Genomic DNA, 114747 nt, shown 5'->3' on the forward strand with positions numbered 1-114747 from the left:
GCGAGGATCGGGCGGCGAGGAGCGGGGGGTGGGGGGCGAGCGGCGAGGAGGGAGGGGCGAGCGGCGAGGGGGCGAGGTCCAGGGCGACGGCCTGCGGCCCGGTTGGGACGTAGTCCGGGCTACTGGAAAGAAAGTTTCCTGGGATATTGAGAAGGAGTCTTTGCATCGATATCTTCTCCTCATGGTGGACATCGAACCTCGTCATTTGTCCGACGTGGACACGCTCAAGGCGTTCGCTCACCCGCTCCGCCAGCGGATGCTGACCCGGCTGCAGCGGCGGGGGCCGGCGACCTCGGCTGATCTGGCTGTCGAGTTCGGGGCGGATCGTGGGGCGACCAGTTATCACCTGCGGCAGCTGGCGCGGTACGGGTTCGTCGAGGAGGACACAGCGCTCTCGGCGGGCCGGCGGAAGTATTGGCGGTTCGTTGCGCAGGACCTGCGTCTGCCTCGTGACTTCGAGGATCCGGATGTGGCGGCGGTGGTCGAGCAGATCGGCCGGCAGTGGTTGGAACGGGCCGATCGGGATCTGACCGAGTATTTGACGCACCGGGCCGAGTACGGGGAGTTCGCCGTTGCCGCGCAGCACTCGTTCGGGTCGACGGTGCTGACCGCGGAGGAGTTGGAGCGGTTCGGGGAGGAGTACCTGGCGTTTCTCAACCGCTGGCACCGCCCGCTCGCCGAACTGCCGGCGGGCAGCAGGCCGATCACCGTCCTGTTCCACGCGTTCCCGACACCGGGCGCGGTTCCGGAAGGCCAGGCGGTGCTGGAAGGCCAAGCGGTGCCGGAAGGCCAAGCGATGCCGGAAAGCCAGGGGATGCCGCAAAGCCAAGGGGTGTCGGAAAGCCACGCGGTGCCGGGAAGCCAGGGAACGCCGGACAAGGGAGCGGGGACGGCCCGGTGACGGGGAGTCTGTGGCGCAACCGGGACTTCACGCTGCTCTGGAGCGGGCAGCTCGTCTCCACGCTGGGGGCGCACATCAGCGCCACCGCCACCCCGCTGCTGGTTCTCGCCACGACCGGCTCGCCGGCTGATGCCGGGGTTGTCGGTGCGGCGGGCACGCTGCCGCACCTGCTGGCGAACCTGCCGGCCGGGTCGCTTGTCGACAGGTGGGATCGGCGGCGGATTCTGCTGGTCAGTGAGGTGCTGGCCGGGTTGACGCTGCTGACTGTGCCGGTGGCCGTCTGGTCCGGCGTCCTCACGGTCGCGCAGCTCTGCCTCGTCGTGTTCGTTCAGGGACTGTGTTTCGTCTTCTTCGGACTGGCGGAACGGGCGGCGTTGCCGAGGGTGGTGCCGGCTCCGCTCGTACCGCTGGCTATCGCCCACAACGAGGCCCGCGCCCGCGCCGGATCGCTCGCCGGGCCGCCCATCGGTGGGGCGCTCTTCGGGCTGGACCGGGCGTTGCCGTTCCTGGTGGACGGGATCTCCTACCTGGTCGCCGCCGGGAGTTTGCTCTTTATCCGTCGTGACCTGCAGGAACCTGCCACGGCATCGCCGGAACCGGTGTGGCGGGCCGCGGTCACCAGGTTGCGCTGGACGTGGCGGCACCCGTTCGTGCGGGCCGCGCTGGGACTGATCGCGGTCAGCAACGTGGTGTTCGGTGCGCTGGTGCTGGTTCTCGTGGTGCTGGCGCAGCGGGACGGTGCCACGCCGGGGGAGATCGGGGTGATGCTCGGCGTCTACAGCGCGGGTGGGCTGGCCGGGGCGCTCGCCGCGGGCCGCCTGCACCGGTATCTCGCGCCGAAAACCGTGATTATCGGGATCAATTGGGTGTGGGCGGCGCTGCTGCCGTTGTTCGCGGTCGTCGACGGTACTGTCTGGATCGGTGTGGTGGGCGCGTTGTGCGCGTTCGTCGGTCCGCTGTGGAACGTGGTGATCTTCAGTCATGCCACGCTGCTGGTGCCGAACGAGCTGCTCGGCCGGGTGATGAGCGCCGGGGCCACGCTGACCTGGGGTGTCATGCCGATCGGGTCGCTCGGCGCGGGGTACCTGCTGACCGTCGCCAGCCCGGTCGCCTCGATCATGGTGCTGGCCGGTCTGATGCTGGCGGCGGCGGTCGCGGCGACCGTGAGCCGGGCCATCCGGAGTGCTCCGCCGCTGGTCCCTCAAACGAGCGGTTTCGGTCACGATTAGTACATCTGATCTAATCATGCGGTAAGGTGCGGCCCATGAGCATCGACAGCGGTGAGGGGCCGAGGCGCCCGATCACTGCCAAGCAGGAGCGGATTCTGGCGGTCATCCACGAGTCCATCCGCGACCGGGGTTACCCGCCCACGGTCCGCGAGATCGGCGCGGCCGTCGGCCTGGTGTCGCCCTCCTCGGTCACCCACCACCTCAAGGTGCTCGAACGACACGGCCTGCTGCGCCGCCAGCCGCACGGGTCGCGGGCGGTCGACGTGCGGGGTCCGTCCGCCGACCGCACGATAAGCGTCCCCGTTCTCGGCGACATCGCCGCCGGCACGCCGATCCTGGCCGAGGAGAACGTGGAGGACCATCTGACGGTCTCCGCCGGGATGGTCGGTCACGGCACGTTCTTCGCCCTCAACGTCAAGGGCGACTCCATGATCGATGCCGCGATCTGCGACGGTGACGTGGTTGTCGTGCGCCAGCAGCCGGTCGCGGAGAACGGTGACATCGTCGCCGCGATGATCGAGGGCGAGGCCACGGTGAAGGTGCTGCGCCGGCGCGGCAGCCGGGTCGAGTTGGTGCCGCGCAACCCGGTCTACCAGGTCATCCCGGGTGACGACGCGACGGTCCTGGGCAAGGTCGTCTGCGTGATCCGCAAGCTCTGAGCGCCCCGGCGAGGCCGGTCAGAGGGATGGGCGGGGCGGAAGCGCGAGGCCGGTCCGGGCGGCGGCAGGGCGGGCGGGGGAAGCGCGGGGCGGGGCCGGGCGGCGGCAGGGCGGGCGGGGCCGGTCAGGGCGACGGCAGGGTACGCGCGAGGCGGAAGCTGACGTCGTCGATGGACAGGTCGGGGTGGCTGCGGCGCCGGACCGAGGCACGGCAACTCCAGTGCTCGTCGAACCAGCCGCCGCCGCGCAGGACGCGGTAGGTGCCGTAGACCTCGGCGTCGTACAGGTCCCAGCACCAGTCCCAGGCGTTGCCGAGCATGTCGTGCAAGCCCCAGGCATTGGGGGTAAGCCCACCCGGAGCATGAAGACGGCCGCCGGAGTTCTCCCGGTACCAGGCGATCTCGTCGAGCGGGCCGTAACGCGGGCCGGTGGTGCCGGCCCGGCAGGCGTGTTCCCACTCGGCTTCGGTGGGCAGGCGGTACCCGTCGGCGGCCCGGTCCCAGGTCACCCCGAACCCGCCGGGCGCCATCGCCGGCGAGAGGTCGCCGCGGGTCGGGGCAGGGGCCGCCGGCGAAGAGGTGGCCGGGGGAGTGGCCGCCGGAGCAGCGGGCAGCGGTGTGTTGCGCACGACCGGTCCGGTCCCGGGCGGCAGCGGTGCCGAGGGGACCTGCGTGAGGTGGTAGGCCGGGCGCAGGCCGGCGGACTTGGAGAGCGCGTTGCAGAACCGGACCGCGTCCCACCAGGAGACGCCGACCACGGGCAGCGAGCCATCCCGCGGCGAAGCGGAAGAACCGGCCGGCGGGCCGGAGAGGCCGGGCTGTGGGCCGGAAGGGCCGGGCTGCGGGCTGGAGAAGCCGGCCGGCGGGCCGGAAGCGGGCGCGACGGTGGTGAACAGGGCGACCGTGACCGGCGTCGCGGCCAGCTCGAACGGTGCGACCGGCACCTGCCAGGTGCGGGACGTGCGCCGGTCGGTGAGCGTGACCGACCCGGCCGGCACGGTGATCAGGTCGAGGCTCGGCTCCATGGGTGGCCGATCCTATCGGCGGGCCGGGCGCCGGCCGGCGGCGCGGGGCGGACCGCGGCCAGGATCAGCATGATCCACATGATGCGGGCGTCGAAGTAGTCGCCGGAGAAGAGGCAGGACGCGCCGATGAAGATGCCGCAGTAGACGGCTGCCCGGGCCTCCAGGCTGCGCTGCCCGCGGGGGGTCCGGATGTAGGCGTGCCAGAGCCCGAACCAGGCGAGCCCGAGCAGGGTGAGCCCGACGAACCCGCCCTCGGCGGCGACGGACAGCGGGAGGTTGTGCACGTACCGTTCGCCCTCGCCCAGGTTCGCGATGGCGTGGAAGCCGTTGATCCCGGTGCCGAGCAGGGGGCGCTGCCAGAAGAGGCGCAGCGCCCAGGCGAACAGGACGTCACGGTCGGAGGTGTAGCCCTGGCCAACGGTCGCCTCGACGAACCGGGTCTGCACGAAGCCGGCGATCGTCGGGCCGGCGGTCAGGGCGACCAGCAGGGAGAGGACGACGAGGGTGGCCAGCGGTTTGGCGATGTTCTTCCAGCGCAGGCCGGACCGGAGCGAGACGGCGGCGACGGCTGCCGTGATGGCGAGCGCGGCCATGCCGCCGCGGGAACCGGAGGCCAGGGCGCCGAAGAGGAACGCCGGGATGGGCGCCAGCCAGTAGAGCTTCTGGCCGCTACGGACGTAGAGGTAGAGCGACGTGATGACACCCAGGATCATGATGCGGATGAAGACGTTGGGACCGCCGCCGAGTGCCGCCCACCGGCCGTTCGACGCGTGGCCGCGCCCGGACGCGGCGGCCAGGAAGTAGATCCAGGCGGCCGCCTGGAACAGGTGCAGGGTCATCCGGGTGACGTGGTCGCGGTCCCACCGGGCCAGCGTGTAGTAGACGAAGATCAGGAAAACGGTGGCACTGAGGTCGCCGATCATCGGGCCGGTGATCGCGTTCGACGGCGCCCAGGAGGCGGAGAGCACCTGGTAGCCGTGGAGGCCGATGACGGGCAGGACGCAGTAGCCGCCGGCGGCCGCGCCGGGGCCGATCCGGTGCGACTCCAGCAGCAGGCACATGATCAGTAGCAGGTAGAGCAGGACCCGGACGTCGTTGAGGACCGGCACCTCCAGGCCGAGGCGGGCCAGGGTGAACCGGCCGGCGAGGGTGGCGATGAACGCGAGGACGACCACGCCACCGGGCCGTGGCCGGTCAGGCTCGAGGTCCAGCGTCATGCCGGGTCCAGGGTCATGCCGGGGCCAGCGCGCGGACGACGAGACGTTCGGACCAGGAGCCCAGCACCGCGGCGGCCAGGCAGAGGGCGAGCAGGGCGGCGTACGGCGCGGACAGGACCAACTGCGCCAGCTGGGTGAGCACGACCTGCAGCAGCAGGCAGCCCAGCAGCAGGCGGCTGATCACCGGCCGGTCGAGCAGGGCGTCCAGGGTGGGCCGGGCCGCGTAGAACATGGCGAGCGGCACCGCGGCCAGGACGCCGAGGCGCAGCACCCCGGCGGCCGCGGCGAACTCCGGTCCGAGGAAGCCGGACACCAGGGCCGGTGCGAAGAACGCGAACACGGCGGCGGCCGCGGCGGCCAGGGCGGCGGCGAACAGGGGCAGGCGCAGCAGCATCCGGCGGGTGGGCCCGCCCTCGCCGACCGAGGCGGACGACGTGTTGAAGGCCCGGGACAGCCGGGGCAGCAGGACCGGGGTCAGGGTGCCGAACACCGAGCAGATCAGGGTGATCGCGGACGTGACGAAGCCGACGTACCCCGCTTCGGGACTGCCGGGCAGGGCCACCGCGACGGCGAACGTCGGATAGGTGAAGAGCGCCGGCAGTGCCATGTCGCCGGGGAGGCGGCGCAGCCCGTACCCGATCAGGATGCGCAGGCTGGGTTCGGGCCGTGCCTCGTGCGGTGCCGGAGGCGCCGGTGACCGATGCCGGACGGTGAGCGTCCCCCAGGCCGCGACCAGGGTCATGCCGGCGCCCTGCAGCATCAGGAAGTCGTCGATCCGGTCGGCGAGCGGGAACGCGATGACAGGGATGAGACCGAAACCGACGGCGGCGATGGTGTTGGCCCGGGCGACCTGGTGGGTGCCGCGCAGGGCCGCGACGGCCATCGAACAGAGGCAGTTGCCGATCAGCATGATCATGATGGCGGCGATCGCCCCGGTGCCTCCGGTCAGGCCGAGCAGCCGGCTGACCTGGGGACCGAACGCGGTGCCGATAAGCGTGAGACCGATCGCCACCCCGGCCTGGGCGAGGAAGGCCTGCAGGGCGAGCCGTTCGGAGCCGAGGCCGGCGCGCGGCAGGTACCGGTGCAGGCCCTGTCCAAGACCGATCATCGCGAGGGGCTGGAACGAACTCACCACCCCGCGCGCGATCTGGTAGAAGGCGAAGCCCGCGACACCGCCCCGCCGCGCCACGACGTAGAAGAGGAACAGCCCGATGCCGAGGACGAACCACTGCGAGACGAGGGTGGCGGCGTAGTCGCGCCGCACCGCGCCGGGTACCGCCCGCAGCAGGGACCGCAGGGAGCGGTGCTCAACGCCGGACATGCGACAGGTCGAGGGGGACCTCACGTCTCAGGAGTTCCTGGGCGCCGCGGTACCCGACCAGGGTGAGCGCGGTCAGCGCGAGGATCCGCAGGTCGGTGCCGAGACCGCGGTTCTCCACGTAGGCGAGGCCGAGCGCGATCTTGCCGGGCCGGATCAGTTCGTCGTACGCGCGATCCACGTCCGCGTGCCCGGCCAGGATGGCGCCCTCGTCGTGGAAGACGATGGACGCCCAGTCGGTGACGCCGGGCCGCACGTCGAGCAGCCGCATCTCGTCGGCGGTGTACCGCCGCACGTCCGACGGCACCTGCGGTCTCGGCCCGACCAGGCTCATGTCGCCGACGAGCACGTTCACCATCTGCGGCAGCTCGTCCAGTTTCCACCGGCGCAGGAACCGCCCGGTCGCGGTCAGCCGGGGGTCGTCGTCGGCGGTGGACGGCCCGCCGAGCCGGGCCGCGTCCACCACCATGCTGCGGAACTTGAGCATCGCGAACGGCCGGCCGTACCGGCCGATCCGGGTGCCGCGGTAGAGGATCGGCCCGCCGTCCTCACGCTTGATCCGCCAGGCCGCGGCGAGGGCGACGGGACTGGTGGCGGCGAGCACGGCCGCCGCGACGGCGATGTCCATCGCGCGCTTGACGGCGTCGTAGCCGGCGGTGCCGCGGCGCGCCCCTCCGGTGCCGCGCGGTGCCTTCTCCATGGACGGAGCGTAACCAGCTGCTGTGGGCAATGTGTAGATATATATCCGGCTTTGCTGGTTTCTGTGGATGGCGGTCTGCCCGTGCGGCACACACCCCGACTTCTCATAGAAGCCGTGCGCCCGCCGCTGCCGCTCCCCGGTGACCGCCTTGAATGCCGGCACCCCGCGCGCCTCGAACCACACCGTCAGCTGCTCGAACAGTCCTGCCGCCACACCCAGGCCCCGCCGCGACGGCACCACCACGAAATTCATGATCTCGGCCCGCGGCAGGCCGGCGTCCGATGACCCGCCGTAGGCGAGCGTCTCCAGCATCCGCCGGGCACGGGCGGGGTGCATCAGACGCGGCACCAGCAGGGGTACGGCCGAAGCCCACCGCCGCCGCCCGAACTCGGTGAACAGGGCCGAGGTGTCCACGGCGGCGCAGACGTACCCGAGCGGCTCGCCGGTCTCCTCGCTCTCGGCCAGCAGCAGCACCCCGAGCCGGCTGCCGGCGACATGGCGGTAGAGCAGGCACAGCACCGGTTCGCCGAGCGACGACAGGAACCCGTCCGGGACCTCGGCGGCGTGCATCCGGGCCACCGCGGCGATCTGCGCCTCGCTGAACGGGCCGGCGGTGATCCGGAAACGCTCAGGCATCGGTGCCCGCCCCGACCGGTGCGGCGCCTGACTCCTCGCGCTCGATCCGGGTCAGCACGGCGACGGCACGCTCGATGTCGGCGGGACGGGTGCCGGGGCGTACCGGGAGGGTGACCACGTGCGCGGCGGCCCACTCGGCGTTCGGGCACGAGCCGGCGACGTATCCGGCCGCCGCCAGGTCGGCACCGGTGAGCGGGTGCACCGGCGTGGCGAACCAGTCGCCGGCCTCGACGCCGGCCCGGGCGGCGCCGCGCAGCACCCGGTCCTTGTCCCCGGTCACCACCGGGATCCGGTGCGGCACGTAGGGCAGCTCCCGGCCGGTCACCCGGCGGCGCCGGGCGGCTGCGACCCGGCCCGCGGCGACCCGGGACGGCAGGCGCCGCCGCACGGTCCGGCTCATCCGCCAGCCGTACTCCGGGCTGCTCATCGGGTCGGGGGAGTAGGAGCCGGTGACGACGCCGAGGCCGGCCAGCCGCCGGTACATCGCGCGCAGCCGCCACAGCACCCCGGTGCCGGCGGCGACCCGGTAGGCCAGGTACTCGGCGGCCATCATCGCCTCCCGGGCCGGTGGTGGCGCGGCGTAGCGGGAGTAGGCCGCGCGCATCTCGGCGGCGAGCGCCGGATCGTGCACGACGGCCGTGCCACCGACGCCCGCGACGACCGGCTTGCCCCACTCGAACGACCAGAACGAGGCAGCCGAGCCCGCCGGCGTGACGGTTCCCGGTGTCATGTGCGCGCAGTCCTCGATCACCGGCACCCCGGCGGCGCGGGCGATCGGCAGGATCTCGGCCATCGGGGACGGGATGCCGAAGGTGTGCTGCACGACGATCGCCCGGGTACGCGGGGTGAGCAGCGCGGCCAGCCCGGCCGGGTCGAGGCCGAAGGTGCCGCGGTCGATGTCGGCGTAGACCGGCCGGGCGCGCAGGCGCAGCAGCGGCTCGATCACGGCGGCGCAGGTGTACGCCTGCACCACGACCTCGTCGCCCGGCCCGGCACCCAGGCCGCGCAGGATCGCGTGCAACGCCACCCGGCCCCGGTAGTAGTGCAGGACGTCGTTCATCGCCGCTCCGCTCCGCTCGCCGCCGGGACCTGCCGGTGCGGTCCGGCGGACCGGGGGGTGCCCCGCTCGAGAAGGGCCCGGACCGAGCCGGCCCCGTAGATCACGTGGGTGGTCAGGAAGATCGCCGGCAGGGCCGCGGCCAGGGCGGGTTCCCGGTGCTCGCGGGCCAGCCGGGCGGCGAACGCCAGGGCCGTGAGCCCGTACCCGGCGAGCACCGCGCCGGTGAGCCGCCGGGCGGTGCGGCTCACCGGGGCTGCGGCGGCACCGGCGGCCAGGACCAGGACGAAGCCCAGGGGTACGACGTTGCGCCACGACCCGATCCAGCGGCCCACCGTCCGGGAGGCGCGGAACGGCCAGTAGCCGGCCTCGAAGGTCCACGAGCAGAACTCGCGGAAGTCGCTGCGCGCGTAGTACGTACACGTGATCTCCGGCAGCAGCAGGATGCCGCCGCCGGAGGCCCGCAGACGCTGGTTGAACTCGCGGTCCTGGGCCCGGGTCAGCTCCTCGTCGAAGAGGCCGATCCGGTCGAAGACGGACTTGCGGTAGCAGCCGCCGAACACCGTGTCCACCCACTGCGGCTCGGACACGCCCACCCGGTACTTCGAGTTGCCGGCGCCGAAGACGCTCGTCGTGGAGAGCGCGATGGCCCGGCCGAGCAGGGTGTCGTCGCGGGCCCGGGAGACCCGGATGCCGCCCACGTTGTCCGCCTCCGGGTGCTCGACGAGGCCGCGGACGCAGCGTTCCAGGTAGTCCGGCGGGTACTCGGCGTGCACGTCCAGCCGGACGATCACGTCACCGCGGGCCTGCCGGATGCCGAGGTTCAGGGCGGCCGGTTTGCTGTGCCCGGGGTTGTCGACGAGGATCAGCCGCGGGTCGCGCACCGCGTGGTGGCGGACGATCTCCCGGGTGCCGTCGTCGCTCATCCCGTCGACGAGCAGCACCTCCATCCGGTCCGCCGGGTACGTCGTGTGCAGCACCGAGTCGAGGAACGCGGCCACGAACCGGGCCTCGTTCCAGCACGGTACGACGACGCTGACGAAGGGCAGCCGCATCAGCGTGCCCCGAAGAACTCACGGACCCGGTCCGCCACCAGGTCGACCTGGTCGTCCGCCAGCTCCACCTGCATCGGCAGCGAGAGCACCCGGCGGCACAGCCGTTCGGTGTGCGGCAGGTTCCAGTGGTCCAGGTCAAGGCCGCGCTGCCGGTGCAGCGGGATCGGCCAGGAGATCAGCGTCTCGATGCCGGCGGCCCGCAGGTGCTCGACGAGACCGTCCCGGTCGTCCGTGGTGACCGGATAGTTCTGGTAGACGTCGCGGCGCAGCGGGTCGACGTCCGGCCCGACCGGGATCTCCAGGCCCGGCACGTCGCGGAGCCGCTCGTCGTACCGGCGGGCCAGCTCCCGGCGGCGTTCGATCCAGCCGGGCAGCTTGGTCAGCCGGTAGTCCAGGATCGCCGCCTGCAGGTTGTCCAGCCGGCAGTTGTAGCCCCAGCCGTCCAGTTCCGCCTTGGCCACCCGGCCGTGGTCGCGCAGCCGCAGCAGCCGGTTCGCCAGGTCCTCGTCGTCGGTGAGCACCGCACCGGCGTCACCGAGCGCGCCGAGCATCTTCGCCGGGTAGAACGAGTACGTGCTGGCCAGTCCGAACGTGCCCGCGGTCCGGCCGTCGAAGGTGGCACCCAGGGCCTGCGCGGCGTCCTCCAGGACCACGGCGCCGACGGACGCGGCCGCCTTGGCGACGGCGTGCATGTCGACGGTGCGGCCGTTCAGGTGCACCGGGATGACGACCTTGGTGCGCTCGGTGATCGCGTCGGCGAGCAGGGCGGTGTCCATCAGGTGGTCCGGGCCGATGTCGACCAGAACCGGGGTCGCCCCGCGCAGCACGAACGGTGAGATGGTCGCGACGAAGGTGTGCGACACGGTCACCACCTCGTCGCCGGGCCCGACGTCCAGGGCGTGCGCGAGCAGCCGCAGCCCATCCGTGCAGTTGCTCACCCCGACCGCGCGGGCCGAGCCGTTGAACGCGGCCAGGTGCGTCTCGAAGTCGAGCAGCTGCTGCCGGAGCATGAGGTCGCCCCGGGCGATGGTGTCCTCGATGATCGGCAGCAGCTCGGCCCGCTGCCGCCGCCACTGCTCGGGGTAGTCAACGAATCTGACTCGCCAGTCCACGGTTGCCCTCCGGATCTGCCGGTGCTGGGTGGGTCGCCGCCGGGTGCGCGGCCAGGTGGGTGCGGACGCGCCGGCTGATCGATCCGGCGTCCAGCTCGAATGCGGTACGCAGGTACTGCTGGTCCCCGACGACGGAGGACGACTGGGCGGGCAGGGCGATCCGCAGCAGCGGCATCCCCGCGCCGGCCTCGGCGAGGACCTCGGCGACGGCGCTGCCCAGGCCACCCACGATCGAGTGTTCCTCGACGGTGACCAGGGCCGCGTACCGGCCGGCGGCCTCGCGGACCGCGGCCGCGTCGAACGGGTCGAGCCAGGGGAAGGAGCGGACGTCGGCGGCGATCCCGTCGCGGGCCAGCGACTCGGCCGCGTCGCAGGCGGCGTCGAGGATGGCCCCGGTGCAGCAGAGCAGCACCTCGCCGCCCGTGCCGAGCGGGATCGACGCGCCGCGCGGCGCGGACACCCCGCCGCCGTGGATCCGCCGTTCCCCGGTCTTGCCGAGCCGCAGGTAGGCCGGGCCGCCGCCGGCCAGCAGGTCGGCCAGGACCGCGTCCACCTCGGCCGGGTCGCCGGGCGCCGCCACCGCCATACCGGGCAGCGCCCGCATGATGGCCAGGTCCTCGGTGGCGTGGTGCGACATGCCGAGCGCGCCGTACGCCAGCCCGCCGCCCACCGCCACCACCGTCACGTCCGCGTGGTGGTAACAGATGTCGTTGCGGATCTGCTCCAGGCACCGCAGGGTCGGGAAGTTCGCGATCGAGTACGTGAACACCCGGGCGCCGGCGAGCGCCATCCCGGCGGCCAGCCCGGCCATGTTCTGCTCGGCCACGCCGGCGTTGACGAACTGGCCCGGCCGGGCGGCGGCGAACTCGTCGACCGCGCCGAAACCCAGGTCCGCGGTGATCAGCACGAGATCGGGGTCGACGAGGGCGGCGGTCAGCAGCCCGGCGAAGAAACGGTTCCTCATCCGGCACCCACCTCGGCCAGCGCGCGGGCCAGCTCCTCCGGCGACGGCGGCCGGTAGTGCCAGAGCACCTGGTCCTCCATGAACGAGACGCCCTTGCCCTTGACGGTGTGCGCCAGCACGCAGCGGGGCCGGGCCCGGTCGGCGGTACGCGGCACCCGCAGCGCCGTGACCAGGGCGGCGTGGTCGTGCCCGTTCGCCTCCACCACGTCCCAGCCGAACGCCCGCCACTTGTCGGCGAACGGTTCCAGCCCCAGCGTGTCGTCGGTGGTGCCGAGCGACTGCATCCGGTTGTAGTCGACGATCGCGACCAGGCTCGCCAGCCCGTGGTGCCCGGCGAACATGGCCGCCTCCCAGATGCTGCCCTCGTCGCACTCGCCGTCGCCGAGCAGCACGTACGTCCGCCAGGACCGGCCGATCTGCCGGGCCCGCCAGGCCAGTCCGGCGCCGACCGGCAGGCCGTGGCCGAGCGAGCCGGTGGAGAACTCGACGCCCGGGATGCCCACGTGGCTGACGTGCCCGGACAGGTACGAGCCGTTCTGGTAGTGCCGGTGTAGCACGGCCGTGTCGAAGAAGCCGCGTTCGGCCAGGACCGCGTAGAGAGCGGCGCCGGCGTGCCCCTTGCTCATGATCACGCGATCCCGGTCGGGCCACTCCGGGTGCTGCGGGTCGACCTGCAGGACGTCGGTGTAGAGCACGGCGAGCAGGTCGGCGCAGGAGAGCGCGGAGCCGACGTGCGAGCTGCGGCCGGCGCTCGTCATCCGCAGGACGTGCCCGCGCACGGCCCGCGCCACGGCGAGTGAGCTCTGCGATTCGCCGGTCAACGGATCACCGCATAACCGATGTACGGGTCGAAGTCGAACCGCCGCAGCTCGAGGCTGTTCAACCCGACCTCGTCCAGCACCGCCGACGTCTCGCCGGGCCAGAGCGGGTTGTCCAGTTCGTCGAAGGCGAGCACCGCGCCGCGGGGCAGGCGGGGCAGCAGGTGCCGCAGCGCGACGCGGGTCGGCTCGTACAGGTCGAGGTCGAGGAAGAGCAGGCTGATCACCAGGTGCGGGTTCTCGGCCACGAAGGCCGGAATCGTCTCGGTGACGTCGCCGCGGATCAGCCGGGCCTTGGGCAGGTGACCCAGGAACCGGTCGGTGTCGTACACCTCGAGGAGCCGGTTCAGCTCGTCGTAACTGTCCGACGCGAGGTCTCCGGCGCGCACCTCGGTGGTCTCCGGCAGGTCCCGGCCGGACACCGCGGGGAAGCCGCCGAACGAGTCGAACCCGTACACCCGCCGCGTCAGGTTTGTCGGCTCCAGTGCCGCGCTGAGCTGCGCGAACGTCATGAAGCTCGATCCGCGGAAGACGCCGCACTCAACGATCGAGCCCTTCACCGGCAGCGCCAGCTTGACCAGCTCGTAGAGCGCGGCGAACCGGGTCACCTGGGCGCGCCGGGCGTAGCGGAACATGTTCGCCAGCCGGGTCGGCAGGTCGTCCGGGCTGCTCTGGAAGATCTCGGCGATCCGGCCCGGCACCCGGCGTTCCGCCTCGGTGCTCAGCCCGCCGGGTGCCGCGACCGGCCGGTCCGGGGCGCTCACGCGGCGACCCCCAGGGCCTCGGTGCGCCATTCGCGGTTGCGCCAGCGGCGCCGGCCCCGGCCGGGCCGGGCCGGCGGCGTGCGGGACGTGTACTGGTCGAACGAGGGGGTGGCGTCCGGTCCCCGGCGCGGCACCATGTTCAGCACGCAGCCGAGGAGCGAGGCGTTCACCCCGTTCAGCGCGCGGACCGCGGCGGTGACCTCGGCGCCGGTGGTCTTGGCGTACCGGACCACCAGGACGGTTCCGTCGGCGCGGGCGGCCAGGACCTCGCCGTCGGTGACCGGCAGCAGCGGCGGGCAGTCGAAGATGACCACGTCGAAGGTGCGCCGCACCTCGTCGACCACCTCGGTCATCCGCGGCGAGCTGAGCAGTTCGCTGGGGTTCGGCGGCCGCCGGCCGCCGGCCAGCAGCCACAGCCCGGCGCCCCACGGCTGGATCACCTGCTGCACGGTGGCGCCGCCGGTCAGCACGGTGCTCAGCCCGGCCGCGGACTCCCGGCCCAGGAACGCGGCCAGCCGCGGCCGGCGCAGCTCGGCGTCGACGACCAGCACCCGCTGCCCGGTCTCGGCGAAGAGCAGGGCCAGGCTGCACGTGGTCGCCGAGCGCCCCTCGCCGGGAACGGCGCTTGTCACGGCGAGGGTCTTGAGGGATCGCTCGGCGGCGGCCGACTGCAGCAGGGTACGGACCTGGCGCAGTGCCTCGGTGCGAGGCGAGTCGCCGGCCGAGACGAACGGGCCGGAGCGGGACGGCACCCGGCCGTCCAGCGGGATCCGGGCCAGCACCGGCACGCTGGTCAGCGTCCGCAGCACCTCGGCGCTGCGGATCGAGCTGTCCGCGATCTCACGGAGCACGGCCGAGCCGGTGCCCATGATCAGGCCACCCATCAGGGCGAGCGCGAAGTTGTTGAGCGGCTGCGGTGCGACCGGGTCGGCCTCCAGGTGCGGCCCGTTGATCACCTCGACCCGGATGGCCGACGAGTTCTGGCTCGCCTGCCACTCCAGGGCCTCGACCGCCTCCTTGAACCGCACGGCAAGGTTCTGGGCCATGAACAGGGCCCGTTTCCGGGACGGATCCTCCACCGTGACCTCCATCAGGACCGTGTCGGCGATGGTCTCCGCGCTGATCCGCTCGGCCACCTCCTCGGCGGTCAGGGCGACCTCCGGCAGGGCGGCGAGCGGTGCGGCGATCTCGTCGCTGGCGAGTAGTTCGGCGTACGTGGCGAGGCGGGCGGAGGAGAACATGCTGGCCGGGTAGAGCTCCGCCGCGCTGGACATGGGAGCGGTGAAGAAGAAGGTGACGCGGGCCGCGTACACCGGTGTGGTGCGCAGGTTGACGACCAGGGCGGCGCCGAAGGCCACGAGAACCCACGCCGCCACCAGCCACCAATGCCGCTTGGCGACGCCGAGGTAGTCGCGCAGGCCCATGGCAGACCTCCCCGTGCCCTGGCTGCTTGTCACGATAAGTTCGGATCACCGGCCGAGGTGGCAGATCGGTAAAGTCCGCTTTCCGCCCAAAATATGGTGATACCGTCGCGCTGACCGGCTGTCTGACGCGGGAGGGACGACATTGCCCGTACGCGCCTGGCTTCTCCATAACCGCCGGCTCCTCCCGGCGGCCCTGGACGCCGTGGCCTGGGCCGCCGGCCTGTTCGCCGCGGTGCTCGCCCGGTACGGCACCGACCTCACCCGGCGCCGGCTCGCCGGACTGCTGCTGGCCGGCGCGCTCGCCGTCGTCCTGCAGTTCACGATCGGCCACGCCCGGCACCTCTATCGCGGGCGGTACCCGTACGCCAGCTTCGAAGAGGTCCGTGCCGTCGCGGTCACCACCGCCGGCACCGCGGGCGCGCTGCTCGTCCTGGATGTGCTGCTGTTCCGCCACCCGGTGCCCGCGCTGGCGCCGCTCGTCGGTGGCGCCGTCGCGCTGGTCCTCATGCTCGCCGTGCGGTACGCGCAGCGGGTGCGCCGCCAGCGCCGCCGCCGGCCGGACCGCCGGACCGCGGCGCCCGTGCTGCTCTTCGGTGCCGGCGAGGCCGGCGCCGTGCTGGTGCGCTCGATGCTCCAGGACCCGAACGGCCGGTACCTGCCGATCGGCCTGCTCGACGACGACCCGGACAAACGCCGCCTGGAGATCTCCGGCGTGCCGGTGCTCGGCGCCCGCGACGACATCGGGGACGTGCTGGCCCGCACCGGCGCCGGCACCCTCGTGTTCGCCGTCGCCAACGCCGACGCCGAGCTGGTCCGGGCGGTCCGGGACCGGGTCGTCGCGGCCGGCGCCGCTTTCAAGGTGGTGCCCTCGGTCAGCGAGCTGATGGACCACGCCGTCGCCGTCGACGACATCCGTGACGTGCAGGTCAGCGACCTGCTGGGCCGGCACCAGATCGAGACCGACCTGGACGCCATCGCCGGTTACCTGACCGGCAAGCGGGTGCTTGTCACCGGCGCCGGCGGCTCGATCGGCTCGGAGCTGTGCCGGCAGATCCACCACTTCTGGCCGGCCGAGCTGATGATGCTGGACCGCGACGAGAGCGCCCTGCAGGCGGTGCAGCTCTCCATCGACCCGCTGGGCCGGCTCGACGACCCCGCAGTGATCCTGGCCGACCTGCGCGACGCCGGGCGGATCCGGGAGATCTTCCACAGCCGCCGGCCCGAGGTGGTGTTCCACGCGGCCGCGCTCAAACACCTCGCGCTGCTGGAGCGGTACCCCGGCGAGGCGGTCAAGACGAACGTGCTGGGCACCCTCAACGTGCTCGACGCGGCCCGGGACGTGGAACGGTTCGTCAACATCTCCACCGACAAGGCGGCCGACCCGACGAGCGTGCTCGGCTACTCCAAGCGGGTCACCGAACGGCTCACCGCATGGACCGCTAGCCACCGGCCCGGCATGTTCCTCAGCGTCCGCTTCGGCAACGTGCTGGGCAGCCGCGGCTCGGTGTTCACCACGTTCAGCGCGCAGATCGCCGACGGCGGCCCGGTGACCGTCACCCATCCCGACGTGACCCGGTACTTCATGACCACCCAGGAGGCCGTGCACCTGGTCATCCAGGCCGCCGCGATCGGCCGGGACGGTGAGGCCCTGGTCCTCGAGATGGGCGAGCCGGTGCGGATCGCCGAGGTGGCCCGGCAGATGGTCCAGCTGGCCCGGACCCCGGTGGAGATCCGTTACACCGGGTTGCGGCCGGGCGAGAAACTGGCCGAGACGCTCTTCGGGGCCGGCGAGCGCGACCATCGGCCGTACCATCCGCTGATCTCGCACGTCGCGGTGCCGCCGCTGGACGCCGCCCGGCTGCGGGTGCTGGACCCGGGCGCCGAACCGGCGAGCGTGGTCGACACGCTCGCCGGTCTCTGCACCGCGCCGGAACCCCGGCGCCTGCACGCGGCCTCGTAGGGTTCCGCTCACTTGCCCGCGGGCTTGGCGGGGTCCCTCACTTGCCGGCGGGTGATGGCACCGCCACCAAGGCCCGCCGCTCGGTGAGCTTCGCGCGGGGCCCGCCGGCGGCCAGTTCCAGCGCCGCCCGCAGCCGGGCCTCCTCGCTCGCCCGGTCCCGGTACCAGGCGATCGCCCAGATCCGGTGCAGGTTCCAGCCGAGACCGAGCAGCACCTGCTCACTGAGCCGGTCCCGGTCCCGGGCCGCCGCGCAACCCCCGTACGCCGCGCCGTCGCACCGGATGCCGAGCAGATACCCGGCACCCGGCCGGTCCGGGTGCCGCACGCCCAGGTCGACCCGGCCGCCGGCCCAGCCCAGGTTCGCCTGCACCGGGTACCCCCAGGACCGCACGGTCTGCATCACCGACTCCTGGAACGGCCCGTCCGGTTCGGCGGCCGCCCGCTCGGTGGCCGGGATGTCGAGGGCTGCCGCACCCCGTTCCGCGTAGTCGAGGTAGGCGGCGAGCAGCCGTACCCCCTCGTTGTCGGTGTCCGGCACGTCGCGCGCCGAGATCGAGGTGACGATCTCCACGCGGTACCGGGCGCGGGTGATCGCCACGTTGAGCCGCCGCCAGCCGTTCGGCCGGTTCAGCGCGCCGAAGTTCGCACTGATCTTGCCGGTCTCGTCGTAGCCGTACCCGATCGAGAAGATCATCACGTCCCGCTCGTCGCCCTGCACCGCCTCCAGGCTCTTCACGAAGAAGCCGTGCAGCCGGTCGTCGTCCAGGATCCGCTCCAGCTCCGGGCGACCCTGCGCGACCATCTCGACGGCCCGCTCGATGGCCTCGGCCTGCGCGATCGAGAACGTCACCACGCCCAGCGACAACCCCGGCCGGGTGGTGAAGTGGTGCACGATCCGCTCGGCCACCCGTTCCGCCTCGACCGGGTTGTCCCGGGTGCTGCTGCGCCGGTAGACGCCGCCCGCCGGCAGCAGCGCCACACCGGTGTCCGGGCCCGCGGTGCCCGAACCGGCGCCGTTCGCGCTCGGGAAGACGCTGAGCCGGCCCTGGTAGAAGGCGTGGTTCGAGAACGCGATGAGTGCCTCGTGCCGGCTGCGGTAATGCCAGTTCAGGCCGATGCTGCCGAACGCGCCGCAACCCTTCGCCAGCTCCAGGATCGACTCGAAGTCGAGGACCGCCAGCTCCTGCTCCGGCTCCTCGCCGGCACCCAGGGCCCGGTCGAAGAACGAGGTCGGCGGCAGCTGCCGGTCGTCGCCCGCGGTGATCAGGGCGGCACCCCGGTAGATGCAGTTGATCGCGTCGGCCGGGGTCACCTGGGACGCCTCGTCGAAGATCACCACGTCGAACTTGATGTCCGCCGGCAGCGACTGGCTCACCGTGAGCGGCGACATCAGGAAACACGGCCGCAGACCCAGGACCAGGTCACGGGCCGCACCGATCAGCTCGCGCACCGGCATGTGCCGGCTGGCCTTCATCGCCTCCCGGCGCAACAGGTCGGCCGCCGGGCTGCTGCCGCCGGCACTGCCCGTGTCCGGCCGGCGTGACGCGACGGACTCGGCGATGTCGTCGACCGCGGCCGCCGTGAGCAGCCCGTCCAGCGCCCGGAACTCGGCGACCAGCCGGTCCCGGTCGGCGGACCGCCACGGCCGCAGCCGGTGGTCGGCCTGGATGACCGCGTCCGCCCAGGCCCGGAAGAGGGCCCGCTCCACGGCCGGCGGCACCTGCTCGGCGTCGAGCCCCCGGTCGGCGCAGAACTCCACCACGCCGTCCAGGCCGTGACCGCTGAGCACCGCGCGGGCGTCCAGCGCGGCGAACCACTCCTCCTGGCCGTCCGCGTCCCCCCGGATCCGCTGCAGAAAGGCGCGCGCCCGGTCGTGGTCGCCGAGCTCCGCCTCCAGCTCGGCGCGGCGGGTCGGTCCGAACGCGGCGAGCACCGCCTCCCGGGCCTGCGCCCACTGCGCGGCCAGCTCGTCCAGGCCGGTCACCGGGCGCAGGTCACGCAGCGCCACCGCCTGAGTCCCGGTGAGCGGCTGCTCGGCGCCGGTGAGCAGGGTCCGCGCCTGCGCCGCCCACGCCACCGCGGCGGACAGGGCCGCCTCGTCGGTCTCGCCACCCCGGTAGGCGTCGCCGAAGACCGTCGCGTAACCGCCCGCGTGCGCCGCGATCGACGACTCCGCGGCGGCCACCTCACGGCGCAGCTCGGCCAGCCGGGCCACCTCGGCGAAGGTCAGGGTCCGGCCGGTCGCCACGTCGTAGGCGTGCACCACCCCGGCCACCGCCACCAGCGCCGTGGCGTGCGCGCGCAACCAGGTCACGGCGGTCTCGATGGGGCCGTTGAGCAGTTCGGGACGGTCGGCGGCGTACGGGCCGGGATGCTTCGCGAGCACCGCGTCCCGGGCGGTGGTGGCGAGGCGGATCAGCTCCGGATCAGGTTCCGGCGAGCAGACGTACGCGGCAACCGCCTGCACCCCGGCCGGCGGCGCGGCCCGCAGACCCGTCTCCACGACGGACAGCGCCTCGTCGATCGCGGTGAAGTCGGTGGCCGGGCCCTGCCAGTACCGGCCCAGCGCCGCACCGTACGCCGACTCGGCCGCCGCCAGGTCCTGCCGGGCCCGCTGCCACGCCACCGCCGTCTCCAGCCGGGGCAGCGCGTCCCGCACCGCGGCCGTCGGCAGCACGAACGCCGCGATGATCCGCCGGTCCCGCCGGTACGCGCCGAGCAGCTTGCGCCACCCCCGGTGCACCCGCGCGAACCGGTCGGCGAGCTCCTCGACCGGCTGGGTGAGAATCGCCTCGGCGAAGAACGGCCGGGCCCGCATCTCCGCGGCGACCAGGTTCTCCAGCGCCCGCCGCAGGGCCTGCGCGCCCGCGGCGACAGTGGTGGCCACGCCCGGACCGAACCAGAACGGTTCCGGCCGGTGCGTGCGCGACCCCAGTTCCGCGATGTCGGCGACCCGCCCGATGTCGGCGACCTTCACCGCGTTCGGCAGGCCCAGCTTCGCCGTGACCCGGTCGACGGTGGCCCGGTGCCGTTCCAGGGTGTCGGCCGCCTCCGTGCAGGCCCGCGCCTGCCGGTCCGCCTCGGCGGCGGTGAGCGGTTCCAGATCCACCGGCGGCGGGGTGAGCCCGCTCAGATCCGGTACCTCGGGCAGGCCCGCCGGGTCGGGCAGGGCCGACCACGAGATGCCGGCCCGCCGGGTGGCCGCCTCCCGGGCCGCCCGGACCGTCGTCAGGTCCCGGCCCAGCGCCGCGGCGGCCTGCCGCACCGGGTCCAGCGACGCCGACGTCAGCCACTCGTCCCGGACGTGCGGCGGCCGCTTGCCGGTGTGCGCGGCGAGCCGGGCCAGGGTGCCGGCGTCCTGGGTGCCGCTCAACCCGAACGCCTCCACCGGCGCCCGGTCGGCGAGCACCGCCCGGGTCAGCCCGGCCAGCGCCCGCTCGGCGGCGGACAACGCCGGGTCCAGAGGTTCGCGGCGGGCCACGTCACGCCACGGCAGGTCGTCGCGGGCCACCACGGTGCGCCAGGCCGCGGCGAGCCGGTCGGTGGCCTGGCGGATGCGGCGAACCGCCTCCGGGGTCACCGCCTCCGGCGCGACCACCGGGACCGGGGCGGCCGGCGCGTCCTGCAGCCGGGCACACACGCCCAGCACGTTGTGCAGGCTGCGGCCGAGCGGCAGCCTGATCTCGTTCATCGCGGCCGCGTACGCGCTCAGCTGCTCCCGCCGCTCCCGCGTCCCCCGCCGGTCCACCGCGTCCGGCCCGTCGTGCGGCGCCGGCGTGTCGTCCAGCGCGGCCGCCAGCGCGGTCGCCACCTCCTTGCGCCCGGCCTTGTGCCCGTGCAGCTCCAGCACGTACCGGTCCAGCCCGGCCTCGACCAGCCGGTGATGCACCACGTCCAGCGCGGCCGCCTTCTCCGAGACGAACAGCACCCGCTTCCCCGCGTGCAGCAGGCAGCCGATCATGTTGGCGATGGTCTGCGACTTCCCGGTGCCGGGCGGACCGTCCATCACGAAGCTGTGCCCGGCCACCGCGGCGGCGATGCAGGCCCGCTGGGACGCGTCGGCGTCCAGGACCAGCGGTACGTGCTCCGGCGCGGCAAGCCGGTCGATCTCCGACGACGGGATCGGGGTGAACCGGAACGCCCCCGTCTGCCGGGCGCCGGCCACCCCGGTGCCGGTCTGCCGGGCGCCGGTCGTCCCGGTGCCGGCTGTCGGGACGCTTGTCGTCCCGGTGCCGGTCGTCAGGGCCTGCACCACCGGGTGCGCGAGGATCCGGTCCTCGTTGACCAGCAGGTCCCGGTAGATCGCCTCCTTGTGGAAGGTCAGGCAGGAGAGCAGCACGGTGCGTTCCACGTGCCAGCCGCGGCGCCGCGCGACCACCCCTTGCAGCCGGGACCAGAGCCCGGCGACGTCCGGTTCGCCGTGCCCGTCCAGGGCCGGCGCCTCCATGCCGAGACGGCGCAGGCGGATCGCGAGCGCCGGGTTGACGACCGTCTCCTCGTCGCGCAGCCGCAGCCGCGGCGGATCACCCGGCCCGGTCGTGACCAGCTCCACCGGGACCAGCAGGACCGGGCTGGCGAACGGGTTCTCCTCCTCGTCCCGCCAGCGCAGCAGGCCCAGCACCAGGTGCAGCACGGAGACGCCCCGGTCCAGGTACTCCTGCCGGGCCTTCTTCATCATCCGGCGCAGCACCGCGTCCAGCGACAGGTCCGGCATCTCGGTGCGCAGCACGTCCTCGGCGGCCAGCCGCTGCGGGTCGGCGCCGGTGCCGGCCAGGGCACACTCCCCGCCCCGGTGCAGGGTGCTCACCACCGCCTCCGGCTCCGGGCCGACCACCTCCACCAGATCCGGATGGTCGGTCGGGAAGTTGATCAGCCGGTTCGTGTCGCCGAGGTCGACGAGGCTGTCCCGCCACGCGTGCAGCGCCGCCCGGACCTCGGTCCGTGCCTGTGCGGAATCGGACGGGTCATCTCTCATGTCCCGATTGCAACTTAAGTGAACCTGTTTTCGCTGGCGAATCGGCAACCGCGTGCCGCCTCCCGCGTGTCAGCTTGCGCCGAGGGGCCTCCAGCATGCCGGCGCCCGCCGCCTTCCTCGCCTGCGGGCCCGCCGGTCGTCTTCCCTCGCCTACGGGTACCCTCGCGGCCGGTAGATGCGGCCCGCCGGGTTGGCCCCTTGCCGTCGGTAGGTGCGGCCGGCCGAGTCGGTTTGCTCGTGGTCGTAGTAGCCGCAGCCGGCGGGAGGCGCCGCCTCGCGGTCGGTGGTGGGTGCGGCCGGCCGGATCGGCCCCTCGCCACGCCCCCCGACCGCGCACGTGGCCCCCGTCCCGGTAACTCCCCGCACTAACCCGTGCCCCATCCGGCCCCGGCGACGCCGTCCCCGTCTAGTTGTTGATCTGCTAGCGACGCAAAATCGCGGTGATCAAGGCATGATCACCGCGATTTCGTAGCGCTAGCAGATCAACAACGCCGGTCGGGCACCGATCACTGTCCGCGAGGGTGCCGGGGGCGATCGCTGCCGCGCGGCTCTGGTGCCGGTTCTGGTGGCACTGACCGCGGCGGCCGAGTGGGCGCCGGTGACCATGTCGCCATCTGATCGGGGCGGCGGGCCGGCGATGGCCCGGTCGGCTGGGGCGCAGCGCCATCGGGACCGCGGTGCACGATCGGGTCCGTGCGGTGCTGCGCTGGCATGGTGCACTCGCGCCGCTTGCCGGGGGACCGGCCGGGGCCGGCGTGCCGCTTTGCCGAGCGACCGACCGGGGCCGGCGTGCCGCTTGCCGGGGGACCGGCCGGGGCCGGCGTGCCGGGTGATCGGTTCAGGCTCGTGCGCCGCTCAGGACCGCGTCGACGAGTGTCTCGGCGAATCGTTCCTCGGGGACCGCCAGGTTCAGCCGCAGCATCGACTGGATCATGCCGGGCGCGGAGAGCATCAGCTGGGTCATCTCGATGTCCAGGTCGGCGCGGAGCTCGCCGGTCTCGATGCCACGCCGCAGGACCTGGCGGGTGACCTCGCGGCGCGGCTCGACGAAGGCCTGGTACATCCGGGCGAGTTCGTCGTCGCGGATCAGCTCCGGCAGCAGGCACGCGGTGACCTTGCCGTAGCGCTGGGCGCGAGGCGTACGGTTCGCCTTGATCAGCGCGATCAGGTCCTCCCGGACCGAGACGCCGGCGGGTTCGGGCAGCGGGCCCTTCATCGAGCGCACCGCGTCGATCAGCAGTGCCTCCTTGTTCGGCCAGCGGCGGTAGATCGTGGCCTTGCCGACGCCGGCCCGGGCCGCCACCGCCTCGATCGAGATGGCGGCGGCGCTCTGGCCGTCGCTCAGCAGGTCCAGCACCGCGTCGAGGATCGCCTCGTCGGCCTGGGCGTTGCGGGGCCGGCCGGGAGCTTTGCGCTCCTGGCCGGTCCCGGGTGCGGCGGTGCTGGTCATGGCGTTCATTGTGAACGAGTGATCTACGCTTCGACCAACGCGCCCGGCTCATCGGCCGGGGCCGGCGCCGTGGCGTCCGCCGGTTTGCGCCCGGGCAGCCACAGGGCCGCGACCAGGGTGCCGAGCAGGGCGAAGACGGTCGAGCCGACCGCCGCCCAGTGCATCGCCGTGACGAACGCCGCATTGGCGTCGGCCAGCAGCGCGGACGCGGCCGGCCCGGCCTGACCGGCCACCGCGTAGGCACCGGCGATCGACTCCCGGGCCAGGTCGGATGCCGCCTCGGGCAGCCCGGCCGGCGCGGCCAGGTTGTTCCGGTAGACCGACGAGACGACCGCGCCGAGCACCGCCACGCCGAGGGCGCCGCCGAGCTGGCGGATCGTGTTGCTGACCGCCGAACCCACGCCGGCCTTCTCCCGGGGCAGCGCCGACATGATCGCCTCGGTGGCCGGTGGCATCACGTTCGCCATGCCGACGCCCTGCACGAAGAACGCCACCGCGACCAGCCAGATCGGCGTGTCCACGCCGATGAACACCCAGGTCGCGAGCGCGGCCGAGACGAGCAGCAGGCCGACCGTGCTGACCGCTTTCGGTCCGAACCGCTTGACCATCGACGCGCTGGCCGGCGCGAAGATCATCTGGCCGAGCGCGAACGGGACGAAGAGCGCGCCGGAAGCCAGCGGGCCGTAACCGCGGACCATCTGGAGGTAGAACGCGCCGAAGAACATCGAGCCCATCGCCGCGAAGAAGACCAGGCCGATGATGCCGGTCGACGCGGAGAACTGCCGGTTCGTGAAGAGCCGCACGTCCAGCGACGGGAACGGGATGCGCCGTTCGTAGAGCACGAACCCGGCCAGCACCAGCAGCCCGGCGGTCAGCGGCGCCCAGGCGAGAGGCTCGCCGAACCCGTCCTCACCACCCTTGATCACGCCGTACGTGAGCAGGGTCAGGCCGGCGATCGACAGCAGCACGCCGAGCACGTCGACGCGTCCCGGCTTCGGGTCACGCGACTCCGGCACCAGCACGGCGACCAGGGCCACCCCGGCCACCACGATCGGCACGTTGATCAGGAAGACGGAACCCCACCAGAAGTGCTCCAGCAGTACGCCGCCGAGCACCGGCCCGATCGCCACGGCCAGGCCGACCGCGCCCGCCCAGACACCGATCGCCCGCGGCCGTTCCCGCGGGTCGAAGACGTTCGCGATGATCGAGAGCGTCGCCGGCATGACGGCGGCGGCGCCGAGACCCATCACCGCGCGGGCGGCGATCAGCATGTCGGGCGTGGTCGCGTACGCCGAGAACAGCGACGCCAGACCGAAGATGATCAGTCCGGCGATCAGCGAGATCCGGCGGCCGATGCGGTCCGCGAGGATGCCCGCGGTGAAGAGCAGACCGGCGAAGACCAGGGTGTACGAGTTGATCGCCCACTCGAGTTCGCTCTGGCTCGCGCCCAGGCCCTTCTCCGGGTCGGCGATGGTCCGCATCGCCACGTTGAGCACGGTGTTGTCGAGCACCACCACCAGCAGGCTGATGACGAGCACTCCGAGGATCGCCCAGCGCCGCGGATGGCCGGCGGGCGGCTGTTCCGGAGCGGTCCCCGCGGTGTCGCGGCGCGCCGGGTCGTTGTTCTGCACGTGCGGTGCCCCCGAAATATTTGCGAAACGGAACCGTTCCGTATCGCTTCGCAACCTAACCCCATGCCGAGCAAAACGGAACGGTCTCGTATCGGAAGTGTGCCCCGTCACCCGGCCGGTGGCCCGTGCGTGACGGGCTGGGGGAGCAGGTCCAGGATGCCGGCGGCGTCGATCGGGTGGGCCAGCAGGAAGCCCTGCGCGAACTCGCAGCCCAGCTCCCGCAGCACCCGCAGATCGGCGGGGTCCTCGACCCCCTCCGCGACCGAGGCCATGCCGAGCGCGTGCGCCATCCCCACCATCGCGTCGGCCAGGGAACGCCGGGCCGGGTCCCGGGAGATGCCGGACACGAAGGTCCGGTCGATCTTGACGATGTCCCAGCCGTGGTCGGCGACGCGGGCCATCGACGAGTACCCGGTGCCGAAGTCGTCCACCGCCAGCTTCACCCCGGCCCGGCGCAGCGGGCCCAGCGCCGCGTCCACCGTCGCCGGGTCCGCCAGGCCGGTCTCGGTCAGTTCCAGGGTGAGTGCCGCGGCCGGGCTGCCGGCCCGGTGCAGTGCCGTGAGAACGGTGTCCGCCGTCGTCGCGTCCAGCTGGCGGGGGGAGAGGTTGACGGCGACCGGGATCCACCGGCCGGTGCGGTTGTACCAGGTGCGCTGCTCGTGCAGGGACTCCTCGAGCACCGCGGCGAAGAGCTGCGCGACGGTGCCGGTCGCCTCGGCCACCGGCACGAAGGCGGCGGGCGGCAGCACGCCGTCGCCGGGATGCTCCCAGCGGGCCAGGGCCTCGACCGAGCTGAGGGTTCCGTCGTCGACCCGGAACACGGGCTGGTAGACGCAGAACAGTTCGCCCGGGTGATGCAGGGCCCGGCGGAAGTCGGCGTCGCGGCGCAGGCGCTGGGCGGCCTCGGCCCGCCGCTGCACGTCGAAGCGGACCATCCGGCCCCGGCCCGCAGCCTTGGCCTGGTACATCGCGGTGTCCGCGTCCTGGAGCAGGTCCTCCGGGGCGGCCCGCGGGTCACCCGTGGTGCGCAGGCCGATCGACAGGGAGGCGAAGAACTCGCTGCCGTCGGCCAGATGCAGCGGCCGGCCCAGGTCACCGGCCACCCGGTCGGCGATCTCGATGGCCTCCTCGTCGGTGACCGCGGGCATCAGGATGACGAACTCGTCACCGCCCAGCCGGCAGACGAGGTGACCGGCACCGACGGCGCCGCGCAGGCGCGCGGCGATGGCGACGAGGAGCTGGTCACCGGCGTCGTGGCCGAGACTGTCGTTGACTGTCTTGAAATGGTCAAGGTCGCAGAAGAGCAGACCCACCCGGGTACGCCCGTCCGCCGGCAGGGAACTCAGCGCCAGCGCGAGCCGGTCCATCAGCAGACTGCGGTTGACCAGCCCGGTCAGCGGGTCGTGCCCGGCGCGGCGGGCCAGTTCGTGGATCGGGGCGATCAGCCGGACCGCGACGAGCGTCATCGAGACCGCGGAACCCAGGATCAGGGCGGTGTCGTCGGGCGGCTCCCAGAACAGGTGCAGGGTCTGCAGCACCAGCGACGCGGCGAACAGGGTGACCGCCCGCGGCACGGTGAGCATCACCAGCGTGGAACGGCGCGGGGTGGTCGTGACCATCGACGGGTGCAGGCCTGCGGTGGCGAGCAGGATCGGCATCGCCATCCAGCCCAGGTCGATCGGACCGCCTTCGGTGTAGGTGCCGGCGAGGCTGCGGTGGGTGTAGAGCGCGTCCGAGACGAACCAGGCGAGAAGACCGAGCAGCAGGGCGCGTACGCCCGGGGTGCGCAACTGGACGCCGAGGGCGAGCGCCAGCGCGCAGTAGACCACGAAAAGCGTGCTGGCCGGGGCCGCGACCGCCACGAACTGGGCCGCGGTGGTGCCGCCGACGGTACGGACCGGTTCGGCCACCAGGATCCAGGCGAGAGCCGCCAGGGGTGCCAGGATCACCGCCGAGTCGATGAAGGCGGTCCGTCCCGCCCGGGCCGCGAGCGTCGCCGTCCCGGCCGCGATCGCGACGTGCCCGAGCAGGTAGAAGACGTCCGCGCCGGACGGGAAGGGCGCCGGCAGGTCACGGGCGGTCCAGCTCGCGAACAGCACGTCACCGAGCCCCGAGGCGGCCAGCCCGGCGGTGATCAGCAGCCAGGCGGTCCGGCGCTGCGGTGTGTTACGGACCAGGCCGTACCACGTGGCGACGGGTGCCGTGCAGTTCACCACCACATAGATCCACCGGGTGGCGGCGGTCAGTGGCGTGACCAGGTAGACGACGGCGGCCGCCGAGGCGACGAGCAGGTAGATCCACCACAGGTGCCGGAGCGGGCCGGTGGTGGCGCGGGTGCCCATGCCGTACCCATCGGCCGCCCGGGTCCGGATCCTGAACCGGCGATTCCCGCGGTGGCGCGAAGCGGCGCCGGATGTGAGGCTCGGCTGGTTGCCGCAACACCGCTCCTCGGAAAGGAACATCCATGACGACCATCGTGAACGGACTCGACGGCCTCAAGTCGCTCGCCGGCCAGGACCTCGGCCACAGCGAGTGGCTGGAGATCACCCAGGAGCGGGTGAACACGTTCGCCGACGCCACCGGCGACCACCAGTGGATCCACGTCGACGTGGACCGCGCCAAGGCCGGGCCGTTCGGCGGTCCGATCGCCCACGGCTACCTGACGCTCTCGCTTGTCATCCCGCTGTTCAGCTCGCTGCTGACGGTCGAGGGCATCACCATGGGCGTCAACTACGGCCTGGAGAAGGTGCGCTTCCCGAGCCCCGTCCGGGTCGGCGCCAAGATCCGGCTGCGGGCGTCGGTGGTAAGCGTCGAGGACGTGGCCGGCAACGGCGTGCAGAGCACCTTCGACTTCACGGTCGAGGTGGACGGCTCCGACAAGCCGGCGTGCGTGGCGCGGCCGGTCTACCGGCACTACGCCTGACGGCCACGGTCGGCCTCCGTGTCCGGCCACGCGGCGGCGACCAGGTCGGGCAGGATCCGGGCGGCGCTGCCGCGCAGGCTGACCAGGGCCACCGAGTCCATCGGGGTGGGCTGCGGGTTGACCTGGATCACGGCGGCGCCGGCGCGGGCCGCCAGCCGGGGTATCTCGGCGGCCGGGTAGACCAGCCCGGACGTGCCGACGGTCAGCAGCACGTCGCAGCCGGACGCCGACCGGGCGGCCGACTCCAGGGCCGCCTCCGGCAGCGACTCACCGAACCAGACGACGCCCGGCCGGATCAGGCCGCCGCAGCGCGCGCAGACCGGCGGCCGGATCCGGCGGCCCTGGTCCGGCTCCTCCGCATCGCCGGCCAGGTCACCTGGCCGGCCTCCGGTCGGGCCGCCTGGTCGGCCTCCGGCCCTGTCTTCGGCCTGGTCATGGGCTTTGTCGCCGGCTTTGTCGCCGGCCTTGTCGCTGGGCGCCGTGGCGGCCGTGCCGCACTCGGCGCAGCGGGGCGCGAACAGGCTGCCGTGCAGGTGCACCGGGTTCGCTGAGCCGGCGCGTTCGTGCAGGTCGTCGACGTTCTGCGTGACCAGGGTGGTGTGCTCGGCGCGGGCCTCGATCGCGGTGACCGCCAGATGCCCGGCGTTCGGGTGGACGCTGCGGACCCGGTGGCGGCGCCACTCGTACCAGCCCCAGACGAGATCCGGGTCGTCCCGGAAGGCCTGCGCGGTGGCGAGCGCCTGGGCGTCGAACCGCGCCCATAATCCGGTCAGCGCGTCCCGGAAGGTGGGCACGCCGCTCTCCGCCGAGATGCCCGCGCCGGTGAACACCACCACGCGCTGCGCCGCGGCCAGCAGCTTCGCCGCCTCCTGCAGGTCCGTCATCCGATCCCTCTCCCGTGCCATTCCGTATCCCCCGCACGGAGTGTCCCAGCGACGCGCCGCCGGCCGCATCACCGATCCGCACATGGGTCGTTGACCTCCTCGACCGAGGCGGTGCGTGGAGGTGGGCCGAATGTCCGGAGTGGATCGTCGGTGACCCCGGCACGACCCCGTTCGGCCCGGATCTGGAAACGACGGGTACGGCACGCCGGTACCCGTGTCTTCGCTGTCGTCGAGGACTGGACCGCCCCCGGCGGGCGCCCACCACGCTCCGAGTCCGAGGTGAGCACGCTGGTCGCCGCGGTCACCCTGGCCGCGGGCGGCCTCTTCCTCCTGATCATGCTGGTCACCTGGCTGACCCGCTCGTGACCGCCGCACCCCGGCGGCCACCCCAGGACCGTGCCCTGTCCGGTCCCGGTGGCGCCGAATGCGGCCGTCCCGGCCGAGAAGTGATCTGCTAGCGGAGCGAAATCGCGGTTTCAGGCCCATGATCACAGCGATTTCGTAGCGCTAGCAGATCAACTTCTCGCCGTGTGGACGCAACGTCGCGGATCGCGGCTGCCAGGGACTGGACACAAGGGAGCGCGCGGCTGCTTGACCAGACCATAGGGACACCCCGGGCCGCCAGAAGCACACGGTGGTCGCGGGGAGGGGAACATGGTGCCGGCGCGCCGGTGGAGCCGGGACTATGAGCTGATGCCCGGGGCGCCGAGGCAGCCGACCTGGGCTGCAAGCTGATGCTCGGGGCGCCGAGGTAGCCGGCCTGGGCTACGAGCTGATGCCCGGGGCGGCGAGGCGGCCGGCCTGGGCTACGAGGGGATGCCGAGAGCGGCGAGGCAGCGGGCCGGGTCGTCGGCGAACGGGAGGTGGCCGCAGCCGGGGAGGGTGACGTGGCGGGCGGTGGGCAGGACTGTGCGGGCCCGGCGGGCCTGGGTGCGGTACGGCAGGATCGCGTCCCGTGTGCCCCAGGCGATGGTGACCGGGATCCGGGTGAGCTCGCCCATCTCGGCGAACTGCCACGGCCGCAACCGGCTGAACGCGTCGCGGGCGCCGGCGAAACCCGGGGCGGCGGCGAGTGCGCGGGCCGCGGCGAGGGCGTCGGCGGCGGGCAGCCGGCCGGGGTGGGCGTAGAAGGGCGCGCAGAACGCGGACCGGCCGGCCCGCGAGTTCAGGATCCGGGGCAGGGCGGCGTCCAGGCGTTCCGCGCCCGCGCGGGCGGCCGTGACCACAGTCTGGCACCAGAGGCGGCCGGGGGTGTGCCAGAAACCGACGGGGGCGAACGCGGTGACGGCCCGGGCGTGGCCGCGCCGCCCCAGTTCGAGGGCCACGCCGCCGCCGAGGGAGCTGCCGGCGATCTCGGGGGCGCGCACGCCGAGTCCATCGAGGAACGCGGCGACCTGATCCGCATACCGCCCGACGGACCCGGGCCCGGTGCCGCCCGCCCCGCGCGACCCGAAAGACGATGGAGGGCCCGCGCCGCCCACTCCGCGCGACTCGGAAGACGATTGAGGGCCCGCGCCAGCCGGCCCGGGTGATGAGCTGGGCCCCGTACCGCCTTGACCGCGCGACCCGGAGGCGGACCTGGGCGCCGCGCCGCCCGCCCCGGGTGATCCGGAGCGTGCGCCGGGCCGGGTGCCTGTCAGGCCGCGCAGGCCAGGGCCCACCGCCGGTAGCGGGGTGCTGCCGAAACCGGGCAGGTCGAGGGCGATCACGTCGCGGTGGCGCGCGGCGGTGTCGAGGATCGGGGACCAGACCTGGCGGTGGCTGCCGAGGCCGTGGATCAGCACCAGGACCGGGCCCGAGCCGCGCCGTTCATAGGAGAGCTCTGCCATCGGGTCAGCCTGCCCGAAAGCGGATCACGGCTGGGGGTTGCGGACCGGATTCCGCGCTGCGAGCAAGACCTGAAACCCGTTGTTGACATGTTGCCAATAGCGGTGTGATGGTACGGCGATGTCGGACGACTACGACGTTCTCGTGATCGGCTCCGGGTTCGGCGGCAGCGTCACGGCGCTGCGCCTGACCGAGAAGGGTTATCGCGTCGGCGTGCTCGAGGCGGGCCGCCGGTTCGCCGACGAGCAGTTCGCCAAGACCTCCTGGCGGCTGCGCGACTACCTGTGGGCGCCCGCGCTGGGCTGCTACGGCATTCTGCGTCTCACCCTGCTCAAAGACGTGATGATCATGTCGGGGGCAGGGGTGGGTGGCGGCTCGCTGGGCTATGCGAACACGCTGTACGAGCCGCCGGACGCGTTCTACCGCGACCCGCAGTGGTCCGGCATCACCGACTGGAAGTCCGAGCTCGCCCCCTATTACGCGCAGGCCAAACGGATGCTGGGGGTGACCGTCAACCCGGTGGGCACGGCGTCCGACGAAGCCCTGCGCGCGGTCGCGAACGATCTGGGCGTGGGCCACACGTTCGCCCGTACACCCGTGGGGGTCCTCTTCGCCGCAGGCGCCCAGAAACCCGGCGCCGAGGTGCCGGACCCGTTCTTCGGCGGGGCCGGTCCCGTCCGGCGGACCTGCACGCTGTGCGGCTCGTGCATGACCGGCTGCCGTGGCAACGCCAAGAACACCCTGGTCAAGAACTATCTCTACCTCGCCGAGCGGGCCGGTGCCGAGGTCCATCCACTCACCACGGTCCGGTCCGTGCGGCAGCTGACCGGCGGGGGCTACGAGGTGCGGACGCGGCGCACCGGTGGCCTCGCCGGGCGGGTGTTCACCGCGCGGCAGGTCGTCTTCGCCGGTGGCGCGCTCGGCACCCAGCGGCTGCTGCACCGGATGCGCGACAGGGGGCTGCTGCCCCGGATCCCGGCCCGGCTCGGTGAGCTGAGCCGCACCAACTCGGAGTCCATCCTCGGCGCGCGCACCCGGCGCGCCGACCGCGACTTCAGCCACGGCGTCGCGATCACCTCATCGATCCATCCGGACCCGGTGACCCATGTGGAGCCGGTCCGCTACGGGCCCGGCAGCAACCTGCTCGCGCTGCTGGCCACCGTGCTCGTCGACGACACCGGGCGGACCCCGCGCTGGTGGGCAGCGGCGAAACAGCTCGCGCGGGCCGGTCGCGACCGGCGGCTGTTCGTCTCGCCGCGGAACTGGTCGAAGGAGACGATCGTGCTGCTCGCCATGCAGCCGCTCGACAACTCGATCACGTTGCACACCCGGCGCGGTCTGTTCGGGCGGCGGCTGACCAGCCGGCCGGGCATCGGGGAACCCAACCCGGTCTGGGTGCCGGCCGCGCACGACGTGGCGCGGCGGGTGGCGGAGAAAGTGGACGGCGTGGCCACCGGCGCCGCCACCGAACTCGTCGGACGGCCGGTGACCGGGCACTTCATCGGCGGGTGCGCGATCGGGGCGGTGGTGGATCCGTACCAGCGGCTGATCGGCTACGACGGGCTGCACGTGATCGACGGCTCGGTGGTGTCGGCGAACCTCGGGGTGAACCCGTCCCTGACCATCACGGCCCTCGCCGAGCGGGCCGTCGCGCTGTGGCCGAACGCCGGGGACCCGGATCCGCGACCGGCGATGGCATTGCCCTACCTCAGGCTGGAACCGATCAGCCCGAAGAACCCGGTGGTGCCGGCGCACGCCCCCGCCGCGCTGCGACTGACGATCGGGAAGCCGCGATGACGAAAATCGTGATCATCGGGGCCGGGTTCGGTGGCGTCGCCGTCGCCGCCCGGCTGCTCCGCGAGGGGCACGACGACCTGATCGTGCTGGAGAAGGCGGACCGGATCGGTGGTGTCTGGCGGGACAACACCTACCCGGGGTGCGCCTGCGACATCCCGGCGCCGCTCTACTCGTACTCCTTCGCGCAGAACCCGTCGTGGAGCCGCCGCTTCCCGCCGCACCAGGAGATCCTCGCCTACCTGGAGCGGTGTGCCGGCGAGCTGGGCGTCACCGCGCGCACCCGGTTCGGCACCGAGGTCACCGCCGCCGACTGGGACGGCGCCCGATGGGTGATCAGCACCGCGGCCGGTGAGCGGATCGAGGCCGACGTGCTGATCCCGGCGGTCGGCCAGCTGTCCCGCCCGTCGATCCCGGCGCTGCCCGGCGCCGGCGACTTCCGGGGCGTGGCCGTGCACACCGCGCACTGGACGCCGGACGTGCCGGTCGACGGCCGGCGGATCGCGGTGATCGGCACCGGGGCCAGCGCCATCCAACTGGTGCCGGCGATCGCCGGGCAGGCCGCGCACGTCACCGTCTTCCAGCGCACCCCGCCATGGACCCTGCCCAAACCGGACCGGCGGTACGGGCGGGCGCGGCTGGCCGCGTACCGCCGGATGCCCGCCCTGATGCGCGCCTCGCGGGCCGGCACCTGGCTGCTCACCCTGGTGACCGGCGCCGCGGTGACCGGGAACCGGTTCGCCGACTCGGCGGTGCGCGGCGTCTCCCACCTCCAGCGCCGCCTGCAGGTGCGCGACCCGGAACTGCGCGCCAAGGTCACCCCGGACGATCCGATGGGCTGCAAGCGGGTGCTGTTCACCAACGCGTGGCTGCCGACGCTGGCCCGGCCCGACGTGGACCTGGTCACCGAGAAGATCGTCGCGGTGACCGAGGACGGCATCCGTACCGCCGACGGTGCCCACCACCCGTGCGACGTGCTGGTCTACGGCACCGGGTTCGCGGCCACCGAGTTCCTGGTGCCGATCCGGGTGACCGGGCGCGACGGCACGGACCTGGCCGAGGTCTGGCGCGACGGCGCGCACGCCTACCTCGGTGTCACCGTGCCGGGCTTCCCCAACATGTTCCTGGTCTACGGCCCGAACACGAACACCGGGAACACCTCGGTGATCTACTTCCACGAGGTCCAGGCGCGATACATCGCGCAGGCGGTGCGGCGGATCGCCGCCGGGTCGAAGCCTCTGGAGGTACGGGCGGAGCGTGCCGCCGGCTACGACGAGGAGATCCAGTCCCGTCTGGCGACGAGCGTTTGGACGGGTTGCCGGAGCTGGTACCGGACCGCCGCCGGCCGGATCGTGACGAACTGGCCGGGCAAGGCGCAGGAGTACCGGCGGCGCGCGTCCCGCCTCGACCCGGCCGACTTCCACTGACCGTCCCGGCCGATTTCTGTCTGTTTCATGCCGCGCCCGCACGCAAAGGCCTTCGCGTTTTTCCGTGGCTCGGTCGGACTTTAGCCGCGAAATTTCCAAGGGCCGGACAGGTTTAATCGTCCGTGCCTAGGATCACGGCAGGAAATGTCCAAGAACGGAGAAATCGCTATGCGAACCAAACTTTGCGTTGTCGCCGGTATGGCGGCGGCCTTCGCGCTCCCGATGTCCGTCGCGGTCGCCTCGCCGGTGCAGGCATCTCCCGTGGCGGAAGTCGGCACGGCGGCCGGTGTCGGGGATTCACGCCCCGATTTCGTTCCGGCGGACGACCCGAAGGAAGATGACGAAAGTGATCTCGCGGACAGTCCCGTCGAGGTCAGTGGCGCCTTCTGACCAGTAATACGAAAATGCGGGCAGGGAGTCGTTTTTCTTCGGCTCCCTGCTGTTGTGTAAAAGTAAGACGACGAAAAGGCGAGCCATGCGTTCCTTGACCACTTTCCTGCTCGCCACCGCCGTAGCGGCCGGCAGCGCCCTGACGGCCGGCGTCGGCGGTGGGGCTGCCGCTGCGGCGCGGGCGGACTGGAGCACCACGGGGATGGTGCCGATCGGCCAGCCGATCGAGGCCGGCGGTGTCGCGGTGGCCTACGTGGTCCGGGACCGGCACGTCTACGCCCAGGGCCTGCGTCCCGGTGACGGCGACGTCCTCTGGGAACGCGAGATGACGCCGAGCATGCAGACCGTCGGCATCGAGTTGTTGCCGCACAAGGTCGGCGACAACGCGACGTTCCTTACGCCGGTGCCGGAACGGGGGCCGAAATGGGCCAGGCTGGTGATCGTCGACGCGGTGACCGGCCGGGTCGAGCAGAGCAGCCCGCCCGCGCTGTTCCGGACGGGAGTGTTTCGGCGGCCGGGCGGCGTGCGCCATGGCGACCACCGAGACGGGCGGGGAGATGCGCGGGTACCGGCTCGACGTCGGCACCGGTGCTTTCACGCCGTACCGGGTCGCGCTCCCGGCAACCGCCCGTGCCGTCGGGGAAGCGGGCCTGCACGACCTCGGCGGGCGTCCGGACGAGCGGCTCGCGCTGGTCAGGGACGGGGCGATCCGGTGGCAGCGACCGCTGACCGACGCCTTTCCGGCCGGCTTCAGCACCAGTAACGGCTGGAACTGGACACACCTCGCGGCGGCGGGCGTGTTCGCCGGCTCGGTGTTCAGCCGCGGCGTGCGGACGACCACGACCGTCGACTTCGACCTGCTGCCGGACAGCGGCAGCGCCGCTCTGGACGAAGCGACCGGGGCCGTGCTGTGGCGGGAGGTCGGGACCGTGGTGAGCTGCGCGGGCCAGGTCCCGCTGCCGTACGAGCCGGTCCGGTGCCGGGTCAGCGGCCGCGAACACATCGTCTTCGACCCTCTGAAGATCACGTTCGAGGACCTGGACGTGACGCTGGAAGGCTTCGACCCCCGCACCGGGAAGACACGGTGGGCGGTGCCCGCCGGCGCGTCCGAGCAGCTGGCCGGTGGACTGGAACGCGCCGCGGTGGCCGGCGAGCACACGATCGTCGCCCGGCTCGGCAGCGGCGACCGGATGATCGACCTGACAGACGGGACGGTCACCGTGCCGCCGGCCGGAGCCGCCTTCTGGTGCTTGAAAGCCGCCCAGTTCGACTACCACCAGGGGCACGTCGCCCCGGCGGGCACACCGGAGAGGTTCCGGCGTGAAGGCGGCAACCTCGCCACCGCATGCGATGCCACCGGGAAGCCCACCGGCTACGGCCGGCCGCCGGCCGGGGCGTCGCGGGCGGTAGGTGCGGTGGCGGGCGGCTACGCCGTGGTGGCCACCGCTGACGGCTTCCAGGGAATCGCCGTCGGCTGATCGGAACCGGTCGTGCGGCGTGCCGATCGTGGGTGCGTGACGGTCGTGGGGGGTGTGACGGTCGTGCGGGCGTGACGGTCGTGCCGGTCGGCATGGCGTGCGGGCGTGCTGGTCGTGCGGGCGTCCTGGTCGTGCACGGCGTGCGGGCATGCTGGGCGTGCGTGCTGGGCGTGCGGCTGTGTGGGCGTCCGGCTGTGTGGGCGTACCGGCGTGATCGGTTCTCAGGACCGGGGACGCCCCCGGCCGGTGGTGCCGTGTGCGCCCAGCCGCAGCATCGCCTCGCGCACCTGGCCGGGAGTCATCGGCGGCTCGGGCAGGGGGTGCGCGGCCGGGGCGCGCAGCCCGTCGAGCATCAGGGCGATGCCGCGCCGCCAGGCGCCCGGGGCCACCCCGGTGGTGGCGCGGACGAGCATCGAGGTGGACCAGAGGATGTGGGGCAGGTCCTCGGTGGTGAAGTCCGCCCGCAGCACCCCGGCCTCCTGCGCCCGGGTGACGAACGTCCGTGCGGTCGTCAGCTGCGCGTCACAGATCGCGGTGAGCTGACCCGCCTCGCCGAAGCGCCGGCTCACCGCGTCGTTGAGACCGAGGTCGCTCGCCTGAAGTTCGCACAGCCCCCAGACGTAGCGGGTGAACGCCTCCCACGGGTCGCCGGCCGCCTCCGCGTGCGCGGCGATTTCGCGGGCGCAGCGCGCGACCCGCTCCGTCATCACCGTGTCGACCAGGGCGTCCCGGCTGCCGAACCGGTTGTAGAGGGTGCCCGCGCTGACCCCGGCCCGCTGGGCGATCTCCTCCAGCGGGGCGTCCAGCCCGCGCTCACCGAAGACGGCCGCGGCGGCGGTGGTGAGGCGTTCCCGGTTGCGGCGGGCGTCGCTGCGCAAGGCCTTCTCCATGCCTCCAGCCTAACTTGAGACCCACCTCATCTTCGCTGTGGCGCAGCTGGCGGCCGCCCGGGAGGGTGTCCCTATGGTGTGTCGAGCGGCGATCGGAGGCTATTGGGCCGGTTTGCACCAGGACTCGGAGCATGGCGCGCAGGACGCCGACGTGGCAGCGGGCGAGCCGCAGGTGCCCGGCGTGCTGTTGCCAGCCTCGGCTCCGTTGAGACCCCTGGACAGGTGGCCGCGGCGGCTGCGTCGGCTCCGCGCGGCGAAGTTGATCTGCTAGCGCTACGAAATCGCGGTTTTGACCCCATGATCACAGCGATTTCGTAGCGCTAGCAGATCAACTTCTCGCCATGGGCGGCGCGACCGCAGCCGGGACGGCAGAGCCGGGTTGCCGCGCGGGCGGTATCGACTGGGGGACGATCGAATGGTGACGGGGCTGGTCGGGGGCGAGGGCTCCGGCTGGTCGGCGGTGAGGGCTGGAACTGACGGCGGTGCGGGCTGCGGCTGGTCGGCGGTGGGGCTCGGACTAAACGGGCGGTGCGGGCTGGGGCTGGTCGGTGGTGAGGGCTGGGACTGATGGGCGGTGCGGGCTGGGGCTGGCCGGTGGTTGGGCTGGTGGAGGCCCGGGGCGGGCGGCCTGCTGCGGAGGGGCGGTTGAGGCGGGGAGAGGGATCATCGGACAGAGGGGACGTCCGGCACTGGGCCGGACGTCCCCCGATGGTGTGGCGCGTCAGCTGAGCAGGAACGCGGTCGCCCGGTCGGAGACCGTGATCGTGCCCTTGACGTGGCGCAGGTACCGGCCTGCGGCGACCCGGACGGTCACCCCGTCCCGGGATGCGACCCGGGTGACCGGCGTGCCGGTTGCCGAGAGCGACACCGTGGTTCCGGTGACCGTCACGAACTTCGCAGGCTCGTCCACCGACTGCATTGTCTCGGTGCCGTCCGCCGCCGGGATGAACCGGAACTGGGTCTTCTCCAGGTCGCGCGGCGCCCGCGCGGCCTCGATCACGTCGCCGGTGTGCCGGACGAACCACTGCGGCGCGTCGGCGGGGGAGAGCCGGACGATCGGCCCGCCGTCGCCGACCGGGATGCCGAACAGCGGCGTCCCGTCCTCGTGCCAGTAGAGCTTCTGCACCCGCGTGTGCCGGTTCGGGTCGTAGAGCGGGTCGCCGGTGATGTCCCGGTAGTCGCGGGCGTGGTAGACCAGCACGTCGGTCTTCCCGTCCTCGGCGACCGTGAACGAGTTGTGCCCGGGCCCGTACCGCTTCGTCCGCTCGTTCGTCACGAAGACCGGATCCGGGGTCTTCACCCAGCTCGACCGCTGCAGCAGGTCGGCGTCCGCGTCCGCGGTGAGCAGGCCCATCGCGTACCGGGCGTCGGTGGCGCTGGCCGAGAAGGTCAGGAACACCCGCCCGTTGCGGATCAGCACGGCCGGGCCCTCGTTCACCCGGTAACCCAGGATCTCCCAGCTCAGGGTGGGCGTGGCGATCCGGGTGGGCTTGCTGCCCAGGGTCCACGGGTTCGCCATCCGCGCGATGTAGAGGCTGGAGTTCACCGCGATCTCCGGTTCGCTCTGCGCCCACACCAGGTACTGCTTGCCGCGGTGACTGAACGAGGTGGCGTCCAGGGTGAAGCCGTCCCACTCGGTGACGAGCTTGCCCTTCAGGGTCCAGCCGGCCGGGTCGCGCGGGTCGTCCAGTGCCGACTCGAGGACGTAGGTCCGGATCCGGAACACGTCGTCGGAGTCGCCGGCGGCGAAGTAGATGTACCAGCGGCCGCCGATGCGGTGCAGCTCCGGCGCCCAGATGTGGCCGCCCATGGTGCCGCTCGCCGGCCGCCGCCAGATCACCGACTCCTCGGCCGTGGACAGGCCCGCGAGGGTGCTGGCGCTGCGGACGACCAGGCGGTCGTACTCCGGGACCGAGCCGGTGAAGTAGTACGTGCCGTTCACCGGCCGGGTGATCCACGGGTCGGCACGCTGACTGATCAGCGGGTCCTTGGTGGTCACGCCGTAGATCTCGGCGTCGGTGCGCGGCGGTTTCGGCGCCGGGGCGCCCTCGGCACTCGCGGCGGTGAGCCCGGCGAGAGCGCCGGCGCCGGTCACCCCGAGAGAACCCCGCAGGAGGGTACGGCGATCGATCGCGTACGTCATTGTCGGCTCCTCATCGGGTCTTGATGCGCAGGAAGGTGACCGAGTTCGCCGGGAACTCCCGGGTGAACGTCGATCCGATGCCGTCGACCGTGCTGGTCCGCGGCTGGATCGGCTCGGCGGAGCGGGTGTTCTGTTCGCCCGGGTCGCCGGTGATCACGGTCATCCGCGCGGTCCTGGCGACCTTGCGGCCCAGGTCGACCTTCGTGACCGCCGGGGTGCTCTGCGCGTTGACCACCTTGACGATCAGCTCACCGGCCCGGGTGTCCTCCGTGACGACCTGCGCGAACGGCTCGGTGACCTGGTTGTCGTCGAAGCTGGCCCACTCGGTGCCGTCGACGAACAGGGTGACCTTGGTGCCGCGTACCTGCACCTTGAGGTTGTAGGTCTGCCCGGTGGTGACCGTGTTGGGCTTGGTGAGCAGCTGCTCTTTGGCGCTGGTGACGCCCTTCTCCACGGCGCCCTGGGTGTTGTTCCAGCCGCCCAGGTTCCACCAGTAGAACTGGCCGGTCTCCTGGACGCCGAACGCCACCAGGAAGCCCTCGGCGCCGGCCGTCTTGGTGGCCGTCAGCGTGTAGTCGTAGTCGCTCTCGCCGATGGTGGCCGCCTTGACCATGGTGTCCTCGGCGGTGACGTCGGTCTGGGTGTAGGCGCCGTCGGTCACGGTCCACGTGCCGCGCGGCTGCACCGGGGTCCAGCCGTCCGCGGTGCCGTCGTCGAAGTTGTCGCTGAACAGCACCGTACCGTCCGGGCGGGTGACCTTGACGTCGTCGTAGACGGCGGCGGTCCGCCAGGTGGAGAGCCCGACCGCACCGGTGATCGGCTTGGGCTGCACCACCGCGCCGCCGGTGACGCTCGTCGGCACCACCCGGTCACCGACGTTGTTCATGAACAGCTTCTGCACCTGGTAGCTGGTGGAACCCCAGGACTCGTCGTTGTCGAACCAGATCATGTCCGGTTTCCACTGGACGTTGTCGACGTTGGCGAGCAGCGGCGCGTAGGACGCCATCTTCACCACGTCGGCGTTGCGTTCCAGGCCGGTCATGTACGCGGCCTCGGCGAGCGAGTTGAACAGTTTGTTGTCGAGCGACGCGTACTCACCGAGGAACACCTTCGGCCCGTTACGGTCGTAGCCGTCGTACCGCTCGTTGTTCTGCAGGAACCAGGCCGGGCTGTTGTAGTAGTGCTCGTCGACCATGTCGGAGCCGTGCGCCCGGTTCTTGGCCCAGAGGTTCTCGAAGGTGCTGCCCTGGTCGTCCGGGCCGGAGTTGCTGACCACGGTGATCGCCGGGTGCTTCGCCTTGATGGCGGCCTCGAACTTGAGGAAGTTCGCCCAGTACTCCTCGGGCAGGTTCTCCTCGTTGCCGACCCCGATCGTGGTGAGGCCGAACGGCTTCGGGTGCCCCATCTGCGCGCGCAGTCTGCCCCAGGTGCTGCTGACCGGCCCGTTGGCGAACTCGATCAGGTCGAGGGTGTCCTGGATGTACTGCTGGAGCAGCGCCTCGTCGGCGGTGGCCCGGTTCTGCCCGCAGCCGGTGACAAGCGCCGGCACCACCGGCAGCGGCATCGCGCCGATGTCCTCGGAGAACTGGAAGTACTCGTAGTAGCCGAGGCCGTAGGTCTGGTTGTAGCCCCAGAAGTTCTTGTTGGTGGCCCGCGTCTCGACCGGCCCGACGGTGTCCTTCCACTGGTAGGACCGGGCTCGCGGGTAGTTGTTGGCGGCGTCGTACGGGTACATGCTGCCGGTGTTGACCAGGCAGCCGCCCGGGAAGCGGACGAAGCCGGGGTTCAGGGCCTCGATCTTCTCCGCCAGGTCCTTGCGCAGGCCGTTCGCGCGGCCCTTGTAGGTGTCCCGCGGGAACAGCGAGATCTCGTCGAGCCGCAGCGTGCCGGTGCCGGAGGTGGTCACCGCGAGCCGGGCGGCGTCGGTCGTCGCGGTCGCGGTCAGCCGGCCGGTGTACTTCTTCCACGTGTCGCCGGCGGCGGTGATCGTGAGCGGCCGGGAGAGCGCCGTGCCGTCCGCGGCGCGCAGCGAGACGTCGATCCTGGTGCTGGCGGCGGCCCGGGCCCAGACCGAGAAGGTGTAGCCGGCGCCGCGTTCGAGGGCGATCGCGCTGCCGGTGCTGGGGCTGGGGAAGCCGGCGTTGGTCAGGCCGGCCGCGCCGTTCACCGTGAGGTAGTTGCGGTTGCGTTCGTGGAGCCGCTGGTCGTCGTCGGTCACGGTGGCCGAGCCGGACACCGTCCAGCCGGTCAGGCCGTTCCAGCCGGCCGCGTCGGTGCCGTTGAACTCGAAGGAGCGGTTGCGGACCAGTTCGGCGTAGAGGCCGCCGTCGGCCGCGTAGTTGATGTCCTCGAAGAAGACGCCGTACATCGACTTGTCGATGGTGGCGCCGGTCGCCGCCGGGTTCACCGTGATGGTGTAGTCGGGCTCGGCCGCGGCGGCGGCCACCGGCGGTGAGACGGCGAGCGGGAGCGAGACCAGGACGGCGGCCACCCCCGCGGTACGGGTCGCGATGGATCTGGGCACGGATGGTCCTCCGGTGTGTCGGGGATGTTTCCGGTGGACGAGACTCTGCAATGTGTACGCAAACATCGATCGCCGTGTCAAGAGTCGCGTGTCGATGTATTTACCGGTCAAGAGTGGTTACAGTGCCGGGAAGAGCCTGTTGTTAGCGCTAACTCGAGGGGTTCACGTCTGGTTCGAGATCAAGAGGCTTTGCCACTGTCCATCCCCTGATCGGGGAGTTGTCCGGTAATGGGCGCCTGATGCTGTGCTGAGGCAACCGCCCGGCGCCACCCCGCCCAGGGCCGGACAGGCAGGGGACACGGGCTGTGGTGCTCACGATGGCGCTCGCGATGCTGGCGGCACTGGCCTGGGGCGGCTCCGACTTCCTGGCCGGCCTCGGCGCCCGGCGGATGGCGATCCGAACCGTGCTGATCGGGTCGGAACTCACCGGTCTGCTGGTCGCCGTGGTGTTCCTGGCCCTGCGCCAGGCGCCGCCGCCCGCCGATGCCCGGCTGATCGTGCTCGCCGCGGCCGCCGGACTCGTCGGCCTGGCGTCGATGGGCCTGCTCTACCGGGCGATGCGCGAGGGCAGTCTCGCCGTGGTCGCCCCGGTCTCCGCCGGTGCCGCCCTGGTCCCGGTCGCCTGGGGCCTGCTGCACGGTGCGAGCGCCGGACCGGCCGCCCTGGTGGGTGGGGTCGCCGCTCTGGCCGGGATGACCCTCGCCAGTTGGCCCGTCACGACCGGCCGTCCGGCCGACCCGCCCCGGGCACGGCCGTCGCTCGTGCCGGTGAACGCGGCCGCGGTCTGCGGTGCGGGCGCGGCCCTCGGCTTCGGCGCCTACTTCGTGCTGCTGCACGAGGCGGCGCCGGCCGATCCGTACTCGGCCACCGCGTACGCCGGGATCGCCGGTGGCCTCGCCGCGCTGCTGATGCTGCCGTACCGGCCGGCGTGGCCGGCCACCGGACGCGCCGGTGACCGGTGCCGGCGGACCGGCCGGCGGTGGCTGCTGCTGCTGCCGGTCGGTGTCGGTGTGCTCGAGACGGTGGGCGACGGGGCGTTCGCGCTGTCCGCGGCGGCCGGGACGGTCGGGACGGCGGCGCTGCTGGCCTCGATGTACCCGGCCGTGACCGTGCTGCTCAACACCGCCGTCCTGCGCGAGCGGCTGCCCGGCGTCCACCTGGCCGGGGTGCTCAGCGCGCTGCTCGCGGTGGCCTGCCTGGTGGCCTGAACGGCCGCGGCACCGGCGGCGCTCGACAAACGGTGCCTCGACGTTCACGTCCCGTTCACCTCGAGCGGGTGGTCGCCGTACACCTGGGCTTTTAGCGTCCGGGCAGCACGTCACCGATCGGGTGGCGTGAGACCGAGGAGATTCGATGTCCGACCAGAGTCGCCGGCTTCTTCCGCTGCTGACGACCCGTGTACCGGGTCACAGTGGTGGCGCGCGCGACGCGATGACCTGTCTGTACCGCTGCGCCAACGCGTGCGACCACCCGGCTCCGAACGAGTCGGCCAACCCGTACCTCGGCGACATCGTCAACGCCGAGATGAGCCGTCGTGGCGTGGTCCGGGCCGGCGCCGTCGGCGCGATGGTCCTGGGCTTCGGTGGCGCGGTGGCCGCCGCGAGCCCGGCCGCGGCCGCCCCGGTGGCCGAGGGCGTCGTGCCGGAGGCCTTCGGCGGACCCAAGCACCACCACAAGGCCGGCAAGCTGAGCTTCCGGGCGGTCGCCCCGAACACCGCGGACGCGGTCACCATCCCGCCCGGCTACCAGTCCTCCGTGGTGCTGCGCTGGGGTGACCCGGTGGTGCCCGGCGCCCCCAAGTTCGACCTCACCAAGCAGACCGGCGCCAGCCAGTCCCAGCAGTTCGGCTACAACAACGACTTCGTCGGCGTGATCCCGCTGCCCGGGGAGAAGAACCGGGCGCTGCTCGTGGTCAACCACGAGTACACCAACGAGGACCTGATGTTCCCCGGCTTCGTCAGCCAGGACGCGCTCACCCGTGACCAGATCGAGGCAGCGATCGCGGCGCACGGACTCTCCGTCGTGGAGATCGAGCGGGTCGGCCGGACCGGCCAGTGGAAGCCCGTCAAGGGCCGCAAGCTGCGGTACAACAAGCGCATCACGGCGCTGTCCACCGAGTTCAAGCTCACCGGCCCGGCGGCGGGGTCGGCTGCGCTGCGGACCGCGGCGGACCCGCGCGGCTACACGGTCATCGGCACCCTGAACAACTGCGCGGGTGGCGTCACCCCGTGGGGCACCGTGCTCTCCGGCGAGGAGAACTTCAACCAGTACTTCGTCGGCGGCGACGCGGTCGACGCGGCCACCAAGACCAAGTTCAACCGGTACGGCATCCCCACCACCAGCCGGTACCCGAGCGGCTCGCGCAAGTGGGACCGCGTGCAGGAGCGCTTCGACCTGGCGAAGCACCCGAACGAGGCGAACCGGTTCGGCTGGATCGTCGAGGTGGACCCGCTGAACCCGGACGCCCCGCCGCGCAAGCACACCGCGATGGGCCGGTTCAAGCACGAGGGCGCCAACGTCATCGTGGCCCGCAGCGGGCACGTCGTGGCGTACATGGGTGACGACGAGCGGTTCGACTACCTCTACAAGTTCGTCTCCGAGAAGAAGTACATCAAGAGCGACTCGCCGTGGGCGCGCAAGCACAACCTGTCGCTGCTGGAGTCCGGCACGCTCTACGTCGCGAAGGTGACCGGCGACAGCCCGGCCGCCCAGATCGACGGCACCGGCAAGCTGCCCGCGGACGGCAAGTTCGACGGCAAGGGCGTCTGGATCAAGCTGGTCTCGGGCAACCGCTCGTTCGTCCCGGGCATGACCGCGGCCGACGTGCTGATCAACACCCGGTTCGCCGGTGACGCGGTCGGCGCCACCAAGATGGACCGGCCCGAGGACGTGCAGCCCAGCCTGCGCACCGGCAAGATCTACGCGGCGATGACCAACAACTCCAACCGAGGTGTCGGCACCAACCCCGCCGCGGACGAGGCCAACCCGCGCAACGCCAACAAGCACGGCCACATCTTCGAGATCGTCGAGGACTGCGGCGACCACACCGCGCTCAAGTTCACCTGGTCGCTGCCGATCGTCTGCGGCGACCCGGCCGCCGCCGACACCTACTTCGGCGGCTACGACAAGAGCGCCGTCTCGCCGATCTCCTGCCCGGACAACGTCGCGTTCGACAGTGCCGGCAACCTGTGGATCTCGACGGACGGCAACGCGCTCGGCACCAACGACGGCCTGTTCGCCACGCCGATCGAGGGCCGGGAGAAGGGCCACCTCAAGCAGTTCCTGACCGTCCCCAAGGGCGCCGAGACCTGCGGCCCGTTCATCACCTCCGACGACCGCTCGGTCTTCGTCGCCGTGCAGCACCCGGGTGAGATCACCGGCGCCTCGGTGGAGAAGCCCGCGTCGGTCTGGCCGGACGGCGACTACGCCAAGCCGGGCGTGGTCGTGACCTGGCGGCCGGACGGCGGCCCGGTCGGCAGCTGACCTCCCGGAACGACCCGGCGGCAGCCGCGGTGCGGATCACGCACCGCGGCTGCCGCGTTTTCTTTCACGTTTTCGTCCTCGCAGGGCTGATAGAACCGCCGAAGTCGGGGAAGCCACGGTGAGTCGGCGGTAACTCTGGTGAACCCGGGACGCCCGGGTCAACGTGTCACTGACCGAGGATGGAGGTGACAGGTGACCGACTCATCGGCCCCGACGCTGCCGCGACCGGCCGCGTTGCACCGCAACGACGTGCCGGCCGACCTCGGCGCGACCACGGTGCGGAAACCGCCGAACCGGTTCCTGCCGGCCGTCGTCCCCGGTGTCCTGATGCTCGCCGCCGGCCTGGTGCAGGCGGGCCGGCCCGCGCTCAGCTGGGACGAGGTGACCTCCGCCGAGGTGGCACAGCGCTCCGTCGGGCAGATCGTCGCCATGGCACAGAACATCGACGCGGTGTTCGGCTTCTACTACGTCTTCCTGCACTTCTGGCAGGACCTCGCCGGCACGTCCGAGGTGGCGCTGCGGCTGCCGTCGATCGTGGCCATGGCGGGCGCGGTGGCCGTCGCGGCCGAGTTGGGACGGCGGTTGTTCACCCCGCTCGTCGGCCTGGTGACCGGCCTGATCCTCTGCCTGGTGCCGAACACCTCACGGTACGCGGCCGAGGTCCGCCCGTACGCGTTCGCCTGCTTCTTCGCCGTGCTGGCCCTGCTCCTTCTGCTCGGGGCGGTGCGACGCGGTGGCCCGTACCGCTGGGTGGCCTATGGCCTGAGCGTGCTGCTCCTGGGTCTCTCCCACCTGGTCGCCCTGACCACCCTCGTCGCGCACGCCGTGCTGGTCGGCGTGCTGCTGCGGCACCGGCGCCGCGGCCGCCGCCGGACCGTGCTGACCTGGGCCGGCGCCGTCGCCGCCGCCCTCGTCCCGCTGCTGCCGATCGCCTGGCTCGGCACCCGCCAGGACGACACCCAGCTGCACTGGGTGGAGCCGATCACGCTCGCCCGGATCCGGGCCATGCCGGCCGAGTTGTTCGGGTCCCGCGAGTTCGCCTGGCTGCTCCTCGGCCTGGTGCTGCTCGCCGCGTGGCGCCCGATGCGCCGGCTCGCCCCCGTCGCGGCCCTCGCGTTCGGGCCGCTGCTGGTGCTCGCCGTGGTCTCCGCGCTGCTGTCACCGATGTGGGTGGCGCGGTACCTGCTGGTGGTGCTCGCGCCGCTGGCGATGCTCGCCGCAGTCGCCCTCGCCGGACCCGCCGCGCGACCGTCGCGCACCGGCACGATCCGCATCGCCGCCGTGCTGCTCGCCCTTGCCGTGGTCGCCCTGCCCGCCCACCGGGAGGTCCGGGAACCGGCCGCGAAGAACGGGCCGGACTACCGCTCCGCCGCCCGCATCGTCGGTGACCACCAGCAGCCCGGCGACGTGGTCGTCTACCCGCCGCGGAACCGCGCCATCCGGGCCGGCATGGACTACTACCTGAACCGGCTGCCGCAGCGGCCCGCCGACCCGACCGTCCGGGTGCCGTCCGCGGAGACCGGGCGGCTGGTCGCCGACGAGTACACCGACGACCCGCAGCGACTGGCCGGTGCGCGCCGCATCTGGATCGTGGTCGGCGACCGCCGCGCCGACCCGGTGACGGCCCGCAAGACGATCCGGCCGCTACTCGCGGCGGGCTGGGAACGGGCCGGGTTCTGGCAGGTGAAACGGGCGACGGTGGCGCTCTACGAACGTCGCGGGTGACGGTGGCTCTCGGCCGCGCGCGGTGGCTCGCGGTGGCGCTCTCTGCCACGCGTGGCGGTTGATGGCAGGCTGGCCGGATGAAGGTTCTGCTGCCGGACACCATCGAACTCGAACTCGACCCCGCGCGCCTGGACGCGGAACTCGCCGGTTACGCGGCCGGTGAACCGATCCCCGACGAGCACACCGACGCGGAGGTGCTCGTCGTCTGGGGCAACAGCGCCGCCAACCTGAGCGACGCGGCCCGCCGGCTGACGAAACTGCGCTGGGTGCAGAGCCTCGCCGCCGGGCCGGACATGGTGCTCCAAGCCGGGTTCGACCCCGCGGTCGTCGTCACGGCCGGCCTCGGGCTGCACGACCGTACCGTCACCGAGCACACCCTGGCCCTCGTCCTGGCCGCGGCGCGGCGGCTGCACCTGCTGGTCCGGGCGCAGATCGGCCGCCGGTGGGCGGAGGAGCTCGGCGGCATCCAGCCGGTGCGGGAGCCGGCCGTGTTCCGGACGCTGCGCGACGCCAACGTGGTGATCTGGGGGTTCGGCGGCATCGCGGCGACCCTGGCCCCGGTGCTCACCACGCTGGGCGCGAACGTCACCGGAGTGGCCCGCAGCGCCGGCACCCGGCACGGCTTCCCGGTGGTCACGGCGGACGAACTGCCCGCGCTGCTGCCGCGCACCGACCTGCTGATCTCGATCCTTCCGGCGACCCGCGAGACGGTACGCCTGATCGACGCCACCGTCCTGTCCCATCTGCCGGAGCACGCCTGGGTCGTCAACGTCGGCCGGGGGACCGTGCTCGACGAGGCCGCGCTGCTGGACGCGGTGCGGGGCGGCCGGGTAGCCGGCGCGGCCCTGGACGTGTTCGAGACGGAGCCGCTGCCGGTGGAGTCCGGTCTCTGGGCCGAACCCAACGTGATCATCACGCCGCACGCGGCGGGCGGGCGGCCGATCGGCGCCGAGGAGCTGATCACGGCGAATCTGGCGGCCTTCCGGGAGGGCCGGCCGCTGCGTCACACGGTGTCACTCTGATCTGCCGGTGGTCCGGGCGCGGACGTGGACCCGCTCGCCCTGCGGGCCGAAAATGCTGATCATTTCGGCCGGCTCGGTGCCGCCGTTCAGGACCAGGTGCGGCAGCCGGGTGTCGAACTCCGCGACCTCCCCCGGCTCCAGCAGGACCTCGTGCTCCCCGAGCAGCAGTCGCACCTTCCCGGACAGCACGTAGAGCCACTCGTACCCCTCATGGGTCTTCTGCTCGGTGTGCTCCGGCTCGTCGGCCCCGATGATCGTCTTGAACGCCTGGAGGCCGCCGGGCCGGCGCGACAGCGGCACGTGCGTACGCCCGTTGCGCACGATCGGCCGGGACCGCACCCGCGGATCGCCGGTCTCCGGCGCGTCCACCAGGTCGTCGAGGCTCACCTGGTACGCCTTCGCGAGCGGCAGCAGCAACTCCAGGGTCGGCTTGCGGGTGCCCGACTCCAGGCGCGACAGCGTGCTCACCGAGATGCCGGTCGTCTCCGCCACCTGGGTGAGGATGAGATCCCGCTGCTGGCGGAGGTCGCGCAGCCGGGGACCGACCGCGGCGAGGGTTTCTTTTGCCATAACAGCAACAATAGTTGCCGGATTTCGGAAACGTGATGCACGGTGGCCGGGTAGCGAGACGCAACGAGAGGAAAAGACCGATGCGGCAGGAAGCGTACGACGTCGTGGTGATCGGGGGCGGTGCCGCCGGACTGAGCGGCGCGCTGGTGCTGGCCCGGTCACGGCGGACCGTCCTGGTCGTCGACAGCGGGGAGCCGCGCAACGCGCCGGCCGACCACATGCACAACTACCTGGGGTACGACGGCCGTCCGCCGGCCGAGCTGCTGGCCGCCGGCCGGGCCGAGATCGCCAAGTACGGCGCCGAGTTCGTCACCGCCACCGCCGAACACGCGGAACGCGACGACGACGGCTTCGTGGTCACCCTGAACGACAACTCACGGGTACGGGCCAAGCGTCTCCTGGTGACCACCGGACTCGTCGACGAGCTGCCGGACATCCCCGGGCTCGCGCAGCGGTGGGGGCGGGACGTGGCGCACTGCCCGTACTGCCACGGCTGGGAGGTGCGGGACAAGCGGATCGGCGTGCTCGTCAGCAGCCCGATGGCGTTCCATTCCACCCAGATGTGGCGCCAGCTCAGCCCGCACGTGCTCTACCTGCTCAACGGCGGCGCGGCGCCCGCACCGGAACAGGCCGAACAACTGGCCGCCCGCGGCATCCCGGTGGTGGCCGGGCGGATCGGCTCGGTCCAGGTCGACAACGATCAGATCACCGGCGTACGCCTCGAGGACGGCACCGAGATCGCCCTCGACGCGATCGCCGTGGGACCCCGGTTCGTGGCGCGCTCGGCACTGCTCGAATCGCTCGGCCTCAAAGCCGCCGACTTCGAGATGAACGGTGCCGTCCTGGGCAGCCACATCCCGGCCGAGCCGAACGGCGCCACCGCGGTACCCGGCGTCTGGGTGGCCGGCAACGTCACCAACCTCGGCGCCACCGTCGCCGTCGCCGCCGCGGCCGCACAGGCCACCGGCGCCATGATCAACATGGACCTGATCACGGCGGAGAACAAGGAAGCCGTCGCCGCGTACCGGCACCGCGCCGCCACCATGTTCACCCAGGAGGCGTGGGAGGAGCGGTACCGCAGCCGGGGCATCGTGTGGAGCGGCCGGCCCAACCCGCAGCTGGTGCTCGAAGCCGCCGACCTGCCCGCCGGCCGGGCCCTGGACGTCGGCGCCGGCGAAGGTGCCGACGCGGTCTGGCTCGCCGAACACGGCTGGCAGGTCACCGCGGCCGACATCTCCTCCGTCGCGCTCACCCGCGCGGCCGGCCACGCCACGACCGCCGGAGCCGCCGTCGCCGAGAAGATCACTTTTAGCCACACCGACCTGCGCACGGCGCCACCGGCCGAGCAGTCGTACGATCTCGTCTCCGCCCAATTCATGCACCTGCCGCCGGACGAGCGCCGCGAACTGTGGGCGCACCTGGCCGCGGCGGTCGCCCCCGGCGGAACCCTGCTGATCGTCGGACACCACCCGTCCGACCTGGTCACCACGGCGGGGCGGTTCCACTTCCCGGACATGCTGTTCACCGCCGAGGAGGTCGCCGCCGGCCTCGACGCCTCCGCCTGGGACGTGGTTGCCGCCGAAGCCCGGCCCCGGCAGGCCACCGACCCGGACGGCCGCGACATCACCGTCCACGACGCCGTTCTGGTCGCCCGGCGGCGCTGACTTCCGCAGCCACCCTCGACGAACGCCGCGACACCGCCGGGCACGCGCCGGCGTCGCGGCGTTCGCCTTGTGGCGGCGTCGCGGCGTTCGCCTTGTGGTGGCGTCGCGTGGCGTTCGCCTTGTGGTGGCGTCGCGCGGGTTCGCCTTGTGGTGGCGTCGCGCGGGTCGTTTGTGGCGCGCCGCTTGGCACGGTTCGCCAGCAGGTTTGGCCCGCGCACGTGTTGCCGGCGGCGTGGTGGGGTGCGCGGATTGCTCGCGGCGCAGGTGGGGACGCACGGCCGCGTGGCGCCGCGTGGTCAGGGGCTGTCTCGTCCGCTTCGGTATCACTCAGTCCGGCTCCCGCTCATGGTCGTCGCAGTGCGTTCCCCGCGGCCACAAGCATGAGCGCCGTCACCTGCCTTCTCCGTTCCCAGCCGGACGTCGCCGGCTGTCATCCACGGCTGTTGGGGAGCGCTCCCAGCAGCCGTGAGTGACAGCTGGCATCGAGCGGCTGTCATCCATGGTTGTTGGGGAGCGCTCCCGGCAGCCGTGGGTGACAGCTGGCGCTGGGCGGCTGTCATCCATGGTTGTTGGGGAGCGCTCCCGGCAGCCGTGAGTGACAGCTGGCATCCAGCGGTGGTCGTTCGCGGTTGTTGGCGGTGTTCTTGGCGGCCGTGGTGACGGCTGGCGCTGAGTGGCTGTCACCCGCGGTTGTTGGAGGCGCTTTCGGGCATCCGTGGGTGACAGCTGGCATCGAGCGGCTGTCATCCATGGTTGTTGGGGAGCGCTCTCGGCAGCCGTGAGTGACAGCTGGCACTGGCATCGCATGCGGTGACATGAGCCACGGCGATTCCGTGCGAAGCCACCGGGATTGCGGCGGTGGCTTGGTGTCGGTGGCAGCGTGGGCTACGCCGCTGCAATCGCCGTCACCGGCAGCCGACCGTCACCGGCAGCCGACCGTCACCGGCAGCCGACCGTCACCGGCAGCCGACCGTCACCGGCACCCGACCGCCACCGGCACCCGACCGTCACCGGCACCCGACCGTCAGCTCCGCCGGCGGCGTCACCCTCACCGGCCACCCGTGGGGCAGGGGCTTGGGGGCAACCGGCGGTGGGCGTGATGTGGGGCGGGAATGCCCCGCTGGGGGATATATCCGAAAAATACTGCTTCCGTCTCCGGCCAACCGGGCGAATCGCCAGCGTATTCGTGATCGCCTTGCTGGAATGGGCACATGCGGCCGGATGATGCTGAACGACACACCGGCCCGGGCGACGACGTCCGGGCGGCGCTCGCGGCCTGGCGTGACGGGGTCGCTGAACCTGGCGCGGCCAACCGGCTCGTCAACCTGCCGCGCGGCGGCGCCGACCTCGTGGAGATCGTCGCACCTGATGCGGCCGGTGTCCTGGCGGCGCTGCGGGCGGGGCGGGACACCGCGTTCGGACCGGGCGGTCTGCGGGTGGACGTGCCGGACGAGGTGCTGCATCCGCTGCTGCGGCGGCTGCGCCGGCACACCCGGCAGGAGCGGGACGACCGCGGGGTCGACGTACTGCACCTCGCGGTCGGGCTGCTGCACTGGCAGGACCGGGATGGGGCGGGGTACGCGAGCCCGCTGCTACTGGTACCCGTGGAGCTGGTGGCGCTCGGCCACGACGACGTGCCGAAGTTGCGGGCCGGTGCGGGCGATCCTGTCGTCAACCCCGCATTGGTAACCCGTCTTCAGCAACTCGGCATCGGCCTGCCGTCCGATGCGGCCGGGGATCGGCAAGAGAAGACTGGTCGGCAAGGAGAGAGACAAGAGAACAGCGACCAGCAACAGCAGAGCGACCAACAACAGCAGAGCCACCACCAGGACCAGGCGTACGGGCTGCGAGCCCGAGTGGATGCCGCGATCGCCGGCCGGCCCGGCTGGCGCACGTCGGACATCGTCGTGCTGGGGCGGTTCGACACGACCGCCGAGGAGATCCGGCGTGACCTGATCGGCAACGAGGCCGCGCTCGCCGGCCATCCGGTCGTCCGGGCGCTGGCCGGCGCCCCCGGGACTGCCGGTGCGTTCGCGTTCGACCCGATCACCGCCGATGAGATCGACACGCTGGCCCCGCCGGAGGACACCCCGCTGGTGCTGGACGCCGACGCCGACCAGCGTGCCTGCGTGGCCGCGGCGTCCGAGGGGCGCAGCTTCGTGATCGACGGGCCGCCCGGCACCGGGAAGTCGCAGACCGTCGCCAACATGATCGGCGCGCTGGCACATGCCGGCAAACGGGTCTTGTTCGTCTCCGAGAAGGCTGCCGCGCTCGACGCCGTGCAGCATCGGCTCTCCGCTGCGGGTCTCGGCAATTACCTGCTGGACCTGCACGGTTCCCGGGTGTCGCGGCGCACGGTCGCGGGCGCGCTGGCCGCCGCCCTGGACGCGGTGCCCACCCTGGACTCGGTGCCGCTGCCCGGGATGGACGACGCCGACCGGGAGGCGTTGCGGGAGAGGCGGGAGCGGCTGAACGCGTACGCCGAAGCGGTAAACGAGGTCCGCGACCCGCTGGGGTGCAGCTTCCACGACGTCGTGGGGCGACTGGCCGCGCTGGGTGACGTGCCGGACGCGCCCGCGCCGGGGGTGCACGCGGGTGCGCTCACCGAGCCGGTGCTGGACCGGATCCGGGAGGCCGCCCGCCGGCTGGAGCACGCGTGGCGACCGGCGAACGAGCGCAGCGGGTTCCGCTGGCGCGAGGTGATCGAGAAGGAGCCGCTGGACGAGGCGCTGGAACTGGCCCAGATGGCGCTGGAGGACCTGGCCGGCGCGTCGATGCCGAACGCGGCCATCGCGACCGCGTTCCATCTGCGGCTGCCGTCCGATGCCCCGGCCCTGTCCGAGGCGGCCGCGCACGCCGCCCGCCGGCCGCGTGACGTCGAGGATCAGTGGCTCACCGCTGTCGCGCTGCGGCCGGTGCGGCAGGCGGCCGAGGACCTGGAGCGCCTGCTCGACGAGGTGAACCGGGCGGTCGAGCAGGCCGAGGCGCGTACCGGGGTGTCCTGGGAGACCTTGGCCGCGCCGCTGGACGCCGGCCGGATCCCGGAGCCGCCGCGGCTGGAGCCACCCGCGGTACGCCTCGAGCCGCTCACCGCCGCTGAGGCGAAGGCGCTGGCCGGCCGGTTCGCCGCGGACGCCGACGAGTTGGAGCACCAGCAGCGCCGGCTGGACCGGGCCACCACCCGGTTGCGGCTGCCGGACGTCGTGATGTTCACCGACGTGGAGCTCGTCACGCTGATCACCGAGCTGGGTGGCCGGCCGGACAAGCCGCTGCCGGCCTGGTTCGCCCCGGGTGCGCAGAGCGCGGTGCACGGTGCGGCCGCGCAGCTGCGCCGGCACGTGGAGGCGGTGGCGGCCGCGGCCGGGCCGGCGAGGGAGTACTTCACCGACGCGGCGCTTGAGGAACCCGTCGAGGAACTGGCGGAACGGTTCGCCACGGTGCACCGGGGCCCCCGCAAGCTGCTCGCGCCGCACCGCCGTGACAAGGAGACGGTGGCCGGGGTCGCCCGGCCGGACGTGACAGTCGACGAGGCCGTCGCCCACCTGGATCTGGCGGTCGCCTGGCGCCGCGCCCACGAGGGCCTGGTCGCCGCGGAACGTCAGCACGCCGCGCTGCTGGGCCGTTACTGGCAGCGCCTCGGCACCGACTTCCGGGCCATCGGCCGGGCGCTGGAGACCGCCGCGGAGGTGCTGCGGGTCGCGCCCACCGAGGCGTTGCCGGCGATCGTCGACTACACCACCGCCGAGCACGCCGACGCGGAGCTGCTGGACGCGGTCACCGAGGCGCGGGACGTGTTCCGGCACTGGCGGGCGACGTTGCGCCCGGAACCCGAGCCGGCGGCCCGTCCCGAGCTGGGCCAGGGCAGTGTGCAGGCCGGCATCGCGTGGCTGCGCGCGCAGGTCGGCACGCTGCGGGATACGGCCGCGCTGCTCGACCAGCTGGGCGAGGCCATCGGGCGGGACCTTAACGTGGCCGAGGCGGCAACCGTGTTGCAGGCGCGGCAGGCGGTGCTGGACGCGGAGGAGGCGCTGGCGGGCGCGGCCGGCGGGTACCGGTCGGTGCTGGGGGCCGCCTACCGCGGCCGGCAGACCGACCTGCGGGCGCTCGGCGAGGCGATCGACTGGGCGGCGAAGGCGCGTACCCTGCGTACCGGCACCGATGCGGCCCTCAACAGCGAGCAGGTGCAGGCGCTGGCCGGCGGCGGCGCGAAGCCGTCCGAGCTGGCCCCGGTGATCGACGCCTGGCAGGAGGCCCGGCAGCGGATCCTGGACGCGTTCGGCCCGGCCCGGCAGGTCCGGCTGGCGACCGCCCTGGACCGCTACGAGACGGCCCGCGACCTGCTGCGCGACCTGCGCGACGACGACACCGGCCAGCGTGAGTGGTTCGACTACCTGGCGGCCCGGGAGGTGCTCGCCGAGTACGGCCTGGACGGCGTGATCGAGTTCTGCGCCGATCACGGTGTCGACGTGGGGCGGGTGCCGGACGTGATCGAGCGGGCCGCCTACCGGGCCTGGGCCGACGACGTGATCGCCAACGACGACCGTCTGGAGCCGCTCTCCGCGGCCGAACGCTCCGACCTGGTCGAGGACTTCCGCCGGCTCGACGTCGACCTGCTCCAGGACGCCGCCGGCCGGATCATCAAGGCCGCGAACGCGCGCCGGCCCCGGGTGCCGAAGAAGGTGCCGCCGACGATCGCGCTGATCCGCGGTGAGGGCCAGAAGCAGAGCGGCCACCTGCCGGTCCGCCGCCTGCTCGGGGAGACGTGGGAGGTCGCGTCCGCACTCAAGCCGTGCTTCCTGATGCCGCCGGCCGCGGCGGCCCGGCTGCTGCCGGACGAGGCCCGCTTCGACGTGGTGATCATCGACGAGGCGTCCCGGATGACGCCGGCCGCCGCGGTGGCCTGTGCCCGGCGCGGCACCTCGCTGATCGTCGTGGGCGACGCGGCGCAGCTGCCGCCGGCCGGTGACCAGCCCTCGGTGCTGGTGGTGGCCGACGACTGCGGCGCCTTCCCGCGGATCGGCCTGACCCGGCATTACCGCAGCCGGCACGAGGCGCTCGTCGACTTCGCGAACCACGCGTTCTACCGCGGCCGGCTCAGCACCTTCCCCGGGGCGTTGCCGTCCGGCCCGGACATCGGCGTGCAGCTGTTCCCGGCGGCCGCCGCCACGGAGGCCGCGCTCGTCGCGGAGCGGGTGGTGCACCACTTCACGCACCGGCCCGGTCTCTCGCTGGGAGTGGTCACGCTGACCGCCGAGCAGGTCGACACGGTCGCCGACGCGGTGGAGGCGGTTCTCGGCGGCGACCCTGACCTGGAACGTTTCCTCGGCGAGCTGTTCGTCAAGGACGCCGAGGCCGCGCAGGGCGACGAACGCGACGTGATCATCCTGTCGACCGGGGCGAGCCTGGACGCGGCCGGCGGGCCGACCGGCGCGCGCCGCCTCAACGTGGCGATCACCCGGGCCCGGCAGCGGATCGAGGTGGTCAGCGGGATCGGCGTGCCGGCCGAGCCGGCGGGGGAGGGCGAGCGGCAGCTTTCCGCGTACCTGGAGAGTGCGAGCGCGGGAATCACCGAGGGTGAGCGAAGCGATCGGGCGCGGCCCGGCACCCTGCTCGAGGACTCCGTCCTCGCGACCGTCGCGGGCTGGGGCTATGCGGTGGACGGCCAGGTCGGGATGGGGCCGGTCCGGGTCGCGGTGGGTGTACGGGCGAACGACGCGCCCGAACACCCGTACACGCTCGGTGTTCTCTGTGACGGCCCGGGAACCTCCTCGCCGGTGGCCCGGGACCGGGACCGCCTGCACGATCAGATTTTGCACAGCCTCGGCTGGAGTGTGTACCGGGTCTGGAGCGTCGCCTGGTACCGCGACCGGGCCGAGGAGGAGGCCCGGCTGCGCGTGGCCATCGAGAACGCCCTGGCCGTGCCGGACGTCTTCGCCGAGCCGGACGAGGAACAGCTCACCGTGCGCCCGGCGCCGCGCCCGGAGTGGGCGCTGCCCTACGAGCGTGCGGCGGTGGGCCCGCTGCCGGCGAGCGCCCGGGCCAACGACGACGTGGCCCGTGCCCAGCTGGTGCAGGCGGTGGAGCGGATCGCCGAGGCGGAGGGGCCGGTGCACCTGCAGGTGCTGACCCGCCGGATCCGCGAGGCGTGGGGGATCAGCCGGCTCACCCAGGGTGTGAAGACCGCGATCGAGGCGGCGATCCGGTCGTCGGGTGCGGGCTTCGACGGTACGTTCGTGACGTCGCCGGAGTCACCGATCCCGGCGGTGCGCGTCCCCGCCGACGGGGTGAACCGCAAGCCGGACCAGGTGGCCGACTCGGAGCTTCAGCTGGCCCTGGAGTATCTGGTGCTGGACGCGGGTCTGGTGGAGGCGGAGGATCTGCTGGCCGCGGCGGGCCGGTTGTTCGGCTGGAGCGGCAACAAGGTGGCCGCGTCCCGGCTGGCGGCGATGCTGGACGAACTGGTCGCGGCGGAACGGCTGCTGGCGCACCGCAACGGGCTGATCTCGGCGCCGGCGGAGGACCTGCTGGACCTGCCGGACCCGGCTACGCTGCCGCACCGCGACGACGCCGTCCGGCGGCAGGACGTCAGCGCCTGACGAATTGCGTCAGCGCTTGACGTATTCGTCGTGCGGGACCGCGACCGGCCACAGCGCGTCCCGCACGCGGGCGCAGTGCGCCACGATCGCCGGGTCCTCGGTGGTGGCGCCGGCGGTGAACGAGCCGTCCGGCGCCGCCAGTGTGAACACCACCCGCCGGTCGTCGAAGATCCAGTAGTCGTCGGTGGTGACCGGGAGGTCGCCCACCTCGTCCCGGGGCAGCCAGCGGATCATCTCGCCGGCGTCCACGTTGAGGTGCGAGATGTTGAGCAGCCAGCGGGTGTAGTCGCCGTGCGGCACGGTCACCACGCGCAGCCGGCGCACGCTGCGACCGGCCGCCGTGTTCTCCCGGATCAGGTTGAGCCAGGGCTGCTGCCAGGCGAAGTCGTCGGGTTCCCCGGCGAGGTACCGGCGGATCGGCTCGGCCTCGTCGGGTGTCCGGTAGACGTCGGCGACCTCCAAATGGAACGCCGACCGGTCGAAGTCGCGGAACAGGTCGTCGAGTTCGGAGTTCAAGAGCAACCGCATCCGTCCACACTGGTCACTCAGTGTGCCCAGGTCCACACCTCAGAGTGAAAAGTGCAACTTGCAGAAAAACCCGGCTCAGCCGTTGCGCCATTCGTCCGAGGTGAGATGGGATCCGGCCTGCGGGCCCATCAGCAGCATCCCGCCGTCCACCACCCAGGAGGCGCCCGTCACGTAGCCGGCGTCCGGCCCGGCCAGCATCGCCACCACCGCGGCCACCTCGTTCGCGTCCCCCGGCCGACCCAGTGGCACACCGGGACGGTCGATGGTGAACGGGTCGGCGTCCTCGTTGCCGGTCATCGGCGTCGCGATCTCACCCGGCGCGACCGCGTTCACGGTGATCCCGTCGGCCGCGAGTTCCTGCGCCATCACCTTGGTGAGCAGGCCCAGACCGCCCTTCGCGGCACAGTAGGCGCCGGAGCCGACCCGCGGCGCATGCTCGTGCACACTGGTGATGTTGATGATGCGGCCGCCGTTGCCCCGGCTCCGCATGTGCCGGGCGGCGCGCTGGGCGCAGAGGAACGGCCCGTCCAGGTCCACCGTGAGAACCTCGCGCCACTCGTCGTACCCGGTGTCGATCACGGGCGTCGAGATGCCGGTGCCGGCGCAGTTCACCAGGACGCCGAGGCCGCCGAACGCCGCCGCGAAGTCGTCGATCACGTCGGCCGCCGCCGGCAGCCGGGACAGGTCGAGATGCCTGACCTCGCACCGCCGGCCGGTGGCCCGTACCTTCGCCGCCACCTCCTGCGCGCCCTTGTCGTCGGACCGGAAGGTCACCCCCACGTCGAAACCCGCCTTGGCCAGGGCGATCGCGGTGGCCTCCCCGATACCGGAGTCCGAGCCGGTGACGACGGCGATCCGGTCGTAGTTGTCTCTCTTCGGCATGCGCCCTGGTTACCCCGCCGCCTCCGGGCGTAACTCGCGGGTCAGGATCTTGCCGGTGGCGTTGCGGGGGAGGCTCTCCAGGAAGATCACATCCCGGGGTACGCAGAACCGGGCGCGATGCCGGCGGACGTGTTCGCGCACCTTGTCCGGGTCGAGCCGGGCACCGTCGCGCAGCACCAGATAGGCGGCGAGGCGCTGGCCGTACCCGTCGTCCGGCACGCCGATCACCGCCGCCTCGCGGACCTGCGGCAGGTCGGCGAGCAGGCCCTCGATTTCGGCGGGATAGACGTTCTCGCCACCGGAGACGATCATGTCGTCCTCCCGGCCGTCGACGAACAGTCGGCCGTCCTCGTCGGCGTGCCCCAGGTCGCCGGTGCCGAGCAGGCCGTCGCTGGTCCGGGACTCGGCGCTGTTCGTGTACCCCTCGAAGAGCATCTCGTTCACCACGAACAGCCGGCCCGTCGTGCCCGCCGGGACCTCCCGGCCGTCGTCGCCGAGCACCTTGACCGTGGTGCCGAACGGCGGCCGGCCCGCGGTGCCCGGCGCGGCACGCAGATCCTGCGGGGTGGCGATGGAGACCCAGGAGGCCTCGGTCGAGCCGTAGAGGTTGTAGAGGACGTCGCCGTACCGGTCCATGAACCGGGTGGCCAGGCTACCCGGCAGGGCAGAGCCGCTCACCGCGGCGACGCGCAGACCTGGGCGGGCGGCCCGCGGTTCGAGTTCCATCAGCTGCTGGAGCATGACGGGTACGGCGACCAGCGCGTCGACGTCCGCCAGCGCCGCGTCCGTCCGTGCCGCGTCGAAGCGGCGGTGCAGGACGATCGTGGCCCGCAGTGCCAGGGCGATCTGGAGGCCCGCGAAACCCCAGGTGTGGAAGAGCGGCGCCGCGATCAGGACCCGGTCGCCGGCCCGCAGCGGGATCCGGTCGATCACCGAGCAGAGTGGCCGGAAGCCGCCCGGGGTGGGCCGGCGGGCACCCTTCGGGGTGCCGGTCGTGCCGGAGGTCAGCACGATCGTGCGGCCCGGCCGCCGGGGCGGCCGCACGTCCGGACCCGCGCCGCCCAGTTCGATCAGCCGCTCCAGGTCCTGCTCGCCGATCCGGAGCGGACTGCCGGCCGGGCCCTGCTCATCGCTCCGGGGTGGGTCGGCGGCCGGGTCCAGCCGCGGCCCGAACTCGTCGTCGTGGATCAGCGCGCGCAGGTCCTGGTCGGTGACGACGCCGGCGAGCTGGTGCGCGGACAGGCCGGTGTTGACGAGCACCGGGTCGGCGCCGAGCGTGGTGACGCCGATCAGCGACTCGATCATCCGGGCCGAGTTGCGGCAGAGCAGGCCGACCCGGTCACCGGGGGCGATGCCGCGGGCGGCCAGGCCCGCGGCCAGGCGTTCGGAGCGGGACAGCAGGTCGGCGTACGTCACCCGGCGCTCGTCGTCGACCACCGCGATCCGCCCCGGGCTGCGGGCGGCGGCCTGCCGCAGCTCACCGGCGAGCCCGAAGCCCCAGCGGCCGAGCGCGGCGAACTGCCGGACGATCCGGCCGGGGTGGCCGGGGGTGAGCAGGCCACGCCGGGCCATGGTGGTGGCGACGAACGTCAGGTCCATCCGGGCGCTCCTTCGCGTGTCGTTCCGGCCGTCCCGTCTGCAGGGCCGTCCCGGGCGGACGGTGGCTCTCAGCGGATCTGGACTCCCGAGATCGCCCGGACGATGACCAGTCGCTGGATCTCCGAGGTGCCCTCGAAAATCGTGTAGATCTTGGCGTCCCGGTACATCCGCTCCACCGGGTGATCGCGCAGGTATCCGGCGCCACCGAGGATCTGCACCGCCTTCTCGGTGACCGCCACGGCCACCTCGCCGGCCTTCAGCTTGGACATCGAGCCCTCACCGGCGCCGAACGGCCGGTCGTTGCGGCCCATCCACGCGGCCCGCCACACCAGCAGCCGGGCGGCGTCTATCTCGGTACGCATGTCGGCCAGCGCGAACGCCACCGCCTGGTTCTCGATGATCGGCCGGCCGAACTGGACCCGGGTGCGGGCGTAGTCGAGCGCGTACTCGTACGCCGCCCGCGCGATCCCGATCGCCTGCGCACCCACCGCCGGTCGCGAGATCTCGAATGTCCGCATCGCGGCCTGCCCGCTCCGGCGCTGCCCGTCCTGCCCGGCACCGTCCTTGCCCGCACCGCCGTTGCCCGCACCGCCGTTGCCGGCGGCGTTGTTGCCGGCGGCGTCCTTGCCGGCGGCGTTCTTGCGGGCCGCGGCCTCGCGGGCACGGGCGAGCCGGCGGTCGAGGGCCTCCTTGCCGCCCAGCAGGCAGCTGCCGGGCACCCGGACGTCGTCGAGGAACACGTCCGCGGTGTGCGAGGCACGCAACCCCAGCTTCTTCAGCTTGCGGGTGGCGGCCAGCCCAGGCGTGCCCGGCGGCACCACGAAGGCGGCCTGCCCCCGCGAGCCCAGCGCCGGGTCCACACTGGCGGTCACCACGTGGACGTCGGCGATGCCGCCGTTGGTGGCGTACGCCTTCTGACCGCTGATCACCCACTCGTCGGTCGCCTCCGACCAGACCGCCCGGGTCCGCATCGCCGACACATCGGAGCCGGCCTCGGGTTCGGTGCTGCAGAACGCCGCCACCTTCGGGTCGGCCGCGTCACCGAAACACTGCGGAACCCACTCCACCAGCTGCTCCGGCGTGCCCGACCCGTAGATCGCGGCGACCGCCAGTGACGTGCCGGAAATGGCCATCCCGATGCCGCCGTCACCCCAGAACAGTTCCTCGTTGGCGACCGGCAGGCTCAGCCCCGAGGTGTCGGACCAGGTGTTGATGAGAAACTCGAACCCGTACAGCCCGATTTTCGCCGCCTCCTGCAGGATCGGCCACGGCGTCTCCTCGCGCTCGTCCCACTCGGCGGCCGCCGGCCGGATCACCGACTCGGCGAACCCGTGCACCCACGCGCGCAGGTCTTGTTGCTCCTCGTTCAGATCGAGCCAGAACTCCACGTCGGATCAGCCCTTCCAGCAGAGTGTTAACTCGCCGGTAACTTTAGGAGCGCCACCCCACCCTGACAACCACCGTCGATGGACAAGTCTCCGAAGCAGCGGCAGGCGGCGCCGCCCGCGTGCTGGCCGCGGCCCGCGTCGACCGCACACCGGGCTGTCACTCAGGGCTGGACAAAGCGGGCGGCCGGCAGCCGTGGGTGACAGCCACCCCGCACTGGCTGTCGCTCAGGGCTGGACAAAGCGGGCGGCTGACAGCCCTGAGTGACAGCCATCCCCGCACCCTGCACTCGCGCCGCCCGTGCCGGCCGGTCCGGCGCGCTCCGGCGCCTGTCGGCTGGCGCACCGGTGTGGCGCGGCGTCAGGTGGTGATCGAGCCGAAGAGGTGAGGCCGGTCCGACCGGAGGGCGAATCGCCGGTCCGCGCCGGCGGTGGTGGTGGTGAAGGTCGCCGTCGCGGGCAGCGGCAGCGGGCTCTTGAATCCCACCTCGACTGTGTACGCGTCCGGCAGCCGGCCCTCCAGCGCGGCCAGGCAGCGGGCCTTGGTCCACATCCCGTGGGCGATCGGGTGGGCGAAGCCGAAGAGCCGGGCGCCGATCCGCGAGGTGTGGATCGGGTTGCGGTCGCCGGAGACGGCGGCGTAATCGCTGCCGGTGCGAACGGGAACACGCCACACAGCGCCACCCGGTGCAGCACCATCCGCCACAGCAGCACCCGCCGCAGCGCCCGGGGCGGCGGACGGGCGCGCCACCCGTAGGTACGTCGACACGCCGCGCCACGCCTCGGTGCCGTCAACCGACGCGACCGCCTCGATGTCGAACTGCCGCCCCCGCGGATGGTCGCGCAACCCTGCCGCCCGCACCGACAGGTCGAGCGGCTCATCCGCGGCGACCGGCCGCAGCACCGAGATCCGGTTGGTGACGTGCACCAGCCCGATCGGCGGGAGCGGGAAGTCCGGTGCCGTCATCAGGCGCATCGCCGGCGGGAACGCGAGCACGTGCGGGTACGTGGCCGGCAGCACCCCGGTGAGCCGGAAACCGCAGACCCGGCTGTACGCGGCCAGGTGTGCCGGGTCCACGACGACGCCGCGCTGCACCATCCGTATGTCCGGGAGCGCACCACCGGCCGCCGGCGCGAAGCCGGGGATCAGCCCGAGGGCGGCCCGCGCGTAGGACGCGCCGATGCCGGGGCCGGAGCTCAGTTCGACGACGGCGACCATGGTCAGGCGCCCAGCAGGCTCTGGCCGCAGACCCGGACCACGTTGCCGGTGATCGTGGCCGAGCCCGGCGAGGCGAACCAGGCGATCGTCTCGGCGACGTCGATCGGCAGGCCGCCCTGGGACATGCTGTTGAGCCGCCGGCCGGCCTCGCGGAGCCCGAGCGGCATCTTGGCGGTCATCGCCGTCTCGATGAAGCCGGGCGCCACCGCGTTGATCGTGATGCCGTGGCCGAGCAGGGTGGGTGCCATCGACTGCACCATCCCGATCACACCGGCCTTGCTGGTGGCGTAGTTCGTCTGCCCGCGGTTCCCGGCGATGCCGGCGATCGACGCCACGCCGACGATGCGCCCACCGGAGTGGATCAGGCCGCGTTCCAGGAGGACGTCGGTGACGCGTTCCGGTGCGCTCAGGTTGACGCCGAGCACCGCGTCCCAGTGTTCCGGTGTCATCCGGGCGATCGTCTTGTCCCGGGTGATGCCGGCGTTGTGCACGACGATGTCGACGCCGGCGTGCGGGCCGGCGGCGAGGTACCCGGCGAGCCGGGCGGGCGCGTCCGCGGCGGTGAGGTCGAGTTGCAGGGCGCGGCCGCGGGTGGTGTTGGCGACGTCGGCCAGGGCGTCTCCGGCGGCCGGCACGTCGAGGGCGATCACGTCGGCGCCGTCGCGGGCCAGGGTGCGGGCGATGGCCGCGCCGATGCCCCGGGCGGCGCCGGTGACCAGGGCGAGCTTGCCGTCCAGCGGCCGCTCCCAGTCGGCCGGGTCGCCGGGGTCGCCGGCGCCGATCCGGACGACCTGGCCGGAGACGTAGGCCGACCGGCCGCTGAGCAGGAACCGCAGCGTGGATTCGAGGGCGTCCTCACCGCCGGGCGCCACGTACACCAGCTGGCTCGTGGTGCCGCGGCCGAACTCCTTGCCGATGCTGCGGGTGAGGCCTTCGAGGCTCCGCTGCGCGGTCGCCTCCTTCGGGCTCGCGGCCAGCTCGGGCGGGGTGCCCAGCACGATCACGCGACCGGAGGGCTTCACCGAGCGGGCGTACGGGTGGAAGAACTCGAAGAGCGACCGCAACTGCCCGGAGTCCCGGATGCCGCTCGCGTCGAAGATCAGGGCGCTGTGCCGCGTACCCCCGTCGTCCGTGGCGGTGCCGCCTGCCGGGACCACCGGCACGCCGGCGCCGGAGAGCAGTTTGCGGATCGGTTCGGTGAGCCGTCCGCCGGGCGCGGCGCCCAGCAGGACCGGGCCGTCGGTGATCGGGTCGCCGGGCCGGTGGCGCCGCAGCCGGGGCGGATCAGGCAACCCGAGGCGCTTGACCACGGTCCGGCCGAGACCGGAGTTGGCGAAGTTCGCGTACCTGTCAGCCATGCGAGTAGCCTACCGGTGAGTAACAGAGGTGCTGTCGATGTGGAGGATAGTCGTGCCGGACATCAAGCGTGTGGCGGTGCTCGGCGGGAACCGGATCCCCTTCGCCCGGTCCAACAGCCGCTATGCGGACGCCTCGAACCAGGACATGCTCACGGCCGCCCTGGACGGCCTGATCGCCCGGTTCGGCCTGGCCGGCGAGCGCCTCGGCGAGGTCGTCGCGGGCGCGGTGCTCAAGCATTCCCGTGACTTCAACCTGACCCGCGAGGTCGTGCTCGGGTCCCGGCTCGACGCGCGGACCCCGGCCTACGACATCCAGCAGGCCTGCGGCACCGGCCTGGAGGCCGCCATCCTGGTCGCCAACAAGATCGCGCTGGGGCAGATCGAGGCCGGTGTCGCCGGCGGCGTGGACACCACATCGGACGCTCCGTTGCAGGTCAACGAGGACATGCGCCGTGCGCTGCTGGAGCTGAACCGGGCGCGCACGCTCGGCGCCCGGCTCCGGGCGGCCACGAAACTGCGTCCGCAGCACGCGTTGCAGCCGGAGCTGCCGCGCAACTCGGAGCCGCGGACCGGGCTGTCGATGGGCGAGCACGCGGCGATCACCGCCCGGCGCTGGCAGGTGACCCGGGAGGCGCAGGACGAGCTGGCGCTGACGTCGCATCAGCGGCTGGCGGCCGCGTACGACCGGGGCTTCTTCGATGATCTTCTGACGCCCTACCTGGGGCTCACCCGGGACCAGAACCTGCGCCCCGACACCACGCTCGAGAAGCTGGCGGCGCTGCGGACCGTCTACGGCACGGAGAGCCCGACCATGACGGCGGGCAACTCGACGCCGCTGACCGACGGCGCGTCGACGGTGCTGCTGGCCTCCGAGGAGTGGGCGGCCGCGCACTCGCTGCCCGTGCTGGCCTGGTTCGCCGACTCGGAGACCGCCGCCGTCGACTATGTGCACGGTGACGAGGGCCTGCTGATGGCGCCCGCCTACGCGGTGCCCCGGATGCTGGCCCGCAACGGGCTCACGCTGCAGGACTTCGACTACTACGAGATCCACGAGGCGTTCGCGTCGCAGGTGCTCAGCACGCTCGCGGCCTGGGAGTCGCCGGAGTTCTGCAAGGAGAAGCTGGGCCTGGACGCCCCGCTCGGTCCGATCGACCGCGCCAAGCTGAACGTCAACGGCTCCTCGCTGGCCGCCGGCCACCCGTTCGCCGCGACCGGCGGCCGGATCGTGGCCACCCTGGCGAAGCTGCTGGCGGAGAAGGGCTCCGGCCGCGGCCTGATCTCCATCTGCGCGGCCGGCGGCCAGGGCGTCGTGGCGATCCTCGAACGGTAGCCCCGCCCGGTCCCTGGGCGTCGGGGCGATCCTCGGACGTCAGCCCGGCCCGGGGCCCAGGACGAGGGTGTCGTCGTCGTCCTCGCCGGGCATCATGAACTGTTCCGGGTCTCGGTGTGCGGCGTCTAGCTGCTCCTTGCGCCAGTGCCGCATGACGGTGTGCGCGACCTCCCGCTGCACGTCGGCGACCTCGGCGACGTAGGCGTCGACGGCGGCGCGCTCGGCGGCGAGCAGGGCCTGCCGCTCGTGCGTGGTCAGGTCCTGCCGCCCGGTCATGTCGTCGACCGCGAGGTCGTGGGAGATCTCGTCCTTGCGGTCGCGCAGCCGGTCGTAGACGCTCGGCACCCCGGCGCCCAGCAGGATCTTGAAGACGACCGGCAGCACCTCGAACGCGGCCAGGAAGAGAATCAGCACGAGGTGCGCCAGCCCCATCGTGAGGTCCTTGTCGCCGAGCCGGCCGAGCGCGTTCATCCGGGCGAGCAGGCCGTCGTTCCGCTCCTCGGAGGCGCCGAACTCGCGCTGGGCCACGGCTTTCGCCTCGGTGGCGTCCCGGAGGGCGGCCCGGGTGGTCGCCAGGTCGTTGCGCAGCCGTTCCAGGGTGGCGGCCCGGGTTCCCTGCGCCGTCGTCCTGGCCCGGTTCAGCGACGCACGGGTCTCGGCCCGTTCGGCCCGGAGCCCGTCCGCGATCCGCTTCTTCAGCCGGTAGGAGCTGCCCGGGCCGGGCTGCCCGCTTCCGCACGAACCGTCCTGCTCGCAGACGAGCAGGTCGGAGGCCCTCTGGTAGGCCTTGCTCACCCGGTCGTACTCCGCCTGCGCCCGTCGGACGGTGGGGTCGGCGCTCACGTCCGGGCCCCGGTCCAGGTCGGCCTGCATCTCCCGCACCGAGGCGGTGAGCGCCGGGATCCGCTGGAACCGGGCGTCGGTCGTCAGCAGGACGGCGAACGCGTCCTGCGATTCCCGCTGCATGACCTTCAGCTCGGCGTTGATCTCGTCCTGGAAGATCCGGAGGGTGAGTGGCGTCGACACGACCAGGCCGATCAGCATGCCGAGGAGCACGCGCGGCGCGGCAAGCATCAGGTTCTGCCGCAGCGTGGCGTGCCGCTGGGTCCCGGCGATCAGCCACCGGTCCAGGTTCATGATCGCCGCACCCCAGGCGATCGCCAGGACCACGCAGAGCGCGAGGGGCAGGTCCATCGCCATGTGCAGGGCGAAGCCGCAGGAGACCGCGCTCATCACCGAGGTGGTGAGCACCGCCCCGCCGAGTCCGACGTACTTCGCCTGCTCCCCGTAGGGGCAGGCGGCGAGCAGGTCCGGATCCGCTCCGGAGAGCCAGATGAATGTCGACTTCATGGTCGGTGCCTTTCGGTGTGCCCGGTGCGTGCGGTCCGGCCGGGGTCCGGGGAGCCCGGCCGGGCCGGGACGACCGGCCTCGGCGGAGCCGGGACGGACGGTCGCGGTGGTGGCAGGGGCCGCCGGTCCGGCGGGCCCGGCGGATCGAGGTGGCGCAGCGGCACCGGCGCGGGGCGGTCCGCCGCCGGCGTGTCGTGTGCGGCGAGGACGAAGGGCGGCCGGACCTGTCGCAGCCGCAGGGGCGGCACGCGGACCACCTCGACGCGCGGGGTGGCGGCCTCGACGGTGCCGGACGGGCCGATGGCGCGTACCACGATCCGGCGCGGCCGGTCCACCGTGACGGCGCGGCTTCCGTCCGGGCCACCGGCGACGCCGTCGACCAGGACCCGGTGCGCGAAGCGCGTGTGCCAGCTGACGGTCACGGTGTCGCCGGCGAGGACGCAGGAGCGGTCGGCGTGCAACGCGGTGACGACCGGATGACCGGTCCAGGCGGTGAGCGTGGCGAGCCAGGTGGCGGCGGAGGGCCGGGCGTCCGGGTCGCGCCAGCCGTGCTGGAAACAGCGGGCAAACAGCTCGAGCACGGCGTCGGGCAGGGACGCGAGCGCGGCCGCGTACTCGACGGCGAAGGGCGCGGAGGCCGCGAGGCGGTGCTGCGGCCAGGTCTGCGACGCGGCATACCCGCCGATGGTCGCCAGGCTGAGATCGAGCAGGAAATGGTACGGGTGGAAGCCGGTCAGCACGACATGCGCCGCGACCGCCAGCGACCACCGGTCGGCCGCCTCGGTGGCCGGCTCGGGATGCTCGCCGAGGTCGTCGTAGAGCTCCGGCGCCAGATATCCGGCGGCGGCGCCCACCGCGAGCGGCGTGTCGTCGCGCCGCAGACTCGCGAACTCCACCTCGGCGATCCGTACGCTGTGATCCGCGGTCCGGGCCAGCAGCGTGGCCGAGTCCAGGCCGCCGTGCACGGCACCCACCGCCGCCAGGTCCCGCACCGCCGCGGCGAGGGCCCGCGCCAGCGCGAACCGGGCGTGCGGCGGCTCGTCGCCGAGCGGCGCCCCGTGCAGCGGGCGGTAGCCCTCGGCGGCCGGATCGGGCGCGAGCAGCGCATGACAGGTCCGGCCGTCCGGGAGTCGCAGGACGCCGTGCCAGACCGCGGCGGCGGGGAAGAGCCCCGGCCTGGCCTTCAGGACCTCGTGCAGGGCCCGCAGGTGTTCGCCGGCCCGGCCGCCGCGCACCGGGAACCCGATCAGCAGCGCCGGGGCGGCCGCGCCGTCGACCGTCTCCAGGCGGTGCTGGTAGGCGCCGAGACCGCCGGGCCGGAACCGGTACCCGATCGCCGCGCCCGGCCCGGGCAGGCCGGTGCCGAGGCTGGTGTGCACCTCGCGGACCCAGGCCCGGCGGATCGCCGCGGCGCTCACCGCAGCAACTCGGTCTGGCGGCGGCGGGCGCGCAGCGCGGCCAGCCCGGCCCACCAGGTGTCCGCGAGGCCGGCCAGGTCATCGGGCCGCTCGGTAACGAAGTCGCCGGGTTGCTCAGTGGCAACGTCGCCGGGGTGTGCGGTGGCGAACAGGAGTACCCGCAGGTCGTCGGGGCAGACGAGGCGGTCGCCGGGTGCGGTGAGCCCGAGGATGTCCACGCCGGCGGGCAGGCCGGCCGGTGCCTCGGCAAGGAACTCCGCCGCCGTACCGGCGAGGGCGATCGCCGCGCCGTCCGTGCGGGGGCGCCCGGGATGGGGCAGCCGAAGGTCCCATGGTGCGGGGGTGCCGGCCTCGACGACGCGGACCTCGTGCTCGCCGTACACGACCGCGGCGTACCGGTGGTCGGGCCCGCCCGGCGTCGCCGACAGCCGATCCATCACCGTCATGGCGGCCTCGCCGGCCCACCGGCCGGCCGGGCCGGCGAGCAGGGCACCGTCGAAGGCGAAGATCACCAGGCGGTACGCGGCGGCCGGCCGGGGCCGGCCCGGATGCAGGGCCGGCCCCGGCTCAGGCGGGAATCCAGCCATCCGGGCCGCGCCTCCATCCGGTCTCGTGCGGGGTGGTCACCGGGACGCCGGGCTCGGCCGGCATCGGCGGCATCGGTCGGTCGCCGAGCCGGGCACGCAGGTGGAAGAGCCATTCCCGGGCGAGGGGCCGGTCGCCGGGCGCGCCCTCCAGGCTCCGCCGCAGCAGGTCCGTGCCCCGGCCGTCGAGCATCGGTGCGGCGGCGGTCAGGTCCCGGTTGAGGGAGGAGCCCTTGCCGGGGGTGAGGCAGCGCAGCACGAACAGACCCAGTTTGTAGCGATCGGTACGCAGGGTCTGCTCGCCCTTCTCGGGCGGATCCCAGTCCGGGCTGTGCATCTGCCGGTTCACCGCGGAGGTGCTCGTCAGGCGCGCCGCGTCGCAGTCGACGAGGTAGACCGACGGCCGGGGACGCAGCCGGTACAGCACGTTGCGCGCGGACACGTCGCCGAACACGATCCGCGCGCCGTGCAGCAGGGACAGCGCGAACGCGAACCGTTCGCAGATCCGCAGCCGGCTGTCCGCGTCGCCGTCGGCCGGCACGTCCACCTCGCCCAGCCGTCCCTGCCCCGGGTCGGCGATCAGGTGCTGGATCTCGCGGGGCACCCGGGCCCGTGCTCCGGACGGCAGCGACATCTCCTCGAAGTAGTGACCGGGGATCAGTCGCATCAGCACGCCCGACGCCTCGTTGTCCGGGCCGATCACGGCGCGCAACGGCCAGGCGGCCAGCTCGTCGAGGGCCGCCTTGCGCTGCTTCACCAGCCGCCGGCGGACCGCCACCAGGGTGGCCAGCCCGTGGACCGGGACCGGCGTGGCCCCCTTCCGGTACTGCTTGAAGACCAGCTCGCCGGGCTCGTCCGGCAGGCGGAACTCGTCGAGCCGGTGGATCACCCCGTTCGCGCCGGAGTTGAGGGCCCGCATCGGACCCAGGGCGTCGATGTGGACGACGGCGTTCATCCGGGCTCCGGCCCGCCGCCGGGCCAGATCGACACCACCGTGCGGTCGTCGTCGTAGCTGCGCCGCCCGAAGCCCACCTGGTCGGCGAAGACCAGCGGCGGCGGTGGCCGGCGCCACCACGTGGCGAGTTGCCCCGCCACCTCGCCGTGCGCCGGACCGAGCGGATCGCCGGTGCCGTCGGTCATCACCAGCAGCGTCCAGTCGTCCCGCAGCGGGTACGCGGCCCGGGGCAGCGCCGCCGGGTCGCGGGGGATCCGGGGCAGCGCCTCCACCCGGCTGGAGGTCACCTCCGCACCGGCGCCCTTGATCCCGGACAGGTTGTGCCAGCCGCCGTCCGGGTCGAGCGCCCAGGCCGGGGAGTCGCCGATCCACGCCAGGTGCACGTGCCGCTCGCCGCCGCGGGGTGGCGTCGTGGGACAGATCAGGAAGGTCGCGGTGGTGGCCATCGCGGCGGCCACGTCGCCCTCCTCGGGCGGGTGCGCCGCGAACCGCCCGGGTTCGGCGCGCAGCAGGCTGCGGGCGCCCTCGGCCAGGATGGTGGCGGCGAGCCCGGTGAAGACCTCCGACCAGGGGAGCAGCTCGGGCGGCGTGCCGGCGTCCAGGTGGCGGACCACCTCGCGCGGGCCGCGCCGGCCGACGAACGCGGCGGCCTCGTGCGACAGGGCGCCGGCCGAGACGCCGTCGGCGACCACCACGACCAGGTGCTGTTCGTCGGCGGTGAGGGCGAAGCCGTACGCGTCCTGGCGGGGTGTCCCGGATTCGCGGTGCGACAGGCCGCGGACGCTCGCCGCGCGCACCTCCAGCGAGACGGCCGTGCCGTGGTCGACGACGGTGTCCGGCGGCTGTGCGGGGTCGCTGCGCAGCCGCGGGCGTACCTCGGTGTGCGCCCGGCCCGGATCGCCGATCGTCGCGGTAACCGGGCCGTCCGCCGCCGGGCCGTCCAGTCCCCCGCTCACTTCAGCCAGTCGTCGTCGACGTCGATGCTCGGTGGCAGCTGACTCCGGTCCGGCAGGACGAAGCCGGAACTGCCGTCCACCGCGCTCTGCCCGGACGCGAGCACCGAGGAGATCAGCACCTCGGCCATCGCCCGGATGGCGTCGGCGGCGTCCGCACCGGACCGCATCATGTAGAGCTTGCTCCGGCGGTACGGGTGGACCAGCCTGCGCATGGTGTCCCGGCCCGCCTCGTCGACGCCGCACGGCACGAGCACCGGGTACCACTTGAACCCCTGGCCGGTCTGCTTGTCGTACTCGGTGAGCGCGGCGAAGTCGGCCTCCCACCCGGGCTGCGGTTCACCGTCGCTCAGGAAGAAGACCGCCGGGCGATGCACCTTGAAGCCGTCCGCGCGCAGCTGGGCGACGTCCTGGTGCAGCCGCTCGCGCAGGGTGCGGAAGGCCGCGCCGAAGTCGGTGCCGCCCCGCACGGCCAGTTTCGGCAGGTGCTGGTGGCCGGTCATGTCCGACAGCGGCAGGACCACCTGGGCGTCGTCGGAGAAGTCCAGCAGCCCGAATCGGACCTTGTCGGCCAGGATCGGTGCCTTGGCGAGCGCGTCGGCGACGGCCGGCAGGATCTGGTTGGCCTGCTCCATCTTGGGGCCGTTCATCGAGTACGAGACGTCGACAACCAGGTAGAAGGGCAGCAGGATTCCCTGTTCGGACATGGCGGCTCCTCGGCGGTGGTCAGGACAGGTTCTGCACGAGCGCGGCGACCGCCTGGGTGGCGTCGGCGACCGCGGTCACGCCGCCCGCTCCGGCGGCCAGGTCGCGCAGCGCGGCCGACAGGCGTTCCCGGTTCGGCCGCGGGGCTTTCGCCTCCTCGCGCACCGTCGCGACGGCGGCGCGCACGGCGTCCGGGTCGGCGAGTTCGTCGCGGTGCTGCCGCAGGGCCGCCACCAGGGCGGCGACGGCGGTGTCCAGCGCGGCGGGCGCGGGGTGCACGGTGATCCGGCCGTGGTCGCCGATCACCGTGTGGCCGCCGTTGATGCTGCCGATCCTGACGTCCATCGGTCCTCCTGATCAGGGTTTCTCGTCGGGATCCCAGGGCGCCTTGGACGGCGGGGTTCCCGGTGGCTGTTGCTGCTGGTTGACCGAGTTGCCGGCACCGAAGGCGGCGGCGCTGTTGTTGATCGACCCGATGGTGATGCTCTGCGTGACGATCCGGGCCTGCTGCGTGTCGAATTCGGAGGTGTCGATGCCGTGCGCGCCGAGGAACCCGGCGATCGCCTCGAGCAGGGCCTTGCGCAGGACGGCCAGGTCGCGCTCCTCGTCGGCGTACTGGAAGAGGCCGATCCGCTCGGTGCTGGCGACCTTCTCCCGCAGGCCGGTCTCGGCGCCGTAGTCGTGCACCGGATCACGTTCGACAAGCCTCCGGGCCAGGTACCGCATCCAGTCCAGCCGGACGCCGGGCCGTACCCCGTCGAGCAGCTGACGCGGTGCCGCCAGCAGGCCTCGGAGCGCGTCGCGGGCGCAGGCGAGGACGTCCGTCACCGGGAACGTGCGGGAGAGTCTTCCGGCCGCGCAGAGCTGCTCCCGCAGGGGGAGCAGCACGAACGCGTGATGCTCCACGAACAGGTAGGCAGCGGTGCGCTCGACCCGGACGAAGACCTCCACCACCAGGTCGCCGTCCCAGGACATCTTGCGCAGGCAGAGATAGGTCCGCATGTTGCGCTGCGGGTGGGTGATGCCGGCCCGCAGGACAGCCGGGCCGACCCGGGTGGCCGGGTGGGCCGCCGGGTCCGGCACCAGGCCGGGCACCCGGCGCGCGGCACCACCGTGGACGAACAGCCGGTTGTGCACCTCCAGCCCCGGGATGCGGGTGCGCCGGGCCGCCAGCGTCAACTCCCGGTGCAGGTCGGCGGCGGTGAACGGGCGCACCGTGCCAGCGTGCTGTGCGGGCCTGGTGCAGTTGACGTGCAGCGGCCAGCGGGCCAGCAGCTGCCCGGATCCGACGAACGGCTCCTTGCCCGAGAAGACGACCACGTTCGCGTTCATCACCTCCTCCAGGTACGCCTCCGCGACCGGGTCCTGCGGCGGTGCCAGGCCGCGCGGCAGGCCGGGGTCGTCACGGACGAGCACGGCCTGCCGGTGCGAGCCGAGCCGGTGCGTCAGCAGTACGGTGAACCCGGCTGCCCACGCGACGGCCAGCAGGAGCAGCACGGCCGGGACGGCGTTCGCCCGGGAGGCTGCGACGACCGGGACGACCAGCAGGACGGTGCCGGCCACGATCGTCACCTGGCGGCGGCGCAGACGCCGGGAGCGGTCGACGGCCTGGCGCGCGTGCCGGGCCAGGGCGACCAGGTCCATGCCGGGTGCGGGACCGAGCGCCCGGGCGGCAGTGCCGGCGATGTCCGCGAGGACGTACGCGGCGTACCTGTCGCAGAGGTGCGCCGCCGAGCAGAGCCACCGGTCGGTGTACGGGCCGGCGGTCGCGGGGGCGCTGGTGGGGCTCGGTGTCGCGATGGTCATGGACGGGCACGAAACCCTTCGGTCGATGCGCTCGTTGGTCAGAGACGTCAACCGTAGGAACGCTCTGGCGCAGCTATGGCGCACACACATCGGGGGATCGGCTGGTGGTGTCCGACGGCCCGGGACGGCAGTCGCTCTGCGCGTCCCACCTCCGTGTCCTGCTGACCGGCCCGTACCGGCATGTCTGGCTGCGGATGGTCGCCCGGGAACGGGTTGGAGAGATCAACTTCAGTGCGGTGTCCAAGGTGCTCGCGCGCACGGCCGAACGGGACACCCCGGACGGGGTGCACCCGCGCGCGCTGCGGGACCGGGTCCGGCGGGCGCTGCGGCACGATGTGGTGAGCGCGCAGACGCTCGACCTGTTCATCCGGGGGTTCGGCATCCACGGCCCGGAGGCGGTACGGCTCTGGGCGCTGCTGCTGAGCGGTCCGGTCGTGCCGGAGCCGCGGACGCCGGCCCGGTCTCCGGGGACGTCCGCGGCTCGGCGGTGACGGTGCAGCGAGCGATGCGAACAGGTGCGCCGTCAGCGAGCGGTGCAGACCGGTGCGCCGGCGGGTGCGCCGCCGGTGCCCTGGAAGCCGAACTCGGTGCTGCCGCCGGCGGCCACCCGGCCGTTCCAGGCGGCGTTGGTGAACGTGCCCGAGGCGCCGCCGGTGGCGTTCCACGTGTTCGTCACCGCGGACCCGGACGGCACCGTGACGCCGACCGTCCAGCCGGTCAGCGCGGTCGCGCCGGCAGTCACCTTGACGGTCACGACGAAGCCGCCGGTCCAGGCGTTCACCGAGGTGGTGGCGGTGCAGCCGGCCGCCGGGTTCGAGCTGGACGGTGACGGCGAGCTGGGCACGGGCGAGCTCGGCGTGGTGGTGCCGCCGCCGAGTTCGGTGAGCACGGCGGCGTACGCCGGCTTGGGGTTGCCGCTGCCGTCGAAGAGCAGCGGGGTGCCGCTGGCCCGCCACGAGTCGGTGTCCCGGATGCCCCACACGGTGATGCCGTTGCACCGGGTCACGGCGAGGCAGGCGCGGACGGCGGCGGCGTAGGTCGCGGCCTGCGTGGCGCCGGACCCCTCGATGTCCAGCTCGGTGATCTGCACGTCGAGGCCGAGGTCGGCGAACCGCTGGAGGTTGGCCTGGTAGTCCGCGGGCAGCGGTGACTGCGCGTTGAAGTGGGACTGGAAGCCGACGCAGTCGATCGGCACGCCGCGGGCCTTGAAGTCGCGCACCATGGCGTACACCGCGTTGCTCTTCGCGTTCTGCCCGTCGGTGTTGTAGTCGTTGTAGCAGAGCTTGGCGGCCGGGTCGGCGGCCCGCGCGGTGCGGAACGCCACCTCGATCCAGTCGTTGCCGGTGCGCTGCAGGTTGGAGTCGCGGCGGGCGCCGCTGCCGCCGTCGGCGAAGGCCTCGTTCACCACGTCCCAGGAATCGATCTTGCCGCGGTAGTGCGTGGCGACCTGCGTGACGTGGTTGACCATGGCGTTGCGCAGCGCGGTGCCGCTCAGGTTCTCGGCCCAGGACGGCTGCTGCGAGTGCCAGGCCAGGGCGTGCCCGCGGACCTTCTGCCCGTTGGCGATCGCCCGGTTCACGATGGTGTCGGCGCTGCCGAAGCTGAAGGTGCCCTGGGTCGGCTCGGTGGCGTCCCACTTCATCTCGTTCTCCGGGGTGACCGAGGTGAACTCCCGGTTCAGGATGCCGGAGTAGACGGAGTCGGAAAGTTTGTAGGCGGCGACGGCGGTGCCGAAGTACCGCCCTTTCTCGGCGGCGGCCGCGCCGAGCGTGGTGGCCGCGTTCGCGCTGGGTGAGAGGGCGACGACGGCGGCGGCGGCGGTCACGGCGCCGGCCGTCAGCAGGACGAGGGTGCGTCTCATGGGGATCTCCACTGGGGACGGGCTTCGGCGGAAGGGGATCGAAGCTCATCGAAACGCTACCGACATGTTCCGGAAACCTCAACCGGTTCAGCGGATGATCTGGCAGGTGACAGGCTCCGAAACTTACGAAGCCTCGCGCAGCACGGCGGCGACTGCTGCGGCCGCGTCATCGGCGTCCACCCCTGCGGCGGCGACCACCACCGTGCTGCCCGCGCCGGCGCCCAGCGACATCAGGCGCAGCGCGCTGCGGGCGCTCGCGGTGCGGCCGTCATGGCGTACCTCGACGCTCGCCTCGAAGCCGGCCGCGGCCCGGACCACCGCACCGGCCGGGCGGGCGTGCAACGCCGCCGGCAGGACCACCGTGATCTCAGAACTTGGGTTCATCGCGGGCCTCCCGTGCGGCGTCCGCGACGGTTGCCAGGTCGGCGCCGGTCGAGGCGAGCACGGCGGCCGCCACCGCGCCCTCCACGAACGGCGCGTCCACCAGCACCGGCCCCGCCGCCAGGTCCGCCAGGACGGCCCGGGTGGTCAGCACCGCGCTGCCCAGGTCGGCCAGGACGACCACGCCCGCCCCGGTGTCCGCCCGCCCGATCGCGGCCTCGATCGCCGCGGCGTCGGTGCCGAGCTCACCGGAGGCGGTGCCGCCCGCCGGTTCCACGCGGACCTCCTCCGTCGCGACCTGCCGCAGCAGATCGCGCACCCCTTCCGCCAGTTTTCCGCTGTGCGACACGAGCACGATCCCGACAAGCGCCATGTCCATGGATGTTAGTCACCGAAAGGGTTGGCTCAATCGCGCAACGCGACGATGCTGATCCGTAAGGGCACCGCCGCCCTGGAGGAAGGAGCCGATCGTGAAGAAGTTCATCAACGATCCCGCCGACGTGGTGACCGAGGCGCTCACCGGCCTCGCCGCCGCGCATCCGGAGCTGCGTGTCGACGCGACCGGGCAGTACGTGGCACGCGCCGGTGCGCCGCGCGCCGGAAAGGTCGCGCTGGTGTCCGGCGGCGGCTCCGGCCACGAACCGCTGCACGGCGGTTTCGTCGGCACCGGCATGCTCGACGCCGCCTGCCCCGGCGAGATCTTCACGTCCCCGGTGCCCGACCAGATCCTCGCCGCCACCCAGGCCGTCGACGGTGGCGCCGGTGTCGTGCACGTGGTGAAGAACTACACCGGCGACGTGATGAACTTCCAGCTCGCCGCGGAGATGGCCGCCGACGAGGGCGTCGCCGTGGAGACGGTTCTGGTCGACGACGACGTGGCGGTGGAGGACTCGACGTGGACGGCCGGCCGGCGCGGCACCGGCGCCACCCTGCTGGTCGAGAAGATCGCCGGGGCGCGGGCCGAGGAGGGCGGCAAACTGACCGAGGTCGCCGCGATCGGGCGCGAGGTCAACATCGGCTCCGCCTCCTTCGCGTACGCGTTGACGGCCGGCACCACCCCGGCCGCCGGCCGTCCCGGGTTCGACCTGCCGGACGACGAGATCGAGGCCGGTGTCGGCATCCACGGTGAGCCCGGCCGCCGCCGGGAGCCGCTGCGCCCGGCCCGGGACCTGGTCGCCGCCGCTCTCGACGCGATCCTCGAGGCCAAGCCGCGCGACCGCGGCGATCGGGTGATCGTGCTGGTCAACGGCCTGGGTGGCACACCGCTTATCGAGCTCTACCTGGTTTACGGCGAGGTGGCCCGGATCCTCGGCGAGAGGGGCGTCGAGATCGCCCGGCGGCTCGTCGGCAACTACGTGACGAGTCTCGACATGGCCGGCCTGTCGATCACCCTGACCCGGGTGGACGACGAGATGCTGCGGCTCTGGGACGCGCCGGTCGTCACCCCCGGCCTGCGGTGGGGTGCCTGACATGGATGTGGACCTCGCCACCGGGTGGCTGCGTGCCGCCGCCGCGTCGATCGCCGAGGCCGCACCGGAGCTGACCCGGCTCGACTCGGCGATCGGCGACGGCGACCACGGGTCCAACCTGACCCGCGGCTTCACCGCCGTGGTCGCGGCCCTCGACGCCGGCGCCTTCGCCAACGTCGGTGACGTCTTCGTGAAGGCCGGTACGACGCTGATCTCCACGGTGGGTGGTGCGTCCGGCCCGCTCTACGGCAGCGCGTTCCGGTCCCTCGGCAAGGCGCTGCCGGCCGGCCCGTCGGTGACCCTGCCGGACCTGGTCGCGGGCCTGCACGCCGGTCTGGAGTCGGTCCGGAAACTGGGCGGGGCGGAGCCGGGGGACAAGACCATCGTGGATGCGTACCGGCCGGCCCTGGACGCGTTCGAGGCCGCGGTGGCCGCCGGCTCGGCGCTGCCGGTGGCGGCGGCCGAGGCGGCCCGCGCGGCCGAGCAGGGTGCCGGCGCGACCGCCGGCCTGCGGGCGCGCAAGGGACGGGCCTCCTACCTCGGCGAGCGGAGTGTCGGGCACCGGGATCCGGGCGCGACGTCCACCGCGCTCATTTTCACCGCTCTGGCCCGGTCGGCAGGCAATTCCGGATAATTCCCCCAACGGGGGTCCAGTAAATCCAGAATAGTAATGAAATGCCCCGCACCTCCTCAAGCCGCGTGCGGGAGTGCCGATAGCGCGTGGCAGAGCCCAGAACGGGCGGACGGTGAGGAGGCCGGGATGGGCTTGAGTGGGATGTTCGACGATCGCTCGCTACGCACGAAGATCGGTGTCGTGGCGCTGACCGCGGCGGCCAGCGGCCTGCTGGTCGGTGGCTTGGCGATCAGCACGGTACGCACGCTGAACGACGATGCCGCCGACGCGCAGCACCGGGCGATCGCCATCGAATCGGCGGTCGGTGCCTACAGCACTGGCATCGAGGCGTTCAGCGGCAACGTCTCGTCGCTCCAGCTCTACCCGACCCTGGCCGACCAGATCCAGAGCAGCATGGCGGCGAACCAGGAGACGATCGAGGAGGCGCTGACCACGCTCGACGCCAACCTGCCGGGTGACGGGGCGGTGGCCAAGGCCAAGGAGGACTGGGCCGCGTACCAGGAGTTCATCGGCACCGACCGGACCAAGGCGTCGCCGGCCGAGCTCGCCGGCGTCCTCGACGAGTACACCGCCCTGCGCGCCGCGATGGCCGAGGACCAGGCCGCCCTGCAGGCGCAGGCCAAGGCCGTCGGTGAGAAGAGCATCAGCGACGCCGAGGCCGCCGGCAACCGCGCCACCTGGACGATCGCCGCGGTTCTTGCCGCCGGCCTGCTGCTGAGCCTGTCGATCGGGTTCTACATCGCGTCCCGGGTCGGCCAGACCGTCCGGAGCGTCTCCCGCCTGGCCGAAGGCCTCGCCGAGGGCGACCTGACCCGGACCTCCGGCGTCACCAGCCGCGACGAGATCGGCCGGATGGCCGTCGCGCTGGACAACGGCCTCGCCCGCCTCCGCGAGGACGTGGTGCAGCTGGCCGCCAGCGCCAACACCATCCAGTCCGCGGCCGGGCAGCTCAGCTCCGTCTCCAGCGCGGTGGACGCCGCCGCCAACCAGGCCTCCTCGCAGGCCGGCACGGTGTCGGCCGCGGCCGAGCTCGTCTCCGGCAACCTCCAGATCGTTTCGGCCGGCTCGCAGGAGATGGGCTCGGCGATCCGCGACATCAGCGTCTCCACCTCGGAGGCGACCGAGGTGGCCGCGCAGGCGGTGCAGGTGGCCTCGCAGACCAACGCGATCGTGGCCCGGCTCGGCGAGAGCTCCGAGGAGATCGCCACCGTGGTCAAGGTGATCACCAGCATCGCCGAGCAGACCAACCTGCTCGCCCTGAACGCGACGATCGAGGCGGCCCGGGCCGGCGAGGTCGGCAAGGGCTTCGCGGTCGTCGCCGGCGAAGTGAAGGACCTGGCGCAGGAGACCGCGAAGGCGACCGAGGACATCTCGCAGCGGGTGCAGGCGATCCAGGCCGACACCAGCGGCGCGGTCATCGCGATCGGCGAGATCTCGACCATCATCGAGCGGATCAATGGCCTCCAGCTGACCATCGCCTCGGCGGTCGAGGAGCAGACGGCCACCACGCAGGAGATGAACCGGACGCTCTCCGAGGCGGCGAGCAGCGCGGGGGACATCGCGGCGACGATCACCACGGTCTCCGACGCGACCCGGCGGACCACCGACACGGTCGGCGAGACGCGTACCGCGGCCGACGACCTGACCGTCACGGCGGCTCAGCTGCAGTCGGTGGTCTCCCGCTTCCGCTACTGAGCGACAGCTTCCGCTACCGAGCGACAGGTGCCAATGTAAAGGGATGTACCCGCCCGAGCCCTGGCACCTGCGCGGACAGATGTACCTCTCGGTCTTCCTGATCCCCCGGCGGAAACTGCCCCAGCTTCCGCCGGTCCTGGACGCGGCTGTCCGGCCGATCACGGTCGGCGGCCGCGTCGCCGTCGGCGCCGCCTGGGTGCGGTACGAACCCGGCGGCGTCCTGCACTACCAGGAACTGCTCAGCGCGATGCTCGTGCACGAGCGCGGCCGGCCCCGGGTGAGCATCACCGACATCTGGGTGGACAGCATCGCCTCGCGCGAGGGCGGCCGCCGGCTCTGGGGCATCCCCAAGGAGATCGCCGGCCTCCGGATCGACACGACCGACGACACCCTGGTCGACGCGTCCGCGACCCTCCCGGCCGCCGCGCCCGGCGCGGCCCCCGCCTCCGGCATGCCATGGGCCCCCGGTTCCGGCACGCCTGCCGGGTCCGGCACGCCTGCCGGGTTTGGCGCGGACACGGCGATCGGGTCGGCGCTGATCCGGCTCAAGGGGCGGCTGCCGGGCCGTTTCCCGCTGGGTCTCACGGTGGCTCAGGCCCTGGGCGGCGCGGTTCGGCGCACACCGGTGCGGGGCCGTGCCGGATTGCGTACGGCCGACGCGGCGTGGCGCACCCACCCGGCGGGCCCGCTCGGATACCTGGCCGGACGGCGTCCCGTGCTGAGTCTCGCGATCACCGACTTCTGGCTCAGCTTCGGGCGGACCGCGACCGACCGGGCACGCTCCGCCGGTACCCCCGGGAAGGGGAACCCCGGCGGGTGATCCGGCGCGCCCGGGTACGGTTCGGCAGGGCACCCGACCGCCGACCGTGACGAGGAGCGAGATGAACCAGGCCGGCCACGACCACCATCACCACGGCGCCGGCCCGGCGTGGCCGGCGTCCGCCCGCGCCCGCCGGCTCACCCTGTGGCTGCTGGTGCCCGCGGTCCTGCTCACCGTGATCGGGATGCTGATGCTGTGGCCGCGTGACGCGCCGCGGAGCACCGAGGGCGAGGGGCCGCAGCGGGCGTTCGGGCAGATCACCGCGATCACGCCGGAGGCCTGCCCGGAGGTGCCCGAGGGCGAGGCGCCGCTGGAGAACTGCGGGACCGTGACGGTCCGGCTGGACGACGGCGCCGAAATCATCACCGAGGTGCCCGGCGGTCCGGGCGCGCCCGTGGTGACGACCGGTGACGACGTGGTGCTGCTGGTCCTGGCCGAGGAGGACGGCAGCCGGTCCTACTCGATCTCCGACCATCAGCGGTCCACCCAGCTCTGGCTGCTCGGGGCGGCATTCGCGCTGGCGGTGGTCGCGTTCGGCCGGTGGCGAGGACTGACCGCCCTGGCCGGGCTCGCGGTGACCTTCGGGATCCTGCTCTTCTTCATCGTCCCGGCCATCCTGGACGGCCGGTCACCCATCATGGTGGCGGTGGTCGGTGCCGCCGCGATCATGCTGATCGTGCTGTACCTGACACACGGGCTCAGTCTCACCACGACGATCGCGGTGGCCGGCACCCTGGCCAGCTTGGCGATCACGGCGATCCTCGCGGCGGTGGCGACGGCCGCGGTGCACCTGACCGGTGTGGCCGACGAGACGTCCAACTACCTGACGATCACCCAGGGCGACGTGAACATGCAGGGCCTGCTGCTGGCCGGCATCGTGATCGGCTCGCTGGGAGTGCTCGACGACGTCACGGTCACCCAGTCCGCCACGGTCACCGAGCTGGCCCTCGCCAATCCGGCGTACGGGTTCCGCCGGCTCTACGGCGCCGCCACCCGGATCGGCCGCGCCCACATCGCCTCAGTGATCAACACGATCGTCCTGGCCTACGCGGGCGCCTCGCTCCCGCTGATGCTGCTCTTCGCCGCCGGCAACACCCCGGTGAGCGAGCTGCTCACCTCCCAGCTGATCTCGCAGGAGCTGGTCCGCGCCGCGGTCGGCACGATCGGCCTGGTCGCCGCCGTGCCGATCACCACGGCCCTGGCCGCGCTGCTGGCGTCCCGCTCGCCCCGGCACACCCCGCCGGCCGCGCCTTTTGCCGGTGTGAGCGCTCCGGCTGGTTCCGCCGTTCCAGCGGGCCCGGCCGGTTCCGCCGGCCCGGCCGGTTCGGCCGGTTCCGTCGGTGCGGCAGGTTCCACTGGTCCGTCGGGTTCGGCCGGCTGGTCCGGTCCTACTGGTTCGACCGGTCCCGCCGCCGACTGGGCCGGGCCCGCTGCGACGGCACCCGCCGGCGGCGCCGTGCCCGCGGAGAGCGGGGCGCGGCGTCCGCCGGAGGACCCGTGGGCCGCGTTCGTCGACCGCGACGACACGCGGGACCGCTGAGCGACGGTCAGCCGCCGCACTTCTTCCAGGCGATCCGGTAGATCGTGTCCAGGTTGCCGTCGGTGGCGTCCATCGTGATGAAGCTGGTCAGCTTCCGGTCCGAGGTGCCGCGGTTGACGCGCAGCTCGGTGTTGATGTTCAGGTTCCGCCGATCGCCGCAGTTCAGGAAGTTCAGCGACGCGATGCCCACCTGGTCGGTGCGCTGCCAGTTGTCGTTGAACGGGCCCTTGATGCGGTGCTGGGTGTGGTTCGTCTGCGAATAGCCCTGGAAGTAGTAACCGGCGATCTGATCGGCATACGCGCCCTTCTGCAGGTCCGCGAATCCCCGATAGTCGGCAGTGGCGATGGCGAACGTGAATCCGTTCGGCACCTTGATCTGGAGCTGCAGCAGACAGTTCTTGCGGAAGTCGGTCGGTTTCGCCTCAGGTCCGACCTGCGCGAGGTACTCGGAGTACGACACGGTGAACGCCTTGTTGTCCGGCGACACCGTGACGGTCGCGCTGTCGTTGTCGCAGCCCGAACCGTTGACCGACCCCACGTCGATGACCATCATCTCGTCGGGTGTCGGCGACGGCGCGGCTGCGGCGGCGGTGGCCGGCGAGGCGGCGGCCAGCGCGCCGAGTACGGCTGCCCCAGCGGTCAGCTTTCGCAACATGAGAATTCTCCGTTCGTTTTCGAATCCATTGAGCGAACCGGAAAATTGTTCGCCAAATAGGATTCTTTATTTGTTTCCATCGCCCACCATAGTGATCTAGCGGAACGGCATGGCGAATGCCGGAAACAGTCGAACGGAAGTCCGGGAAAGGCGGCCATTCGGCCCGATCTGACGAATGACCGCACGCGCCGCGCGTAACTGTGCTACTCGGCCGCGACACCAGTCGTCCATCGAGGTGCCCCGGTCGGTCCGGCTGTCGCTGGCGGTTGATGGGAAGCGCTTTCTGGCAGCCGTGGGTGACAGCCGGTCGGTCTGGCTGTCGCTGGTGGTTGGTGGGGAGCGTTCTCTGGCAGCCGTGGGTGACAGCCGGTGCCGTGGGTGTCAGCCGGTGGGTCTGGCTGTCGCTGGCGGTTGGTGGGGAGCGTTCTCCGGCAGCCGTGAGTGACAGCCGGTGCCGTGGGTGTCAGCCGGTGGGTCTGGCTGTCGCTGGTGGTTGGTGGGGAGCGTTCTCTGGCAGCCGTGAGTGACAGCCGGTGCCGTGGGTGTCAGCCGGTGGGCCTGGCTGTCGCTGGTGGTTGGTGGGGAGCGTTCTCTGGCAGCCGTGAGTGACAGCCGGCGGGCGGGCAACCCCACCAGCTCGCGCCGGAAAGCGGGCGGGTGAGGCGTGGGGGCCGGGGGAGCGGCCGGGCGAGGCGTGGGCGCGGGGGAGCGGGCGGGCGAGGCGCGTGGGCGCGGGGGGAGCGGGGGCGAGGCGCGTGGGCGCCCGGGACCGGCCGGGGGGGGGTGGCCTGGTCAGCCGAGGCGCTGGGCCAGGGCGGTGTGCCGGCGCCCGGCGCCGACCGTGCGGACGGCCGCGGCCAGGGCTCGGCGGGAGCCGACGAGCACGACCAGCCGTTTGGCGCGGGTGATCGCGGTGTAGAGCAGGTTGCGCTGCAGCATCATCCAGGCGCTCGTGGTCAGGGGGATCACCACGGCCGGGTACTCCGACCCCTGCGACCGGTGGATGGTGATGGCGTACGCGTGGGTCAGCTCGTCCAGCTCGTCGAAGTCGTAGTCGATCAGCTCGTCCTCGTCCGTGCGTACCGTCAGGGTCTGCTCCTCGGGTGACAGCCCGGTCACCACGCCGACCGTGCCGTTGAAGACGCCCGCCGCGCCCTTGTCGTAGTTGTTCCGGATCTGGGTGACCTTGTCGCCGATCCGGAAGACCCGGCCGCCGAGCCGCTTCTCCGGCAACCCTTCGCGGCCGGGGGTGAGCTGCTGCTGCAGCAGGGTGTTCAGCGCTCCCGCGCCGGCCGGGCCGCGGTGCATCGGGGTGAGGATCTGCACGTCGCGGCGCGGGTCGAGGCCGAACCTGCGGGGCACCCGGGTGCACGCCACGTCGACGGTGAGCGCCGCCGTGGCCTCGGTGTCGTCGCACGGGAAGAGGAAGAAGTCGGCCAGGCCGTCGAGCAGCGGCGGCCGGCCCTGGTTGACCCGGTGGGCGTTGGTGACGACGCCGCTCTGCGCGGCTTGCCGGAAGATCTGGGTGAGCCGTACCCGGGGGATGACGTCGGCGGCCAGCAGGTCGCGCAGCACCTCGCCGGCGCCGACGGAGGGCAGCTGGTCGACGTCGCCGACGAGCAGCAGGTGCGCGCCCGGTGGCACCGCCTTGACCAGCTTGTTGGCCAGGATCAGGTCGAGCATGCTGGCTTCGTCGACGACGATCAGGTCGGCGTCGAGCGGGTTGTCCCGGTCGTAGGTGGCGTCGCCGCCGGGCTGCAGCTTGAGCAGCCGGTGCACGGTCGCGGCCGGGTGGCCGGTGAGTTCGGCGAGCCGTTTCGCCGCCCGGCCGGTCGGTGCCACCAATTGGATCTTGGCGCGCTTGGCGGCGGCGAGCTCGACGATCGACCGTACCGTGAAGCTCTTGCCGCAACCCGGCCCGCCGGTCAGGACCGCGACCTTCTCGGTGAGCGCGAGCCGCACCGCCTGTTCCTGTTCGGGGGCGAGCGAGGTGCCGGTGCGCTTGTGCAGCCAGGTGAACGCCTTGGGCCAGTCGACGCCGGCGAAGTGCGGCATCCGGTCGGCGCGGTCGGTGAGGTTGCGGCGCAGCGTCGAGGCCAGCGACTGCTCGGCGCGGTGGAACGGCACCAGGTAGACCGCGTCGTCCTCGCGGACCACGCCCTCCTCCTCGACCAGCTCGGCCAGGCAGGACGGGATCAGCCCGCCGGGCACGTCGAGGATCTTGGCAGCTTCCTCGGTGAGCCGGTCGGCGGGGAGGAAACAGTGCCCGTTGTCGGTCGCCTGCGACAGCGTGTACTGCAGGCCCGCCTTCACCCGTTCGGGGCTGTCGTGCGGGATGCCGACGGCCTGCGCGATGGTGTCCGCGGTCTTGAAGCCGATGCCCCACACGTCCGACGCCAGCTTGTACGGCGAGTTCTTCACCACCGCGATGGAGGCGTCCCCGTACTTCTTGTAGATCCGCACCGCGATCGACGTGGACACCCCGACGCCCTGGAGGAAGACCATCACCTCCTTGATCGCCTTTTGCTCGGCCCACGCCGCGGTGATCTTCGCGGTCCGTTTCGGGCCGAGGCCGGCCACCTCGATCAGCCGGTCCGGTGACTCCTCGATGATCTCCAGCGTCTCGAGTCCGAAGTGGTCCACGATCCGCTCGGCGAAGACCGGCCCGATGCCTTTGATTAGCCCCGATCCCAGATAACGCCGGATGCCCTGGATCGTCGCCGGCAGGACCGTGGTGTACGAGATGACCTCGAACTGCCGCCCGTACTGCGGGTGCGACGACCACCAGCCGCTGAGCCGCAAGCTCTCACCGGGCTGCGCGCCCAGCAGGGCACCGACCACGGTCAGCAGGTCCGAGCCGTGGCCGGTGGCGACCCGGGCGACCGTGTAACCGGTCTCCTCGTTCACATAGGTCAGCCGCTCGAGAACCGCTTCCAGCACATGCGGGGTCTTGGACACGTCAGCAATGGTGCCTCGCGCCCTGGAACAGATCATCGGCAGGGCATAGCGTGATCGGCATGGCGTTGTTCGACCACCCCCTGCCCACGTTGCGCACCTACCGTCCCGAGCAGCCGGAACCGGCCGGCTTCGACGCGTTCTGGTCCGGCACCCTCGACGCGGCCCGCCGTGCGGCGACCCCGCCCACGGCGACCGAGGTGCGCACGCCGCTGCGCGGCATCACCACCCACGACGTCACCTTCAGCGGTTACGCCGGGCAGCCGGTGCGGGCCTGGCTGAACCGGCCGGCCGGCGCGACCGGCCCGCTGCCGGTGGCGGTCGAGTTCATCGGGTACGGCGGTGGCCGCGGCCTGCCCGTCGACTGGCTGGTCTGGGCCAGCGCCGGGTACGCCCACCTGGTCATGGACACCCGCGGGCAGGGCGGCGGCTGGCGGGGTGGCGACACCCCGGACCCCGACGAGTACGGCGCCGGCCCGTCCACCCCGGGCTTCCTCACCCGCGGCGTGCAGTCGCCGGACACGTTCTACTACCGGCGGCTGATCACCGACGCGGCGCGGGCCGTGGAGACCGTCGCGGACCTGCCCGGCGTCGACGCGTCGCGGATCGTGGTCACCGGCAAGAGCCAGGGCGGCGCGCTGTCGCTGGCCGCGGCCGGTCTGGTGCCGGACCTGGTCTCGGCGGTGGTGTCGGCCGTGCCGTTCCTGTGCGACATCCGCCGGGCTGTCACGGTCACCGACGTCAACCCGTACGCCGAGGTGGTGCGGTTCCTGCGGGCCAACCCGTACGCGGCGGAGCGGACCCTGAACACCCTCGACCACGTCGACGGGGTCAACTTCGCCCGGCGGATCACCGCGCCGGCGCTGCTCTCGGTCGGCCTGATGGACGACGTGTGCCCGCCGTCCGGCGTCTTCGGGGCGTTCAACACGCTGACCGGCCCGAAGCGGATCGAGGTCTACGAGTGGGACGGCCACGACGGCGGCCGCACGTACTTCGACACCGAGGCGCTGGAGTTCGCCACCGGCATCGTGGGCTGACGGCCCGCGCCCGGCAACGACGGAACGGCCGGCCTTCCGGCCGGCCGTTCCTCTCGCGAAGCCTCAGATGAAAGCGCGGATCAGGCCGATCACCAGGAACACGATGATGAACGACAGGTCGATCGCGACGCCGCCGACCCGCAGCGGCGGGATCACCCGGCGGACCGGGGCGAGCACCGGCTCGGTGACGGCGTAGACACCCCGCAGCGCCTGCGACCGGAACGAGCCCGGCATGGCAGGGCCGGCCAGGGTCACACTCCAGTCGAGAACGGCACGGGCGATGAGCACGAACTGGAACAGGAGCAGAACCAGGCTGACTAGGCCGAGGAGCATCAAGACCTCCAACTGCGGGGATGTGCCTCCACTATGAGTCGGTTTCCTGTGAGCCGGCTTTAAGCTTCCGTGCGGTCCGGATTCCGCCGGCCCGGATTCAGTTGAAGTGGTCCGGGTGCGGACCGGTGCGCCCGTCCGACTCCAGCCCGTCGATCGCGGCCAGCTCGCCGGCGGTCAGCTCGAAGTCGAAGATCGCCAGGTTCTCCCGGATCCGGGACGGCGTCACCGACTTCGGGATGACCACGCGGCCCTGCTGCACGTGCCACCGGAGCACCACCTGCGCCGGGGTGCGGTCGTGCGCGTCGGCGATCGCGGTGACCCGCGGGTCGCTGAGCACGGCGGCCTGCGCCAGCGGGCTCCACGCCTCCGTCACCACACCGAGTTCGGCGTTCGTGGCCTGCGCCTCGCGCTGTTGCAGGGCCGGGTGCACCTCGATCTGGTTGACCGCGGGGACCGTGCCGCCGAGACCGGCCACCGCCCGCAGGTGTTCCGGCAGGAAGTTGGAGACGCCGATGGCGCGGACCCGCTTCTGCTCGAGCAGCGTCTCCAGGGCACGCCAGGTGTCCAGGTACTTGCCGTGCTTCGGCGTCGGCCAGTGGATCAGGTAGAGGTCCAGTTGGTCCAGCCCGAGGCGGGCCAGGCTGGCGTCGAACGCGCGCAGCGTCTCGTCGTACCCCTGGTCGCTGTTCCACAGCTTCGTCGTGACGAACAGTTCGTCGCGCGGGATCCCGGCATCCCGCAGGGCCGCGCCGACGCCGGCCTCGTTGCCGTATACGGCGGCCGTGTCGATGCTGCGGTACCCGGCCTCGATCGCGGTGGTGACCGCCTGGGCCGTCTCTGCCTCCGGGATCTGGTAGACGCCGAACCCGATCTGCGGCATCGTGACGCCGTTGTTGAGCGTGATGACAGGCGTGTCAGCCATGGATTTCCCTCCGGAGTTGTGCGCGCGCCGGTTGGGCGCGCTCAACGTCTACCCCGATCCGAGGGAGCCCAACTGTGGTTCGCCGGAACCGGCGCCGGGAGACCAGGGTGGTGGGCGCGCCGGGTGCGGCGATCCGGCTTCGATCAACACCGCTGTCGTACGGGCGACCGCACCCGCCCGTCCGCCCGCCACGGGTCCGCGGCTTCCGCCCACGGGAGCGCCTTCGCGGGCCGGCAGTGCCGTGCTGCCGGCCGGCGGGCGACCGGTGGAACCCGCGACGTGAGCCGGCTCGCCGGCGGCACGTTCCCGGGCGGCTCCGGTGTCGATGTGCGGGCGGATCCCGATGTCGCGGCGACCGGGGCCGGCGACGCGATGTCCGTGCGCGGGGCGCGCGAGGCGGCGCCCGGCCGGCGGGGGTGGGCCGGTGCGCGCGGTCCTGGTGAGCGGGGTTCGTCCGATCCGGCAGGGTGCGATGGTGCCGATTGATCCGGGCCGCCGCGGCGATCCAGTCCGGGGGGATGCGGAGTTTCGCGGGGATGCGGAGCTTCGCGGCGGTCCAGATCTTCGTGGCGATCGGGGGCCGGGGGAGGGGAGTCCGGCGGTCGTGGGGGCGCGGCTCGCTGGTGGTGGGGCCGGCGGTCGCGCGGATTGGTTCACAGACCGACCAGTCTTCGCAGGACGCCAGGCGTGCGGCGCACCGGCGGCGGTGGGCCGGCCGCCTGCCCCGGTCGATCCGGTGGGTCCGGTTCGCCGGGGTCCGGCGGCGGGATGCTCAGGGGTACGGCGTCACGGAGGCCCGCGCCGGTCGTGCTCCGGGATCCGGGATCCGGTATCTCCTCGGCTCGATGCATGGCGCTCATTATTGATGAACGTGCATGTAACGCAACCCTCCGACGCTCGCTTTAACGGTGCGGAAACAAGTTCCTCAGAACGGGTACGCGGGCGGCTTGTCACGCACAGTGACCCATCGCGTCTCGGTGAACGCCTCGATGTTCGCGGCCGGTCCACCGAAGCGGGAACCCGTGCCGGACGCCGCGAGGCCGCCGAACGGGCTGTTCGCCTCGTCACTGACGGTCTGGTCGTTGATGTGCACGATGCCGGTGGGTACCCGGTCGGCCAGGGCGAGGCCTTTCATCACGTCACGGGTCACAATGCCGAGTGACAGACCGTATTCGCTGGCCGTCGCGAGCCGGACCGCCTCCGCCTCGTCGGAGAACCGCAGCACCGGCGCGACCGGACCGAAGATCTCCTCGACGAACGCGGGCGTGTCGTCGGCGACGTCGGCGAGCACGGTCGGCGCGTAGAAGAGATCACGGTAGGTGCCGCCGGCCGCGATCCGGGCGCCGTACCCCGTCGAGCGGGTCACCACGTCATGGATCTTGTCGCGCTGCCCGGCGTCGATGATCGGCCCGAGGACGACGGTCTCCCGGGCCGGGTCGCCGACCGGCAACGCGGCGGCCTTGGCGGCGAGCCGTTCCACGAACTCGTCGTGCAGCCGCTCGTGGACCAGGTGCCGCCCGGTCGTCATGCAGATCTGCCCCTGATGGAACCAGGAGCCGAAGGAGGCCGCGTTCACGGCCGCCTCGACGTCCGCGTCAGCCAGCACGATCAGCGCCGAGTTGCCGCCCAGCTCCAGGTGCGCCCGCTTGAGGTGCTGCCCGGCGAGCGCGCCGACCCGGCGGCCGGCGGCGGTGGACCCGGTGAACGAGATGACCCGGACCAGCGGGTGCGTGACCAGGGCCTCGCCCACGTCGGCGCCGCCGGGCAGCACCTGGAACACACCCGCGGGCAGGCCGGCCTCCTCGAAGATCCGGGCCAGGGTGGCGCCGCCGGTGACCGCGGTGCGCGGGTCCGGCTTGAGGATCACCGCGTTGCCGAGCGCGAGGGCCGGGGCGACCGAGCGGATGGCCAGGATGATCGGCACGTTGAACGGGGCGATCACCGCGACGACGCCGGCCGGCATCCGGCGGGCCATCGACAGGCGCGGTTCCTCACTGGGCAGCAGTTCGCCGTACGGGCGGCCGGGCAGCGACGCCGCCTCGTAGCACTCCTGCTCGGCGGTGTGCAGCGCGAACCCGGCCATCGGCGGGATCGCGCCGACCTCCCGGACGTTCCAGTCGCTGATCTCCGCGGCGTGCTCCGCCCAGAGCTGCCCGGCCCGGCGCAGCACCGCGGCCCGGACCGGGTGCGGTGTCGCGGCCCAGGCCCGCTGCGCCGCCGCGGCCTGGCGTGCCGCCTCGTCGACGTCCGCGGGGGTGGCCTGGCCGATCCGTCCGAGCACCGCGCCGGTGGCGGGCTCGACGACGTCGTACCCGTCGCCGCGGCCCGGCCGCCAGGCGCCGCCGAGGAAGATGTTGCCGGTCCAGGTGGTGTCGTCCAGGAGCATGATGCGCGCCTCCGTACGTGCTGGGGTGCGCTGACGGTAGGCCCATGTTTCCGGCAGATCAACGGAACGTTCGACCTGCCGAGACGGTGTTTCGGCTACTGGAACGTCTGGCGATGACCCAGCCGGCTGGAGATCTCGGCGGCGGTCTGCCGCAACGGCCGGTCCAGACGGCTCACCACCGCATCGGCCGTCGTGGACCAGACCGTCAGGTGCACCGCGATGTTGATCGCCGCGACGACCCGCCCGGTGCGGTCGCGCACCGGCGCCGCCACCGACCGCAGCCCGGCCGCCAGCTCCTCGTCGTTGACGCCCACGCCGCTCCGCCGGATCCGGGCCAGGTCCGCGGTGAGCTGCTCGCGGTTGGTGAGCGTCCGCGGCCCGCGCCGGGCGAAGTCGCTGCGGTCCAGCAGCCCGCGCAGCACGGCCGGCTCCTGGTACGCCAGCAGCACCTTCCCCATCGACGTGCAGTACGCCGGCAGTCGCGAACCGACCTGCAGGTCCAGTCCGAGAGCGTACCCGCCGGTGGTCCGGCCGCCGCGGCGCCGCTCGACGTAGACGATGTCGGGACCGTCCAGCACGGCCATGCTCACCGTGTACCCGGTCTCGTCGGCCAGTGCCTGCAGGCAGGGCGCACCCACCCGGTTGACGTCCAGCGAGGTGATCGCGGCGAACCCCAGGTCGGTGGCCCGCGGACCGAGCGCGTACTTCTTGGTCTCCGGGTCCTGCGCCAGATAGCCGAGCCGGGCCAGGGTCGCCACGTACCGGTGGGTGGTGCTCTTGGTCAGCGACACGGCCCGGGACACCTCGGCGATGCCCAGCACCGGGCGATCCGCGCCGAACGCCGACAGGATCGCCAGCCCGCGCTCCAGGGACTGGGAGAAACCGCTGCCGGCAGCGGCGTCCTCGTCGACGGCCATGCCGCATCGTAGCCAGCCGTTCGACTCCGTGAAACACCCGCGGCGGGCGCTAGCATGTGCAGCGCGATGGACCAGGACCTCAGTACCGTGCGGCACCACATCGGCGGCGTCCGGGTCGACGCCGCAAGTGGCCGCACGTTCGTCAAGCACACCCCGTGGACCGGCGCCGTCCTCGCCCGGGTCGCGGCCGGTGACGCCGAGGACGCCCGCGCCGCGGTCGCGGCAGCGTCGGCGGCCTTCCCGCAGTGGGCCGCCGCCCCGCCCGGCCGGCGGCAGGAGATCTTCCTGCGGGCGGCCACGCTGCTGCACGACCGGCGCGACCGGGTCCGCCGCCTGCTCGCCGCCGAGACCGGCTGCGGTGCCGTCTTCGCCGGCGTCCAGCTCGACTCTGCGTGAACCTGCTGCGCCAGGCCGCCGCCCTCGGGTACGCCCCGACCGGCCAGGTGCTGCCGTCCGACGTGCCCGGCACCCGCGCCGTGGCGATGCGCCGCCCGGTCGGCGTGGTCGCCGCGATCGCCCCCTGGAACGCTTCCCTCGTGCTGTCCGGCCGCGCCCTGGCCGGCCCGATCGCGCTCGGCAACACGGTGGTGCTGAAACCGTCCGAGGAGGCGCCGTACACCGGTGGCGCGTTCTGGGCCGAGCTGTTCGCCGAGGCCGGCCTGCCCGCCGGGGTGCTCAACGTGGTCACCCACGCGCCCGGTGAGGCCGGTGCGGTGGCCGAGGCGCTGATCGCCGACCCGGCGGTCCGCCGGATCAGCTTCACCGGCTCCACGGTGACCGGCCGGCGCATCGCCGAGCTGGCCGGCCGCCACCTGAAACGACCGGTGCTCCAGCTCGGCGGCCACAACCCGCTGCTGGTGCTCGGCGACGCGGACGTCGGGTACGCGGTCGCTGCCGCCGCCTACGGCGCTTTCGTGCACAGCGGCCAGACCTGCATGTGCGCGCGCCGGATCATCGTGGACCGGTCGATCGCCGCGGAGTTCACCGAGCGGTTCGTGGACCGGGCCGCCCGGCTGCCGATCGGGGACCCGGCCGACCCGGCGACCGTGATCGGCCCGGTGATCAACGAGTGGGCGCTGTCGCTGCTCGAACGCCGGGTCCGCGAGGCGGTCGACCTCGGCGCGACGCTGCTGACCGGCGGTACCGCCACCGGCCGCTGCTTCCCGCCGACCGTGCTGACCGGGGTGCCCGCCGAGGCGGAACTGGCCTTCGACGAGACGTTCGGGCCGGTGGTGCTGCTGGAGGAGGCGGACGATGCCGAGGACGCCCTGCGCCGGGCCGACGCCTCGGCGTTCGGGCTGACCGCGGGGGTGATCACCGGTGACCCCTATCGGGGGCTGGAGCTGGCGCGGCGGCTGGCGGCGGGCATCGTGCACGTCAACGACCAGCCGGTCAACGACGAGCCGCAGATGCCGTTCGGCGGGGTGAAGGAGAGCGGGGCCGGCCGGTTCGGGACCGGGTTCGCGGCCGAGGAGTTCACCGAGGTCCAGTGGGTGACGGCGCGCGACGGGCCGCGCGCCTTCCCGTTCTGACCGGCCGGTCGCGTCTCAGGCGGCGGCCGCGGCGGCCTGCGAGTTCCACAGGGAGATCAGCACACCCAGCACGAAGATCTGCACCGGCAGCGGCAGCCCAGGGAGGTCGGCCTCCACTTTCGAGCTGAAGGAGTTGCGCCGCTTGATCGTGCCCACCGGGATGCCGTTGTGCACCAGCTGCTGGTCGTTGCGCCACGACGACGTCCGCTGGAACTCGTAGACCCGGCCGTCGGCCTCGACGGTCCAGTTCTTGCGGCCGACCCGGACCGCGGAGGCGTGCACCGCGTCCTGGTCGTCGGTCATCGTGTACTTCGTGCCCCAGCCGTTCGCCCGCACCCGGTAGGACCGGCCGTCGAGGGTGAAGCTGCCGCCGGTGGACCACATGCTCGGGTCCCAGCAGGCGACCTTCACCCCGTCGTGGAGCAGGTCGTACTTGTTCTTCCAGAAGCCACGTCCTTCGGCTTTCAGCATGGGCCGATCATAGGAAACCGTCACCACCCGCGCCAGCTAGCGCTCCCAGGGCGGCGGCACCCGGACGGCGGCCATGCCGGCGGCCGCGGCGGCCCGCATGCCCAGTTCGGTGTCCTCGAAGACCAGGCAGCGCGCCGGGTCGACACCGAGCAGCTCGGCGCCGCGCAGGTAGGCGTCCGGGAACGGCTTGGGCCGCGGGTACTCCCCGGCGCAGACCAGCACCTCGAACCGGTCGAGCAGGCCCAGCGCCTCCAGCGACGCGGTGACGGCCAGCCGGGTGCTGCCGGAGACGACCCCGAACGGCAGTTTCCCGTACGACTCCTCGATGTGCGCGAGCACGCCCGGCACCCCCTTGATGTCCGGCAGCCCGGCCCGGAAGAGCTCCTCCTGGCGCTCGGCGACCCGGTGCACCGGCATGTCCAGGCCCTGCCGCGCGTTCAGGTCGGCGACGATGTCGGCGATCGGCCGGCCGCCCCACGCGTAGAACAGGTCCTCCGGGAAGACGCCGCCCCACTCGGCCAGCGCGGCCTGCCAGGCCAGGTAGTGCGCCGGCATCGAGTCGGTGATCGTTCCGTCGCAGTCGAAGAGGTAGGCCTGGAATTCGCCCTCGGGCACGGGTAGCAGCACCGGGACGACGTTACCGACCGCCGTTCGACCGCCGGGCCGGCGCGTGGCAGGTTGGTGACATGGACTACCGCCGTACGTACCGCTCCGCCGCCATCGCCTTCACCGACCTGGTCTCGCGCATCCCGCCGGACCGGCTCGACGGACCGGGACTCGGTGACTGGACGCTGCGGGACCTGCTCGGGCACACGGTGAGCTCGGCGTTGCGTCAGGTCCCGGACGTGCTGGCCCAGCGCGCGCCGATGCTGGTGGTCCCCGGACCGGAGTGGTATTTCGCGGCCGCCCGCACGGCGCCCGAAGCGGTGGTGCGCGCGGCCCGGGCGGCGTCCGCCGACGATGCCCGCAGCACCGGGAAAGCCCTCGGCGACCGGCCGGCGGACGCGGTGGGCGCGTTCGTGGGCCGGGCCACCGGCGCACTGGCCGCCGCGACCGACGACGACCTGGTGGCCACGCCGGCGGGCGGCATGCGGGTGGCGGACTGGCTGCCGACCCGGACGTTCGAGCTGGTGGTGCACGGTTCCGACGCGGCCGTGGCGGCGGGTGTCCCGATCACGTTCGACCAGGACACCCTCACCGAGGCGGCCGCGCTGGCGGCCCGGACCGCGGTGGCGGTGGGCGACGGACCGGCCGCGCTGCGCGCGCTGACCGGCCGCGGCCCGCTGCCACCCGGCTTCTCCGTCGTCTGACCCGGCGCGAGGCCGGGGGAGGACTCGCGCTGCGGGGCCGTCGGCGGGCCCCGCAGCGGCGGCGGCCTCAGAGGACTTCGGCGGCCAGCGCGAGCGGGTTGCCGAAGCGGTGCGCGGTGATGCTGACGGCCTGCTCGCGGACGAACGGCAGCAGCTCCACCCGGCCGGACTCGGTCACCGGACCGGCCCAGACGGCGAGGTCCGGGCGGCCGCCGGTCGCCTCGGCCAGCGCGGTGGCGGACCCGCCGACCAGCCGGACCCGGCCGGCGCCGAGACCCGCCGCGAACGCCGCGTCGTCCTCGACCACCGCACCCGGGAACCGGGCCGCCAGCGCCGCCGGCAGCGGCACCGCGGTGGAGACCCGCAGCTCGGCGCCGGCCAGCGTGCCCGCCGCGAGCACCCGCACCAGGTCGGCGACCGCACCGTCGGCGGCGAGCCGGACCGTCACGGGGCACGGCAGGTACCGCAGCACGTTGCGCTCCGCGCCCAGGGCCGAGACGTCGCTCGCGGCCAGCGGGAACGCGGCGTCGCTGCGCGCGGCCCGATCCAGGCGGGCCCGGTCCTCGTCGCCGAGCACCGCGGCGGCGGCAGCGAGCAGGTCGCGCACCCCGGCGTCGGTGACCTCGGCGCCGGCGGTGGCGGGGCGCGGCTCCCAGCCGGTGAGGCCGACCAGGTAGTTGGGGCCGCCCGCCTTGGTGCCGGGGCCGACCGCCGAGCGCTTCCAGCCACCGAACGGCTGGCGCCGTACGATCGCGCCGGTGATGCCGCGGTTCACGTAGAGGTTGCCGGCCTGGACCCGGTCCAGCCAGGTCCGGATCTCACCGGCGTCGAGCGAGTGCAGGCCCGACGTGAGACCGAAGTCGACGTCGTTGACCAGGTCGATCGCCTCGTCCAAGGTGTCCGCGGTCATGATGCCGAGGATCGGGCCGAAGTACTCGGTGCGGTGGTACGCGGACCCGCGCCGTACGCCGTCCCGGATGCCCGGGCTCCACAGCTTGCCCGAGTCGTCGAGCGAGCGTGGCTCGATCAGCCAGCGCTCACCGGCGCCCAGCGTGGTGAGACCGTCGAGCAGCTTGCCGGCGGCCGGTTCGACGAGCGGGCCCACCTGGCTGCGCGGGTCGGTGGGGTAGCCGACCTCCAGGGACGACACCGCGTCCAGCAGCTGCGTCCGGAACCGGTCGGACTTCGCGACGCTGCCGACCAGCACGACCAGGGAGGCGGCCGAGCACTTCTGGCCGGCGTGGCCGAACGCGGACGACACCACGTCCTTGACCGCGAGGTCCAGGTCGGCGCTCGGCGTCACGATTATCGCGTTCTTGCCGCTGGTCTCGGCGAGCAGCGGCAGGTCGGTACGGAACGAGCGGAACAGCTCGGCCGTCTCGTAGGCGCCGGTCAGGATGACCCGGTCGACGAGCGGGTGCGCGATCAGTTCGCGGCCCAGTTCGTTCTCCTCGACCTGCAGCAGCGTGACCAGGTCGGGGTCCGCGCCGGCGGCGCCGAGCGCGGCCCGGATGATCCCGGCGAGGACGGTGCCGCAGCGCTCGGCCGGGCCGGCGGGCTTGAGGACCACGGGCGAGCCGGCGGCCAGGGCGGCCAGCACCGAGCCGGCCGGGATCGCGACCGGGAAGTTCCACGGCGGCGTGACCAGGGTGAGCCGGGCCGGCGCCGGCGCGGCGCCGTCGGTCGCGGCCAGTTCGGCGGCGAGCTCGGCGTAGTAGTGCGCGAAGTCGATCGCCTCGGAGACCTCCGGGTCGGCCTGGTCGACAGTCTTGCCGGCCTCGGCGGCCATCACCTCGAGCAGCGTGTCGCGCTGCGACTCCAGGGCCTCGCCGATCCGGTGCAGCACCGCCCGGCGGTCGGCGCCGCCCCACGTCGCGGCGGCGGCCTTCTCCAGCGCGGCGTCCAGCTCCGGCCGCGCGTGGATCCGGGGCAGGTCGAGGCCGAGCGGGGAGGCGGGCACGCGGGCCAGGATCTCGCGGACCCGGTCCCGGTGCACGGCCACGGCGGGGTCGGTGTCCGGGGTGTTCACGAACCGGCCCGGCTCGGACCGGGGCACGGCGGCGAACCGGTCGGCCACCCGGTGCGGCGCCGGAACGGTGTCGTCGAGGTCGGCCAGCGAGGCGCGGAACCGCTGCTCCTCGCGGGCGAACAGGTCCTGCGAGGTGTGCAGCTCGAACACCGCGGACATGAAGTTGTCGGTGCTGGCGCCCTCTTCGAGACGGCGGATCAGGTAGGCGATGGCCACGTCGAACTGCTCCGGGCGTACCACCGGGGTGTAGAGCAGCAGCCCGCCCACCTCGCGCCGCACCGCCTCGGCCTGGCCCTCGGCCATGCCGAGCAGCATCTCGAACTCGATGCCGTCGCGGACCCCGCGCCGACCGGCCAGGATCCAGGCGTACGCGACATCGAACAGGTTGTGGCCCGCCACGCCGAGGCGCACGTTACGGATCCGGTCCGGGTGCAGGGCGTAGTCGAGCACCCGCTTGTAGTTGGTGTCGGTGGCCTGCTTGCTGTCGCAGGTCGCGACCGGCCAGCCGTGCAGCTCCGCCTCGACCCGTTCCATCGGCAGGTTCGCGCCCTTGACCAGGCGCACCTTGATCCCGGCGCCGCCGCGTGCCCGGCGGGCCGCCGACCACTCCTGCAGCCCGATCATGGCGCCCAGCGCGTCCGGCAGGTAGGCCTGCAGCACGATGCCGGCCTCGAGGCCGAGCAGCTCGGGGCGGTCCAGCAGCCGGGTGAAGACCGCGACCGTGAGATCGAGGTCCTTGTACTCCTCCATGTCGAGGTTGACGAACTTGCCGGTCCGCGCGGCGAGCGTGAAGAGCGGCGTGAGCTGCTCGGCGATGTCGTCGACCGCCTCGTCGAAGGCCCACGGGTTGTGCGGGGAGACCGTCGACGACACCTTGATCGACACGTAGTCGACGTCGTCCCGGGCCAGCAGGCGTTCGGTGCTCTTCAGGCGCTGGGCGGCTTCGCGGCGGCCAAGGACGGCCTCACCGAGCAGGTTGACGTTGAGCCGGACGTTGCGCTTACGGATCCGCTTGATCGCCTTGCCGAGGCGGGCGTCGGTGGCGTCGACGATCAGGTGGCCGACCATGTGGCGCAGGGCCCGGCGGGCGATCGGGACGACCACGCCCGGCATGATCGGGGCGAGCGCGCCGCCGGCCTTCACCGCGGCACGCAGGTGGATCGGCAGGAAGCGCGGCACGTCGCTGGCCAGGGCGCGCAGGGCCCGGGCGCTGACCCGCTTGTCCTCGGGGCGGATCACGCCGTCCACGAAGCCGACCGTGAACGCTAGACCCTTGGGGTCGCGCAGCACCCCGGCGAGCTGGGCCGCGGAGCCGCCGACGGGAACGTCCGCCGCCTCACGCAGCCAGCGCCGTACCAGGGCGATCGTCTCTTCCGCGATCTCAGTCATCGAGATACTCCTTCCGGTTTCGGCAACAGTGTGAGTCCGCGCATCCGGTTAGGAAAAGCGATGCTTTGTGAGCAGTACTCTTCAGTTCGGCTAACGTGTTGCTGGTGCTCGAGATCCGTCGTCTGATCCTGCTCCGCGAACTGGCCGTCCGGGGCACGATCGCCGCGGTCGCCGAAGCGCTCAACTTCACCCCGTCCGCGGTGAGCCAGCAGCTCAGCCAGCTGGAGAAGGAGACCGGCACCCAGCTGCTGCGCAAAGCCGGCCGCCGGGTCCAGCTCACCCCGCAGGCCGAGGTGCTCGTCGCGTCGGTCGGCGAAATCCTGGACACCCTGGAACGTGCCGAGGCCCGGCTGCAGGCGGCCGCGACCGGGGTCAGCGGCCGGGTCCGGCTCGCGGTCTTCCAGTCGGCGGCGCTGGCGTTCATGCCGGCCACGCTGCGGGCGATGGCGGTGCGTTTCCCCGGCGTCCGCGTCGAAATGGTCCAGCGCGAACCCGAGGAAGCCCTCCGGGAAACCTGGGCGCGGGACTTCGACATGGTCATCGCAGAGCAATACCCGGCGCACGCCGCCCCGCACCATCCCGGCCTGGATAGGCGCGATCTGACAACCGACGCGATTCGCCTCGCGCTGCCACCGGCGGCGGTGTCGCTGCACCCGGTGGACTCGTTGCCTGGCGCCCGGCACATGCCGTGGGTGATGGAACCGCGCGGCGCCGCATCCCGGCACTTCGCCGAACAGCTGTGCCGGCGGGCCGGTTTCGAACCCGACGTCCGCTACGAGACGGCCGACCTGCAGGCACACATCCGGCTCGTGGAATCGGGCAACGCCGTAGCCCTCATCCCGGACCTGGTGTGGGCGGGCCGCGACACCTCATGCCGGCTGCTGGACCTGGACGGCCGCCCCCGCCGCACCATCTTCACAGCCCAGCGCCTCGCCGGCGCGGCGTCACCGGCCGCCCGAGCCCTGCGCGAGGCGCTGACCGAGGCCGTCCAGCCACCCCCGCCCTGACAACGGCCTTCCCCGCTGGCCTTCTCCCGCGCGGTCGCCCCTGCGCAGCGTGGTCCCCGCGCGGCCTCCGCTCCGCCCGGCCTTGGCCTCCGCCGTGCCAGCGTGGCCCCCGCGCAGCGTGGCCTCCGCGCAGCGTGGCCTCCGCGCGGCCTTGTTGATCTGCTAGCGATGCAAAATCGCGGTGATCAAGGGGTGGAAACCGCGATTTCGCATCGCCAGCAGATCAACATCTCGGTGTGCGTGCCGGCTCCGCCACCGGAGAGCCCGCGGTGACGCCTCGGCACCCGTGGCTCAGCCGCGGGAGTGGGCGCGGCGCCCCCACCGGATCGCAGAACGAAGGCGAGTTCCTCGCGGGCCTTGGCGTCGGGGGGAAGGGGGCAGGGCCGCGTCTCCGGCGTTCCGCACGCCCTGGAGGATCATCGTGGCGTGGGCACGGCTGCTGGAGAGCGTGTTCCGGCGACCACAAGCGCAAGCCGGGCCGAGCCAAGCCGGGCCGAGCCAAGCCGGGCCGAGCCAAGCCGGGCCGGGCCGAGCCGGGCCGAGCCGAGCCGAGCCGAGCCGAGCCGGCTCGCGTTCATGGCCGCTGAGACCGCTCCGAAGCGACCACAAGCACAAGCGCCTCGATCCGGTCACCAACTATCCGGATCCGCCGGCCGGACCCAGCGGACCCGACCGTCCAATCAGCACCAAGCGGCGAAGCCGGGCGCAGCGCAACCCGCCGCGCCCGGTCGTCAGTCTCCGCAGGGGGCGTACCCGCCCCGGACGCCCACGGTGAACCGGCACCCGAAGTCCGGTGCGGCCACCGCGCGCCGGTTCAGGATGGCGTCGCCGGCCGGTCGGTGGCCGTTCTCCACCCAGCGGACCAGGTCGTCGAAGCCCTGCTTGAGTTCCGGCTGGGTGAAGCCGCAGTGGCTGACGTCGCGGATCGCCCGGGAGACGAAGAGCCGGGAGCCGGCCCGTTTCGCGTACTCCTGCTCCATCGAGAACGGCACGAACAGGTCGCCGAGGCCGTGCAGCGACAGCACCGGGATCCGGGGCCGACCGGCGATCACCGGGACGTCGGCGGTGGTGGTGCGGCGTACCCGGAGCACGTCGGCGTTGAGTTCGCGATCGGTGCGGGGCGGCCACCAGGTGTCGGTGGAGCGGTAGACGGTGCGCCGGTTGTCGACCGAACCGGCGGTCAGGCTGGGGTAGTTGCCGAACAGGAACGGCACGCCGCCCTGCGCCGCCGTGTTCCAGTAGGCGAACGCCGCGTCGAATCCGGGCCGTTCGCCACCGCTGCGCCGTTCCACCACGCCGGACCAGGTGCGTCCGGCGGCGGTCAGCGCCGGGGGCCGGCCCGGGGTGACGCCGAGCGCCGGCAGGATCGCGCCGAGTTGCGCGCCGAACGTCGCCGGGTCCGCCGGGAAGCTGATCTCGGCGTCGGCGAGGGCGGCGGCGGTGACGGTGGTGTCCAGGAAGTAGTCGAACAGTTCGACGTCCCCGAGCACCCCGCAGGTCGGCATCGCGCCGGCGAAGGAGCGCGGGAACCGTTCGATCGCGACCGCGGTGACGTGCCCGCCCATCGACGCGCCGGTGATGTAGACCTTGCGCGGGGCTTTCGCGGTGACCTGCCGGAACACGTCGAGCAGCGCGTGCGTGTCGGTGACGCCCTGGTTCACGTTGTACCCGTTGGCGGCGTAGCTGGAGGCCGCCCACGCGAACCCGCGGGCGATGTAGTGCTCGCGCAGCGCCGGGTCGTCGACGAAGACGGTGGTGCCGTTGCCCCGGAAGCCGTGCGCGTAGACGACGAGCCGCCCGTTCCACCGCTGCGGCACCTCGATCCGGTAGGCCGCGCCGTCCCGGATGCCGGTCCAGGTCCGCGCGCCGGGCAGCGCCTCGAACGGGGTGCCGTCGAGGTCGCAGTCCGGGTCGGCGACGACGTAGCCGGGGGCGCCGGGCACGGGTGCGGTGCACACCGGCGCCGGTGCGGGTTCGGCGGCCGCGGCCGGTGCCGAACCTGGCACGGCGAGCAGCAGGAAGAAGGCGAGCGCTGCGGCGACCCGGCCCCGGCGAATGATCATGGTGTTACCTCCTGGTAACAATCCAATGATCAGACGCGATGGATGTCAAGGGCGGAACGGTCCGTCCAGGGCCGCCCACTGCAGCAGCATGATCGTCTTGGCGTCGGCGATCTCGCCGCTGCGGATCATGTCGAGCGCCTTGTCGAACGGCAGCTCCACCGCCTCGATGTCCTCGCCGTCGTCGGCCAGGCCGCCGCCGGCGGAGACGCGGGACTCCGGACTGTACGGCGCCGCGAAACAGTGCACCCGCTCGGTCACCGACCCCGGGCTGGTCCAGACCGCGAACACCGGCTGCAGCGCACCGACCGCGACGCCCAGTTCCTCGCTCGCCTCCCGCCGGATGGCCGCGGCCGGGTCGTCGCCGTCGAGCAGGCCCGCCGCCGTCTCCAGGAAGGTGCCGTCCGGATGCCCGTTCACATAGACCGGGTAGCGGAACTGCCTGGTCAGCAGCACCGTCCGCCGCTCCGGGTCGTAGAGCAGCACGGTCGCGCCGTCACCCCGGTCGTAGGTTTCCCGCTGCTCCCGGCTCCACGACCCGTCCCGCCGCCGGTAGTCGTAGGTGGTACGCCGCAGCACGTGCCACGCCGCCGCCAGCAACTCCACGTCCCGGATCACCACGTCCGGGTTGCCGGTCAGGTCGCGCCCGGCCCGGTCCAGCCCGGTGCGGCCACGCGCGTCCGGCACGTCGACGCCGGGTCTCGGGCTCATGCCGGAATCCCGGCGGTGGCGACCCCGGGGATCTGCTCGAGGCGTTCGTAGACCGGGATCCCGCGCTGCCGGGCGATCGCCACGTCCTGGTCCGCGCCGCGTGACTCGCCGGGCAGGCGCAGCACCGCGTCGCAGTGTGCGAGCAGCCGCTCGGCGGCCGGGTAGAGCACCTGTCCGGCGATCGGGTCGTTGACGCTCGTGGCGCCCGCGCCGCGCAGCACCGGCAGCGCCACCCATTCGCCGATCATCGGCACGTGGCCGGCTTGGAAGATCGGCCACGCGGCTGCCTCCAGGCGGGCCAGGTTGGCGGCCAGCAGGGCAGGGTCGTCACCGGTGCCGAACCGGTACGGGCCTGCGATGAGGATCATCATTGGCTTCGTCACGGGGAGAAACGTACACTCGAAACACGCAAGAGTCGACAACTTTGAGGGGAAACACGGAATGCTGGCGGCGGAGCGACGCGATTACCTACTGACCCGGCTCCAGGCCGACGGCAAACTGGTGGCCAAGGACGTGGCGGCCGAACTCGGCGTGGCCGAGGACAACATCCGCCGCGACCTGCGGGAGATGGCCACGGCCGGCCTCTGCCAGCGGGTCTACGGCGGTGCGCTGCCGGTGTCGCCGGCGGTCGCCGACTACGCGACCCGCACCACGGTCGCCGCCGACGGCAAGGAACGGGTCGCCCGCGCCGCCGCCGCCCTGATCCGGCCCGGCGCGACGGTCCTGCTCGACGGCGGCACCACCGCGCTGGCCGTGACCGCCGCCCTGCCCCGCGACCTGGCAGCCACCATCGTCACGCACAGCCCGACCGTGGCCGCCGCGCTGGTCAGCCACCCGGCCGTCGAGGTCTACGTGCTCGGCGGCCGCCTCTTCAAGCACTCCGCGGTCACCTCCGGCGCGGCCGCCGCCGAGGCCGCCCAGCGGGTGACCGCCGACCTCTTCTTGCTGGGCGTCACCGGCGTCCACGACGAGGCGGGCCTGACCACCGGCGACGCCGACGAGGCCGCGATGAAACGCACCCTGGCCGCCCGCGCCGCCGACGTCTTCGTCCTGGCCAGCAGCGAGAAGATCGGCGCCGCCTCACCCTTCCTGGTGCTGCGCCCGGCCGAGGTCAGCGGCGTAATCACCGACGCACCCGAGGACCACCCGGTGCTCACCCGCCTGCGCGCCGCCGGCACGCCGATCATTCAAGCCCCATAGGAGTACGGGCCGCCACGACGTCCCCCGCCCGAGGTGCCCGGCCAGGCGGGTGCGCCGGGCCGTTCCCCGCCGCCGGCTCATGCGCCCCGGCGGAGCCGCCGCCGGCTCAGCGCTCGCGAACTCAGGCGCCCCCGCGGAGCCGCCGCCGGCTCAGTGCCCGCGAAATCAGGCACTCCCGGCCGGCGGCGGTGCGCCCGGTCAGGCCTTGTGGAGGCGGACCGCGACCGTGTCGTTCTGCTGGACCAGCTCGGCCCGGTAGCCGGGGGTCGTCACCACGACCCGGCCGACCCGGCCGCGGACCCGGCGGGCCTTGAGCACCGGGAGCGCCTTGTCCCGGTCCTGGAAGCGCTCGCTCACGGCGACCTCGAGCACCGCGTCCGTGCCGATCACCACGTCCTCGTGCACGGTGAGCGGCGGTGCGCCGTGCGGCCGTACCGTCGCCGCCAGCGTCCCCGCGCCCAACCGCAGGCCGCCGCCGATGTGGACCTTCTCCGCGGCCAGGCGCAGCGTCCCGCCGGTGACCGTGACGTCGCGGTCGCCGAGCGCGCCCTTGGCGTCCGCGACGAGCGTGCCCTGCGCGACGGTGGTGCCGCCCCGGTAGTCGTTGTCGCCGGTCAGGGTCAGCGTGCCGGAGCCCAGTTTGATCAGGCCGCCGCGGCCGGTGATGTCGTTGCGCCAGGTGTCGGCGGCGGCGAACCCACCGGCGGCCGCGTCCAGCGCGACCGCCACGGTGGTGTCGAAGGCGCCGTAGCCGTCGGCCGCGGTGAACAGGTCGATCCGGCCCCACTGCTCGCCGCCGTCCAGCAGCGGGTTGCCGGCGGCCAGGCCGGTGGTGCGCAGGACTTCGCGGCGCTGGGCGGCGTCCAGGTAGGGCAGCCGGGTCTCGAGCAGCGCCTCGGCACCCTTGGGGACGACGAAGGGAGCCCGGTTGCGGGTGCGCGGGAGCCCGTACGTCTGCTTGGGACGCACCGTGGCGGCGTTGCGGGAGCGGTCCGCGTACGCGTCGGCGGAGGTCCCGGCGATCGTGGCGTGCGCGTAGCCGAACACGTCCGCACCCACCCGGTCCTGGAAGTAGGCCAGCGCCTGCGCGCGCGCCTCGGCCTTGAGCGTGGCGTTGGCCGGGTCGCCGAGGATCGCCGCCGCGAGCGCGGTGCCCAGGATCCGGCCGCCGATCACGTCGACCGGCGAGTGCATGCCCGCGACGATCCGGGTCTCGGCCAGATCGTAGGCCGCCGTGATCATCTCCTGGAACCGCTCGGGCACGGCGTAGGCGAGCGCGATCGAGGCGAGGTACAGCGCGTTGGTGTGGCCGCTGACGTAGCCGCCGTCCTCGGCCGGGTTGGTGCTGCGCTGGCGCAGCAGGGCCGGCACGACAACGGTGCCGGAGTCGTAGACCGGGTAGCCGAGCGCGTCGACCGCGCCGGTGGGGACGACCTCGCTGTCGTCGTTCATCCGCCACGGCCGCGGGTACTGGTAGGCGAACTTCGCCGGGTTGCCGGAGGAGAAGCCGCCGCGCAGCGTGTTGACGAGCGTCACCACCGAGCCGAGCGCGGAGGCCGGCGAGCCGGCGCCGATCGCCGAGCCAGCCGGTGCACCGGCCGGGACCGCGTCGCTGATCGTGGTGGCGGGTGTGCCGGTGGGCGCCGAGGTGATGCTGGTGACGGCGAGCGCGCCCGCCTTGTAGACGTCGGCGAGCGGGCCGAGGCCGGCGATCACCGAGTAGCTCTGGTGCTGGCGGTCCACGACGAACGCACGGGCGGCCTCGGCGGCGGTCCGGTTCCGGGTGGTCCGCTCGCAGTAGCGCACGTTGGCACGCAGGAACGCCTCGTCGAGCACGGTGCCGGTGTTCCAGGCGGTACCGGTGGACCAGACCTGCGTCATGCCGGCCAGGATCCGGACGGCGGCGTTGGTCTCCGCGGTCAGGTTGGCGGTGACGTTGGTCCGGTAGCTGTCGACGAAGGCGGGCAGGGCGGATGCGGGCGCAGCGGGCGTGGTCGCACCGGACGCGGGGGATGCGAGCGCGCCGGGTGCCGCGGGCGCGAGCACACCGGGGCCGGCGATCACACCGGCGGTGCCGGCGGCGGAGGCGCGCAGCAGGGTACGGCGGCTGAGTTTCATGCGGATGCTCCACGGTGATGCTCGAGGGTCAAGATCATGTTCAGCTTTCGGGCGGCGCGCGAAGAATGCGCCAACGGTTCCTGATGAGAGCGTGAACAAAACCGCCACGATCGGCGGACCGGACCGCGAGAGCGGGTCGGCGGGCTTCCTGCGGTCGCCCGGCGGATCCACGGGCGAGGGCGTCAGGGCCGGGCGGTCCGCTCCACCAAGGCCGCCGCCACGTCGCGGAGTTTGCGGTTGGCGTCCTGGGACGCCTTGGCGAGGATGCCGAACGCCTCCTCGGCGGTGCACCGGCGCTGGCTCATGATGATGCCCTTGGCCTGCTCGATGACGGCACGGCTCGCCAGCGCGGCCTCCAGTTGCCGTGCCACGGTGGCGGTCGTGTCGTACAGGTGGGCGTTGGCGAGGGAGATCGCCGCATGCCCGGCGAAGGTCTCGGCCAGCACCACCGAGTCGGTGTCGAAGACCCGGGCCGCGGTGGCGTAGACGTTGAGGGCACCGGTCACCGTGTCCTCGATGGGCAGTCCCACGCAGAGTGCGCTGTGCACGCCGACCGAGCCGGCGTGGTCCTGCCAGCCGGGCCAGCGCACCTCGGCGCGGACGTCGTCGACGATGAGCGTGCTGCGGTCGCGGGCGGCCTGCAGGCAGGGGCCGCAGTCGTTCTCGTACTGCCACTTGTCGATCCAGAGCGCCGCGTCACCGGTGCACGCCACGGTCCGCGGGCCGGCGGCGCGGATCAGCGTCACCGACACCTCGCAGGATCCCGGCACGGCCCGTTTCGCGAGGGCCGCCACCTGGTCGAGAACACCGTCGAGGTCGGTGCCGGCCAGACTGATCCGGCCCAGCTCGTGCAGCGCGGCGACGGTGTCGGCCGGGTCGGTCGTCATGAGACCGAGTCTTCTCCACCGCGCCCACCCGTGCTGTCACTTCCCCGACGGCGCACGCTCCCGGGATGCCGCCGGTGTCCGGTGGACGGAGGTTCTTCGGTATCATCGGCGTCCTGCGGCCGGAGTCGTCTCCCGACTCCCGGCCGACCGGCGTCAAGCAGCGGCGCGGGTCCGGGGCTCGTTCCCCGGGCAGCCTCACCGATCACCGAACGCGACCCGCCGACGCGGTTCGCGGACCGCTGCGGGGACTTCCTGACGTTGATGGCGCACGACCTGACCGACTCCGGCACGGAGATCGGCCGCATCTTCGCGGAACTCGGCTCGATCCGGCTGGGCGAGACCGACCTGGACGGTGTCCTGCACCGGGTCGCCGACCTCGCCCGGCGGACGTTGCCGGGCGCCGCCCAGGTGACGATCACGATGGTTCGCGGTGGCGACGCCCGGTCGGCGGCGTCCACCGCGGAGGCCGTGCTGCGCCTCGACGAGCAGCAGTACGCCCGGGGTGCTGGTCCGTCGCTGGCGGCGGCCGCCGGCCGGTCCACCGTCGCGGTGCCGGACACCGCCGGCGACGACGGTTTCGACGACGACGGCGTGCACCTGACGCAGACCTTCGTCCGGTACGCCGCGGTCGCCCTCGCCAACGCCCACCTCTACGACAGCACGGCGTCCCGGGCCCAGCACATGCGGGCCGCGATGGAGAGCCGAGCCGTCATCGAGCAGGCCAAGGGGATCATCATGGGCGAGCGCCGGTGCACGGCCGAGGAGGCGTTCGGCATCCTCACCAAGGTCTCCCAGGACAGCAACCGCAAGCTGCGTGACGTCGCGGCCGCCCTCGTCGGGCGGACCCAGCGCGCACCCTGATCCCGGCCGGCGTGGGCGCCTGATCGAAACGGGGGCGGTTCAGGCGCTCACGTCGAGCCGGCCACCGCCGCCGTGCTGGGCGAGGTGGCGCAGCGCCGGTTCCAGGTAGCCGCTTATCGGGTTGCGGCCGCCCACCTGCTCGTACCGGCGGGCCAGGTCCTTGAGGTAGGCGGGTGTCACCTCCTGGCCGGGTGCGAGCCGTCCGGCGGCGCGGTCGGCGGCGATCGCGGTGGCGAGCGAGTTGATCCAGCCGGCGTTCACCTCGCCCGGTGCGATCCGCTGGCCGGTGGCCTGGAGGATCAGCTCCCGGTCCCGGTCGGTGAGCGAGGCGGCGTCCTCGCGGGTGTGCGGGTGACGGTCCCGCACCGGCCGGGCGGGCACCGCCGGTGGCATCGGCTGGCTGCGGTTCAACCGGGATATGGACATGTCGGCTCCGACTGGAGGTGAGCGGTCTTCCTCCTCCTGATCGGTCCGTCCCGGTCCGGCCTGAGGAGAAACCGCCGGAGCGTATCCGCAGCTCAGACGGGTATTCCTGACCCATGACCAGTTGGAGTACTCAGGAACGGATCGACATCGGCGGTGTACTGCTGGACGGCGACCTCATGCTCCCGGAACACCCGGCCGGACTGATCCTCTTCGCGCACGGCAGCGGCAGCTCCCGGCACAGCCCGCGCAATCAGATCGTGGCGACCGAACTGCACGAGTACGGGTTCGCCACCCTCCTGCCCGATCTGCTGACGCCGGAGGAGGAGCTGGCCGACGCCCGGACCGGGCATCTGCGCTTCGACATCGGCCTGCTCGCCGACCGGCTGATCGGGTTGATCGACTGGGTGCGTGACCATCCGCCGACGGCTGCGCTGCCGATCGGGTTGTTCGGCGCGAGCACCGGCGGGGGAGCGGCCCTGGTCGCGGCGGCGGCCCGGCCCGAGGCGGTACGCGCGGTCGTGTCCCGCGGCGGCCGCCCCGACCTGGCCGGTCCCGCGCTGATCGAGGTGCGCGCGCCCACGATGCTGCTGGTCGGCGAGCACGACACGGAGGTGCTCGACCTCAACGAGCAGGCCCGCAACAGCATGCGCATCACCGCCGAGCTGCGGGTGATCGCCGGCGCGTCGCACCTGTTCTCCGAGCCGGGCGCTCTGGACCAGGTCTCGGAGGAGGCGGCCGGGTTCTTCGAGATGCACGTGGCCACGGCGGTCTCCCAGTGATCTTCGCGGACCGCCGGGCGGCCGGTGCCGCGCTCGCCGGGCGGGTCGCCGATCTCGGCCTGGCCGGCGCCCTGGTGCTGGGTCTGCCCCGGGGCGGCGTGCCGGTCGCCGAGCGGGTCGCCACCCGGATCGGCGCCGGCCTGGACATCGTGGTGGCCCGCAAGATCGGGTCGCCGGGGCGCCCGGAGTTCGGCCTGGGCGCGATCGCCGAGGACGGCCCGCCGGTCTTCGACCCGGTCAACCTGCGTTCTGCCGGTGTCACGGAGGCCGAGCTGGCGCCGGTCGTGGCGGCGGAACGGGCGGAGCTGCGCCGCCGGATCCGGGATTACCGCGGTGACCGCCCGGCGCCGCAGGTCGGCGGCCGGGAGGTGGTGCTCGTCGACGACGGGCTGGCGACAGGTGTGACGGCCCGGGCCGCGATCGCCTGGTTGCGCGGGCACGGTGCGGCCCGTGTGGTTCTCGCGGTGCCGGTCTGCTCGCCGGCAGCCCGGGACGCCTTGGCGGCGGTGGCCGAGGTGGTCTGCGTGTCGGCGCCGGAGCGGTTCACCGCGGTCGGGCAGTGGTACGAGGATTTCGCCCAGCTCACCGACGCCGACGTGACGACGGTGCTGTCAGAATTCATCAGGTGTTGAATTGACCTCGGCGGAGGCCTACCGTCGACAGGCATGGATACCGCTGTCGAGGTCAGGGACCTCGTGATCAGGCGAGGCAGGCGGACCGTGCTCGACGGGTTCGCCTGCGCCGTGCTGCGGGGCAGTGTCACCGGCCTGCTCGGGCCGAGCGGCAGCGGCAAGACCACGCTGATGCGCGCGATCGTCGGCGTGCAGGTGGTCGCCGCCGGCACCGTGACCGTGCTCGGGCACCCGGCCGGCTCGCCCCGGCTGCGCCACAAGGTCGGTTACGTGACGCAGGCACCGAGCGTCTACGCCGACCTGACCGTCCGGGAGAACGCGCGCTACTTCGCCGGGCTGTACCGGCTGGGGGCGAGCGCCGCCGACCGGGCGATCGAGACGGTCGGCCTGACCGGTCACGCCGGGCAGCTCGTCGCGAACCTCTCCGGCGGCCAGCGCAGCCGGGCTTCGCTGGCCTGTGCGATCGTCGGCCGGCCCGAGGTGCTGGTGCTCGACGAGCCGACCGTCGGGCAGGACCCGCTGCTGCGCGACGAGCTCTGGGCGCACTTCCGCCGCCTCGCCGCCGAGGGCGCCACCGTGCTCGTCTCCAGTCACGTGATGGACGAGGCCGGCCGCTGCGACCGGCTGCTGCTCGTCCGCGAGGGTGTGCTGATCGCCGACGACACCCCGGCCGCCGTGCGGGCCGCCGCCGGCACCGATGACCTCGACCAGGCGTTCCTCCGGCTCATCCGCGGCCGGGTGGCGGCATGATCGCGGAGGTGGCGGCATGATCCTGGTGGGCACGATCCGGCGGATCCTGAGCCAGCTGCGGCACGACCCGCGCACCATCGCGCTGATCGTCGTGGTGCCCACGCTGCTCATCACACTGATCTACTTCATGTACGAGGGGCGCCCCGGCGCGTTCGACCGGATCGCCCTGTCCATGCTGGGCGTCTTCCCGTTCACGGTGATGTTCCTGATCACCAGCATCGCGATGCTCCGGGAGCGCACCAGCGGCACCCTGGAACGGCTCTTCACCACCCCGGTCGGCAAGCTGGACCTGCTGTTCGGCTACGGGGTGGCGTTCGGGCTGGCCGCGGCGGTGCAGGCGGGCGTCGCGGCCGCGGTGGCCTACACGTTGCTCGGGCTGACGACCGCGGGCAGCGCCGGCCTGGTGGTGCTGATCTCGGTCTCCAACGCCGTGCTCGGGGTCGCGCTCGGCCTGCTGTGCAGCGCGTTCGCGCGGACCGAGTTCCAGGCCGTGCAGTTCATGCCGGTCGTCGTGGCGCCGCAACTGCTGCTCTGCGGGCTCTTCGTGCGGCGCGACGAGATGGCCGGCTGGTTGCAGGCGATCAGCAACGTGCTGCCGATGTCGTACTCGGTGGAGGCGCTGACCGAGGTGGGCGCGCACGCCGACGCGACAGCCACCATGTGGCGTGATCTGATCGTGGTGCTCGGCGCGGTCGTGGTGGCCCTCGTCCTCGGTGCGGCGACCCTGCGCCGGCGGACCGTCTGACACCTTCTCGTGAGGGGTGCGGGCGCGAGGGCGTACGCGATGGGGGTGTGCAGGAGTGCGACGGACCGGACGCCGTCCCGGCAACCCGGACACCCGCGAGGCGATCCTCGGCGCCGCGCGCGCCGCGTTCGCCGAGAAGGGGTTCGACGGCGCCTCGATCCGCGGCATCGCGGCCGGGGCCGGTGTCGACCCGGCGCTGGTGCACCACTATTTCGGCACCAAGGACAAGCTCTTCCTGGCGAGCATGAACGCGCCGATGAACCCGCTCGAACTGATCGCCGAGGCGGCGGCGGGGGAGCGCACCGAGATCGGTGAGCGGTTCGTCCGGCTCTTCCTGGAGATCTGGGACGGCCCGGCGGGCGCGGCCGGTGTGGCGCTGCTGCGTTCGGTGGCCGGCAACGAGTGGACCACCCGGCTGTTCCGGGAGTTCATCCTCACCCAGATCCTGCGGCGCGCGGTGCCCCGGCTGGGCCTGGACCCGGCGGAGGGCGCGCTGCGCGTGACGTTCGCGGCCAGCCAGATGGTGGGGATGGCGATGGCCCGTTACGTGGTGAAGGTGGAACCGCTGGCGTCCGCGCCGCCCGAGGTGGTGGTGGCCGCGATCGGCCCGGCCGTGCAGCGGTACCTGACCGGTGACCTTCCCGGGGTGTTTCCGCCGGGCTGAGAAGGGGCACTCGCCCGGAATGCGCCTGCTGTTCGTCCCGTTGTGCCTGGTCGCGCTCGTGGGGTGCGCCCCCGCCGACGATCCGGCCGCCGCGGAAACGGCGTCCGCCTTCCTGCGGGCGGTCGCCGACCGGGACGGCGCGGCCGCCTGCGACGCCCTCGCTCCGGCGGTCCGCGACAAGATGGGCGAGACCTGCGCGGAGGACATCCTGAACGCATCGCTGCCGGCGCCGTCGCCGGTGACCGACACCCAGGTGTACGGGCAACGCGCGCTCGTCCGGCTCGGCACCGAATCGGTGTTCCTCGGCATGTTCCCCGGTGGCTGGCGGGTCGTCGCGGCCGGTTGCACAGCGCGCGGTGACCGCCCCTACGACTGCGCCGTCACGGACTGAGGTGACGATGAGATTCCAGTTCTGGCTGCTTCTGTTCGTGGTTCTGGGCGGGCTCGCCTACCTCGTGACGCTGGGGGTGCTGCACCGGTGAAGAGGTTCCTCCGGGAGAACTCGCTCGGCCTGGTCTTCGGACTGCTGTTCCTCGTCGTGCTCGTCGGCCAGGCTTTCGCCGGTCACGCCGACTACAACCAGCAGCAGCTGGCGGCCGGGATGGAGCCCGTCCCGATGGGCCGCTACCTCACGTCGGCCAGCTTCGCGGTCGACGTCGCGGAGAACTGGCAGAGCGAGTACCTCCAGTTCTTCCTCTATATCTTTCTGACCGTCTGGCTCGTGCAGAAGGGCTCGCCCGAGTCGAAGGAGCTGGGCAGCGAGGGCCGCGGCTCCGACAAGGAGCAGAAGGTGGGCGCGTTCGCCACGGACGCCTCGCCGCGCTGGGCGCGCCTCGGTGGCCTGCGGGGCACCCTCTTCGCGAACTCGCTGGGCCTGGTCATGGGTACGCTCTTCCTGCTCTCCTGGCTGACCCAGTCGATCGCCGGGGTGGCCGCGTTCAACGAGGAGCAGTTGCGTGACCTCCAGGAGCCGGTCACCTGGGCGCGGTACCTCACCGAACCGGACTTCTGGAACCGGACGCTGCAGAACTGGCAGTCCGAGCTGCTGGCCGTCGCCTCGATGGTGATCCTCTCGATCTACCTGCGGCAACGTGGCTCACCGGAGTCGAAGCCGGTGGGCAGTGCCCACGACGCTACCGGGGTGGAGGGCTGATCCTCAGCGATTCCCGGGTTCCTGCCGATCTTTGAGGGTGTCAGCGTCCCGCCGTCGGAAGGTGCACCGTTGTCGCGTTGGAGGCGCCTGCCCCGCCGGTGGAAGTTCCTGATCTCGTTGCTCACCGTGCTGGCGCTCGTCGCCGGGCCGGTCGCCGTCACCACGGGGTTCCTCGCCTACCGGTTCAACGACCTGGTGGGACGCGACGACGTGCTCGGCGAGGCGGCGGCGCTGCCGGCCATCACGGAGAAGCCGGAGTACACCTCCTGGCTCCGGCGGTCGTCGTCCTCCGCGCCCCCGGTCGTGCCCGGCGCCGCCGCGGCCGCGGCCCGTAACGTCCTCGTGCTCGGGGTCGACACGCGCAAGGGCTGGACCGCGGGGCAGTCCCGCAGCGACACCATCATGCTGGTGCACGTCGACGGGACCGGCTCGGCCGCCTCGGTGGTCTCGATCCCGCGCGACTCGTACGTCTTCGTCCCGCCCGTCGCCGGTCGCTGGGCCGGCGGCAAGACAAAGATCAATTCCGCGTACGCCTGGGGCGGCGCCCCGCTTGTCGTGCAGGTGGTGAGCCACCTGACCGGTCTGCGGATCGATCACGTGGTGCGCGTCGACTTCGCCGGCATCCGCACAATCACCGACGTGGTGGGCGGTGTCGACGTCACGGTGGCGCGCACGGTGCACGACAAGCGGACCGGGGTGACCTTCCGGGCCGGGAAGCACCACCTGGACGGGCGGCTGGCCGAGGTCTACGTCCGCCAGCGGTACGGCCTGCCCAACGGCGACTTCGACCGGGTCAAGAGGCAGCAGCAGTACCTGCGGGCGCTGGCCCGCAAGGTGACGTCGCTGGGCATCCTCACCAACCCGATCAGGATGGACGCGTTCGTCTCCGCGATCGCCGGCTCCCTGGTGGTCGACTCGGGCATGAACCTGGTCGGCATGTTCCGCGACCTGTCCGGGCTGCGCCCCGACGACCTGTCGTTCACCACGCTGCCGTCCGACGGTTTCGTGCGCAGCCCCGCGGGCACCGCCAACCGCCTCGACCCGGAGGCGTGCGCCGACCTCTTCGCGGCCCTGCACACCGACACGATGGAGAGCTACTTCGTGTCCCGCCCGGCCTTCGACGGCACGACCGGCGCCTGACCCCGATCCCGCCCGGCTCCAGGCGCGGGGTTTCGGCCCGCTCAGTTCCTCGGCCCGCTGGAGGTCCCCAGCCCGCTCAGTTCCCGAGTCCGCTCAGGTATCGCTCGATGCCGGTGCGCAACGACTCCGGCACGTCGACGAACTCCAGGCCGATCTCGGCGGCGCCGTCGCGGGGCAGCCGCCGGGCCACCCGGGCCTCGGCCACGCCGCGCAGGCCGTCGAGGACCAGCTCCGCGCGGACCGGGTCGCCGACCGCCAGCGGTGCCGGGCCCGGCACCGTGCAGCCCAGCCCGTCCGCGCTCAGGTCGACCAGCTCGGCGCCGACCGGCTCGGGCCGGGCCGGCAGGGTGAGGCGGACCGTCCCCCGCACCGGTATCCGGTCGTGCCGCCGCCGCTCCAGCCGCTCGGCGACGTCCGACAGATCGCCGATCTGCGCCATCGTGGCGTCCACGCTGCGGTGCAGCAGCACCACGATGTCGTTCTGCTGGTCCGCGATCCCGCCGAGCTGACGCATCGCCTCCTCGATCTCGCCGACGTCCCGGATGATCGCGTTGAGGGTCTCGCCCATCTGCGCCACGTCCGCCTCGAGCGCCGCGATCGTGCTGGTGATCTGCTCGGTGGAGTCGGCGGTCGTGTCCGCCAGCCCTTTCACCTCGTCGGCCACCACCGCGAACCCGCTGCCCGCCGTGCCGGCCCGGACCGCCTCGATCGTCGCGTTCAGTGCGAGCAGCCGGGTCTGCGAGGCGATGCCGGAGATCACGCTGGCGATCCCGGCGACCTGCCGCAGGCTCGCGTTCAGAGCGGTGGCCGCCTCGTCCGCGCTGCGGGCCCGCCGCACCAGCGCTTCGGCGGCGTCGCTGGTGACGGTGACCCGCTCCTGGGTGGCGGCCGCGGCGTCCCGGGCCGCGCCGACCTGGACGACCACGTCCTCGAGCTTGCCGCCGATCACCTCGGCGGTGTCGTCGATGGCCTCCTTGGCGCGCCGCCGCAGCCGCTGGTTGAGCCGGACCTGCTCGACCTGGGCGACCTGCGCCCGCGCGTCCCGTTCGGCGCGCAGCCGCTCCAGCTCGGCGTCACGCTCCGCCAGCGCCGCGGTGAGTTCGTCGATCGTCCGCTGCGCGTCCCCGGTGGCGGTGCCGCCGGGGTGCCGGAGTCGTGCCGTCCAGCTCATGCCGCATGCGGGGCCGTCATCGGCGTCATGGCGGCCTCCCGTCCGGCACTTCGCAGGGAACTCCGACGCTACCCGCCGCAAGCGTCCTACGTATGCGGGTTGCTGACCCTGCTACCCGCCGGCCACGAGCAGCGCGTCGATCTGGGTCTGGGCCTCCCGCATGCCCTCCTCCATGCCCATCGCCGCCATCCGTTCCAGCTGTTCCGCGCTGGTGAACGTGGAGACCGTGGTCATCCGGGTCCGGCCGCCGGCCGTCTCCAGGGTGACGACGCCGTGCGTGGCGTCCTTCGGGTCGACCGGTTCCGCGTTCTCGTCGGCGAACCCGTCGTCGAACTCCAGCCGGTGCGGCGCCTCGACCGCGGTGATCGTCCACCAGCCCCGGGCCTTCTCGCCGTCCGGGCCGGTCATGTAGTAGCGGACCTGCCCGCCGGGCTCGAACTCGAACCGCTCGAAGGTGGCCGGCCAGGTCGGCGGCCCCCACCAGCGCTCCAGCCGGCGCGGGTCCGCCCAGACCTGCCAGACCCGTTCCACGCTCGCCTCGAACTCGGCGACGAACGTCATCGTGAGTGTGTCCACGTCCTTGTGCGAACTGACAACCGGCATGACCGGTCTCCTTTCACTCCTGGTCCAGGATGTCGGCGATCCGGTCGGCGCGGTGCCGCCAGATCTCCTCGTACGCATCAAGCAGGAGAGCCACCCGGCGCAGCGCCGTGACCTCTCCGTGCACGATCTGTTCCCGTCCGCGCCGGACCTTGCTGATCAGGGCCGCGCGTTCCAGCACCGCGACGTGTTTCTGCACCGCGGCGAAGCTCATCGGGTAGTGCTGGGCCAGCTCCGAGACGGACTTCCCGGAGCGGATCACCTTGGTCAGGATGTCGCGCCGCGTCGCGTCGGCGAGCGCGTGGAAGACGCGGTCCGCTTCCGTCCCGGCGAGTCCACCTACAACCATGTGGTTGTACGTTAGTCGCCCACCGCCCGCCCGGCAACCCCTCCGGTAGCAGAGTGGTAGCGCGGGTGAAAGTTCTCTGCTGTCCGGCCCGGTGCCGCCGATCAAGGGGATCCACAGCTGATCGAGCCGACACAGGAGTCGTCATGAGCATGAGCATCGGTACCTCGACCCCGCCGACCACCCGGGACACCCACGCCGCGTGGTTGCGCCGCCGGGAGGACGACCGGCCGGTCAGCTGGCGGCACGACGGCCACGAGGGCGCGATCGGCGCGGGCGCCCGCCGCGAGCCGCTGAACTCCCTGCAGGCCGCCCTCGCCTGAACGGCGCCGGACCCGGGGACCGCTACGCCGGGTCCGGCCGGACCGACACGTCCACCGGGCCCACACGCAGCACCCCGTCGTTGAGCGGGACGCAGCGGATCCCGCCCCGGCGGCGCAACGCCCGCCAGGCGCCGGGTCCGATCGTCACGTCCATCCAGGCGCACGGGTTGGCCGGCCGCCGCACCCGCAGCCGGACCGGCCCGTCGCCCGAGTCCAGGGTGAGCACCGAACCCACCAGGTCGTCCACGGCGATGCCGGTGACCAGGATGTTCCGGCGAACCTGAGCCAGGCCGACCCCCGGCGTCAGCGACTCCCGCGCGATCACCGTGACGCTCGCGTCCCGGTGCGCCGGGTGATTGAAGTACCGGTCGCCGACGATGCCCAGGCCGGCCCGGATGTGGATCTCGCCGGTCAGCTCACCCGCCGGGGCGGGTGCCGGCCCGTCTGACGGCCGGCCCTCGAAACGGTGCACGGGAGAGGCGAGCAGTTCGACGATCTCCGGCATGGCCGGGAGTGTAGGTGTCAGCGCAAC

General features: G+C 72.8%; 96 protein-coding genes and 2 pseudogenes (1 of these 98 only partly in view). 39 read left to right on the forward strand and 59 right to left on the reverse strand.

What is annotated here, in order from left to right:
- The 3 genes from LPA41_RS22915 to lexA form a co-directional block, all read left to right on the forward strand.
- The coding region (locus tag LPA41_RS22915) for a helix-turn-helix transcriptional regulator (protein ID WP_229072807.1) at positions 1-901 on the forward strand (901 nt) is incomplete at its 5' end.
- Positions 898-2130: an MFS transporter gene (locus LPA41_RS22920; RefSeq protein WP_229072808.1), complete on the forward strand. Its 1233-nt coding sequence runs from the start codon at positions 898-900 to the stop codon at positions 2128-2130. The genes LPA41_RS22915 and LPA41_RS22920, both read left to right, overlap by 4 nt.
- Positions 2131-2165: 35 nt before the next feature.
- A complete protein-coding gene (gene lexA / locus LPA41_RS22925) occupies positions 2166-2789 on the forward strand; it encodes a transcriptional repressor LexA (RefSeq protein WP_229072809.1) in 624 nt (207 codons plus the stop codon).
- A 124-nt stretch (positions 2790-2913) separates the two neighbouring features.
- Here the strand turns inward: lexA and LPA41_RS22930 are convergent, their stop codons facing one another.
- The 11 genes from LPA41_RS22930 to LPA41_RS22980 are packed head-to-tail and all read right to left on the reverse strand — an operon-like array spanning position 2914 to position 14878.
- Complete coding sequence (locus tag LPA41_RS22930; RefSeq protein WP_229072810.1) at positions 2914-3813, reverse strand: SUMF1/EgtB/PvdO family nonheme iron enzyme; 900 nt, start codon at positions 3811-3813, stop codon at positions 2914-2916.
- The gene (locus LPA41_RS22935; protein ID WP_229072811.1) at positions 3792-5030 is read right to left on the reverse strand and encodes an O-antigen ligase; all 1239 of its coding nucleotides are present in this window, start codon (positions 5028-5030) and stop codon (positions 3792-3794) included. Before LPA41_RS22935 ends, LPA41_RS22930 begins: the two co-directional genes overlap by 22 nt.
- A 13-nt stretch (positions 5031-5043) precedes the next feature.
- Entirely contained in the window at positions 5044-6351 is a 1308-nt protein-coding gene (locus LPA41_RS22940) for a lipopolysaccharide biosynthesis protein (protein ID WP_229072812.1), read from the reverse strand.
- Entirely contained in the window at positions 6338-7684 is a 1347-nt protein-coding gene (locus LPA41_RS22945; protein ID WP_229072813.1) for a GNAT family N-acetyltransferase, read from the reverse strand. The genes LPA41_RS22940 and LPA41_RS22945 overlap by 14 nt, the downstream gene beginning before the upstream one ends.
- Positions 7677-8744, reverse strand: a complete 1068-nt coding sequence (locus LPA41_RS22950) for a DegT/DnrJ/EryC1/StrS family aminotransferase (protein WP_229072814.1) — start codon at positions 8742-8744, stop codon at positions 7677-7679. Before LPA41_RS22950 ends, LPA41_RS22945 begins: the two co-directional genes overlap by 8 nt.
- Positions 8741-9796: a glycosyltransferase family 2 protein gene (locus tag LPA41_RS22955; protein WP_229072815.1), complete on the reverse strand. Its 1056-nt coding sequence runs from the start codon at positions 9794-9796 to the stop codon at positions 8741-8743. The genes LPA41_RS22950 and LPA41_RS22955 overlap by 4 nt, the downstream gene beginning before the upstream one ends.
- Positions 9796-10908 carry a DegT/DnrJ/EryC1/StrS aminotransferase family protein gene (locus tag LPA41_RS22960; protein ID WP_229072816.1) on the reverse strand — a complete coding sequence of 371 codons (1113 nt, stop codon included), beginning with the start codon at positions 10906-10908 and terminating at the stop codon, positions 9796-9798. The genes LPA41_RS22955 and LPA41_RS22960 overlap by 1 nt, the downstream gene beginning before the upstream one ends.
- Positions 10883-11872 (reverse strand): transketolase family protein, encoded by a 990-nt coding sequence (locus LPA41_RS22965; RefSeq protein WP_229072817.1) that lies wholly within the window; start codon positions 11870-11872, stop codon positions 10883-10885. The genes LPA41_RS22960 and LPA41_RS22965 overlap by 26 nt, the downstream gene beginning before the upstream one ends.
- Positions 11869-12693, reverse strand: a complete 825-nt coding sequence (locus LPA41_RS22970; protein ID WP_229072818.1) for a transketolase — start codon at positions 12691-12693, stop codon at positions 11869-11871. Before LPA41_RS22970 ends, LPA41_RS22965 begins: the two co-directional genes overlap by 4 nt.
- Positions 12690-13454, reverse strand: a complete 765-nt coding sequence (locus LPA41_RS22975; protein WP_229072819.1) for a TylF/MycF/NovP-related O-methyltransferase — start codon at positions 13452-13454, stop codon at positions 12690-12692. Before LPA41_RS22975 ends, LPA41_RS22970 begins: the two co-directional genes overlap by 4 nt.
- Positions 13451-14878 carry a polysaccharide biosynthesis tyrosine autokinase gene (locus tag LPA41_RS22980; RefSeq protein WP_229072820.1) on the reverse strand — a complete coding sequence of 476 codons (1428 nt, stop codon included), beginning with the start codon at positions 14876-14878 and terminating at the stop codon, positions 13451-13453. Before LPA41_RS22980 ends, LPA41_RS22975 begins: the two co-directional genes overlap by 4 nt.
- Positions 14879-15020: 142 nt before the next feature.
- On the opposite strand from LPA41_RS22980, the gene LPA41_RS22985 reads away from it, so the two are divergent.
- Complete coding sequence (locus LPA41_RS22985; protein ID WP_229072821.1) at positions 15021-16838, forward strand: polysaccharide biosynthesis protein; 1818 nt, start codon at positions 15021-15023, stop codon at positions 16836-16838.
- A gap of 37 nt (positions 16839-16875) precedes the next feature.
- On the opposite strand, the gene LPA41_RS22990 is transcribed toward LPA41_RS22985, so the two are convergent.
- From LPA41_RS22990 to LPA41_RS23005, 4 genes are all read right to left on the reverse strand, one after another.
- Positions 16876-21813: a DUF4011 domain-containing protein gene (locus tag LPA41_RS22990; RefSeq protein ID WP_229072822.1), complete on the reverse strand. Its 4938-nt coding sequence runs from the start codon at positions 21811-21813 to the stop codon at positions 16876-16878.
- Between the two features lie 838 nt (positions 21814-22651).
- Positions 22652-23272, reverse strand: coding sequence for a TetR/AcrR family transcriptional regulator (locus LPA41_RS22995; protein ID WP_229072823.1), 621 nt, complete (start codon positions 23270-23272; stop codon positions 22652-22654).
- A gap of 14 nt (positions 23273-23286) precedes the next feature.
- Entirely contained in the window at positions 23287-24801 is a 1515-nt protein-coding gene (locus tag LPA41_RS23000; protein ID WP_229072970.1) for an MFS transporter, read from the reverse strand.
- Between the two features lie 200 nt (positions 24802-25001).
- The gene (locus LPA41_RS23005; protein ID WP_229072824.1) at positions 25002-27236 is read right to left on the reverse strand and encodes a bifunctional diguanylate cyclase/phosphodiesterase; all 2235 of its coding nucleotides are present in this window, start codon (positions 27234-27236) and stop codon (positions 25002-25004) included.
- Between the two features lie 122 nt (positions 27237-27358).
- Between LPA41_RS23005 and LPA41_RS23010 the strand changes: the two genes are divergently transcribed.
- Complete coding sequence (locus LPA41_RS23010; RefSeq protein ID WP_229072825.1) at positions 27359-27817, forward strand: MaoC family dehydratase; 459 nt, start codon at positions 27359-27361, stop codon at positions 27815-27817.
- Here the strand turns inward: LPA41_RS23010 and LPA41_RS23015 are convergent.
- Positions 27808-28701, reverse strand: coding sequence for an NAD-dependent deacylase (locus LPA41_RS23015; RefSeq protein ID WP_229072826.1), 894 nt, complete (start codon positions 28699-28701; stop codon positions 27808-27810). The two genes, LPA41_RS23010 and LPA41_RS23015, sit on opposite strands and share 10 nt — an antisense overlap.
- 150 nt (positions 28702-28851) lie before the next feature.
- Here LPA41_RS23015 and LPA41_RS23020 point away from each other — a divergent pair, with 150 nt between their 5' ends.
- On the forward strand, positions 28852-29067 hold the full coding sequence (locus LPA41_RS23020; protein ID WP_229072827.1) for a hypothetical protein: 216 nt from the start codon (positions 28852-28854) through the stop codon (positions 29065-29067).
- Between the two features lie 440 nt (positions 29068-29507).
- On the opposite strand, the gene LPA41_RS23025 is transcribed toward LPA41_RS23020, so the two are convergent.
- Positions 29508-30530 carry an alpha/beta fold hydrolase gene (locus LPA41_RS23025; protein ID WP_229072828.1) on the reverse strand — a complete coding sequence of 341 codons (1023 nt, stop codon included), beginning with the start codon at positions 30528-30530 and terminating at the stop codon, positions 29508-29510.
- A gap of 118 nt (positions 30531-30648) precedes the next feature.
- Between LPA41_RS23025 and LPA41_RS23030 the strand changes: the two genes are divergently transcribed.
- From LPA41_RS23030 to LPA41_RS23045, 4 genes are all read left to right on the forward strand, one after another.
- Positions 30649-32325, forward strand: a complete 1677-nt coding sequence (locus LPA41_RS23030) for a GMC oxidoreductase (protein ID WP_229072829.1) — start codon at positions 30649-30651, stop codon at positions 32323-32325.
- A complete protein-coding gene (locus LPA41_RS23035; RefSeq protein WP_229072830.1) occupies positions 32322-33749 on the forward strand; it encodes an NAD(P)/FAD-dependent oxidoreductase in 1428 nt (475 codons plus the stop codon). Before LPA41_RS23030 ends, LPA41_RS23035 begins: the two co-directional genes overlap by 4 nt.
- Before the next feature lie 144 nt (positions 33750-33893).
- Positions 33894-34139: a hypothetical protein gene (locus LPA41_RS23040; protein WP_229072831.1), complete on the forward strand. Its 246-nt coding sequence runs from the start codon at positions 33894-33896 to the stop codon at positions 34137-34139.
- A gap of 530 nt (positions 34140-34669) precedes the next feature.
- Positions 34670-35617, forward strand: coding sequence for a PQQ-like beta-propeller repeat protein (locus LPA41_RS23045; RefSeq protein WP_229072832.1), 948 nt, complete (start codon positions 34670-34672; stop codon positions 35615-35617).
- A gap of 221 nt (positions 35618-35838) precedes the next feature.
- Here the strand turns inward: LPA41_RS23045 and LPA41_RS23050 are convergent, their stop codons facing one another.
- From LPA41_RS23050 to LPA41_RS23060, 3 genes are all read right to left on the reverse strand, one after another.
- Positions 35839-36507 carry a TetR/AcrR family transcriptional regulator gene (locus LPA41_RS23050; RefSeq protein ID WP_229072833.1) on the reverse strand — a complete coding sequence of 223 codons (669 nt, stop codon included), beginning with the start codon at positions 36505-36507 and terminating at the stop codon, positions 35839-35841.
- A 721-nt stretch (positions 36508-37228) separates the two neighbouring features.
- Positions 37229-38650, reverse strand: a complete 1422-nt coding sequence (locus LPA41_RS23055; RefSeq protein ID WP_229072834.1) for a glycoside hydrolase family 43 protein — start codon at positions 38648-38650, stop codon at positions 37229-37231.
- Between the two features lie 10 nt (positions 38651-38660).
- Positions 38661-41174 (reverse strand): alpha-L-arabinofuranosidase C-terminal domain-containing protein, encoded by a 2514-nt coding sequence (locus LPA41_RS23060; protein ID WP_229072835.1) that lies wholly within the window; start codon positions 41172-41174, stop codon positions 38661-38663.
- A 317-nt stretch (positions 41175-41491) separates the two neighbouring features.
- Here LPA41_RS23060 and LPA41_RS23065 point away from each other — a divergent pair, with 317 nt between their 5' ends.
- The 4 genes from LPA41_RS23065 (at position 41492) to LPA41_RS23080 (ending at position 47404) form a co-directional block, all read left to right on the forward strand.
- Positions 41492-42382 (forward strand): EamA family transporter, encoded by an 891-nt coding sequence (locus LPA41_RS23065; RefSeq protein ID WP_229072836.1) that lies wholly within the window; start codon positions 41492-41494, stop codon positions 42380-42382.
- A 145-nt stretch (positions 42383-42527) separates the two neighbouring features.
- The gene (locus LPA41_RS23070) at positions 42528-44657 is read left to right on the forward strand and encodes a PhoX family phosphatase (protein ID WP_229072837.1); all 2130 of its coding nucleotides are present in this window, start codon (positions 42528-42530) and stop codon (positions 44655-44657) included.
- Positions 44658-44849: 192 nt separating this feature from the next.
- Positions 44850-46382, forward strand: a complete 1533-nt coding sequence (locus tag LPA41_RS23075) for a glycosyltransferase family 39 protein (protein ID WP_229072838.1) — start codon at positions 44850-44852, stop codon at positions 46380-46382.
- Between the two features lie 77 nt (positions 46383-46459).
- Positions 46460-47404 carry an NAD(P)-dependent oxidoreductase gene (locus LPA41_RS23080; RefSeq protein ID WP_229072839.1) on the forward strand — a complete coding sequence of 315 codons (945 nt, stop codon included), beginning with the start codon at positions 46460-46462 and terminating at the stop codon, positions 47402-47404.
- Here LPA41_RS23080 and LPA41_RS23085 read toward each other — a convergent pair.
- A complete protein-coding gene (locus LPA41_RS23085; RefSeq protein ID WP_229072840.1) occupies positions 47396-47974 on the reverse strand; it encodes a helix-turn-helix domain-containing protein in 579 nt (192 codons plus the stop codon). The genes LPA41_RS23080 and LPA41_RS23085 overlap by 9 nt on opposite strands.
- Before the next feature lie 80 nt (positions 47975-48054).
- Between LPA41_RS23085 and LPA41_RS23090 the strand changes: the two genes are divergently transcribed.
- Both LPA41_RS23090 and LPA41_RS23095 read left to right on the forward strand, forming a co-directional pair.
- Positions 48055-49638, forward strand: a complete 1584-nt coding sequence (locus LPA41_RS23090) for a bifunctional NAD(P)/FAD-dependent oxidoreductase/class I SAM-dependent methyltransferase (RefSeq protein ID WP_229072841.1) — start codon at positions 48055-48057, stop codon at positions 49636-49638.
- A gap of 1211 nt (positions 49639-50849) precedes the next feature.
- A complete protein-coding gene (locus LPA41_RS23095; protein ID WP_229072842.1) occupies positions 50850-56234 on the forward strand; it encodes a DUF3320 domain-containing protein in 5385 nt (1794 codons plus the stop codon).
- Positions 56235-56243: 9 nt separating this feature from the next.
- On the opposite strand, the gene LPA41_RS23100 is transcribed toward LPA41_RS23095, so the two are convergent.
- From LPA41_RS23100 to LPA41_RS23125, 7 genes and pseudogenes are all read right to left on the reverse strand, one after another.
- Entirely contained in the window at positions 56244-56762 is a 519-nt protein-coding gene (locus LPA41_RS23100; RefSeq protein WP_229072843.1) for a DUF6879 family protein, read from the reverse strand.
- 75 nt (positions 56763-56837) lie between these two features.
- A complete protein-coding gene (locus LPA41_RS23105) occupies positions 56838-57644 on the reverse strand; it encodes an SDR family oxidoreductase (RefSeq protein WP_229072844.1) in 807 nt (268 codons plus the stop codon).
- A 9-nt stretch (positions 57645-57653) separates the two neighbouring features.
- Positions 57654-59243 (reverse strand): AMP-binding protein, encoded by a 1590-nt coding sequence (locus LPA41_RS23110; RefSeq protein WP_229072845.1) that lies wholly within the window; start codon positions 59241-59243, stop codon positions 57654-57656.
- A 68-nt stretch (positions 59244-59311) separates the two neighbouring features.
- A pseudogene (locus tag LPA41_RS43320) lies at positions 59312-59791 on the reverse strand (acyl-CoA dehydrogenase family protein); the annotation flags it as partial.
- A gap of 108 nt (positions 59792-59899) precedes the next feature.
- Positions 59900-60631 (reverse strand): annotated as a pseudogene (locus LPA41_RS43325) (acyl-CoA dehydrogenase family protein); the annotation flags it as partial.
- A gap of 358 nt (positions 60632-60989) precedes the next feature.
- The gene (locus LPA41_RS23120) at positions 60990-61847 is read right to left on the reverse strand and encodes a MaoC/PaaZ C-terminal domain-containing protein (protein ID WP_229072847.1); all 858 of its coding nucleotides are present in this window, start codon (positions 61845-61847) and stop codon (positions 60990-60992) included.
- 2 nt (positions 61848-61849) lie between these two features.
- A complete protein-coding gene (locus LPA41_RS23125) occupies positions 61850-63205 on the reverse strand; it encodes a 3-oxoacyl-ACP reductase (RefSeq protein ID WP_229072848.1) in 1356 nt (451 codons plus the stop codon).
- Between the two features lie 52 nt (positions 63206-63257).
- Here LPA41_RS23125 and LPA41_RS23130 point away from each other — a divergent pair, with 52 nt between their 5' ends.
- Positions 63258-64535, forward strand: coding sequence for an acetyl-CoA C-acetyltransferase (locus LPA41_RS23130; protein ID WP_229072971.1), 1278 nt, complete (start codon positions 63258-63260; stop codon positions 64533-64535).
- Between the two features lie 39 nt (positions 64536-64574).
- Here the strand turns inward: LPA41_RS23130 and LPA41_RS23135 are convergent, their stop codons facing one another.
- From LPA41_RS23135 to LPA41_RS23170, 8 genes are read right to left on the reverse strand one after another with little or no spacing between them, the layout of a single operon-like run.
- Positions 64575-65885, reverse strand: coding sequence for a DUF4407 domain-containing protein (locus tag LPA41_RS23135; protein ID WP_229072849.1), 1311 nt, complete (start codon positions 65883-65885; stop codon positions 64575-64577).
- Positions 65882-67303 (reverse strand): hypothetical protein, encoded by a 1422-nt coding sequence (locus LPA41_RS23140; protein ID WP_229072850.1) that lies wholly within the window; start codon positions 67301-67303, stop codon positions 65882-65884. Before LPA41_RS23140 ends, LPA41_RS23135 begins: the two co-directional genes overlap by 4 nt.
- A complete protein-coding gene (locus tag LPA41_RS23145) occupies positions 67300-67890 on the reverse strand; it encodes a hypothetical protein (RefSeq protein ID WP_229072851.1) in 591 nt (196 codons plus the stop codon). Before LPA41_RS23145 ends, LPA41_RS23140 begins: the two co-directional genes overlap by 4 nt.
- The gene (locus LPA41_RS23150; protein ID WP_229072852.1) at positions 67871-68842 is read right to left on the reverse strand and encodes a hypothetical protein; all 972 of its coding nucleotides are present in this window, start codon (positions 68840-68842) and stop codon (positions 67871-67873) included. Before LPA41_RS23150 ends, LPA41_RS23145 begins: the two co-directional genes overlap by 20 nt.
- On the reverse strand, positions 68839-69798 hold the full coding sequence (locus LPA41_RS23155) for a protein phosphatase 2C domain-containing protein (protein ID WP_229072853.1): 960 nt from the start codon (positions 69796-69798) through the stop codon (positions 68839-68841). Before LPA41_RS23155 ends, LPA41_RS23150 begins: the two co-directional genes overlap by 4 nt.
- On the reverse strand, positions 69795-70502 hold the full coding sequence (locus LPA41_RS23160; RefSeq protein WP_229072854.1) for a VWA domain-containing protein: 708 nt from the start codon (positions 70500-70502) through the stop codon (positions 69795-69797). The genes LPA41_RS23155 and LPA41_RS23160 overlap by 4 nt, the downstream gene beginning before the upstream one ends.
- A 19-nt stretch (positions 70503-70521) precedes the next feature.
- Entirely contained in the window at positions 70522-70845 is a 324-nt protein-coding gene (locus LPA41_RS23165) for a DUF5955 family protein (protein ID WP_229072855.1), read from the reverse strand.
- 12 nt (positions 70846-70857) lie between these two features.
- Entirely contained in the window at positions 70858-72306 is a 1449-nt protein-coding gene (locus LPA41_RS23170; protein ID WP_229072856.1) for a hypothetical protein, read from the reverse strand.
- Between the two features lie 104 nt (positions 72307-72410).
- Between LPA41_RS23170 and LPA41_RS23175 the strand changes: the two genes are divergently transcribed.
- Positions 72411-72797 carry a hypothetical protein gene (locus tag LPA41_RS23175; protein ID WP_229072857.1) on the forward strand — a complete coding sequence of 129 codons (387 nt, stop codon included), beginning with the start codon at positions 72411-72413 and terminating at the stop codon, positions 72795-72797.
- A gap of 32 nt (positions 72798-72829) precedes the next feature.
- Here LPA41_RS23175 and LPA41_RS23180 read toward each other — a convergent pair whose 3' ends face one another.
- The 3 genes from LPA41_RS23180 to dhaM all read right to left on the reverse strand — a co-directional run bounded on the left by LPA41_RS23180 (position 72830) and on the right by dhaM (position 74921).
- Positions 72830-74167, reverse strand: a complete 1338-nt coding sequence (locus tag LPA41_RS23180) for an endo-1,4-beta-xylanase (RefSeq protein ID WP_229072858.1) — start codon at positions 74165-74167, stop codon at positions 72830-72832.
- A 123-nt stretch (positions 74168-74290) separates the two neighbouring features.
- On the reverse strand, positions 74291-74551 hold the full coding sequence (locus tag LPA41_RS23185; RefSeq protein ID WP_229072859.1) for an HPr family phosphocarrier protein: 261 nt from the start codon (positions 74549-74551) through the stop codon (positions 74291-74293).
- Positions 74535-74921, reverse strand: a complete 387-nt coding sequence (dhaM, locus tag LPA41_RS23190; protein WP_229072860.1) for a dihydroxyacetone kinase phosphoryl donor subunit DhaM — start codon at positions 74919-74921, stop codon at positions 74535-74537. Before dhaM ends, LPA41_RS23185 begins: the two co-directional genes overlap by 17 nt.
- A gap of 97 nt (positions 74922-75018) precedes the next feature.
- Here dhaM and dhaK point away from each other — a divergent pair, with 97 nt between their 5' ends.
- The 5 genes from dhaK (at position 75019) to LPA41_RS23215 (ending at position 80706) form a co-directional block, all read left to right on the forward strand.
- Positions 75019-76017: a dihydroxyacetone kinase subunit DhaK gene (dhaK, locus tag LPA41_RS23195; RefSeq protein ID WP_229072861.1), complete on the forward strand. Its 999-nt coding sequence runs from the start codon at positions 75019-75021 to the stop codon at positions 76015-76017.
- 1 nt (position 76018) lies between these two features.
- Positions 76019-76651, forward strand: coding sequence for a dihydroxyacetone kinase subunit DhaL (gene dhaL, locus LPA41_RS23200; RefSeq protein WP_229072862.1), 633 nt, complete (start codon positions 76019-76021; stop codon positions 76649-76651).
- Between the two features lie 126 nt (positions 76652-76777).
- Positions 76778-78346 (forward strand): methyl-accepting chemotaxis protein, encoded by a 1569-nt coding sequence (locus LPA41_RS23205; RefSeq protein WP_229072863.1) that lies wholly within the window; start codon positions 76778-76780, stop codon positions 78344-78346.
- 43 nt (positions 78347-78389) lie between these two features.
- Complete coding sequence (locus LPA41_RS23210; protein ID WP_229072864.1) at positions 78390-79166, forward strand: acetoacetate decarboxylase family protein; 777 nt, start codon at positions 78390-78392, stop codon at positions 79164-79166.
- Between the two features lie 61 nt (positions 79167-79227).
- Positions 79228-80706: a YibE/F family protein gene (locus tag LPA41_RS23215; protein ID WP_229072865.1), complete on the forward strand. Its 1479-nt coding sequence runs from the start codon at positions 79228-79230 to the stop codon at positions 80704-80706.
- Positions 80707-80713: 7 nt separating this feature from the next.
- Here the strand turns inward: LPA41_RS23215 and LPA41_RS23220 are convergent, their stop codons facing one another.
- Both LPA41_RS23220 and LPA41_RS23225 read right to left on the reverse strand, forming a co-directional pair.
- Positions 80714-81361: a DUF4360 domain-containing protein gene (locus tag LPA41_RS23220; protein ID WP_229072866.1), complete on the reverse strand. Its 648-nt coding sequence runs from the start codon at positions 81359-81361 to the stop codon at positions 80714-80716.
- Positions 81362-82153: 792 nt separating this feature from the next.
- Positions 82154-84355, reverse strand: a complete 2202-nt coding sequence (locus LPA41_RS23225; protein ID WP_229072867.1) for an ATP-dependent RecD-like DNA helicase — start codon at positions 84353-84355, stop codon at positions 82154-82156.
- A 23-nt stretch (positions 84356-84378) separates the two neighbouring features.
- On the opposite strand from LPA41_RS23225, the gene LPA41_RS23230 reads away from it, so the two are divergent.
- Complete coding sequence (locus LPA41_RS23230) at positions 84379-85353, forward strand: alpha/beta fold hydrolase (RefSeq protein ID WP_229072868.1); 975 nt, start codon at positions 84379-84381, stop codon at positions 85351-85353.
- Between the two features lie 63 nt (positions 85354-85416).
- Here the strand turns inward: LPA41_RS23230 and LPA41_RS23235 are convergent, their stop codons facing one another.
- The 4 genes from LPA41_RS23235 to LPA41_RS23250 form a co-directional block, all read right to left on the reverse strand.
- Positions 85417-85686 (reverse strand): YggT family protein, encoded by a 270-nt coding sequence (locus tag LPA41_RS23235; protein ID WP_229072869.1) that lies wholly within the window; start codon positions 85684-85686, stop codon positions 85417-85419.
- 97 nt (positions 85687-85783) lie between these two features.
- A complete protein-coding gene (locus tag LPA41_RS23240) occupies positions 85784-86608 on the reverse strand; it encodes an aldo/keto reductase (RefSeq protein WP_229072870.1) in 825 nt (274 codons plus the stop codon).
- Between the two features lie 925 nt (positions 86609-87533).
- Positions 87534-88994 carry a benzaldehyde dehydrogenase gene (locus LPA41_RS23245; protein WP_229072871.1) on the reverse strand — a complete coding sequence of 487 codons (1461 nt, stop codon included), beginning with the start codon at positions 88992-88994 and terminating at the stop codon, positions 87534-87536.
- 95 nt (positions 88995-89089) lie between these two features.
- The gene (locus tag LPA41_RS23250) at positions 89090-89911 is read right to left on the reverse strand and encodes an IclR family transcriptional regulator (RefSeq protein ID WP_229072872.1); all 822 of its coding nucleotides are present in this window, start codon (positions 89909-89911) and stop codon (positions 89090-89092) included.
- A 66-nt stretch (positions 89912-89977) separates the two neighbouring features.
- Between LPA41_RS23250 and LPA41_RS42020 the strand changes: the two genes are divergently transcribed.
- Both LPA41_RS42020 and LPA41_RS23255 read left to right on the forward strand, forming a co-directional pair.
- On the forward strand, positions 89978-90307 hold the full coding sequence (locus LPA41_RS42020) for an aldehyde dehydrogenase family protein (protein WP_255690147.1): 330 nt from the start codon (positions 89978-89980) through the stop codon (positions 90305-90307).
- On the forward strand, positions 90304-91443 hold the full coding sequence (locus LPA41_RS23255; RefSeq protein WP_308036599.1) for an aldehyde dehydrogenase family protein: 1140 nt from the start codon (positions 90304-90306) through the stop codon (positions 91441-91443). Before LPA41_RS42020 ends, LPA41_RS23255 begins: the two co-directional genes overlap by 4 nt.
- Positions 91444-91458: 15 nt before the next feature.
- Here LPA41_RS23255 and LPA41_RS23260 read toward each other — a convergent pair whose 3' ends face one another.
- Entirely contained in the window at positions 91459-91914 is a 456-nt protein-coding gene (locus LPA41_RS23260) for a hypothetical protein (protein WP_229072873.1), read from the reverse strand.
- A 36-nt stretch (positions 91915-91950) separates the two neighbouring features.
- Positions 91951-92541 carry an HAD family phosphatase gene (locus LPA41_RS23265; protein WP_229072874.1) on the reverse strand — a complete coding sequence of 197 codons (591 nt, stop codon included), beginning with the start codon at positions 92539-92541 and terminating at the stop codon, positions 91951-91953.
- A 59-nt stretch (positions 92542-92600) separates the two neighbouring features.
- On the opposite strand from LPA41_RS23265, the gene LPA41_RS23270 reads away from it, so the two are divergent.
- Positions 92601-93224, forward strand: coding sequence for a maleylpyruvate isomerase N-terminal domain-containing protein (locus tag LPA41_RS23270; protein WP_229072875.1), 624 nt, complete (start codon positions 92601-92603; stop codon positions 93222-93224).
- Positions 93225-93291: 67 nt separating this feature from the next.
- Here the strand turns inward: LPA41_RS23270 and LPA41_RS23275 are convergent, their stop codons facing one another.
- Positions 93292-96642: a bifunctional proline dehydrogenase/L-glutamate gamma-semialdehyde dehydrogenase gene (locus LPA41_RS23275; protein WP_229072876.1), complete on the reverse strand. Its 3351-nt coding sequence runs from the start codon at positions 96640-96642 to the stop codon at positions 93292-93294.
- 104 nt (positions 96643-96746) lie between these two features.
- Between LPA41_RS23275 and LPA41_RS23280 the strand changes: the two genes are divergently transcribed.
- Complete coding sequence (locus LPA41_RS23280; protein WP_229072877.1) at positions 96747-97649, forward strand: LysR family transcriptional regulator; 903 nt, start codon at positions 96747-96749, stop codon at positions 97647-97649.
- Positions 97650-98380: 731 nt separating this feature from the next.
- Here LPA41_RS23280 and LPA41_RS23285 read toward each other — a convergent pair.
- From LPA41_RS23285 to LPA41_RS23295, 3 genes are read right to left on the reverse strand one after another with little or no spacing between them, the layout of a single operon-like run.
- Positions 98381-99712, reverse strand: a complete 1332-nt coding sequence (locus LPA41_RS23285; RefSeq protein WP_229072878.1) for a prolyl oligopeptidase family serine peptidase — start codon at positions 99710-99712, stop codon at positions 98381-98383.
- Positions 99713-99757: 45 nt separating this feature from the next.
- The gene (locus LPA41_RS23290; protein WP_229072879.1) at positions 99758-100420 is read right to left on the reverse strand and encodes an NUDIX domain-containing protein; all 663 of its coding nucleotides are present in this window, start codon (positions 100418-100420) and stop codon (positions 99758-99760) included.
- Positions 100417-100803, reverse strand: a complete 387-nt coding sequence (locus LPA41_RS23295; RefSeq protein ID WP_229072880.1) for a DUF4406 domain-containing protein — start codon at positions 100801-100803, stop codon at positions 100417-100419. The genes LPA41_RS23290 and LPA41_RS23295 overlap by 4 nt, the downstream gene beginning before the upstream one ends.
- A gap of 58 nt (positions 100804-100861) precedes the next feature.
- Between LPA41_RS23295 and LPA41_RS23300 the strand changes: the two genes are divergently transcribed.
- Entirely contained in the window at positions 100862-101620 is a 759-nt protein-coding gene (locus LPA41_RS23300) for a DeoR/GlpR family DNA-binding transcription regulator (RefSeq protein ID WP_229072881.1), read from the forward strand.
- Between the two features lie 198 nt (positions 101621-101818).
- On the opposite strand, the gene LPA41_RS42495 is transcribed toward LPA41_RS23300, so the two are convergent.
- Together LPA41_RS42495 and LPA41_RS23315 are read right to left on the reverse strand one after the other, a co-directional pair.
- A complete protein-coding gene (locus LPA41_RS42495) occupies positions 101819-103738 on the reverse strand; it encodes a phosphatase PAP2 family protein (RefSeq protein ID WP_304523793.1) in 1920 nt (639 codons plus the stop codon).
- Positions 103739-103920: 182 nt separating this feature from the next.
- Positions 103921-104625, reverse strand: coding sequence for a GAF and ANTAR domain-containing protein (locus tag LPA41_RS23315; protein WP_229072882.1), 705 nt, complete (start codon positions 104623-104625; stop codon positions 103921-103923).
- A 261-nt stretch (positions 104626-104886) separates the two neighbouring features.
- Here LPA41_RS23315 and LPA41_RS23320 point away from each other — a divergent pair, with 261 nt between their 5' ends.
- Complete coding sequence (locus LPA41_RS23320; RefSeq protein WP_229072883.1) at positions 104887-105486, forward strand: ANTAR domain-containing protein; 600 nt, start codon at positions 104887-104889, stop codon at positions 105484-105486.
- 39 nt (positions 105487-105525) lie between these two features.
- On the opposite strand, the gene LPA41_RS23325 is transcribed toward LPA41_RS23320, so the two are convergent.
- Positions 105526-105912 (reverse strand): hypothetical protein, encoded by a 387-nt coding sequence (locus tag LPA41_RS23325; RefSeq protein WP_229072884.1) that lies wholly within the window; start codon positions 105910-105912, stop codon positions 105526-105528.
- A gap of 113 nt (positions 105913-106025) precedes the next feature.
- On the opposite strand from LPA41_RS23325, the gene LPA41_RS23330 reads away from it, so the two are divergent.
- From LPA41_RS23330 to LPA41_RS23365, 8 genes are all read left to right on the forward strand, one after another.
- A complete protein-coding gene (locus tag LPA41_RS23330; RefSeq protein ID WP_229072885.1) occupies positions 106026-106691 on the forward strand; it encodes a dienelactone hydrolase family protein in 666 nt (221 codons plus the stop codon).
- The gene (locus LPA41_RS23335; protein ID WP_229072886.1) at positions 106688-107323 is read left to right on the forward strand and encodes a phosphoribosyltransferase; all 636 of its coding nucleotides are present in this window, start codon (positions 106688-106690) and stop codon (positions 107321-107323) included. The genes LPA41_RS23330 and LPA41_RS23335 overlap by 4 nt, the downstream gene beginning before the upstream one ends.
- Positions 107324-107356: 33 nt before the next feature.
- Positions 107357-108073 carry an ABC transporter ATP-binding protein gene (locus LPA41_RS23340; protein ID WP_229072887.1) on the forward strand — a complete coding sequence of 239 codons (717 nt, stop codon included), beginning with the start codon at positions 107357-107359 and terminating at the stop codon, positions 108071-108073.
- A gap of 16 nt (positions 108074-108089) precedes the next feature.
- Positions 108090-108818, forward strand: coding sequence for an ABC transporter permease (locus LPA41_RS23345; RefSeq protein ID WP_229072888.1), 729 nt, complete (start codon positions 108090-108092; stop codon positions 108816-108818).
- Positions 108819-108873: 55 nt separating this feature from the next.
- Positions 108874-109482 carry a TetR family transcriptional regulator gene (locus tag LPA41_RS23350; RefSeq protein WP_229072889.1) on the forward strand — a complete coding sequence of 203 codons (609 nt, stop codon included), beginning with the start codon at positions 108874-108876 and terminating at the stop codon, positions 109480-109482.
- A 19-nt stretch (positions 109483-109501) separates the two neighbouring features.
- Positions 109502-109873 carry a hypothetical protein gene (locus tag LPA41_RS23355; protein ID WP_229072890.1) on the forward strand — a complete coding sequence of 124 codons (372 nt, stop codon included), beginning with the start codon at positions 109502-109504 and terminating at the stop codon, positions 109871-109873.
- A gap of 87 nt (positions 109874-109960) precedes the next feature.
- Positions 109961-110635: a DUF6766 family protein gene (locus LPA41_RS23360; RefSeq protein ID WP_229072891.1), complete on the forward strand. Its 675-nt coding sequence runs from the start codon at positions 109961-109963 to the stop codon at positions 110633-110635.
- Between the two features lie 69 nt (positions 110636-110704).
- A complete protein-coding gene (locus LPA41_RS23365) occupies positions 110705-111775 on the forward strand; it encodes an LCP family protein (protein WP_229072892.1) in 1071 nt (356 codons plus the stop codon).
- A 76-nt stretch (positions 111776-111851) separates the two neighbouring features.
- On the opposite strand, the gene LPA41_RS23370 is transcribed toward LPA41_RS23365, so the two are convergent.
- From LPA41_RS23370 to LPA41_RS23380, 3 genes are all read right to left on the reverse strand, one after another.
- A complete protein-coding gene (locus LPA41_RS23370; RefSeq protein ID WP_229072893.1) occupies positions 111852-112946 on the reverse strand; it encodes a methyl-accepting chemotaxis protein in 1095 nt (364 codons plus the stop codon).
- Positions 112947-113057: 111 nt separating this feature from the next.
- Positions 113058-113549: an SRPBCC domain-containing protein gene (locus tag LPA41_RS23375; protein WP_229072894.1), complete on the reverse strand. Its 492-nt coding sequence runs from the start codon at positions 113547-113549 to the stop codon at positions 113058-113060.
- A gap of 13 nt (positions 113550-113562) precedes the next feature.
- A complete protein-coding gene (locus LPA41_RS23380) occupies positions 113563-113895 on the reverse strand; it encodes an ArsR family transcriptional regulator (RefSeq protein WP_229072895.1) in 333 nt (110 codons plus the stop codon).
- Between the two features lie 143 nt (positions 113896-114038).
- On the opposite strand from LPA41_RS23380, the gene LPA41_RS23385 reads away from it, so the two are divergent.
- A complete protein-coding gene (locus LPA41_RS23385) occupies positions 114039-114215 on the forward strand; it encodes a hypothetical protein (protein ID WP_229072896.1) in 177 nt (58 codons plus the stop codon).
- Between the two features lie 22 nt (positions 114216-114237).
- Here LPA41_RS23385 and LPA41_RS23390 read toward each other — a convergent pair whose 3' ends face one another.
- Together LPA41_RS23390 and LPA41_RS23395 are read right to left on the reverse strand one after the other, a co-directional pair.
- Positions 114238-114720, reverse strand: a complete 483-nt coding sequence (locus LPA41_RS23390) for a molybdenum cofactor biosysynthesis protein (RefSeq protein WP_229072897.1) — start codon at positions 114718-114720, stop codon at positions 114238-114240.
- A 17-nt stretch (positions 114721-114737) separates the two neighbouring features.
- A protein-coding gene (locus LPA41_RS23395) for an NADPH-dependent F420 reductase (protein WP_229072898.1) crosses the window boundary here: on the reverse strand, positions 114738-114747 show its final stretch. 743 nt of this gene lie beyond the right edge of the window; the window shows 10 of its 753 coding nt (coding positions 744-753); the start codon falls outside the window, past its right edge; it ends in the stop codon at positions 114738-114740.

This window comes from Actinoplanes sp. DH11, from assembly GCF_020873875.1.
In the GTDB taxonomy this organism is placed as follows: Bacteria; Actinomycetota; Actinomycetes; order Mycobacteriales; family Micromonosporaceae; genus Actinoplanes.

Coding starts and splice junctions, on each gene's coding strand:
- lexA (WP_229072809.1), top strand. CDS start 2,166: ATGAGCATCGACAGCGGTGAGGGGCCGAGGCGCCCGATCACTGCCAAG.
- LPA41_RS22930 (WP_229072810.1), bottom strand. CDS start 3,813: ATGGAGCCGAGCCTCGACCTGATCACCGTGCCGGCCGGGTCGGTCACG.
- LPA41_RS22935 (WP_229072811.1), bottom strand. CDS start 5,030: ATGACGCTGGACCTCGAGCCTGACCGGCCACGGCCCGGTGGCGTGGTC.
- LPA41_RS22940 (WP_229072812.1), bottom strand. CDS start 6,351: ATGTCCGGCGTTGAGCACCGCTCCCTGCGGTCCCTGCTGCGGGCGGTA.
- LPA41_RS22945 (WP_229072813.1), bottom strand. CDS start 7,684: ATGCCTGAGCGTTTCCGGATCACCGCCGGCCCGTTCAGCGAGGCGCAG.
- LPA41_RS22950 (WP_229072814.1), bottom strand. CDS start 8,744: ATGAACGACGTCCTGCACTACTACCGGGGCCGGGTGGCGTTGCACGCG.
- LPA41_RS22955 (WP_229072815.1), bottom strand. CDS start 9,796: ATGCGGCTGCCCTTCGTCAGCGTCGTCGTACCGTGCTGGAACGAGGCC.
- LPA41_RS22965 (WP_229072817.1), bottom strand. CDS start 11,872: ATGAGGAACCGTTTCTTCGCCGGGCTGCTGACCGCCGCCCTCGTCGAC.
- LPA41_RS22980 (WP_229072820.1), bottom strand. CDS start 14,878: ATGGGCCTGCGCGACTACCTCGGCGTCGCCAAGCGGCATTGGTGGCTG.
- LPA41_RS22990 (WP_229072822.1), bottom strand. CDS start 21,813: ATGAGAGATGACCCGTCCGATTCCGCACAGGCACGGACCGAGGTCCGG.
- LPA41_RS22995 (WP_229072823.1), bottom strand. CDS start 23,272: ATGAACGCCATGACCAGCACCGCCGCACCCGGGACCGGCCAGGAGCGC.
- LPA41_RS23005 (WP_229072824.1), bottom strand. CDS start 27,236: ATGGGCACCCGCGCCACCACCGGCCCGCTCCGGCACCTGTGGTGGATC.
- LPA41_RS23010 (WP_229072825.1), top strand. CDS start 27,359: ATGACGACCATCGTGAACGGACTCGACGGCCTCAAGTCGCTCGCCGGC.
- LPA41_RS23015 (WP_229072826.1), bottom strand. CDS start 28,701: ATGACGGACCTGCAGGAGGCGGCGAAGCTGCTGGCCGCGGCGCAGCGC.
- LPA41_RS23025 (WP_229072828.1), bottom strand. CDS start 30,530: ATGGCAGAGCTCTCCTATGAACGGCGCGGCTCGGGCCCGGTCCTGGTG.
- LPA41_RS23030 (WP_229072829.1), top strand. CDS start 30,649: ATGTCGGACGACTACGACGTTCTCGTGATCGGCTCCGGGTTCGGCGGC.
- LPA41_RS23035 (WP_229072830.1), top strand. CDS start 32,322: ATGACGAAAATCGTGATCATCGGGGCCGGGTTCGGTGGCGTCGCCGTC.
- LPA41_RS23040 (WP_229072831.1), top strand. CDS start 33,894: ATGTCCAAGAACGGAGAAATCGCTATGCGAACCAAACTTTGCGTTGTC.
- LPA41_RS23045 (WP_229072832.1), top strand. CDS start 34,670: ATGGCGACCACCGAGACGGGCGGGGAGATGCGCGGGTACCGGCTCGAC.
- LPA41_RS23050 (WP_229072833.1), bottom strand. CDS start 36,507: ATGGAGAAGGCCTTGCGCAGCGACGCCCGCCGCAACCGGGAACGCCTC.
- LPA41_RS23055 (WP_229072834.1), bottom strand. CDS start 38,650: ATGACGTACGCGATCGATCGCCGTACCCTCCTGCGGGGTTCTCTCGGG.
- LPA41_RS23065 (WP_229072836.1), top strand. CDS start 41,492: ATGGCGCTCGCGATGCTGGCGGCACTGGCCTGGGGCGGCTCCGACTTC.
- LPA41_RS23070 (WP_229072837.1), top strand. CDS start 42,528: ATGTCCGACCAGAGTCGCCGGCTTCTTCCGCTGCTGACGACCCGTGTA.
- LPA41_RS23080 (WP_229072839.1), top strand. CDS start 46,460: ATGAAGGTTCTGCTGCCGGACACCATCGAACTCGAACTCGACCCCGCG.
- LPA41_RS23085 (WP_229072840.1), bottom strand. CDS start 47,974: ATGGCAAAAGAAACCCTCGCCGCGGTCGGTCCCCGGCTGCGCGACCTC.
- LPA41_RS23090 (WP_229072841.1), top strand. CDS start 48,055: ATGCGGCAGGAAGCGTACGACGTCGTGGTGATCGGGGGCGGTGCCGCC.
- LPA41_RS23095 (WP_229072842.1), top strand. CDS start 50,850: ATGCGGCCGGATGATGCTGAACGACACACCGGCCCGGGCGACGACGTC.
- LPA41_RS23100 (WP_229072843.1), bottom strand. CDS start 56,762: ATGCGGTTGCTCTTGAACTCCGAACTCGACGACCTGTTCCGCGACTTC.
- LPA41_RS23105 (WP_229072844.1), bottom strand. CDS start 57,644: ATGCCGAAGAGAGACAACTACGACCGGATCGCCGTCGTCACCGGCTCG.
- LPA41_RS23110 (WP_229072845.1), bottom strand. CDS start 59,243: ATGGACCTGACGTTCGTCGCCACCACCATGGCCCGGCGTGGCCTGCTC.
- LPA41_RS23120 (WP_229072847.1), bottom strand. CDS start 61,847: ATGGTCGCCGTCGTCGAACTGAGCTCCGGCCCCGGCATCGGCGCGTCC.
- LPA41_RS23125 (WP_229072848.1), bottom strand. CDS start 63,205: ATGGCTGACAGGTACGCGAACTTCGCCAACTCCGGTCTCGGCCGGACC.
- LPA41_RS23135 (WP_229072849.1), bottom strand. CDS start 65,885: ATGAAGTCGACATTCATCTGGCTCTCCGGAGCGGATCCGGACCTGCTC.
- LPA41_RS23145 (WP_229072851.1), bottom strand. CDS start 67,890: ATGGCTGGATTCCCGCCTGAGCCGGGGCCGGCCCTGCATCCGGGCCGG.
- LPA41_RS23150 (WP_229072852.1), bottom strand. CDS start 68,842: ATGAACGCCGTCGTCCACATCGACGCCCTGGGTCCGATGCGGGCCCTC.
- LPA41_RS23160 (WP_229072854.1), bottom strand. CDS start 70,502: ATGTCCGAACAGGGAATCCTGCTGCCCTTCTACCTGGTTGTCGACGTC.
- LPA41_RS23165 (WP_229072855.1), bottom strand. CDS start 70,845: ATGGACGTCAGGATCGGCAGCATCAACGGCGGCCACACGGTGATCGGC.
- LPA41_RS23170 (WP_229072856.1), bottom strand. CDS start 72,306: ATGACCATCGCGACACCGAGCCCCACCAGCGCCCCCGCGACCGCCGGC.
- LPA41_RS23180 (WP_229072858.1), bottom strand. CDS start 74,167: ATGAGACGCACCCTCGTCCTGCTGACGGCCGGCGCCGTGACCGCCGCC.
- LPA41_RS23185 (WP_229072859.1), bottom strand. CDS start 74,551: ATGAACCCAAGTTCTGAGATCACGGTGGTCCTGCCGGCGGCGTTGCAC.
- dhaM (WP_229072860.1), bottom strand. CDS start 74,921: ATGGCGCTTGTCGGGATCGTGCTCGTGTCGCACAGCGGAAAACTGGCG.
- dhaL (WP_229072862.1), top strand. CDS start 76,019: ATGGATGTGGACCTCGCCACCGGGTGGCTGCGTGCCGCCGCCGCGTCG.
- LPA41_RS23205 (WP_229072863.1), top strand. CDS start 76,778: ATGGGCTTGAGTGGGATGTTCGACGATCGCTCGCTACGCACGAAGATC.
- LPA41_RS23210 (WP_229072864.1), top strand. CDS start 78,390: ATGTACCCGCCCGAGCCCTGGCACCTGCGCGGACAGATGTACCTCTCG.
- LPA41_RS23215 (WP_229072865.1), top strand. CDS start 79,228: ATGAACCAGGCCGGCCACGACCACCATCACCACGGCGCCGGCCCGGCG.
- LPA41_RS23220 (WP_229072866.1), bottom strand. CDS start 81,361: ATGTTGCGAAAGCTGACCGCTGGGGCAGCCGTACTCGGCGCGCTGGCC.
- LPA41_RS23225 (WP_229072867.1), bottom strand. CDS start 84,355: ATGATCTGTTCCAGGGCGCGAGGCACCATTGCTGACGTGTCCAAGACC.
- LPA41_RS23230 (WP_229072868.1), top strand. CDS start 84,379: ATGGCGTTGTTCGACCACCCCCTGCCCACGTTGCGCACCTACCGTCCC.
- LPA41_RS23235 (WP_229072869.1), bottom strand. CDS start 85,686: ATGCTCCTCGGCCTAGTCAGCCTGGTTCTGCTCCTGTTCCAGTTCGTG.
- LPA41_RS23240 (WP_229072870.1), bottom strand. CDS start 86,608: ATGGCTGACACGCCTGTCATCACGCTCAACAACGGCGTCACGATGCCG.
- LPA41_RS23245 (WP_229072871.1), bottom strand. CDS start 88,994: ATGCTCCTGGACGACACCACCTGGACCGGCAACATCTTCCTCGGCGGC.
- LPA41_RS23250 (WP_229072872.1), bottom strand. CDS start 89,911: ATGGCCGTCGACGAGGACGCCGCTGCCGGCAGCGGTTTCTCCCAGTCC.
- LPA41_RS42020 (WP_255690147.1), top strand. CDS start 89,978: ATGGACCAGGACCTCAGTACCGTGCGGCACCACATCGGCGGCGTCCGG.
- LPA41_RS23260 (WP_229072873.1), bottom strand. CDS start 91,914: ATGCTGAAAGCCGAAGGACGTGGCTTCTGGAAGAACAAGTACGACCTG.
- LPA41_RS23270 (WP_229072875.1), top strand. CDS start 92,601: ATGGACTACCGCCGTACGTACCGCTCCGCCGCCATCGCCTTCACCGAC.
- LPA41_RS23275 (WP_229072876.1), bottom strand. CDS start 96,642: ATGACTGAGATCGCGGAAGAGACGATCGCCCTGGTACGGCGCTGGCTG.
- LPA41_RS23285 (WP_229072878.1), bottom strand. CDS start 99,712: ATGATCATTCGCCGGGGCCGGGTCGCCGCAGCGCTCGCCTTCTTCCTG.
- LPA41_RS23290 (WP_229072879.1), bottom strand. CDS start 100,420: ATGAGCCCGAGACCCGGCGTCGACGTGCCGGACGCGCGTGGCCGCACC.
- LPA41_RS23300 (WP_229072881.1), top strand. CDS start 100,862: ATGCTGGCGGCGGAGCGACGCGATTACCTACTGACCCGGCTCCAGGCC.
- LPA41_RS42495 (WP_304523793.1), bottom strand. CDS start 103,738: ATGAAACTCAGCCGCCGTACCCTGCTGCGCGCCTCCGCCGCCGGCACC.
- LPA41_RS23315 (WP_229072882.1), bottom strand. CDS start 104,625: ATGACGACCGACCCGGCCGACACCGTCGCCGCGCTGCACGAGCTGGGC.
- LPA41_RS23320 (WP_229072883.1), top strand. CDS start 104,887: ATGGCGCACGACCTGACCGACTCCGGCACGGAGATCGGCCGCATCTTC.
- LPA41_RS23325 (WP_229072884.1), bottom strand. CDS start 105,912: ATGTCCATATCCCGGTTGAACCGCAGCCAGCCGATGCCACCGGCGGTG.
- LPA41_RS23330 (WP_229072885.1), top strand. CDS start 106,026: ATGACCAGTTGGAGTACTCAGGAACGGATCGACATCGGCGGTGTACTG.
- LPA41_RS23340 (WP_229072887.1), top strand. CDS start 107,357: ATGGATACCGCTGTCGAGGTCAGGGACCTCGTGATCAGGCGAGGCAGG.
- LPA41_RS23345 (WP_229072888.1), top strand. CDS start 108,090: ATGATCCTGGTGGGCACGATCCGGCGGATCCTGAGCCAGCTGCGGCAC.
- LPA41_RS23355 (WP_229072890.1), top strand. CDS start 109,502: ATGCGCCTGCTGTTCGTCCCGTTGTGCCTGGTCGCGCTCGTGGGGTGC.
- LPA41_RS23370 (WP_229072893.1), bottom strand. CDS start 112,946: ATGAGCTGGACGGCACGACTCCGGCACCCCGGCGGCACCGCCACCGGG.
- LPA41_RS23375 (WP_229072894.1), bottom strand. CDS start 113,549: ATGCCGGTTGTCAGTTCGCACAAGGACGTGGACACACTCACGATGACG.
- LPA41_RS23380 (WP_229072895.1), bottom strand. CDS start 113,895: ATGGTTGTAGGTGGACTCGCCGGGACGGAAGCGGACCGCGTCTTCCAC.
- LPA41_RS23385 (WP_229072896.1), top strand. CDS start 114,039: ATGAGCATGAGCATCGGTACCTCGACCCCGCCGACCACCCGGGACACC.
- LPA41_RS23390 (WP_229072897.1), bottom strand. CDS start 114,720: ATGCCGGAGATCGTCGAACTGCTCGCCTCTCCCGTGCACCGTTTCGAG.